The following is a 111026-nucleotide window of genomic DNA, read 5'->3' as shown; positions in this document are numbered from 1 at the left end:
TCATCAAGCGGAAGGCGAGTGAAGATGAGCCCGCCTATCTCATCGAGCAGGAAGACGGCGGCAAGGTTTTGAAGAGCCATTCCGAACTGCAGAAGGCGGATTAAAACCTATTAGAACGTGCTTCTTTGCTTGCGCATGTTTTCAGCGCGAAAACGCTGGCACTTTTGCGAGACCTGCTTCAGGCGAAAGCAGCTCTACATTCGTTTGACCGGGGAGGGACAACAACATGAAACATGATGAGGGTCGGGCGTTCCGAAAACTGGCGAGGAATAGTCGACTGGCGAATTATCGCCTGCATGAGACCTGTATGCTTCTTTCTCCAGAGGAGTTTGTTGCACCGCGCACGAGCTTCTTCCCCACCATTCGAGAGACATTGAATCACATTTATCTGGTCGATGTGTTTTACTTCGATGCACTCAAAGGCGGATCGCTCGGTCCCATCGTTTTTCAGGAAAGCGAGCCGTATGGCAAGATGAGGGATCTTCGAAATGCTCAGGCGCGGCTGGACGATGAATTGATCTCATTCGTGGATCGCCTCGACGCGGCCGACTTAGAGGCGACCGTCCATGTGTATAGGGGAGCGCGAGTGCAACAGGATCGTTGCGACGATATTCTGTCGCATCTGTTCCAGCATCAGACGCATCATCGCGGGCAGGTGCATGCCATGCTGTCCGGCACATCGCTCAAGCCGCCGCAACTGGACGAATTTATTGTGGGTGACGATGCCGATGTTCGCAAAACTGAAATAGAGGCGTTAGGGTGGTCGGAAACCGATTTGATGTTTCCGGGCCGTTTCTGAATGACTGAAGACCTTCGCATCCGCATGAAATTCAAGCCGAAGCGCATCTTCCAGATGCGTGTGGCGGGCATGGCGTTCCGCAATGGCCATGTGCTGGTACATCGTGCGACGCATGAAAAATTCTGGACCTTTCCCGGTGGCCGCGCGGAAATGGGTGAGCAGTCGCAGGAGACGCTTGCACGGGAAATGGTCGAGGAGCTGGGTGCCGAGGTGACTGTCGGGCGCCTGTTGTGGGTGGTCGAAAACTTTTTCCACTACGAAGGCAAGGATTGGCACGAACTCGGCTTCTATTATGTGATGGAGCTGCCGGAGAGTTTTCCCTTCCACGAAGACGAGATCGTCCACCGCGTGCAGGATGGAAAGAACGCGCTTGAGTTTCAATGGGTGAAAGCCACAACCGAAGCATTGACTGCACTGGACATCCCGCCCTATTTCATCGCGAGTGAAATCGAGAACATTCCCGCGTCGACCAGGCACATTGTTTGGAACGATGGCAATCTGGACGACAAATGACCAACCCTGTTCCACGCCGTATGATCCGGCTTGACCACAAGCCGCAGCTTTTCAGCGTTCGCGTTGCTGGGCTTATTTTTTGTCAGGAGCACCTTTTGGTGAGCCGCAGCCTTGCTGACCGATACTGGGCGCTGCCGGGCGGCCGTGCCGAGATCGGTGAAAGCTCTGAGCAAACCATACTGCGAGAGATAGAAGAAGAGCTGCATGTGACTGCCCGGATCGAGCGTCTTTTATGGTCAGCGGAAAGCTTCTTCGCCTATGGGGAATACCAGGCCCACGAACTGGCGTTCTATTATCTGCTGAATCTCGAGCAGCCATTTCCCTTTCACGAAACCGACATTGTCCATCGCATCGTGGATGGTGTCGATGTCGAATTTCGCTGGCTGCCCGCAACGACTGCTGCTTTGAAAAACAATGATTTGCGACCTGTGTTCATCGCCGAGGGTATTGAGACACTGCCGGATCGTCATCAGCACATGATCGTGCGCGAAGGGCAGCCTCAACATCTTCAGGACAAACGATGACCGATATTTCCCTGTCGCTTTCCGGCGAACTCATTGAGCGCGGGCATAGGCTCGTACAGCGCGTTTATTACGAAGACACTGACTTCTCCGGCCTCGTCTACCATGCACGCTATCTGCATTTCCTTGAACGCGGACGCACGGATTACCTGCGTTGCCTCGGCTGCGAACAGAGTGCATTACAGGTCGCCGACGAAGAGGGGCTGGTTTTTGTTGTGCACCGCATGGAAATCGACTTCAAAAGTCCGGCGAAGATGGACGATATTCTGACCATCACAACGCTTACAGAAAAGGCGGGCGGCGCGAAAATGTCTCTTAGTCAGGAAATCAGGCGTGGGGAAAGCGTTTTGATTGCCGCAAAAGTGATAATCGCCGTGATCAACACAAAAGGTAGACCCAGACGCCTTCCTGAAACGATCGCGGAGAAGTTTTTAAAGTAAGAGATCGCACAAAGACAGAAATGCCATTTTTGTTTGGCAGTTTCGTAACACTCTCTTAACCATAATGTAGTCTTACTTAACTACCCGGTATTTGTGCGCCGCACGCCTTCCTTTTACCAAATTTACGGGCAAGTAAGGCGTATTGGCATTATCGGGGCAAAGGCTAAGGGTCGGCGGGTAGCACCGCAACGCTCAAAGCATTGATGCGCGTTTGAATCGCCCGGTCATGCGCCGGGCGTTTGGATTCGGGGATTGGATATTTATGGAACAGGCAGGTTTGGCAGCGGCGCATGATGTAAGTCTTTGGGGACTGTTCATGCAGGCAGGGCTTATCGTCAAGCTCGTTATGATCGGTCTTCTTGCCGCATCGGTTTGGACGTGGGCCATCGTCATCGACAAATATACGAGCTTCGCGAAGGCAAAGCGCCAGTTCGACCAGTTCGAACAGGTGTTCTGGTCAGGCCAGTCGCTTGAAGAGCTTTACCGCACCTTGGCCGAGCGGCAGAATGGCGGTCTCTCCGCGATCTTCGTCGCTGCGATGCGCGAATGGAAGAAGTCGTTCGAGCGCGGCGCCCGTTCCCCCATCGGTCTGCAGATGCGCATCGACCGTGCGATGGATGTGACCATGGCGCGTGAGAGCGAACAGTTCGAAGCGCGTCTCGGTTCGCTGGCGACCATCGGCTCGGCCGGTCCGTTCATCGGCCTGTTCGGAACGGTTATCGGTATCATGACCTCGTTCCAGGCGATTGCCGGTTCGCAGTCCACGAACCTTGCGGTCGTTGCTCCGGGTATCGCGGAAGCGCTTCTGGCGACGGCTATCGGCCTTGTCGCCGCTATTCCAGCGGTTATGGCCTACAACAAGTTCATGGGTGACGCACACAAGCTGTCTTCCCGCATGGAAGGTTTCGCCGACGAATTTTCTGCAATCCTTTCTCGCCAGATCGACGAGAAGCTGCAGACGCGCCAGGCCGCGCAGTAAAGCTTAAACCGCGCAGTTGGAGTAAAGCATCATGGGAATGTCAGCAGGCGGTGGCGGTGGTGGTTCGGGCGGTCGTCGTGGCCGTGGACGCGGTCGTCGCAGCGGTGGAGCCATCAGCGAAATCAACGTGACGCCGCTGGTCGACGTCATGCTCGTACTTCTTATCATCTTCATGGTGGCGGCACCGATGATGACGGTTGGCGTGCCGGTGGATCTTCCGAAGACGTCTGCATCCGCGCTGAATTCGGACACGCAGCCGATTACGATTTCGGTTAATTCCAGTGGGCAGATACATCTTCAGGAGACGCCGATCGAAGCTGCCGAGGTTGCGGAAAAATTGCAGGCCATTTCGACGACCGGTTACAACGAGCGCATCTTCGTTCGCGCCGACTCGGTCGCCGCATATGGCATCGTGGCGGATGTGATGGCGCGTATTCAGGCCGCAGGCTTCAAGAATATCGGCCTCGTGACACAGATGAAACAGGACAATTGACGTAAGCGATGAAGGGTAGCCTTACCACATCTGCGATTGTACACGCTTCGGTTCTGGCGGTTGCCCTGGTGTCTCTGGGCTCGCCAGCGCCCCTTGACGTGTCTCAAGCCGAGGCGTTGCCCGTCGAGCTGGTGCCCGTCGAAGAAATGTCGCAAATCCAGCAGGGCGACAAGAATGCGCCTAAGGCTGAGAAGTCCGCACCCGTTCCAACGACGCGGCCCGATGTGGTACCCGATGCGCAGAATGTCGGCAACAACACAGCCGATCTCGACGCGCCGCCCACGCCGACGACCAAGCCGAACAACAATGTTAGCGCGGCTGCTCCACCCAAGCAGGAAACGCCTGCGCCCGTGGTCGATACCAAGCCGAACGACGTCAAGGATATCGTGAAGGAAGAGACCGCGCCGCCTCCGCAGGAGATGGCGTCTCTTCCAACGCCGAAGCCTGAAATCACGACGCCGCCTAAGCCTGCCGAACCACCGGCGGAGCAGCAGGCGCAGGAGCCGCCTCCGCAAAATCAGGAGCCGGCTGAAATTCCCGTGCCTCCTAATGTGCCGCGTCCGAATGCTAGACCGCAGCCGCCAGAGCCGAAGCCGGAACCGCCTAAGCCCGAGCCGCCCAAGCAGGCCGAGCAGAAACCGGCGGAAAAGCCCGCCGAGAAAAAGCCGGATCAGAACAAGGCAACCGAGAAGCCTTCCGACAAGAAGCCAGGCGAGCGCAAGCAGGAAACGGCGAAGGCTGCCGCGTCACACTCCAGCGAATTCAACGCCGATGAGATTTCGGCTCTGTTGAACAAGCAGGCCCCGTCCGGCGGCGGCGCGAAGCGCTCGACACAGACGGCGGCGCTGGGCGGCAAGAAGACGGTTGGTACCGGTCTCAGCGCCAGCGAAATGGACGCTCTCAGAGGGCAGATTTCGAAGAACTTTTCGGTCGTTGCAGGTCTGACAGATGTGGCACAGGTGGTCGTCGAAGTTCGTGTGTCGCTCGACCAGTCAGGTGGAGTGGTGGGCAGACCTGAAGTTTCGTCGAAAGGCGGACCGGATGGTACCCGCCGTGCGCTGGAAGGCAGTGCGGTACGCGCGGTCATGAGGTCCGCACCATTCACCGCTCTCCCACCGGATAAATACGATGGTGAAAAAGGATGGAATACTTTGGTGCTCACATTCACGGCTGAAGACTTCGGTGTCTGACCAGCCGCCTTGGAAGCATCACCTTCCGATTTCAATTGATGTGCAATTTAGAAAAAAGCTGAAAGGCTTGTCTCGATGATCAAGTTTTCTTTCCTTCGCGCGATGATGGTGGCCTCTGGCCTCATCCTGTCGTTCGTTGCGATCACTCCGGCCAACGCGGAAGTTCGGCTCAACATCAACAAGGGTAACGTCCAGCCACTGCCGATCGCCGTCACGGACTTTATGTCGGGTGATGGTATTGGCGCGCAAATCTCGCAGGTCGTTGCCGCAGATTTACAGCGCTCCGGCCTGTTCGCGCCGATCAACAAGGGCGCTTTCATCGAAAAGATCAGCAACCCGGATCAGCAGCCGCGTTTCGAAGACTGGAAGGTCATCAATGCGCAGGCGCTGGTAACCGGCCGTGTGACCAAGGAAGCCGATGGCCGCCTGCGCGCGGAGTTCCGTCTGTGGGATACGTTTGCCAATGAGCAGATGATGGGCCAGCAGTTCTTCACCCAGCCGGAAAACTGGCGTCGCGTGGCCCATATCATTGCCGACGCGATCTATGAGCGCGTGACGGGCGAAAAGGGTTACTTCGATACCCGCGTCGTATTCGTGTCCGAAAGCGGTCCGAAGACGGCCCGCAAGCGTCAGCTGTCGATCATGGATCAGGACGGTTTCAACATCCGCAACCTGACCAATGCCAACGATCTGGTTCTGACGCCGCGCTTCTCGCCGAACCGCCAGGAAGTGACCTACATGTCCTTCGAAGGCCAGCAGCCGCGCGTTTACCTGCTGCAGCTTGAAACCGGACAGCGTGAAGTCGTTGGCAACTTCCCCGGCATGACCTTCTCGCCGCGCTTCTCGCCGGATGGTCAGAAGGTGATCATGAGCCTTCAGCAGGAAGGCAATGCCAATATCTATACGATGGACCTGCGTTCGCGCACGACGACCCGCCTGACGAATACGGGCGCCATCGACACCGCGCCGTCCTATGCGCCGGATGGCCAGCGCATCGCCTTTGAAAGCGACCGTGGCGGACGCCAGCAGATCTACGTCATGAATGCCGACGGCTCCGGCCAGACGCGTATTTCCTTCGGTGATGGTTCCTATTCCACGCCGGTCTGGTCTCCGCGCGGCGATCTGATTGCCTTCACCAAGCAGTCCGGCGGCAAGTTCTCCATCGGCGTGATGAAACCGGATGGTTCGGGTGAGCGCATTTTGACATCGGGCTTCCACAATGAAGGCCCGACATGGGCGCCGAATGGCCGCGTGCTGATGTTCTTCCGTCAGGCCGCAGGCGCAGGTGGTCCGCAGCTCTATTCCATCGACCTGACCGGTTACAATGAGCAGCTGGTGAAGACACCAACCTTTGCATCCGACCCGGCATGGTCGCCGCTTCTCGACTAAAACCGACTGCCTGTGGCGGCGTCTGGTAACAGACGCCGCCACAGTTTTATGAAATATGACCGGGGACTGCCTCTTTCTTGCCGCAAACTACTGTGAGGGAGCAAAAAAAGTGGGACATTTCCTTTCTGTTAACCATAAGTGTTTGGGGGCAGTTAACCTAGATCGGTTAGTGTCTGGCAACGTTACTGAAATTCTAAGGAGAGATCGGCGATGAGCCGCACACACACCTCGGCGCTCAGCCCAATGCAGAAAATCGCCCGTAACCCGGCTGTTATCGCCCTTACGCTTGCTCTTGCTCTGGCCGGTTGCGCCAACAAGAAGAACATGCCGAACAGCGCAGGCGAGCTCGGTCTCGGCGGCGGTGCCGGTTCCGCGACGCCTGGCTCGACCCAGGACTTCACCGTCAATGTCGGCGATCGCATCTTCTTCGATACCGATTCGACCTCCATCCGCGCAGACGCGCAGCAGACCCTGCAGCGTCAGGCTCAGTGGCTGGCTCGTTACCCGAACTACGCCATCACCGTCGAAGGCCATGCCGACGAACGCGGCACGCGTGAATACAACCTTGCGCTGGGTGCACGCCGTGCAGCCGCCACCAAGGAATTCCTCGCTTCGCAGGGTGTTCCTGCCAACCGCATGAAGACGATTTCCTACGGTAAGGAACGTCCGGTCGCGGTTTGCGACGACATTTCCTGCTGGTCGCAGAACCGTCGCGCCGTTACCGTTCTTGGTGGCGCCGGCATGTAATTGCGCTCTCGCGCAAACGTGATGAGATTTACAAAGGCGGTCTTCGGGCCGCCTTTCGTTTTTTTCATAGTTTGGCCGAAGTTAAGTTGCTTTTTCGACGGAGATGGAAAAAATCCGGTTTTGCGCCGCTGGGGCGCAAATCAACGAGACAGGACGCAACATGAAGAAACTTGTCGTGGCGGGAATGCTGGGGCTTGCAGCCTGCACCGGCTTGAGCGGCACAGCCGTCTCCGGGCCGTTGTTCGGTTCAGGTGGGGCCTTCGGCACGGTGAATTCGAACGCACCGGTTATCAATGTGCAGGCAAACGAAACCTACAAGGTTCAACAGCTGGAAGAAACGATCCGGCAGCTGAATGGTCGCATCGAGGAAATGAGTTTCCAGTTGCTGCAAATGCAGGAAACCATTCGCAAGGCGCAGGAAGACAATGAATTCCGCTTCCAGGAACTGGAAAGCGGCAAGGCTGCCGCACCTGCTGCTCCAAAGAAGAAGGCCGAAGCAGACGTTCCTGCTGCTGGCGGCAGCGACGATATAGCAACGATCATTGAAACGCCGTCCCAGGACGGCGCTTCAATGCCCGACCAGCAGACGGCGACCGCGCCTCGTTCCAATGCCGCACCCGGCGAGACGACGCTCGGCTCCATCGAAATGGATTCGCGCGGTATGCCGATTGGCGGCACGCTGAACCAAAATGCCAATAATTCCGCAGGCGCGCTTCCGGGCGTGGAGCAGGGTGGGCGTTCTTCCAGCACCGATCCGGTGAATACCGCAGCGCTGACCAGCGAGAACGATATCTATCAGGCCGCCTACAGCCATGTCCTTTCCGGCGATTACAGACAAGCAGAGCAAGGATTTGAAAAGTACATTCAGGGTTACCCCAAGGGCTCCAAGGCTGCCGATGCAAATTTCTGGCTTGGTGAAGCGCAATATAGCCAAGGTAAATTTACCGATTCTGCCAAAACCTTTCTGAATGCGCATCAGGCCTATGGCAAGTCTCCGAAAGCGCCTGAAATGCTGTTGAAGCTCGGCATGTCGCTTGCAGCCCTCGATAACAAGGAAACAGCCTGCGCGACCCTTCGCGAAGTGCCGAAGCGTTATCCCAGCGCGTCGAAGACTGTTTTGGGCAAGGTGACAAGCGAACAGAAGCGTCTGAGCTGCTAAAGGCGCTCGCAGCCGATGCGGGCAGCCCCAAACCGAGAGATGTCGCTTGCGCCCCTTGGGGCAGCGCGACAATTCATCGAAAAAATTCAAGACCCATCATGCATTCTCGTTGCGATTTCAGGCGGCAGTGACTCCACTGGCCTGTTACTGGCGCTGCACATGGCCCTGAAGCACTCCGGACGCTGCGACATCCGTCTTGAGGCTGTAACGATCGATCACGCGCTTCGCATCGAATCCGCCGAAGAAGCGCGCGGGGTCGCCGCACTTTGCGAGACACTCGGTATCGCTCATCATATCCGACGCTGGGACGATGAAAAGCCGAAGTCGGGCATATCCGCCGCTGCCAGACTGGCGCGTTATCAACTGATTGGTGCCGTCGCTGCGGAGATCGGCGCGGATATGGTTGTCGTTGGCCATACGCTTGGCGATCAGCTTGAAACCGTTTCCATGCGCAAAAGCCGCAGTACGCGGCAGGATAATCTTGGGCTCGCCGGAATGGCAGATGCCACGCTTTACGATGCCAGGCTTTGGGTTTTCAGGCCATTTCTCACTGTAACACGGCAGGATATTCGCGATCTTCTTCAGGGATGTGGTTACAGTTGGTTCGATGATCCCAGCAATGAGGATGTGAAATATGAGCGGGTGCGGGTGCGCCAGACAGCAGATGCGCCCAAGGTCGTCGCAGCGCCTGATCGCGCTCTATTATCGTTTCGTGCGGCTCAACTGGTTGAGGAGCATGCGAAATCCTTTGTAGGTCTGGTCTTTTTGCTCGGTTCAGATGCTCTCGCCGCTGACGCATCGGTTCTGCGCCATGCGCTCTCGGCTCTCGCTGCCGTCATCGGCGGGCGGCAATTCGGACTGGCTGCGGAGACGATGGACAGGCTCGTGGCGCTTGTCGCATCGGGTGAGGCAGCACGATTGACCGCCGGACGTGTCGTGTTCGACCTGCGAAAGAGCGGTGTTTATTTGATGCGGGAGAACCGCAATATCGAAAGCGTCAGCGTCAAAGCGGGTGAAACTGCGACATGGGACGGCCGCTTCGAAGTCACCAATCATTCTGAGGAGAGCCTGGATGTGGTTTCAGGTGCGTCATATGCGGTAGGCACGTCCCGCATTCCAACAACGCTTCCCGCAGGTGTCATCAAGCGGGCGCGCGAAGCGCAGCCTCTTGTTCGACGCGGTGAAAAGTTGGTGGATGCGTTCTCAGCAGAGGGTGTTTCGATCCGTCCGGTCCTCGCTCCTTATGACCTGTTTCTTACCCGGTTCGATCTCGACCTGGCGAATGCTCTGGCGAATTTGCTGGAGCGCAAGCCCTATCCACAGCCTCCGGTTTAAACGCGTCGTTAGGTTTAGGCCGCTTTTTCTGAGAGTTTTTACCTCAAATCGCATCTCGTGCAGCCGCCCGCCTTGGCAAGGCCATCTGTCCTCCTTATGTTAGGGCCAACATTATGGCGGGCGCGCATTTGCCCGTTGGAGTTCGGGGAGTTCGATGAACCCAAATTTTAGAAATTTCGCTCTGTGGGCAGTCATTGCCCTGCTGCTGATCGCATTGTTCAGCATGTTCCAGACGTCGCCTTCGCAATCGAGTTCGCGCGAGATTCCGTACTCGCAGTTCCTCCGCGATGTGGACGCAGGGCGAGTTCGCGATGTGACCGTAACCGGCAACCGGGTTCTTGGAACCTACACCGAGAACGGCACGGCCTTCCAAACCTATTCGCCCGTCATCGATGACAGCCTGATGGAACGTCTTCAGACGAAGAACGTGACCATCGTTGCGCGTCCTGAAAGCGACGGCTCTTCCGGCTTCCTCAGCTATCTCGGTACGCTGCTGCCGATGTTCCTCATCCTCGGCGTCTGGCTGTTCTTCATGCGGCAGATGCAGGGCGGGTCTCGTGGCGCGATGGGCTTTGGCAAATCCAAGGCGAAGCTTCTGACCGAAGCACATGGCCGCGTCACCTTTGATGACGTAGCCGGTGTGGACGAAGCCAAGCAGGATCTGGAAGAAATCGTTGAATTCCTGCGCGATCCGCAGAAGTTCCAGCGCCTCGGCGGTAAAATTCCGCGCGGCGTGCTGTTGGTCGGCCCTCCCGGCACGGGTAAGACGCTGCTGGCGCGCTCGGTTGCCGGTGAAGCCAACGTGCCGTTCTTCACCATTTCCGGTTCGGACTTCGTGGAAATGTTCGTCGGCGTGGGTGCCAGCCGTGTGCGCGACATGTTCGAGCAGGCCAAGAAAAACGCACCTTGCATCATCTTCATCGACGAAATCGATGCCGTCGGTCGCCATCGTGGTGCCGGTCTTGGCGGCGGTAACGACGAGCGCGAACAGACGCTGAACCAGCTTCTGGTGGAAATGGACGGCTTCGAAGCGAATGAGGGCATCATCCTCATCGCCGCCACCAATCGCCCGGACGTTCTCGACCCAGCACTGCTGCGTCCAGGCCGTTTCGACCGTCAGGTCGTGGTGCCGAACCCGGATATCGTTGGCCGTGAGCGTATTTTGAAAGTTCATGCGCGCAACGTGCCGCTGGCACCGAATGTCGATCTCAAGACGCTCGCACGCGGCACGCCCGGCTTCTCGGGTGCGGATCTGATGAACCTCGTCAACGAAGCTGCGCTGATGGCGGCACGACGCAACAAGCGCGTCGTTACCATGCAGGAATTCGAAGACGCTAAGGACAAGATCATGATGGGTGCGGAGCGACGCTCCTCTGCCATGACCGAGGCCGAAAAGAAGCTGACGGCCTATCATGAGGCAGGCCACGCGATTACCGCGCTGCATGTACCGGTAGCCGATCCACTGCACAAGGCGACCATTATTCCGCGCGGTCGTGCGCTTGGCATGGTCATGCAGTTGCCGGAAGGCGACCGCTATTCCATGAGCTACAAGTGGATGGTATCCCGCCTCGTCATCATGATGGGTGGCCGCGTTGCGGAAGAACTGACCTTCGGCAAGGAAAACATCACCTCCGGCGCGTCCTCGGATATCGAGCAGGCCACCAAGCTTGCCCGCGCCATGGTCACGCAGTGGGGCTTTTCCGACGCACTCGGTCAGGTCGCTTACGGTGAAAACCAGCAGGAGGTTTTCCTCGGTCACTCCGTCTCGCAATCGAAAAACGTTTCCGAAGCAACCGCACAGACCATCGACACAGAAGTCCGCCGTCTGATCGATGAAGCCTATACAGAAGCAAAACGCATTCTGACCGATCATCACGATGGTTTCGTGGCGATTGCGGAAGGTCTTCTCGAGTATGAAACGCTGACTGGCGATGAAATCAAGGCGCTGATCCGCGGCGACAAACCAGCCCGCGATCTCGGCGACGATTCGCCGACCAGCCGTGGTTCCGCCGTTCCCAAGACCGGCACCAAGAAAGACGGCCCGAACGAAGCTAAGGGCGACGGCGAGGCCGAAGGCGGAATGGAACCGCAGCCCCACTAAAGGACCATGGTCGTAACAAATATTCAGGCCGTCCGCATCGCGGGCGGCCTTTTACTATCGTGATCATCGCATTCACTCCCTCATTCGTATGCTTGTCACAGGATTCAGCCAGCCCAAGTTCTTGGGTTGAAAAGAGTCTCAGCCACGAGGGCGCGCGATACCGGATTCCTGTGACAAGCACGGGAATGGGGAAGATATAGGTGCGGCTGAAGTAAACTACTGTGTAACTTGAAACACGCTAAAGCCGCACCATGCCCGTCGATAGGCCAAATTGGTAACAACATATATTTCGCTTTTGTGGTAATTTACGTGCTGTTTCCCGGCTTTTATGGCATCTAGCGAAAAATACACGAATGCACTGCCGTATTCACCAGGCCGCGCACGGGACAAATCTGGAGTTCACATGACACGTCGCTATTTCGGAACCGATGGTATTCGCGGGCAATCCAACGTCTTCCCAATGACGCCGGATCTCGCCATGCGTGTTGGTATCGCTGTAGGGACGATTTTCCGTCGCGGTCATCATCGCCATCGTGTGGTGATCGGCAAGGATACGCGCCTTTCCGGCTACATGCTGGAAAATGCGCTGGTTGCCGGTTTTACGGCTGCCGGTCTCGATGTGTTTCTGCTCGGCCCGATCCCGACGCCGGCCGTGGCGATGCTGACGCGTTCGCTGCGTGCCGATATCGGCGTGATGATTTCGGCGTCCCATAACCCGTTCCAGGATAACGGCATCAAGCTTTTCGGACCCGATGGATACAAGCTTTCCGACGAGTTGGAGCTTGAGATCGAGGATTTGCTGGACAAGGATATCTACGCGCAGCTGGCTAAGCCGCATGAAATCGGTCGCGCCAAGCGCGTCGATGGCGATATCTATCGCTACATCGAGTTCGTAAAACGCACCCTGCCGCGCGATGTGACGCTGAGTGGTTTGCGGATCGCCATCGATTGCGCAAACGGCGCGGCCTACAAAGTGGCACCCGCAGCATTGTGGGAGCTTGGCGCGGAAGTGGTTACCATTGGCAACGAGCCGAACGGCACCAACATCAATTTCGAATGCGGCTCAACGCACCCCGATGCGCTGCAGAAAAAGGTGCATGAAGTGCGGGCCGATATCGGCATTGCGCTGGACGGCGATGCGGATCGCGTCATCATCGTGGACGAGCGTGGCCAGATCGTCGATGGCGATCAGCTGATGGCAACGATTGCTCACAGCTGGGCAGATGACAAGATCCTGCGCGGCGGTGGCATCGTTGCAACCGTCATGTCCAACCTCGGGCTGGAGCGTTTCCTCGGTGACAATGGCATGACGCTGGCCCGAACAAAGGTCGGCGACCGCTATGTTGTAGAGCATATGCGCAACCATGATTTCAATGTAGGTGGCGAGCAGTCCGGCCATATCGTGCTGTCCGATTACGGTACCACCGGCGATGGTCTGGTCGCAGCACTTCAGGTTCTGGCGCGGGTGAAGCGTTCTGGTCGCACGGTCAGCGAGGTCTGCCGCAAGTTCGAACCGGTTCCACAGCTTTTGAAGAATGTGCGCATTTCGGGCGGTAAGCCATTGGAAAATCCGGTGGTCCAGCAGGCGATTGCCGACGCGGAAGCGGCGCTGGAGAAAAAGGGTCGGCTGGTCATTCGCCCGTCCGGCACCGAACCGCTGATCCGCGTCATGGCGGAAGGCGATGACAGCGCGCAGGTGGAGCGCATCGTCAACGATCTGGTCGGCGTAATTTCAAACGCCCGGACCGCTGCGTGATTTTCGGAGCGCCTTGCTGACTATCCAGACACAAGGCGTTGCAGCCCCTTTGGCCAGCAATCGCGCTCTCCGGCACTGATGCGCCGTGTACTGCGTTTCGGGTGCTTAGCATTCTTGATTATGCGATCTGATCCAGGATGTTGAAGCCGCCGTTTTTTGATGCCAGAAAACCTGCGATGGCGGCTTGCTCCATTGGGCGGGAGCAGATGTAGCCCTGAATGAGAACAGCACCCAGGGTCTGGAGGGTGGCGATCTCCTCTTGAGTTTCCACGCCTTCTACAATCGCATCCAGTCCCATTTCCCTGCTGAGGGTCAGCACCGAACGGACGATCTTGCAGCTGATCGGGTCATCGTGGATCTGACTTACGAAGCTCCGGTCGATCTTGATCTTTGTCAGCGGCAGTGAGTGCAGGGACGTCAGGCTGGAATATCCCGTGCCGAAATCATCGAGAGAAATGCCGCAGCCGACGCTTCTCAGTATCTCGGCAGAGCGACGGGCTTGACGGATATCGTGAATGAAGGCTGTCTCGGTAATCTCCAGGTCAAGGCGCGATGTATCGAAGCGACTGTTTTCGATGATGGCGATAAGGGCGATTGTTGCTTCCGGGCTGTTCAGATCCTGTGCCGAAAGATTGAATGACAATCGAATATCGTCCGGCCAGTGACGAGCGGCCTCCAGCGCTTTTTTCAGGAGTGGTCTCGTCAGGCTGCTGATGATCCCGGCGCGCTCCGCAATGGGAATGAACTGGCCGGGGGAAAGTGGCCCGAGCATTCGGCTGTGCCAACGCGCCAGGGCTTCGAACCCGATGATCCTGTCCTGGCTGATATCCAGCACCGGCTGGAAGACGACGGATAGTTCTTCTGTCAGGTCGGCCTGCTTCAGGGCCTGCTCGATGCGGGCATCACGATGAATTTCGGCCACATGGCGGGCGGTGAAGAAGGTGGCGTTGCCGCGCTTTTCCCGCTTGCCCTGGTAAAGCGCGTAATCCGCGTGATCGAACAGTTCTTCCGGTGTCGATGCCATCTGCGGATAAACCGCAATGCCGACGGAGCCGGAAATAATGATGGTTGCATCCGGCAAGACGAATGGCGCTTGCAACTGGGCGCACATGCGGTCCACATCCGCCGCCACATGCGTTTCATCCTCGACATCGGATATGATGAATGCGAATTCGTCGCCCCCCAGACGCGCCAGAAAGATTTCGTTGGCAGAAGACAATGTCTTCAGTCTTTCGCCGACCTGCACCAGAAGACGGTCTCCCGTCGAATGGCCATGCAGATCGTTGACAGGCTTGAAGCCGTCAAGGTCGATCACGCCGATAGCCAATCCCGTGGCGTTACCAACAGCCAGATTGAAGCTTTCGTTCAGATGACGAAAGAACGCACGCCGGTTTGGCAGGCCGGTAAGACTGTCGATATTCGCCAGGCGCAGATTTTCTGCTCCCAATGCTTCCGCTTCCTTTTGGGCCTGAACCATCCGCTGAAAGTTGTCGTAATTGACCATCAAGACGGCAAGCATGCCGAAGCAGACCAGCATGATATTGATGGCGATAGCGATAAAGGTGGGTTCTCCGGTCGTCGCGAAGAAGAATATGAATGCGCCGTTGACGATGGCCGTCACGGTGAAGGCGGCAGAGCGCAGATGCATCAGACAGAAGATACACGAGATGACGGTTATCGCCATATAGAAGGCGATATGGCTCTTCTCATACGGATCGCCGTAGGGAAACAGCAAGAACGACCATATTGTGAAGGCGATGGCTATAAAGGCTGCCAGCCGGTTTGTTCTCGTCAGCGTTGCGTAGGCCGATTCTCCGGAAGGACAGATATGACGCGAACGCCACCAGAAAGCGATGCGACCGGCGCACACCACGGTCAGCAAGGTCGGTATGACAATCGTCAGCCAGCCAGGGGCGACGTTCATATGGGTGGCGGCCAATGCCCATGTGCTGGACATGAGAATGAAGTACATCATCGGCATTTGCCGACTGAATGAACGGTATTGGGCTCGTAGAAGCTCGGGATTGTCGCGGGGTACCCGCATGAATTCAATAATCAATCTTACAGTATTGTGCACGAACAAGTATCCCAAACAGGTCTCATTACCCATTGGCCGCCGCCGACCGCTTCTTCGAAAAATGCTTTCGTCAAAGGACCATCTGCAAGCAGCCGTCACTCACATCCTGCAAAATCAGGCCGATATACCTGACATTCACAGTCCGTTTGGTCCTTCAAACTTATGATGCATTACTATTATTGCGATATCGAAAATGAGATTGGCTAATAATCTGTTATCCTAAGCTGCCACAATACTGCGTCGATCTCCGCAATTGTCATCGCGCCGTTGCCAAGATTTGCATCGTCTGGATGGGTGGCCGTTGCCCGATGCGGTAGTAGTGGCAAATAATTCCTAATTATAACCAACCGGTATTCTCCATTTTAATGCTCGTTTAACCATTTTCCTTCAGATTTCATAAGTGAAGAATCTCACTTGGATGCGCTTGAGAACGGCGCGTTCCGCTTATGGAGCCACCATCATGAAGAAGAGCCTGATCGGCGCAGTTGCCGCTTTGATGGCATGCCAAACCGCGTTTGCAGCCGACCTCTATCAGGCAGAGCCTGCGCCTGCATTTGTGGACACTGCACCGGAAATTCAGGTTCAGGAAGCCAGCGGCTGGTATCTGCGTGGTGACGTGGGCTATTCGTTCAACAAGGCGAAGAGCTTCGAGTTTGATCGTGCTGGCACCGTGATCCGCTCTTCCAGTTCCTCCATGAAGGACAGCTTCCTCGTAGGTGCTGGCGTCGGCTACCAGATCAACAACTATCTTCGCACGGACTTGACGTTCGACTACATGGCGAAGTCAGATTTCCGCGGTTCCGCGGTAAACGCGGGCGGAACAGGTAATGATGATTTCCGCTCGTCGCTGCGCGCTTATACTTTGATGGCAAACGCTTATGTCGATCTTGGAACATACGGTCGCATCACTCCTTATGTCGGCGCGGGTGTTGGTGGCGCTTACGTCAAGTGGGACAAGTTCACGATCGATACTGCCTGTGGTGGCACTCCGTGCTCATGGGAGGGAAAGGGTGACTGGCGCTTCGCTTACGCTTTGATGGCCGGTGCTTCTATCGACGTTACCTGCAACCTTAAGGCCGATGTCGGCTATCGTTTCCGCCAGATTGGCAAGGGTGAGATGTTTGGCATAGGATCGGGTGGCAACTCGGGTCCGGGCCGCTCCAAAGGCTTCACCTCGCATGAAGTACGCGTCGGTGGCCGTTATGTCTTCAACGGTTGCGACACCGCCCAGTACATGCCGCCTGCAGACATTCCTTTGCAGCCAGCCGTTTACAAGTAAGTTTACGGTTTGAAATCAGAAGCACCCGGTTCCTTCCTGGAACCGGGTGCTTTTTTTTGACCTTTTTACAGCTGCTTTTTCAGATGCCGGTCGATTGACCAGTAGCCACCCCCGAAAGCTGCGAACAGGGCCGCTCCACCGGTCCAGAACAGGGAGGCCAGTTCTGCCTTGGTCTGGACCTGTTCAAGGAAGACGGTGCCGCCATCGGCCAGCCGTCGTAAGCCTTGCGGTGTGAACAGTGTCTGATCTACGGCGTTTAGGGCTTGAATGCCCTGTTCCGTCAGAAGGGCGTTGCCATAGCGGTTGGCAAAGTGGAACCATAGGGTAATTGCCAGCATCACCGTATTTGCCAGCGCAAAGGGGCGCGTCAGAAGCCCGACGGCAATGAAGATGCCACCGAAGAATTGCAGTCCAGCCAGAAAAGGCGACCAGAGCCAGCCTGGGTAAAAGCCAAGATTCTCCACGAAGCCGATCTGCGCAAAAGGGGAAAGTATCTTTGGATAACCTTCAATGACCAGCATAGCGCCGATGGCGACGCGAAATGCCGTCCATGCAAGCGGCTGTGCGAATGTCTCGTAAAATCTACCCATTAAGGGCAGGACCAGATCGTTCCGATCCGTTGAAAATGGAGCCTTGGTGCTCATAGTCATATCTCTTCGTTATTGACGGAGAGACATTGCGCCTGTCAGGCGATCCGTCATTTGACACGGGTCAATTCGCGCGACTTATTTTCATGAAGCCGCGACATCCGTCCGTTACGCAAATGCGATAAAAATCTTCCAACCCGCGACATATTTCGCTTGACGAGGGCAGGGCACAGGAATAGCAACGATGGCAGGACACCTCTCCCTAACGAGAGGCGCCTATCTGAAAGGGTAGTCAAATGACAGATATAGTGAAGCCGGACGTCCGTCCGGGTAATACGCATTTTTCTTCTGGTCCCTGCTCGAAGCGCCCCGGCTGGTCGCTTGATGCTCTCGCCGATGCACCGCTTGGTCGCTCGCATCGCGCCAAGGTTGGCAAAGCCAAGCTGAAGCAGGCCATCGATCTCACCCGCGAAGTTCTGAATGTTCCTGCCGATTATCGTATCGGTATCGTTCCCGCATCCGACACCGGCGCCGTTGAAATGGCTCTGTGGTCGCTGCTCGGTGAGCGCGGCGTGGACATGGTTGCGTGGGAAAGCTTCGGCGCTGGCTGGGTGACGGATGTAGTCAAGCAGCTCAAGCTCAAGGATGTTCGCAAGTTCGAGGCTGATTACGGCCTGCTGCCGAACCTTTCAGAAGTCGATTTCGACCGTGACGTGGTTTTTACCTGGAACGGTACGACCTCCGGCGTTCGCGTTCCCAATGCCGATTTCATTCCTGCCGACCGCAAAGGTCTGACCATCTGCGACGCGACATCTGCCGCTTTCGCGCAGGACATGGATTTCTCCAAGCTCGATGTCGTTACCTTCTCCTGGCAGAAGGTTCTGGGCGGCGAGGGTGGTCACGGCGTCATCATTCTCTCGCCACGCGCTGTCGAGCGTCTGACGACCTACGCACCGGCATGGCCTCTGCCGAAGATTTTCCGCATGACCTCCGGTGGCAAGCTGATCGAAGGTATCTTTACCGGCGAAACGATCAATACGCCATCTATGCTGTGCGTCGAGGATTATATCGATGCGCTGCTCTGGGCAAAGAACCTCGGTGGTTTGCAGGCTCTGATCGCTCGCGCCGACGCCAACGCAAAGGCTATCTTCGATTTCGTCGCTGCCAACGACTGGATCGCCAATCTGGCCGTGGTCGATGAGACGCGCTCCAACACGTCCGTTTGCCTCAAGATCGTCGACAAGGACGTCGCTGCACTGGATGCTGCCGCGCAGGCCGATTTCGCCAAGGGTGTGGTTGCACTTCTCGAGAAGGAAAAGGTCGCGTTCGACATCGGTGCTTACCGCGATGCGCCTTCCGGTCTTCGCATTTGGGCCGGTGCGACCATCGAGACGGCCGACCTCGAAGCCCTGATGCCATGGCTTGGCTGGGCGTTCGAAACGCAGAAAGCAACGCTTTCCAAGGCTGCTGCCTGATTTATTCCGGCCCTGCAAAGGCAGGGCCGCTCATGCCTCATTCTCAAGATTGAACCCTTTTTCAAGGAGCCCACACCATGGCACCTCGCGTACTCGTATCTGACGAACTGTCGGAAACCGCCGTCCAGATTTTCCGCGATCGCGGCGTTGAAGTCGATTTCCAGCCGAAGCTGGGCAAAGACAGGGACAAGCTGGCCGAGATCATTGGCAACTATGATGGTCTCGCCATCCGCTCCGCCACCAAGGCGACGGAAAAGCTGATCCAGGCTGCGACGAACCTCAAGGTCATCGGCCGCGCCGGTATCGGTGTCGATAACGTCGATATTCCTGCTGCGTCGCGTCGCGGTATCATCGTCATGAACACGCCGTTCGGCAACTCGATCACGACTGCTGAACACGCCATTGCGTTGATGTTTGCCGTTGCCCGCCAGCTTCCTGCCGCTGATGCTTCCACTCAAGGCGGCAAGTGGGAAAAGTCGAAGTTCATGGGTGTCGAAATCACCGGCAAGACGCTGGGCGTCATCGGTGCGGGCAATATCGGCGGCATCGTCTGCGCCCGTGCGCTCGGCCTGAAGATGAACGTTCTGGCCTACGACCCCTTCCTGTCGCCAGAGCGCGCTCAGGAAATGGGTGTGACGAAGGTCGAGCTGGACGAACTTCTGGCTCAGGCAGACTTTATTACCCTGCACGTTCCGATGACCGACAAGACACGCGGAATTCTCGGCGCTGAAAACCTTGCCAAGACCAAGAAGGGCGTTCGGATCATCAACTGCGCCCGCGGCGGTCTCGTGGATGAGGCGGCTCTTGCCGAAGCCATCAAGTCTGGCCATGTCGCCGGAGCCGGTTTTGACGTGTTCGAAGTCGAGCCTGCCACGGAAAGCCCGCTCTTCGGCCTGCCGAACGTCGTTTGCACGCCGCACCTTGGCGCGTCTACCACAGAGGCACAGGAAAACGTGGCGCTCCAGGTTGCCGAGCAGATGTCGGATTACCTCGTGAAGGGTGCCGTGTCCAACGCCATCAACATGCCTTCGATCACCGCTGACGAAGCACCGCGCCTCAAGCCTTTCATCAAGCTGGCAGACGTTCTTGGTTCCTTCGTCGGTCAGGTGCAGGAAAGCGCCACCAAGGAAATCGAAATTCTTTATGATGGCTCGACTGCCAACATGAATACAAAGGCGCTGACATCGGCCCTGCTGGCCGGTCTCATCCGTCCACAGGTTGCAGACGTCAACATGGTTTCCGCACCCGTCATGATCAAGGAAAAGGGCATTATCCTTTCCGAAGTCAAGCGCGACAAGACTGGTGTTTACGATGGTTTCATCAAGCTGACGGTCAAGACGGAAAATCAGGTCCGCTCTGTTGCCGGTACGGTCTTCTCGGACGGCAAGCCGCGCTTCATTCAGATCAAGAACATCAACCTCGACGCCGATGTCGGCCAGCACATGATCTACATCACCAACACCGACGTTCCGGGCATGATCGGCTTCGTTGGCACGACGCTCGGTGATGCTGGCGTCAACATCGCCAACTTCCAGCTGGGCCGTGAAGCAAACGGCGGCGACGCCATCGCACTGCTCTATGTCGATGGTGTGGTTTCTGAAGAGGTTCTGGACAAGCTGCGTGCAAATCCGGCGATCCGTCAGGTAAAGCCGCTGACCTTTAACATCGACTGATCGACGTTTTCGCCATTATAAAAGACAGCCCGGCCAGAGCGATCTGCGCCGGGCTTTTTGTTGAAGAAAAACCAATATTTACCCATGGTTGCATATCACGAAATTTTTATGGGCGCTCACTAAAAATGATGATCCAGAGTTGCTATATCGTCTGCAGCTAGCTGCTCGATGGGAGGGTGGCTCAACAGGAGAAGACGATGTTTGCTGCCGTTCGGCGCTTTAAGGGTTTGTTTGCAGTTGCCGCCTTGGGGATGGCGGTCTCGTTCACGGCTGTGGATTATGCCGAGGCACGGCGTGCTGGCGGCGGTCTTGGAAGCCGCGGAACGAGAACCTTCTCTGCGCCTCCTGCTACCAATACGGCACCGGGTGCTGCTCCGATCAATCGCAGCATGACGCCGAACACCAACCCGTCTGCTCCGAATGCGGCTCAGCCAGCGCGCCCTAATGCCGCGCAAGCTCCGCAGCAGAACCGTGGCATGTTCGGCGGTATGATGGGCGGCCTCATGGGTGGTTTGCTGATGGGTGGCCTGTTCGGCATGCTCATGGGCGGCGGCTTCGGCGGTATGGCCGGTTTCTTCGGCATGTTGCTTCAGGGCCTGCTGATCGGTGGTCTGATCATGCTCGCCATGCGTTTCTTCCGATCGCGTCGTCAGGGGCAGCCTGCTTTTGGCGGTGCTGCCGGTTCGCACTCCGCGCGCAGCGATTATTCGGCACCGCAGGGCAATCAAGGCTCGATGGGCGGCTTCAAGATCCCGCAAATGGGTTCAAAGGCCGGTTCGTTCGGCGGCGCGGCGGCGTCCGCAGCGGCTGCAGCGGCTCCCGCAGTTGCCAAGCCGGTTCCGCATGAAAACGCCATGTCCGAGGGTGATGAGATCGGTGTGACGCAGGAAGATCTGGAGACCTTCCAGAAGGCGCTGGAAGGCGTTCAGGCTGCGTATGCCGCTGAAGATTATGGCACGCTTCGCAAGCTGACGACACCAGAGGCCATGTCCTATCTCGCCGAAGAACTGAGCGACAACGCGACCAGCGGCGTAAAGAACGACGTTCGAGACGTGACGCTTCTTCAGGGCGATCTCGCCGAAGCCTGGCACGAAGACGGTAGCGATTACGCAACCGTTGCCATGCGCTACTCCGCTATCGACGTCATGCGCGACCGCAGCACGGGCAAGGTCGTCGAAGGCAACGAGAATCAACCGGAAGAGACGACCGAACTGTGGACCTTCGTTCGTCGCGGTGACTCGCAGTGGCAGGTTTCAGCCATACAGGCCTCCGCCTGACCCTCGATTTTTCGATCTGAATATCCACGGGTAAAATCTGGCCGGTGCAGTTGTTTGCTGCACCGGCCTTTTTCATTGCACAGCGCCTGCAAGGCAGGGGATACAGTCTGTGGAACAGCTAACCGATTGATCTGGCTTGCCACACTCGTTTCACGCAATTGCCTTTATTCATTCATTTGACGTTCAGTTGGGCCACTTTAACCAGAAGCGGAACACATCAACGTGACACCGATGCGAGCGCCAAAACGCTCTTTCAGGCGGAACCGCAGCCTGAAAATCGCGTTCACGATCCAAGTTTGGATGGCCTGACTGCCAATCCTCGAATTCGGATCAGGCACCCCTTCCTCCCAAAGGGGCCTGTGAAAATGGAGAGCTATAAATGAAACGCTTTGACCTGATCGACGGAATGAGAGGTTATTTTCTTGTCTTCATGTTGATCAACCATCTCGTTTTCGCAGGTGGCTTTTGGCTTATGGAGGTGAACCACCGGCAGTTCGCCTTTGTCGAGGACGCACAGGGCTTCGTCTTCCTATCCGGTCTTTTGATCGGCATGGTCTACGCCCGCAAGATGGTGAAGTATGGCTACGAAAACGGGCGTGACATGATCTGGGCAAGAGCACTAGAGCTTTACAAATATGCGATGGGTCTCGTTATCGCTGTTTTGTTTGCGCGCATGGTCATCCCGCATGCTCCTTTCATTTGGTATAACTGGCTTGGCCTGACGTCTTTCGACGATCCTCTGCGGCTGGCAGCGATTGCGACGTTCCTGTTCCAGCCCACCTTCATGGACATCCTTCCCCAGTATATCGTCTACATGGTGTTTGCGCCCCTTCTGGTGAAGCTCTGCCTCGATGGCAAATGGGCCTATGTCATGGCCGGTTCGCTCCTGGTGTGGATGGCCGGTCAGTTGGGCTTGCAACAGCTCTTCACTGCGCCCGTCAACGAACTGGTCAAGGGTGTGGACGAGCAGGGTATCCGCGTCAGCTTCAACCTGTTCGGCTGGCAGCTGGTGTTCTATTCTGCGCTGGTGATGGGAGCGATGACGGCGCAGAACAAGATTGCCTGGACGAAAATATTTTCGCCGCAGCGTAGCTGGATCGCCAAAGCTGCGTTGATCATCTGCATCTTCTTCGTACCACTGCGTATTGCAACCGCATGGAACCTGATGCCAGAATTTATGCTAGGCAAGTTCTCAACGATGGAAATCCGCGCCGACTTCGGCCCTGTCTATCTCATCAACTTCCTCGCTGTCGGCGTCGGCCTGACATGGCTGATCATCGCCGGTCCAAAGCATCACAACCCGCTGGTGCAGAAGCTGGCAGCGGGCGTGATATGGGTGCTGTCGCTGAAATTCCTGCAATTGCTCGGCAGACATTCGCTGCAGGTTTATGTCTGGCACGTGGCGATCGTCTACGGCATCTATTATCTCGATGGCCGTACGGCAGAGCTGAACCAGCTTGAAAAGACGCTGATCGCAGTAACCGGTATCGCTCTTCTCGCTCTTCCTGCCCTGTGGCGCGAGCGTGAGAAGTGGATCGGCAGCGGACAGAAGACGGCTGGCGCATAACCTGCGCATTTACAAATGGTCTCAAGACGGGGTAGCATGGCTGCCCCGTACTTGCGTTCACACGGTATTTTTTCTATATGCAGGCCAGAAAATCCACATAGCTGACAGGCACGAGGCGTTAGGCCTCCTCCTATCCATGGGGATCACCGACAGGCGGCGGGGCCTTTACCCCCGGTATGACTGACGATTGGAAGCAACGTGAATACGCTCGACTTTGACAAGAAGCCGGAGGACACGCGCATTGTCGTGGCGATGTCCGGTGGTGTGGATTCCTCGGTTGTTGCGGGGATTCTGAAGCGTGAGGGCTATGACGTCCTCGGTATTACCCTTCAACTTTACGACCACGGTGCTGCCGTGCATCGGGCAGGCTCCTGCTGTGCCGGTCAGGATATCGATGATGCCCGCCGGGTGTGCGAGACATTGGGGATTCCGCATTACGTTCTGGATTACGAAGCACGCTTCCGAGAAACGGTGATCAACCCCTTCGCGGAAGCCTATGCAATGGGCGAAACGCCGGTGCCGTGTGTGGCCTGTAATCAGACCGTCAAGTTTGCCGATCTCTTGGCCACGGCTCAGGAACTGGGTGCAGACGCGCTGGCGACCGGGCACTACATCCGGTCCCGCATCAATCCTGTACCCGGTCACCCGAACCGCCGTGCGCTTTTCCGCCCTATCGACAGCGACCGGGATCAGAGCTGGTTCCTGTTCGCCACGACGCAGGAGCAGATCGATTATTTGCGCTTTCCGCTTGGCGAATTGTCCAAGGCGCAGACGCGTGAGCTGGCGGAAGACATGGGACTTGTCGTCGCCAAGAAGGCCGATAGTCAGGATATCTGTTTCGTGCCGCAGGGTAAGTACACGGATGTCATCAACAAGCTGAAGCCAAACGCGGCGCTCGTGGGTGACATCGTTCATCTGGACGGTCGTGTGCTTGGTCACCATGACGGGATCGTTCACTACACCATCGGTCAGCGTCGCGGCATAGGCGTTGCCACGGGCGAACCGCTTTATGTCGTACATCTCGATGCCCGTGGGCGGCGCGTCATTGTTGGGCCACGTGAAGCGCTCGAGACGCACCGCGTTTACTTGCGCGACATGAACTGGCTTGGTGATGGCGATTTGCTGGAAGATGCCCGCGAAGGATTTTCGTGCTTCGCAAAGGTGCGTTCCACGCGACCACCGGCGGAGGCGGTCCTGCACGCCGATCAAAACGGCGTCTATGTCGATCTGATGGTGGGCGAGGCGGGCGTAGCCCCCGGTCAGGCATGCGTTCTCTATTCCGCGCCGGGGCCGGATGCGCGTGTTTACGGCGGTGGTTTCATCGACCGTTCGCAGCGTTCGGCAGATGCCGAGGCCGCACTGAAAACGCTTCTTTCGAGCCCCGTTGCCGCTTGAGGAAAACGGACTTGAAGAACGGGGAATAAACAGAGATTTTTGCGCATGTTGCGCTTGACACTTTAGGGAGCGGCACCTTATAAGCCGCTCATCCTGATGAAACGGATCGCTGCAAGCGTTTCGATTTCCATGTGGCGGGGTAGCTCAGGTGGTTAGAGCAGCGGAATCATAATCCGCGTGTCGGGGGTTCAAGTCCCTCTCCCGCTACCATTTTTCTCCTAAATCAACCCGTTTTGACGAACTCGCGTGCATCAAATGGTGTATGTGTTGGAACAAATTCTTTCGTTCAGTCATTAGTCTACTTAACAAACAGATAGCCGGGGCATGAGGGTGACTCGAAATCGTGAAGTAACGGAGGGGGTTATGGACTGCCCGGATAATGGTCGATCGCTTCGGCAGGAGACAGGTTATTTTACTTGGGACATTCTCGACAATCTCGTGTGCATCGACGAAGTCTGCGCTGACATATTCGAGTTTTCTCCCGCAGCCGGTGCTTCCGGTTTACCCATCGAGGCATTTCTCAACAAAATTCATCCGCCAGAACGTGAACGAATAGCGAAGGCTATACACGATCATCTGGTCGATGGGGGCATGTACGACGAGGAGTATCCGTTGGCTCTATCGAGCGGAAACAGACGTTGGGTGCGTGTGGTGGGTAGAATGCTGCTCGACGATGATGGGCTACCTTTTCGCGGCATGGGAACGATGGTCGATGTCACCTTTGAAAGGTTGCTGGGCGTCGGTAATGCTGAAAAGGCCACCCGTCAGTAAGTACCGCAGCATACTGCCCGCAAACTTGCGGGCAGCGGTGCATCGTCTATCAGATTACCAGCCTTGGCGACCGTACCAGGTATCGACGTCGCGTTTCACATGGTCTTTCTCGATGCCGTAGCGTTCCTGGATTTTACCTTCCAACTGGTCACGTTTTCCATCAATCTGGTCAAGATCGTCGTCTGTGAGTTTACCCCACTGCTCCTTGATCTTTCCTTTGACCTGCTTCCAATTTCCTTCGACGCGGTTCCAGTCCATCTCTTATCTCCTTGTTTCCTCACGAAGGATAACGGTGGGATAGAGCTGTGGTTCCCACAATTTAGTCATTGATAAATCGTTAAAATCTGATTCGACTTATGATTCGTTCAGGTGTAAAAAGTAAATGTCCATAAAAATAGAGTATTGATACTTGGCATTGTCTCGGGAGGATAAGCCTTGTCGTATGCGGCTTTTCAACGTGTAGGCGCTCAATTGTCGCCTCAGCAGGTCACAGATCTTCAGACAATATTCGATGGCGTTTGTTTCGAATGCTTGGAAGACCGTAGCAGCGGTGTTGCGAATGAATGCGCGGCAGTTCTGATAAGAAGTGCGCAGCGCGGCATTCTAGACCACGATATGCTTCGCGATATCGGGCGTGCAGTTCTCAGGCGTCACTGATTGTCGAAGGCTATAAACGGTTCAGAGCGCCCGGCTTACCGGGCGCTTTTCGTTTGTCAGCTCTTTTCCTGAATATGGGCTTCCAGAAACCATAGGGACTTGTCGAGATCACGAGAGGCTGCGGTAAAGATGTCTGCCGTGGTCGGATCGCCCGCGTCGTCCGCCTCGTCTATGGATTTGCGCACGAGGTTTGCGACATCGCCATAGCGCTCGATCAGTTCGGCCAGATGATCCTGGATTTTAAAGATATCGGTTGGGTACGCCTTGAGTTTGGTCGTCGTAGAGACGCTCTGGAGGCTTCCGAGTGCGGTGCCGCCGAGTTGTACGGCGCGTTCTGCAATCGTGTCGCTGTGCTTGTCGAGCTGGCCACGGAATTTGTCCAATAGCTCGTGGACGGCGATGAACTGTGGGCCTTTCAGGTTCCAGTGAGCCTGCTTGGTGACGAGTGCAAGATCGACGGTAGAGGCCAATGCCTCATTCAAAAGACCGATGACCGTCGCTTTGGTATTGGAGGGTAAATCATTTAGGGTCTTATGCGTTTTCATTTTTCTCTCCTGAACTCGCGGAGGGTGCCGCTTTTTGATCGTTCCGGAGAGCAACGGGCTTCAAGCCCCAGTCGTTCCATGCGGTTGAAGACGCTGGATAAAAAACTTACCAGTTACGGTTCAGTTTTCCGGGAAGTCGCTGACAATCTCCCGATTGAGGAGTGTAAGCGAGCGATCCGGTTCTATGCGATAGGTCTCGAAGGCTAGGCGTCCGTCGGTCGTTCTGAAGTCATGGCTGAAGGTGCTGCCAACGGGTGATTTTGTGAGCTTCGTGCGCGGTTGCCCGCCATAGGTGATGCTGCCGGGAATGGGCTCTAACGACGCCGCGCCTGTGGCGCATGAGGCGAGAGCGGTAGCGACGAGGATGAGACTTAAGATACGCATCGTGTTTCTCTCTTGAATGTGTCGCCTGTTTTAAATCCAAACCCTACAGATTGAAAAGAGATGCATTCGATATGATTGAAATCTTCGTGTTTGCACATCCCACGCAGGATTTTTAGCGCATAAAAATGCCCCGCCTTCATTGAAAGCGGGGCATTCCAGCCTTGGGAGGCTTTGTTCCAGATTTAGTCTTCGTTTGCGGCCAGTTGCGTCAGCACCTGTCCACGTCCACGAATACGCATGATCAGCGGAACGATGAAGGCCGCAGCGGCAACGACGAAGAGGCCGACTGCAATAGGCGAGGTGAACAACACCGCAGGATCACCCTGACCGATGGAAAGGGCGCGGCGGAGCTGCTGCTCAGCAAGCGGTCCGAGGATGAGGCCGACGACCGCAGGCGCAATCGGGTAACCGAAGATGCGCATGATGTAGCCGAGGATACCGAACGCCAGCAGCATGCCGAGTTCGAAGGCGGATGGATTGGCGCCAATGGTGCCAAGCGTTGCGAACAGCAGAATGCCCGCATAAAGCCAAGGCTTCGGAATGGTCAGCAGCTTCACCCACAGGCCGATCAGCGGCAGGTTGAGAACCAGCAGCATCAGGTTGGCGATGAAGAGGCTGGCGATAAGACCCCAGACGAGCTGCGGATTGGTCGCAAACAGCAGCGGGCCGGGCTGGAGGCCGAACTGCTGGAAGCCAGCGAGCATGATGGCAGCCGTCGCGGTCGTCGGCAGGCCGAGCGTCAGCAGCGGCACGAGCGTTCCGGCAGCAGACGCGTTGTTGGCCGCTTCAGGACCGGCAACGCCTTCGATTGCGCCATGGCCGAATTCTTCAGGATGCTTGGACAGCTTCTTTTCCGTCGCATATGACAGGAAGGTGCCGATTTCCGCACCACCCGCAGGCATCGCGCCGATCGGGAAGCCGATGACGGTGCCGCGTAGCCATGCTTTCCACGAACGCGCCCAATCCTGCGCAGTCATCCAGACGGAGCCCTTGACGGCTTCGACCTTGTCAGGACCGCCCTGGCCCTGAGCGACGATGAACAGCGTTTCGCCGATGGCGAACATGGCAACCGCAAGCGTGGTGACTTCCACACCGTCGAGCAGATCGGGAATGCCGAAGCTCATGCGGGTCTGGCCCGTCAGCTGGTCGATGCCGACGATGGCAAGCGTGAAGCCGATGAACAGCGAGGTGAGGCCACGCAGCGCAGAATCGCCGAAAGCGGATGACACCGTAACGAAGGCCAGCACCATCAGCGCGAAATACTCACGCGGGCCGAAGACCAGCGCCAGCTTGACGATGTAGGGTGCAACGAAGGCGAGCGCGATGGTGGCAATAAGGCCAGCAACGAAGGAGCCGATGGCGGCTGTCGCAAGAGCAGGTCCACCGCGCCCGGCGCGGGCCATCTTGTTGCCCTCCAAAGCGGTCACAATGGATGCGCTCTCGCCCGGCGTGTTCAGGAGGATCGATGTGGTCGAGCCGCCATACATGCCGCCATAGTAAATACCGGCAAACATGATCAGCGAACCGGCAGGGTCCAGCCGGTAGGTCACGGGCAGCAGAAGTGCGACGGTCAATGCCGGGCCGATGCCGGGCAGCACGCCGACGGCGGTGCCGAGGGTTACGCCGATCAGGGCGTAGAGCAGGTTCATGGGTTGCGCTGCAACCTCAAGACCATGCAGGAGAAATTCAAAAGTGCTCATGGACAGATGTCCCCTGTCGGGCGAAGCTTGCGTCTGCAGGACAAGCAGTCATGCGCTTCGTGTCTTTGTTTGTTTATTTATTCATACGTCTAGGTGACGGTTCGTCAGATGAACAGTTGCTCGATAGGTCCGGCTGGCAGGGAGAGCTGCAACAGGCGGGCAAAGATGAACCACACGACGAAGCTGATCGCGATGCCGATCGGGATCGAATACCAGAGCTTCTTTTTGCCGAAAGCGCGTGCCGTGAAGGCAAACAGCAGACCGGTGGCGATGGAGAAGCCAGCGACCTTCAGAAGCAACAGCTGTGCAGCAAGACCGGCGACCACCCAGACGACGGGGCCGACTTCCTGTTTGTCACGCTCTGGAAAATCTCCGCGCCAGGCTTCGAACGCCGTCCAGATGGCCAGTCCGATAAGACAGAAGCCGATGGCGTATGGCACGGTTGCGGGGCCGACCGGCGAATAACCGGTGACGCTTGCGAGGCGGGCGGAATCCCAGAAGATGACCGCCGCAATGGCGACCAGCGCCACTGCGATCAGCATCGCCGCCCAATCAGGGCGGCGCTTTGGAGTTTGGGAGGGGTTGATACCCTGGCTCATTTTACAAGTCCGATGTCTTTAAGAATGGTCTCGGTGGAAGCCGTGTCCTTGGCAAGCTGCTCCTTGAAGGCATCGCCAGCAAGATAGGTGTCCATCCAGCCCTTGGTCTTCAGTGTTTCCTGCCACTTGGCGGACTTTACCAACTTTTCGACGTCGGCGCTTACGGCCTTGGTCTGCTCATCGGTCAGGCCGGGAGGAGCGGCGACCATGCGCCAGTTCTGAACGACCACGTCGAGGCCGCTTTCCTTCAGCGTTGGTGCATCGATGCCGTCCAGCTTCTGTTCGCTGGAGATGGCGAGAAGACGCAGCGTTCCAGCCTTGATCTGGCTTTCGAATTCGCCGTAGCTGGAAATGCCTGCCGTGACCTGTGCGCCGAGGATGGAAGCCAGAGCTTCGCCGCCGCCGGAATAGGCGATGTAGTTGATCTTGGTTGGATCGACGCCAGCAGCCTTGGCAATCAGGCCAGCCGTGATGTGGTCAGTGCCGCCAGCCGAACCGCCGCCCCAGGAAACGCTGCCCGGATCTTTCTTGAGCTGCGCAATGAGGTCGTTGATATTCTGGATTTCAGAGGAAGCCGGAACGACGATGACTTCGTATTCGCCGGTCAGACGTGCAATCGGAGTGACTTCCTTGAGGGTGACCGGTGCCTTGTTAGTGAGGATTGCGCCGACCATGACGTAGCCGCCGACGATCAGGGCGTTCGGGTTGCCCTTCTGCTGGCTTGCGAACTGTGCGAGGCCGATGGTGCCGCCAGCGCCCGGAACGTTCTGAACCTGAACGCTCTTGGAAATGCCTTCTTCTTGCAGCACCGTCTGCATGGAGCGCGCCGTCTGGTCCCAGCCGCCGCCCGGATTTGCCGGAGCGATGATGGTGTAGTCAGCTGCTGCTGCGGGAAGAGCGATGGCGCCTGCGAGAAGCGAAGCGAGGAAAAAATGCTTCAAAGTGAAACCCTCCTTGATTGCCGTTTTCGGCATCGTTGTGATTATGACCACGAGAGGGGTGCATCGACGAGCTAGGGCGCTTTACGCGCTGCCTGAAACGATCGGTCCGATGAGACTGTCCTCCCGCCTCTCCATCTTCCGCCTCCACGGGATGAAGAAGAATTGCAGAGCACCACAGAAAGCTGTCATCTAACTGACGTTAATCAGTTCTCCGCGTGTTTACTGTCCATTAATTTTTGGATTTCGTCTACTGTGAACGCAACGCTTCGTTCCAGCGCTCGATGATGCGGGCGCGCTTGACCTGATCGAGATAGACCATAAGACCCGGACTGACGGGGACGGGGCGTAATTGTGCTCCGTGGATCGCCTGCATTGTGTTGGCGGTATTCTCCCCCGCCACATCGGGGCTGACGGCAGGGATTTGCAGTTGCCGGGCCATGATCGTCTGGCCTTCCTTCGACATGAAGAATTCCAGATAGCGTCGTCCAAGGTCAGGATTTTCCGCCGCCTGCGGCACGAGCCCGATGCGTGACATGACGACCGTATAATCATTCGGTAGCATGATGCCGACATCGGGGTGGCGCGAAGCCCAATCGGCGGCATATGAGCCGAGGATGTTGTAACCCAGCACGAAGCGACCGTCCGAGATGCGTTCGAGAATGGCCGAGCTGGTGGAGTACACCTTCACACCTGCCGAACCCATCGCCTTGATAACGTTCCAGATATCGCCGAACTGTTCCTGATCCCGCGACATGAACAGGAAGCCGACACCGGAGCGCTCGATGTCGTAGGTGGCGATCCGTCCGTGAATATCCCTGGAATGGCGCTGGAGATAGTCGACCAGTTCTGCACGGCTGGCCGGTGGCTTTTCGTCTTTGAAGCTCGGTTTATGGTAGACAAAGACGGCGGGCTCGAACGTCAATGCGTAAGCCGTGTTGCGCCAGTTCGCCCAGGCTGGCCAGCGCGCGCTCATGGGTAAATCCGAACGTTGCGCATAGCCGTCATTGCTGAGCTTGACCTGAAGGTCCATGGCGGAAGAGAAGGCGAAATCGGCAGTTTTTTCGCCAGCATCCGTTTCGCGCACGATTCGGTCGTAGATTTCACCCGTCAGCATGTCCTCGTAGGACACGGCAACATCCGGGTTAGCTTTCTGGAAACCCTCGATCATCGGTGTCGCCAGCGGCTCATCCAGCGAAGAATAGACGATGAGGGTCTGCGCATCCTTCTTGCCGGATATGGCCGGGAAAAACATCTGCTGCGCCATCGGGTGAGACGGTGAAGCAGCAAGGATCAGACAGAGATAGACAAGAATACGCATGGAAAAGATCATGCCGCACCGGCTTGCCATTCACAAGCGGGGACGGCTTGGGTAAATTCCCTCGATAACGGGGATTTTATCTTTGCGAATTCTGCTGGTGGAAGACAATCAGGTTCTGTCGGAAGGACTGTCTGCGCTTCTGCGCGGTAGTGGCTATGCCGTGGATGTCGTCTCCGATGGCGCTTCCGCCGATGCCGCGATTGCGGCGGAGAATTTCGATCTGGTGATCCTCGATCTCAATCTTCCCGAAATGGATGGCATAGAGGTGCTTCGCTCCATGCGCTCGCGGCAGGACAAGGCGGCAGTGCTGATCCTGACTGCGCGGGGAACGCCGGAGGAACGGGTGAAAGGCCTCGATCTCGGTGCCGATGATTACATGATCAAGCCGTTCGATATCGCCGAGTTCGAGGCGCGTGTGCGTGTCCTGTTGCGACGCAATGCCGGTCTGCGCTCCTCTTCGCTGAGCTTTGGCAAGGTGACGTTGGACCTGACCTCGCGCACTTTCTCGGCAGAGGGCCATCCTCTGGATATACCGGCAAGGGAACTGGCGCTCTTGGAAGTGCTTTTCATGCGCGCGGGTAAGGTGGTTGCGAAAGAGGCCATCGTGCAGTCGCTGACCGGCTTTGACGATGAGCTTTCCGGAAATGCCATCGAGCAATATGTCAGCCGCCTGCGTAAGCGTCTCGGTCCGCACGGGCTGACGGTGAAGACGGCGCGGGGCATCGGCTATTATTTGGAAAAGATGACAGAGGCCGTGGAATGAAGCAGGCCGCCTATTCGCTTCGGCGTCGCCTGCTGGCATGGCTTCTGGTGTCCACCGTCCTCATCGGCGGGGTCGCGCTGATCGATACATATCGTGAGGCGGTGAATACCGCCAACATCGTTTCGGATCGCGTACTCTCCGGTTCCGCACTGGCCATTGCCGAGCGTGTGGTCGTCTCTGAAAACGATACGCTTGAGGTCGATATTCCCTATGTCGCGCTGGAAATGCTGACCTCTGCCGCGCAAGACCGGGTGTTTTATCGTGTCGACGGCCCAAACGGACAGTTCCTCACCGGCTATCAAAATCTCCCTTCCGTCAGCAGGTTGACGGGTGAGGGGCCGCGCTACGAAGATGCGGTGTTTCGCGGGGAGCCGATCCGTGTTGCGGCAATCCAGCGCTTTGCATCGACCGGCATCAATTCCGTTCCATTCACGGTAACCGTGGCGGAAACGACGATTGCGCGTAGCCAGCTTGCCCAGGCGATCATTCTTCGCTCTGCGCTCCGTCTCCTTCTCATGATCGCGGGTGCCGCGATCATCGTCTGGATCGCAGTGACGATCTCGCTGCGGCCGCTTTACAGGCTGAGTGAGGCAATAGGCGAGCGCAGCCCGAACGATCTGCATCCCATCGAGCAGACCGTCCCTGTGGAAGTGGAAAGCCTTGTCGAGACGGTCAATTCCTTCATGGTCCGGCTCCAGTCGGCTCTGGATGCGTTGCGGCACTTTACCGGCAATGCCAGCCATCAGTTGCGGACGCCGCTTGCGATTATTCGAACGCAACTGGCTCTCGCCGGTCGGGCGCGGACTCTGGAAGAGGCGCAGGCGGCGGCGCGGAAGGGGGATGCCTCGGTCGCTCACGCGGAGCATATTCTGGCGCAGCTCTTGCGCATGGCCAATATCGATGCGGCGGGGTCTGGCGAAAAGCAGAATCTCGTCGACGTCGATCTATCGTCGCTCGCCCAATCGGTGACCGCCGAATTTGTGCCGAGTGCTGCCGAGGCGGATATCGATCTAGGCTTTGAGGAAATCGACCCTGTGACGGTGGCTGCCGAGCCGCTGCTGCTGCGCGAGTTGCTGGGAAACCTCATCAGCAACGCTATTGCCTATGCCGGGCGGGGTTGCGAAATCACCGTGCGCGTTAGGAGCCTGAACGGCTCGCCCTGTCTGGAAGTCGAAGACAACGGTCCCGGCATTCCACCGGAAAATCGTTCGGTCGTTCGCCAGCGCTTTGCGCGGGGAGATGGAAATGTCTCACCCGGCGCGGGGCTTGGTCTCGCAATTGTCGAGGAAATCGCCGCCCTGTTTAAAGCACAATTGTTGATGGAGGACGGAGAAGGCGGACGCGGGCTAAAGGCGACGATCCGCTTTCCCTGAGCGGCGCAATAGCGCCGCTCCCGATACGCAAAAAACTATTCGTTCATCTTGTCGATCAACTGCATCATGATGTCCGCACAGGCCTTCATTGGCTCTTCGTCAGCGCATTTGATGTCGATCTTGGTTTCACCCTGTTCAAGGCGGAAGTGAGCGCCCTTTGACGGTGGAGGAGGTGGTGGTCTATGACCGCGCGGACCCCAATCCCGCATTCCTGCTTCCCTTGGTCCGCCAGGACCGGGCGGTGGCGGCGGAGGAGGAGCGTCCGGCATCGCTGCGCCATCAGCAGGAGCGGGCGGCGGCGGAGGGGGTGGTGGCTGTTGCGCGAACGCAGTTCCTGCCGCGATGAGTACCGCAGCACCTGTCATAATCAGCTTTTTCATGAGGGAAGCCTCTTGAGTTTGACGACGCAGTGCAAACGGCGCCGGAACCGGCAAGTTGCCACCTATCAAAAATAATCTTTGATTTGTCGGGCCAAGCGCTCTGGTGATCAGCCCATGCGCTCGGAGGCATAACTACCCGGGCTTGGGGGGAAGACGACGGTGCGGTTGCCGTTGATGAAGGTGCGGTGGTGGATGTGGGCGTGAATGGCGCGGGCCAGTACCTGGCTTTCCACATCGCGGCCCAGCGACACATAGTCCTCGGCGGACTGCGCGTGTGTGACGCGGACCGTGTCCTGTTCGATGATCGGGCCTTCGTCCAGATCGGCAGTGACGTAGTGGGCTGTTGCGCCGATGAGCTTTACGCCACGCTCATAGGCCTGCTTGTAGGGGTTCGCACCTTTGAAGCTCGGCAGGAAGGAGTGATGGATGTTGATGATACGACCAGACATCTTGCGGCACATATCGTCAGACAGAACCTGCATGTAACGTGCCAGTACGACAAGTTCGGTGCCAGTGCTATCGATCAGATCCAGCAACTGTGCTTCTGCCTTCTGCTTGTTTTCCTTCGTCACCTTGATGTGGTGGAAGGGAATGTCGTGGTTGACGACGACCTTCTGGTAATCGAAATGGTTGGACACGACGCCGACGATGTCGATGGGCAATGCGCCGATCTTCCAGCGGTAGAGCAGGTCGTTGAGGCAGTGGCCGAAACGGGAGACCATCAGCAGCGTCTTGGTGCGCTCGCCATCGTTGAAGATGTCGGCCTCCATCTTGAAGCATTCTGCGACGGGATTGAAGCCTTCCTTGATTTCTGCAAGCGATACGCCTTCTTCCGAGATGAAGGAGACACGCATGAAGAACTTGCCGGTTTCCAGATCGTCGAACTGAGACGAATCGACGATATTGCAACCCTTCTCGGCCAGATAGCCTGATATGGCGGCAACGATGCCGCGCGTCGATTTACAGGCTACGGTCAATACATAGGTCGTCATTGGTCTTCCTCGCGGTGCTTCTGGCTCACGGTGTTTCAAAAGGCCTATAGCGCAGGCGTTCACACACGCAAAGCCTCCTCAACAGGCAATATTTATGTTCCCGATCAATGTGTTGAATTCATAAAATATTGGGCCGTGCGCGTGACATGCCGGAAGCGACATTCGCTGTTCAAAGCGAGAGACATCAGCGCAGCGAAAAGCCGCTGCGGGCGAAAGGCGCGCAACGGCTTATACGGGCGACAGGCTTCAGGCGATGAAGCTGTCGCGCAGTGCTTCGAACTTCGCCAGCTGATCGGCCAGAAGTTCCTTGTTTTCGTCGCGGCGAACGAAGAGCTTGAACATGGCGTAACCAGCCGCATTCATGAACCAAACCGAAAGAGACCGGCGACCGTGAAAACCGCGATCGACGAACACGATAGAGGTGCAGTTGTCTTTCTTTATGTGACCGCCGATGGGGCTATCGCCATGGATGTTGAACCAGCCGTGACCTTCCGTTCCGTCCGGCAGGTGGCCGGGAACCTCGAAGACGATATCCGGCGTCTGGACGATCATAAGAACCTCGCCCCAGCCACGAAGCTCGTTCCAGATATCATTGAATTTCTCAGGCGGCGCAGAAACGGCTGCACCCTGCGGCAGCAGCGCCAGAATTTCCGCAGATGTCACCTCGGCCTTGGCGGCGATGGCTTCAACGACGCCATCCGGCTTTTCCGCCAACGCGGCTTCTGCGCGGGCGCGGCGGTCGTCTGTCTTTTCAGCTAGCTGTGTCATCGTGGTTCTTTACGCGGCAACCGGACGGTCTTCACCGTTCTGGTCTTCATGGATGATGACGTCGAAACCTTCGAAATGCGGGCCAGAGAGGTATTCGACCTTGCCGCGGTTGTTGCCGGCATTGGCATGGGCGGCGCGGAACTGCTCGGACCTGGTCCAGGCGGTGAAGTCTTCCTTGGTGGCCCAGACGGTGTGGGAAGCATAAAGCGTGTGGTCTTCCGCCTTCGCGCCCTTCAGCATGTGAAATTCCAGGTAGCCGGGCATTTCGCTCAGGTGGCGCTTACGCTCGCGCCAGATGGTTTCAAAGGCTTCCTCAAACCCCGGAACAACGCGAAAACGGTTCATTGCGATAAACATTACTCATCTCCTTTAACTTGTATGTTGCAGTCAGGATATTGAGCGCACGCTAAATTGAAAAGAGGGAAAAGCGAAAGATAACAATTATACTCCACTTATCGATTGTGCGGCCTATAAAGATGTGCAAATAACTCAAGTTATATGCACGCGTCGAAGCCCGGCGCGGCTTTAATTTCTAAGGTTGCACTCCATGTCGATGTCATTCCGCTCTTTTGCTTTCGGCGCTCTCCTTCCGGTCGCGCTGGCGCTGTCTCCAGTCTCGGTCCTCGCGTCCGACAAGGGCAACCCGCAAGCAAAACGGATCGTTGCGCTGGGCGGAACGGTGACGGAAATTCTCTATGCGCTTGGCGCAGGCGACCGCATCGTTGCGCGTGACTCGACCAGCAGCTTTCCCGCTGAAGCACTGTCCAAGCCGGATGTCGGCTATATGCGCGCGCTGTCTTCCGAAGGCATCCTGTCGCAGAAGCCCGACCTCATTCTTTCCGAAGACGGCGCGGGCCCTGCGGATGTGATCGGAATACTCAAGGCAAGCGAAGTGCCGATGGTAACGGTGGATACGCCCCCGCAAGGTAGCGCCATTGCCAAGAAAATCACCGATGTCGGTGCTGCCGTCGGGCTTGAAGACAACGCGCAGGCGCTTGCAGTGCAGGTCGATGCCGATCTCGAAAAGCTCGCGCAGGACGTTGCCGCCGTCGGTGAGAAGAAGAAGCGCGTGCTGTTCGTGCTCTCCATGGCCGGGGGCCGCATCATGGCGGCTGGCAAGGATACGGAAGCAGCAGCGATCATCGAGATGGCAGGTGGAATCAACGCTGCCGCTGAAATTACCGGCTATAAGCCTTTGACCGATGAGGCTGTCATTGCAGCGGCGCCGGACGTCATTCTCACCATGGAGAGGGGCGGTCACGCGACCGGCTCGGCTGAGGTCTTTGCGTTTCCTGCGTTTCAGTCGACGCCGGCTGCGGCGTCGAAGTCGCTGATCAGCATGGACGGCCTGTATCTGATCGGCTTCGGCCCGCGCACGCCCGCTGCCGGACGTGAACTTGCCGCAAGGCTCTACCCGGAGACCATCAAGCCGTGAAAGCCATGTCGATGAGCGCCGTGACAATCCACGTGCCGGGAGACCGCTCGCGCAAGGGCGTCATAACGCTCATCGCGCTCTGCTTCATTCTCCTTCTCGCCTGTCTGGTGTCGCTGGGAAGCGGGCCGACAGGCGTGGGTCTGTCGGAACTCTGGCTCTACTTCACCGGCCATTCGGACGTCATGGAAACACGTGACCGCGTGATTCTGGAAGCCGTTCGCTTGCCGCGTACCGGGCTTGGGCTGATGATCGGGGCAGGGCTTGCCGTTGCAGGTGCGATGATGCAGGGGCTTTTCCGCAACCCGCTGGCCGATCCCGGCATTGTCGGCGTAACGTCCGGCGCGGCACTTTTTGCCGTGGCGGCACTTGCCTTGGGCAACGGCATCCTCGCGCCGCTATCCCTGTTTTTCGGAGTTCAATTCCTGCCGCTGATGGCTTTTGCGGGCGGGCTCATCAATACGTTTCTTCTCTATCTGATCGCGACCAGAAACGGCGCCACCTCCACGACTGTCCTTATCCTTGCGGGCATCGCCGTTGGGGCGCTGAGTGCCGCTCTTATGGGCCTGATGATTTTCATGGCGGATGACCGGGCCTTGCGCGACATCACCTTCTGGAGCCTTGGCTCGCTGGGCGGCGCAACGCCCACGAAGATGCTTAGCACGCTGCCTTTCATCCTTGCCATTCTCGTCAGCATTCCTTTCGTATCGAAGGGACTGGATGCGTTGATCCTCGGCGATGCGGCGGCGTTTCACATGGGCATTCCTGTGCAACGCCTGAAGCGCATCATCATTCTGGTGGTTGCTGCCGCATGTGGTGCGAGCGTCGCTGCTGCGGGTTCGATAGGTTTCATCGGCATCGTCGTGCCGCATCTGTTGCGTTTGGTGATCGGCTCGTCCCACCGCTTCCTTCTTCCTGCTTCTGCCATCGGTGGAGCGGCACTTCTGCTGCTTGCGGACAGTTTCGCCCGCACCGTCGCCGCACCTGCGGAACTGCCGATCGGTGTCGTGACCGCTCTCATCGGCGCTCCGGTGTTCCTGTGTCTGTTGCTTGGCAAGGGGAACGGTCTGGGCTTGAGGAATGCCGCATGATTTGCGCCAGCAATATTGCGGTGGTTCGCTCAGGTCGTCATCTGCTGGACGATGTTTCGATCACGCTCCAGCCTGGAACCTTCAGTGTCATCATCGGCCCAAACGGTGCCGGTAAGTCGACACTGATGAAGGTACTGTCCGGTGAGATGAAAGCCGATACGGGTTCGGTTTCCTATGGCAACGTCGAACTTTCCCTGTTCAAACCTCTCCAACTGGCGCGGGTTCGCGCGGTCCTGCCGCAAAGCACAGTGCTGGCTTTCCCGTTCACGGCGCTTGAAATCGTGCGGATGGGAGCGGTGGCGCAGGGTTCCCGCGTACCGGAGGAGCAGGCAAGGCGCGCTCTGGCAAAAGTGGGCTTGGGTGGCTTCGAGGCGCGCGCATACAACATGCTTTCGGGAGGAGAGCAGCAGCGTGTGCAATTTGCGCGCACTTTGGCGCAGGTTCCGTATCCCGTCGAGAATGGCGAAAGCCGGGCTCTGCTGCTGGACGAACCGACGTCGAGCCTCGATCTCGGACACCAGATTTCCGTTCTGGAGACGGCACGGGATTTCGCTGCGGCTGGCGGCACGGTGCTTGCCATCCTGCACGATCTCAATCTGGCGGCGGAATTTGCCGATCAACTTATTGTCATGCATCGCGGCCAGATCACAGCCTGCGGGCCTGCGCTTGAAACCATCAACGATGAGACGATTGCGAGAGTCTACGGTATTGGTGGCACTGTGGGGCGTTTGCCGGCCAACCATATCGCTTACGTGCTGCCGCAATCCCGGCATCGGTAGGCAGGTTCTGGATCAGGCTTTCGGTTCTGGACGCGTTGAAACGAAGAGGGCGGCGCCCAGCATGACGGCTGCGACGATTGTCGCGCTTGTTGTCGATGGTTCGGTGCCAAACCAGAAAATCGCGTAACTTATTGTCATCAAAGACACCGCAGCGATTTTGGCGCGTCGAGGGATCGCGCCGTGGTCGCGCCAGTTTCGCAATGAAGGTCCGAATTTCGGGTGCGAGAGAAGCCATGCTTCAAGCTTCGGTGAGGACTTCGAAAAGCACCAGAGCGCAATCAGCAGAAAAGGCGTTGTCGGCAAGACAGGCAGAAAAGCCCCGACGATGCCGGTGGCGACCATGAGCCAGCCAATGCAGAGATAGAAGACGCGCATGTCTTGCCGGTATCATGAGTTTGCTGCTCAGGATAGGGGCAAGCGTGAAGCGTTGACCCTGTGAACCGAATGGAGAGTATGACGCGAAAATCGCCAAGGGGTTGAAACCCGAACGTTCTACCTTTATCTGCCTGCCCCGAAGCCCGGCAGAACCGCGCTGCGACAGGAATAAAGGGAAATCACCATGGCCAAATTGATTCACTCGATGGTCCGGGTGCTGGACGAGAAGCGTTCGGTGGAATTCTACAGACAGGCTTTCGGACTTGAGATCGCGGAGCGCGCCGAGTTCGAAAACTTCACGCTGATTTACATGAGCAACGCCGAAGGCGATTTCGAGCTTGAATTGACCGTCAACAAGGGTCGCGAAGTTCCTTACGCGCTTGGAGATGGCTACGGCCATCTCGCCGTCAGCGTCGAGAATGTCGATGCCGAGCATGAGCGTCTGTCGGGGCTTGGCCTTTCGGTTGGCAAGATCATCGAGGCGGACTACAAGGGTGCTCCGTTCGCGAAATATTTCTTCATCTGCGATCCGGATGGCTACAAGATCGAAGTGCTTCAGCGCGGCAATCGTTTCAGTTAAGCGGGCCGCCCAACCTGGAAGGCTCCCATGACAGAGGCAGGCGTCAAACTCGAAGACAGCTGGAAACACGCTTTATCCGCCGAGTTCGACAGCCCCTACATGAAGAAGCTGAAAGATTTTCTGCTTGCCGAGAAAACTGCGGGCAAGCAGATTTTCCCAAAGGGCAGCGAATATTTTCGCGCTCTCGATCTGACCCCGCTCGATGAAGTCAAGGTCGTCATTCTGGGGCAAGACCCCTATCACGGCCTTGGGCAAGCGCACGGCCTCTGCTTTTCTGTAAGACCCGGCATCCGCATCCCGCCGTCGCTCGTCAATATCTACAAGGAATTGCAGAGCGATCTCGGCGTCCATCCTGTCAAACACGGTTTTCTTGAAAGCTGGGCGAAACAGGGCGTTTTGTTGCTCAACAGCGTCCTGACCGTGGAGGAATCCCGGGCCGCCTCGCATCAGGGGCAGGGTTGGGAAAAATTCACCGACTCGGTCATCCGCGCTGTGAACGAGGAATGCGAGCATGTCGTCTTTTTGCTTTGGGGTTCATACGCGCAAAAGAAGGCTGCTTTCGTCGATCAGAACAAGCATCTCGTGCTGAAATCGGTGCACCCTTCCCCGCTTTCCGCCCATAACGGCTTTTTCGGTAATCATCATTTTTCGAAAGCGAATGCATTCCTCGTTTCGCATGGCAGAGAGCCGATAGACTGGCAATTGCCAGACGAAGTTTAAGCGTTGCAGGCCATAAATCGGCTTTGCGTTTTCGCAAATGCTGATCTAAAAGATAACCGGACTAAAATACGAAGGATTTATGCCGGTGTCTCTTCTGTCTGCCCAGACCTCTGTCGCTTTGCCCGATCCGCACGCCATTCTCGATGCTTTTCACGAGCATTTTGCCGAGCATATGGACATGACCCGCAGCGGCTCCTCCGTTCATTTTCAGGCTGATTATGGTAACGGCACGCTCAGCGCCGACGAAGGCCGGTTCGCTGCCAGCATCAACTGCATTTCTGAAAACATTCTGATGTCCGTCAAGGCGATGGTGGCAGAACATATCATCGAGTTTTCAGGCGAAACAAAGCTCGATTTCCTTTGGGAAGGCCACGGTGCCGATATGCGCGAGCTGCCCAACCTGTTCACAGGTCGGGTCGTCCGCGCCTTCAATCTGACGCCGCGTATGCGCCGCGTGGTGATCTCCATAGAAAAGGGCATCGAGCGCCTGATGACGGGTGGCCTGCATGTGCGCATTCTCATCGTACCCGATCAGGCGCGCGCGCCGGTGTGGCCACATCTTTCAAAGAATGGCGCGATCATCTGGCCCGAAGGCAAGGATGCCCTGACACGGCGGGTCTACACGATCCGCTCCGGCAACATCCCCCGCGGTGAAATCGAGATCGATTTCGTCATGCATGAGGGTGACAATATGCCCGGAGCCCATTTCGGCGCGACCGCGAAAGCAGGTGATATCGTCGGCATCGTCGGGCCGGGTGGCGTGCTGGCGGACGCGGAAAGCTATGTTTTCGCAGGCGATGAAACAGCGCTTCCCGTGATGCTACGCATGACCAAGGAGCTTCCAGCAGGCAAGATGCTGACGGTTTATGCGGAAATCGACAATGATGCAGAACGGCAGGAGATCGAATCCAGAGCCGACGTACAGTGGCACTGGCTATACCGCCAAGGCGCACATGCGGGGGCCGCTGGATTGATCGAGAACGCGTTGCGCCAGCACATCTGGCCGTCGCATGAAGGTCTGCATGTTTTCGTCGGCTGCGAAAAGACCGAGGCGCGCGCGGTGAAGAAGATGCTGGCCGATGATGTAAAGCTGCCCAAGACCTGCGTTCATTCCGCTGGCTACTGGGTTAAAGGTGCAAACGACGATCACTGATCACCGTTTCAAAATTCAGAACGATCCGTTCTGATCGTTCAGTCTATGCCTATCGGCTGATCTACCCCATGTTGAGCCCACGAAACACGGAGCGCATTCCTTCGAATGCCTCGTGAGCAAATGGGGTTTATCATGTTGAACCAGATCAAGGGTTTGCACCACGTCACGTCCATGGCAGCGAGCGCCAGCGGTAACAATCATTTCTTCACGGATACGCTCGGCCTGCGCCGGGTGAAAAAGACCGTCAACTTCGACGCGCCGGATGTCTACCATCTTTATTACGGCGATGAGGTCGGCACGCCCGGCTCAGTCATGACCTACTTCCCGTTTCCGCATATTGCACGCGGTCGTCCCGGTACGGGCGAGGTCGGAACGACACTGTTTTCCGTTCCTGAAGGCTCGCTTGGTTACTGGCAGGAACGGCTTGCCAAAGCGAATGTCGAAGGTTTGAAAACCGATGATGCTTTCGGCAACAAGCGACTGCACTTTGCAGGACCGGATGGCGATGGTTTTGCGCTTGTCGAAGTCAAAGACGACGGACGCCCTCAATGGGTCGGCAACGGCGTCGGGCAGGATCAGGCCATTCACGGCTTTCAGGGTGCCTCGTTAAGATTGCGCGATGAGGGTGCAACGGCAGAGCTTTTGAAGTTCATGGGTTATCAGGAGATCGACCGACAGGACGGTGTCGTGAGGCTGGGTATTCCCGGCGGCAATGGCGCGGATGTCATCGATATCGAAACCATGCCGAATATCTCCGGTGCGCGCCTCGGCGCTGGTTCCGTGCATCACATCGCCTTTGCTGTCGACAACCGTGAAAAGCAGTTGGAAGTGCGTAAAGCGCTGATGGACACTGGATATCAGGTTACGCCTGTCATCGACCGCGATTACTTCTGGGCGATATATTTCCGCACTCCGGGCGGTGTCCTGTTCGAAGTCGCCACCAACGAACCTGGCTTCGACCGGGACGAGGATACGGCGCATCTCGGCGAGGCCTTGAAGCTGCCGGAACAGCACGCGCATCTGCGTCCGTTCCTCGAACAGCATCTTGAGCCGCTGGACGGCGCAGCGAAGTCTTAAAGCATATTACGGAGGCGTCTGGCGATGCGTATCGCCAGCGTCTTCCAGGGAGATTTTTTATGAGCAAGGATAATTACGTACACAAGGTACGCGAGGGTGCGCCCGGTCAGCCGATCTTTTTCGTTTTCCACGGGACGGGCGGCGATGAGAACCAGTTCTTCGATTTCGGCTCTCGCCTTTTACCAAATGCGACGGTGATTTCACCGCGCGGCGATGTGTCCGAATTCGGCGCGGCACGGTTTTTCCGCCGCAAGGCCGAGGGCGTTTATGATCTCGATGATCTGGGACGCGCCACGAAGCATATGGCGGACTTCGTAGCGGCCAATCGCGATTATTACGAGGCTGGGCTCGTGGTCGGTCTCGGCTTCTCGAACGGCGCAAACATTCTCGCCAACGTCATGATCGAGTTCCCCGATCTCTTCGATGCGGCGGTTGTCATGCATCCGCTTATTCCCTTCGAGCCGAAGGCGGCACCTGCGCCAGCCTCGCGCCGGATATTGATGACCGCGGGCGAGCGTGATCCGATTTCACCGGTGCCGTTGACCAATGCTCTTGCGGAATACTTCAAGGCGCAAGGTGGGGAAGTACAGCTAGAGTGGCATCCCGGTGGCCATGAGATAAGGTCGAATGAGATCGAGGCCGCAAGGGCGTTTTTGACGCCGTATATGTGAGTGAGGTCGAACCCCTCACCAAGAAAATCTAGGACTTAGCTATCGCTAAGATCGAGATTTTCTATCCTCTCCCATAGGGGGGAGAGGACAGGCGCGGCACCCTCATCCCCTTAAAATCAACGCTGGAAAATATGCTGAGGCGGTGCGGCTGGTTTTACCTCTACCCTTGTGGGAGAGGAAGAAAAATCATGATCTTAGCTTTGGCTAAGTCATAGATTTTTCAGGTGAGGGGTCGTTCTTCAGCGCTCGATCAATACCCACAATCCCGCAGCTGTGCCTCATAACGAATAGCCATATTGGCAGAGCGTCGTGCCGCTCTCTGGATAGCCGTATTGGTTTTCCAGTCGCCTCTCGCATAGCCGCCGTGGCCAGAATAGTAGGCCAGGTAGAGATTGTACGGGTCGTTCAGTGCGATGCCGTTCTGTTTGTTGCTGGTGGAGTGGTACCATCCCACGAAGTGGATGGCGTCGGTGAAGTCGGTACGGCTGGCGCTCCAGCGCCCGGTTTCACGCTGATAGCGCTCCCATGTGCCGTCGAGAGCCTGCGCGTAACCGTAAGCCGTGGATCTGCGTTTCCAGGGAATGAAGCCGAGGAGCTTTGTGCGGGGCGGGCGGGCGTAGGGCTGGAAGCTCGATTCAGTGTAGATGGTCGCCATCATCACTGGAACCGGGACGCCGAATTCCCTCTGGGCTGCCTGAGCATCCTTGCGCCAGTTGTTGAACAGGCCGTCGCGTTGCTCGAAAATCGCGCAGGCATTGGTGATCTGCGAGGGGGCAGTCGCACATCCGGCCAGAACGAATAAAAGAAAAACAGCGACAAAAACGCTACGCATCGCAGAAACCTTTCGTTCCGCGAATTAGTAAATCGTAAATCTTAATGTCGGGTTTTGAGACAAGGTTAATTCAAAAGCGAGCTATTAACCCGATGTTAAAGGCGGCCCATTGCGGCGGCCATTTGATAGAGCGCAAGGCCGGAGGCGGTGCCGGCATTGAGGCTATCAAGCTGGGGAGACTGCGCGATGCGGGCTGCATGAAAACGGGAAAGTACGTCGGGCGGTAGACCATCGCCCTCCGTGCCGATGACCAGCGCCATGCGCGGCGAGGGCGGTATCTGGCGGATTTCTGTTTTTCCAGCAGGGGAAAGGCTCCAGATATCGAAGCCTTCCGAAGCCAGCGTTTCGAGCATCTCCAGCGCGCTGCCAGCGCGATGGTACGGGACGGACAGTACCGAGCCCACCGAAACACGCAGTGCTTTTCGATACAGAGGATCGCAGCAGGTCGCGTCGAGGAATATTGCATCTGCAAGAAAGGCGGCGGCGTTACGGAACATCGCGCCCATATTATCGTGGTTGGAAAGGCCGCATCCGGCGACAACCAGCGAGCTCGAGGGCAGGCGTCTTATCGTCTCGCGCATGTCGTTCGAGCCGACGCGCGCGCCAAGCGCCAGAATGCCGCGATGCAGATGGAAGCCGACGATGGTGTCCAGCACATTGGCTTCCGCCACATAGACTGGAACGTCTGGCGGAAACTCAGCGAGAATATCCGCGACACCGGCGAGACGGTTTTTGAGGATCAGGATGCATTCAGCCTTAAAGTCCTGGCCCCTCTGGTGAGCTGCAGCCAGCATACGCAGAACGACGGTGCCTTCGACGATGAATTTGCCATGCCTGCCGGTGAGATCTCGCTCGCGTATATCTCGAAACGGAGCAATCCGAGGATCGTCCGCGTCCGTTATCGCGATAGGTGTCAGACCACCGGGCAGCAATGGCAGATCATTTTGCATCGATAGTGACATCGGCGACGAAGCGGCCTGCCTGCACGTTGAAGACCAGCGCCTTGCGCGTGCCATTGGCGAGGCGACCGTAGAACAGCATGTCGCCGTTTGCGAAGGAAACATTATCGATGGTGAAGCCTTGCGGCAGGCTGGCCGTTGCCGCGACCGGTCCATCCGACGGCACTTGGCTCGTGCTGGTGGCGCTGGAGGTTGCGGTTCTGGACGGACCCATCGCCTTGTAGACAACGGCGCCGAAGACAGCCATAAGGCTGATAAACATCACGGAGCCAGACACGATCTGCAAACGGATCATCTTGCGGCGAACTTTTTCCATGGCCGGGTCTAACGGCTTGTCTTCCTGTTCGTCTTGCTCGATCTGCGTCATCGGGTTCCTTGGCATTGCTGATTGATCGGAAAAATAAGAATGAACGACCCCTTTAAACAAGGCGGAGACGCAAGGAAAGTCCTGATTGCTGGCGAGGATGCCGAAGGGCGTCTGGACGCATGGCTGGCTGCCGAAGTGGGCAGCGATCTTTCCCGCAGCCGCATCAAGGCGCTGATCGAGCAGGGTGCTGTTTTCGTCAATGGTCAGGCAGTGATCGAGCCGAAGAAAAAGGTGCGCGTCGGCGACAAAATCGAAATCACAATGCCGGAGCCGGAAGACCCAGAGCCCAAGGGTGAGGATATTCCGCTGGATGTAGAATACGAAGACGACGACCTGATCGTGCTCATCAAGCCAGCCGGTCTCGTCGTTCATCCGGGTGCCGGTAACTGGACGGGGACGCTGGTCAATGCGCTGATCCATCACTGCGGCGACAGTCTCTCAGGTATTGGCGGCGTGAAGCGCCCCGGCATCGTTCACCGTCTGGACAAGGAAACCAGCGGCGTGATGGTGGTGGCCAAGAACGATAACGCGCACCGGCATCTTGCCGCGCAGTTCGCAGATCATGGCCGTACGGGGCCTCTGGAGCGGGCCTATAAGGCGATCGTCTGGGGCCGCCCGAAGACGTTGCGGGGTACGATCGATGCGCCTTTGGGACGCGGAGCGGATCGCACAAAACGGGCAGTGAGGCATGAAGATGCCAGTGATTCACGCGAGGCCATTACCCATTACGATGTGGTCGAGCGCTATCATGAAAAGCCGGATGCGACCTGCCTTGCCTCCATGGTGGAGTGCCAGCTGGAAACCGGACGCACGCATCAAATCCGCGTTCACATGGCCCATATCGGCCATCCACTGATCGGTGATCCTGAATACGGTGCCGCTTTCCGCACGAAAGCGAACCTTCTTCCTGAGCCTGCAAAGACGGTCGTAAACCGTTTTCCGCGCCAGGCGCTGCACGCCTATCTTCTGGTATTCGAGCATCCGCGCACGGGCGAGGTGATGGAATTCGAGACGGATATGCCGGAAGATATGGATGCGCTTGCTGCTGCGCTGCGCGCCTGATCTGCCCAAATCACGCCATAACTGGAGAGCGCGAGGCCAATTCGCCTTGCGCTGCCTCGACACTTAGAGACTTTTTAAGTAACAGAATGTAGAAGAAAATTAGTTGATGCGGTTATTCTAAATAACTTGGTATTTTTGCTTGTCTCAATTTCGCTCCATTTAGACATACTTTTTGCATTGCAATAAAAACGTAAATCAACACTTCGAATATGGCTGCGTCAGGCCGTTATTCTTATGCTGCCATTAAAGAATGAAATAGCCGGGACGTCGCAATGAATGTGAGTGACCGTAAGTTCATCTTCCACGATCTGCAGAAAATCGATGGATATATCGATCCACCGGACGCGCTCGTCTTTGCTTCACTGCTTCAAGCGCAGCAGAAGCGAAGCCTGAAGGGTGGCGTTGCCGAGATAGGCGTGTTTTATGGCCGTTCGTACTTTCTGCTGCGCAAGGTCGTCGGCGAAGATGGTGCCGTGCTGGCCGTGGATCTCTTCGATCTGAACGACGATGATACCGTCACCCAGTACGAGCGTTTTCTGGAAAATGGTAAGCGTCTCAATTTGCGGGTGGATGAAGACCTTGTCATCAGAGGCGACAGTACGCGCCTCACCGCAGATGAGGTTCTGGAGAAAGTCGGCAAGGTGCGCTTCTTCAGCATCGATGGCGGGCACATGCTGCACCATGTTCTTGCGGATAGTGCGCTTGCCAAGGAGGTTCTCGCGGACCACGGCATTATCGTGTTCGACGACACGTTCAATCCGCAATGGCCGGAGGTAACGGTCGGTGTGGCAGATTTTCTGCGGGCGCAGGGCGATAGTTTCGCTGCCTTCTGCATGACGAAGTACAAGACCTATGTCTGCCGCCGGGACTATCACAGCTTCTACGAAAAGGTTGTGGCGCAGGCACCGGAACTGGTTCCGTTCGACCATCTCGATACCGAGTTTCTCGGCGCCAAGGTCACGCGGCTGCACAACCCGATGGGCAGGCGAATGATTCACGAGCTGATGATCCGCTCGGGCCTGACGAATTTTTCGGAACGAATTTACCGTTAATTGGTTTCTGGGATAACTCGACAGAGCGTAATTTTATAACAGATGTGTGAACACTGTGTTCGCTTGAAACACCGTGGATCAATACATATTTGTTAAATGGGAAAATGCGGGGTCGGTAATGACCCGCACCGACCGGCCTGCCTGAATGAAGGGGGCCGGAGTTACGCTAAAGATATAAGGGGGTGCTCAATGGCCCGCAACAGTTTGCCTAGTATTACCGCCGGTGAAGGCGGTCTAAATCGATATCTTGACGAAATCCGTAAGTTTCCAATGCTGGAGCCGCAACAGGAATATATGTTGGGCAAGCGCTATGCTGAGCACGGCGACCGTGATGCAGCGCACCAGCTTGTCACCAGCCACCTGCGCCTCGTTGCAAAGATCGCCATGGGCTACCGCGGCTACGGCCTGCCGATTGGCGAAGTCGTGTCCGAAGGCAATGTCGGACTGATGCAGGCGGTGAAGAAATTCGACCCGGATCGCGGTTTCCGTCTGGCGACTTACGCCATGTGGTGGATCAAGGCGTCCATTCAGGAATATATCCTGCGTTCATGGTCTCTGGTGAAGATGGGCACGACCGCAAACCAGAAGCGCCTGTTCTTCAACCTGCGCCGTCTAAAGGGACGCCTTCAGGCCATCGATGACGGTGATCTGAAGCAGGAACACGTCAAGGAAATCGCCACCAAGCTTCAGGTGTCTGAGGAAGAAGTGATTTCGATGAACCGCCGCCTTTCCGGCGACGCTTCGCTGAATGCGCCGATCAAGGCGTCTGAAGGGGAGTCCGGTCAGTGGCAGGACTGGCTGGTCGATGACCATGAAAGTCAGGAGACTGTGCTGATCGAGCAGGACGAACTCGACACGCGCCGCCGTATGCTGGCGAAGGCCCTTGGCGTTCTGAACGACCGCGAGCGCCGTATCTTCGAAGCTCGTCGTCTGGCCGAAGATCCGGTCACGCTGGAAGAACTGTCGACTGAGTTCGACATCAGCCGTGAGCGTGTACGTCAGATCGAAGTTCGTGCTTTCGAGAAAGTACAGGACGCCGTGCAGAAGGAAGCAGAGGAAGCCGCCAAGGCTCTTCGTGTCGTGGACGCGTAACCGCGCCGCTGCACCGCCAAGTCAAAACTTCCCAAGAAAAAGCCCCGGTGGAAATTTCCGCCGGGGCTTTTTGCTGTGTTTTAGGGCTATTTCACTGACCGTCTGCTGGAGAGGCCGCTGCCCATTCTGCGAGAGCCTTTTCAAACGCTGCCTTGCCATCTGTACCCTTTTGCAGGGTCAGCAGGGCGCGCCGACCGTTGCGGTAGGAAACCGGAATGTCGATCCAGTCGCGGGTGCGCATCAGTTCAAGATTGGTCTTGCGGGCATCTGGGAAGTCGTTGAGTGCGATCATATGGAAATCGTCGGTGATCTTGGCCGGTACGGCGATCAGGGCGTTGCCGCGATCCTGCTCGGTCGACTTCATCGCAATACGCTGGACGCTATCGATAGCGCCTCCCTCAAAGCCAGCAGACACCGAGAAGACGATTTCGACCAGGTGGCTCGCGGGAAGAGAGGGATCAGTGTTGCGCTTGAAGGTCAAAAGCGCGCTCAGGCCACGTCCCGGTATGGTGATCTGACCCTGTACCGTTGACGAAGGTCGACCCTGATCGTCCTGTTCGCTTTGAAGCGACCAGGAAACCGTGCCTTCGATAGCTGTTGGAACCGTCTGACCGAGAACTTCCTCATAGAGGAACATGCGGTCGCCACTGGCGGCTACCGCTGGCTGTTGCGCTGGCGTCTGACCGGCAGGCGTCGCCGGTGCAGAAGCGTTGTTCGGCGCGGCCGGAGCTTCGTTCTGCTGGTAGACCGACTGGCCTTCTGCCGTTACGGGCTGACCGTTTGCACCTGCTGCGGGACCTTCGTCACGTTCTGTCCCGTCAGCCATCAGCCGCTGGGTAAACTTGGTTCCGGTAACGGAGCCGTCGCTGTTTGGGGTCGGCGTTACGGGTGGGGTCGTTGAAGCTTGACCCTGCTGGCTGTTTGCGGGGGGCTGGGATGGCGCAGGCGTCGTGGTTTCGCCACTGGCAGGCGCAGAGGCGGTATACTGCTCACCGGACGTTCCGGTCTGCGCGGAGTTGACGAGACCGCCAACCATGTCGTTCAGCGCATCGCGGTTCGCCCAAAGTGCGTAACCGCCACCAGCGAGTACGATAAGGACACCAAGACCGAGAACGACGCCGGCGTAGTTGCGGCGAGGCTTCTTTTTCTTGGCATAAACGGCGGCAGGGATGCCTTCGCTGGTGAAACCGGATTCGAAATTGCTGTTGGCGCTTTTCTCGCCACGCTCGCTGGAACCACCGTCGTAGCCGATCAGGTCTTCCAGATCGTCCCAAGGCGTGCGCTCTTTGTCATCCTTTTTCGCAGCATCGACTGCGAAAGGATCGTTATCCGCACGCGGCAGACCGGGTGATGTTTTCGGTGGCAGATCGAGGGCCGCGTCGTCGAAGTAGGACGAAAAGTCTTCAACGACAGCCTGTTTGGGCTTGTCCTGCGTCGGGTTCTGATCGTGCTGTTCCGGTTCGAATACGGCTGGCTCGACGGCGAAGCCCTGATTGGAGGGCTGTTCTTTATGTTCTCGCTCTACATGGACTTCGCCATAGTAGTTGGCCTGACCATCATACCCGGCGGCGTAGGGCAGGGGCGTGTTGTCGTGGAGAACCTCGTCGGTATGCTCCTGTGCGACCGGCGTATGCTCGACCTTGTCCTGATCCTGCAGTTCCTCGTCTGCGTGGCGCGCGTCGTCGTCCTGTCTGGTCCACTGTTCTTCCGCTGGGGTGTCCTGACCAACCCAGTTGTGATGGGCATGGTCTTCTTCCGCTACGGTTTCCTGCTGCTCAGCAACGTATTGCTGGTTTTCGGTTGCCGTGGTGAAGTAGCTTGGTGCCTCGTCCTGGTAAGGTTCAGGCGCGTGATATGCCTCCTGCTCCGGGTGGGCTTCCTGTTCGACTTCCGCTGCGTGGTAGGATGCTGGTTCGTCGGCAGGCTGAGGCTCGACATAGCGCTCTTCGGCGCGAAGTTCTTCCTCTTCGTAAGCAGGAGCGACCGGCTGTTCTTCCACCGGCTCATAATGCTCAGGCTCCGCAACGTGGCGGTCTTCGGCACGCTGGTCTTCCGCAACGCTTTCCTCGTAATAGGGAGAGGATACATCTGCTGCGACGGGTGCTGGAACGTCCTGCTCTTCTTCAAGAGCTGGAAGCGCTTCGGCATATTCGCCCTCGACTTCGGCAATGGCGGTATCGAGCTTGAGGATTTGCCGCTGAAGCAATTCTTCCGGCGGGCGAGGCTTCATATTCTCAAGCTGGCGCACGACGGCGCTACGCGCCTTGTCGTATACCTTCGCCCGGTTTTCGGGAGTATTGTTCGCCAAGCCATCCACGGCCTTGCGAATGACTGCTACAAAATCCGCCATAAGCACTTTCTCGTCGAGGCCAGCGATATGCTGGCCCGATATGGTTTATGAATCCTGATTGCTGAGGACATTAATCCTCAAACGGATCAGTCACAAGTATGGTGTCGTCACGCTCGGGGCTTGTCGACAGGAGTGCAACCGGCGCGCCGATCAATTCTTCGACCTGACGCACATATTTGATTGCCTGAGCAGGCAAATCCGCCCATTTGCGGGCGCCGACGGTCGATTCCTTCCAGCCTTCCAGCGTGATGTAGATCGGCTCGACGCGTGCCTGCGCGCCCTGGCTTGCCGGAAGATGCTCGATCTGCTGACCGTCCAGATTGTAGCCGACGCAGATCTTCAGCTCGTCGAGACCATCCAGAACATCGAGCTTCGTCAGCGCGATGCCGGTGATGCCATTGGTCGCAACCGACTGGCGTACCAGAGCGGCATCGAACCAGCCGCAGCGGCGCTTGCGGCCCGTCACGGTGCCGAATTCATGGCCTTTTTCGCCAAGGAACTGACCGATCTCGTCGTTCAGTTCGGTCGGGAATGGGCCTTCGCCGACGCGGGTCGTGTAAGCCTTGGTGATACCGAGGATATAACCGAGCGCACCCGGACCCATGCCGGAGCCTGCTGCCGCCTGACCCGCGACCGTGTTGGACGAGGTCACATAGGGATATGTTCCGTGATCGATGTCGAGCAGCGACCCTTGAGCGCCCTCGAACAGGATGCGCTCGCCAGCGCGGCGCTTCTTGTCGAGCAGCAGCCAGACGGTTTCGCTGAACGGAAGAATGCGGTCTGCAACCGAGGTCAACTCTTCCATGATCGTTTCATGGCTGACTTCGGCAGCGCCGAAACCGCGACGAAGCGCATTGTGATGGGTCAGGATGCGGTCGACCTTGGCGGACAGCGCTTCGCGGTCTGCCAGATCCATGACGCGGATGGCGCGGCGGCCGACCTTGTCTTCGTAGGCCGGGCCAATGCCGCGACGGGTGGTGCCGATCTTCGTGCCGCTGTTGGAGGCGGCGTCTTCGCGCATGCCGTCCAGTTCGCGGTGCAGAGAAAGAATGAGGGTGGCGTTATCGGCAATGCGAAGGTTCTCAGCCGTAACCTTGACGCCCTGTGCTTCGAGGCGACCGATTTCTGCGATCAGCGCATGCGGGTCGACGACCACACCGTTGCCGATAACGGCGAGCTTGCCGGGGCGCACGACGCCAGAGGGTAGCAGCGACAGCTTGTAGCTGACGCCATCAATGACAAGCGTATGACCTGCATTATGTCCGCCCTGATAGCGCACGACGACATCGGCGCGCTCGGACAGCCAGTCAACAATCTTACCCTTGCCTTCGTCGCCCCACTGCGAGCCGACCACGACTACATTCGTCATCTCTTGCTTTCCTGCTCATGGCGCTAGAGGCGCCCTTAACTCAAACCCGCGAATGTATACTGTGTTGTTTTGCGGAAAGCGACCCTGTTTATGCGGCGGAATTTTGCTTTTGTTTAATAATTTTGCGCTCGGTGCGATCAGAAACCATGCAAACCGGCTTGCGAACGACAGGTGACAGGTGCAGAACTTCGGTCGACCCATCAGTGAAAGCTTACCCTCCGTGCCGTCAAAAGCCTATCTCGTCCTTATCGTCGCAGCCCTGTGTTGGGGTGGAAATGCCGTGGCGGGCAAGCTGGCAGTGGGGCATGTCAGCCCCATGGTGCTGACGTTTTTGCGCTGGGTGCTGGCGGTCGCCATGATCGTTGCGATTTCGCTGCCGCAACTGAAGCGCGACTGGCCGGTGGTGAAAAAGCGGCTGCCATATTTCTTCGTGCTCGGCGCTGTGGGCTACACCTGCTTCAACGCAGCACTTTACACGGCGCTGAACTACACATCCGCCATCAATGCCGCCGTTATTCAGGCCGTCATTCCGATGGTCATCTTCATCTTCAACTTCGCTCTGTTTCGCACGAAAGTGTTTGCTGCGCAGGTCATCGGCTTCGTGTTGACGATTTTCGGCGTTGCATTGCTCGCATCTCGCGGAGATTTGATGTCGCTGATCCGGCTGCAATTCAATCCGGGCGATGCGATCATGCTGCTCGCGGTGCTGGCCTACGCCATCTACACCGTCATCCTGCGCTGGAAGCCTGCCGTCGACTGGCGCACCCTGATGGCCATTCCGGCCACTGCGGCGCTTGTCACTTCCGTTCCGCTGATGCTTTGGGAAGTGTCGAAAGAGACAGCGATCTGGCCGGACGCCGAGGGCTGGGTGATAACGGTCTATACGGCCTTGTTTCCATCGCTGGTGGCGCAGATATTCTTTATCAAGGGCGTTGAAACCATTGGTCCCAATCGTGCCGGGCTGTTCATAAACCTGATCCCTGTTTTCGGGACATTCCTTTCGGTGCTGATCATCGGTGAGACGCTTCACTCCTATCAGATCGTGGCGCTTCTGCTGGCGCTGGGCGGTATCGCTGTCGCTGAACGAAAAAAGCCGCCGGTTTCATAAGAAACAGGCGGCAGTCAGTCATGAACTTTCGATGGGTGGACCGATCAATCCTGCGCGGACTGATCGAAGCCTGAGAAATAGTGATCGAGCGCGGACAGAGTGTTCTTGCGCTCCAGATCGACCGTATCTGCTTGCGTGGGGGAGGTGAGCGATGCAATGGCATCGCGCTCCAGTGCTGCAAAACCGCGCGCGAGGCTACCGGGTCCAGCCGCATCCGCATGGCTGGCGATGGATGCGATGACGATGCCGCAGAGAGCGGCCGCAAAAAGCTTCTTGAACATGTCTTACCCCGTTTCGTTTGGCCAGCTTGCCCGCTGGGCTCGTTACGTTTCGTATTTGGCGCGGGGTTGGTTTTCGTTGCGGCCCGTCGCCTGTAGTGACGACATTACGCGTGAGGTTTTGCGGGGAATTTAAGCCGATAGCTACAATTTTATCGGTCTTTATTTTTAATGCGATCTATCGCGTTTTTGCTGCCTGCGGTGAACGGATCAACTTTTCTGCTTTGCGATCAGATCCGTGGCGAGTGTCGCAAGGTTCTGTCTTCCGCTTTCGGCGTTGCGGATAAGCGCCGGGATGGGCGAGCTTTCGCCTTCCTGTGCGGCCGTCAGCGCGATCATGCGTGCGCCGATCTGGGCGATTTCCTTGCGGATGGCGACATCGTTGCCGGTGCCCTTCACGTTCAGCAGGCGCTCGGTCAGCGCCGTTCCCTGATTTCGAATATCTTCGATTTCGCGGGCGATACGATCCGGCGTCTCGGCAGCCGACCCTAACTGAATGATTGGCGATGCTGCGGCTGTCGGCTCGACGCTGTCGGTGGAGAGGCGGGCTTTCAAGCGTGCGATTTCCTGCGCGCGACGCTCCAGCAGCATTTCGTTATCGGCATTGCGGGCAGCTTCCGTGGTAAGCTGTTCCTCCAGCCGCGCAATCCTGCGGCTTTCGCGGGTCATGTGCGTTGCCGCCTCGCGGTTTTTCGACGCGGCCTCCTCGAGTTCCTTGTTAATGGTCTCGCGTTCCTTGCGCCATGATGCCGTATTGTGCTTGGCCTGCTCCACCTCGATATCGCGTGCAGACAGTGCAATCTTGAGATCGTCCAGTTCCCGGGAAATCGCGCCGATGCGCTTGGTAAGGTTCGAAATTTCCTGCGTGCGGGCGATGGCCGTTTCTTCCGCGTCTTTCAGCTTTGTCGATAACCTTGCTGCCGCATCTTCGTGACGGCGAGCCTTGGCCCGAAGCTCGCCCGCTTCAAGCGTCATATTTTCGACCTGCGTCTTCAACTCACGTGTCTCGGAAAGGAGGCGACTGGCATCGCCTACCGCAGTGTCGTTCCTGAATTTGAGCGATAGCGCCTTTTCCCGCTCTGTGTCCAGCTCCTGGCGCGTGCGGGCGTTTTCGGCAGCGTAGAGCGCGCGGGCCATGTCCTTCTGCGCACGCACTTCCTGCGGACTGATAGGCATCGTCGCGCGCAGCTTCTTCTCGGTATATATGACGATCCGGCGGTGAATTGCGGGCGCGATCAACGAAACCAGCAGAATGGCGCAGAGAAAACCCAGTCCGAAAATAAGGGCGTATTCGATCACGAAGGTCATCTCCACAGGCAAACGCGGCTCAATCAAAAATCGACGCGGGTTATCTTACACCAATCTTGCCTGAAGCCATCATGGCCTTATCGGTAAATCGGCAGCCGTCACGAATCAGAAGGGGTTCCAGGTCGGCTGTGGCGTCAGCTTCAGATAGCCGACATTGATACCGAGGCGCGCTCCGATGCCGGTTCTGATCGGTGCAATGGCCACATCGCTGTTTTTCAGGAAGGTCATGCCGACGCCCGCCACGATGAAGGCCGAGCCACTGACGCCGCCATAACGGCGGTAGAGAGAATTGACGGCTGGGAGGTTATAAACCAGCATCATCGCCCGCGTGCCCTGACCGCCGTAGTCGAGGCCGAGAGATGGGCCTTGCCAGAAAACGGGGTGCTGACCAGCATTCTTGGTGTACAACGTGCCTTCGCCATATGTCAGGCCCGCCACGAACGCGCCCGAACCTTCCTGTCCGAGAATATAGCCGTTCGGCAAACCGTATTGCTGGAACGCGCGCTCCACGACTTTGGCGAGACCGCCCGTTGTTTCGCCAAAAAAGCCGTGACCGGCATCGACGATTTCCTGCATGGAATATTGGTCGCTGCTCTGGGCCGATGCCTGCGTGTGAGACAAAGAAAGGCTCGCGAGGACCACGAAAATCTTTACCAGTCCGAGGCGTGCGATGGTGCGGAGTTCGTTAAGTCGCATCGTCAATTCCGTCCGTCTGTTGGTTACTCTTGTTCTGTTAAGACATTTGGCATTTTGAGACCATGATATTAACAATCGGTTTACCAAATATGGTGTCATTATGGCCTAACAACTTTGATGTAGTCCGCGCAGCACTTGCGCAGGAGAAAAATTTATGACGAGCAAACTGAATCTCACTCTGTCCGGCCCCGATCTGGCGGCGCTTCTGTGCAGCCGCGTGTGCCACGATGTGATTTCGCCCGTTGGCGCCATCAACAACGGCCTGGAGCTTCTGGATGAGGGCGGAGCCGATGCGGATGCACTCGATCTTATCCGCACCTCTGCACTCAACGCTTCGGTTCGTCTGAAGTTTGCGCGACTGGCCTTCGGCGCTTCCGGCTCTGCCGGTGCCTCCATCGACACCGGCGAGGCGGAGAAAGCCGCCAAGGATTTCGCCGCTGCCGAGAAAAAGGTCGAGGTCACGTGGAACGGTCCGCGCGCTATCGTGCCGAAGAACCGTGTCAAGCTTCTGCTCAACCTGTTCCTCGTTGCCTATAGCGCCATTCCACGCGGTGGAAACGCCGATGTGGTCATCGAGAACCCCGAAGGCGATGCGAAGTTCGAGATCACCGTCAAGGGCCGGATGATGCGTATGCCCGCCAAGTTTGCGGCACTCGCGGAAGGAACGGAAGAGGAGGCTGTCGATGCTCATTCCGTTCAGCCTTACTATACGCTGCTGCTGGCCGAAGAGGCAGGCATGAGAATCGAATACAAGGTGCATGAAGACCGGGTCGTGTTTACGGCGACGACGGTTGCGGCGGCTGAGTGAGGCTTGAGGGGGCTGCTTCGGGGCGGTCCGCGACTGCTGCACTGTTCTCTCGTCATTCGGGCTTGAGCTACTGCTGTCCGGCATATAATCTCCGTCTTTCGCCTTGCCGAAAAAACTGAGACCGAAAAGCCAGCCATCTCCGTCATCCTAGGGCTTGTCCCTAGGATCTGCCACGTTGCATCCGCAGAAGCGTGATTAGATCCTAGGGACAAGCCCTAGGATGACGAGGTGGGGTTTGCGCTATCGTTACTTTATGACAAACGATAGCAGTTCGGATCACGTTTCAATCTGAACTGAATGCCGAAAGAAGATGAGGTTGGGTGTGTGCGGACCTCAAAGCACCTTCGCCAAAACTTCGTTCGGATAAGCCTGCTCGTCTATGCGAAACACCGTCTGCCCCACATGGACAAAGCCCTGCCCATTGTAAAAGCTGATCGCAGACGGGTTGTTGCTGTTTACCGTCAACCAGATTGACGAACATGCTCTTGCCCTGCAAACGCCATAAGCCTCCTCAAGCAACCCTTTTCCAAGCCCTTTGCCTTGATGGCGCGGCTGAACATAGAGTTTGGCGATTTCGACCGTTGAGCAACCCTGAACAGGCGCTGGGCTATCGAATGCGATGTGAATGAAGCCATCGATACCGTCTTCGTTCTGCGAAACGATAATGTGATCCGTTTCGCTTCCGACAAGCGCTTCGAACCGGCTTGCGGTGAAATGGGTGAGGGCATAAGTCGCGAAGAAGTCGTTGATGCCTTTGCGGATGTAAGTGCCGAGCCAGACTTCGATGGAGATCGCTGCAAGGCTGGTGGCATCCGATCGTGTTGCAGTTCTGAATCTCATGCGTTTCGATCCTGTAGAAACCATCTGACCAAAAACAAAACCCGCCGATTGCGCGGCGGGTTTGTCATGCGAGTATGCTTCGGGAGGATAGATCAGGCGGTTTCGAGGAACTCGGTCGCTCCATCCGGCTCGCGCAGCACGTAACCGCGGCCCCAGACGGTTTCGATGTAGTTCGCGCCACCGGCAGCATTTGCGAGCTTCTTGCGCAGCTTGCAGATGAAAACGTCGATGATCTTCAGTTCAGGCTCATCCATGCCGCCGTACAGGTGGTTGAGGAACATTTCCTTGGTGAGCGTGGTGCCCTTGCGGAGCGAAAGCAGCTCCAGCATCTGGTATTCCTTGCCGGTCAGGTGAACGCGCTGGCCACCGACTTCGACAGTCTTGGCATCCAGGTTCACGATCAGCTCGCCGGTCGCGATGACCGATTGTGCATGACCCTTGGAGCGGCGGACGATTGCGTGGATACGGGCGACAAGCTCATCCTTGTGGAACGGCTTGGTCATGTAATCGTCTGCGCCGAAGCCCAGACCGCGCACCTTGTCTTCAATTCCCGCCATGCCGGAGAGAATAAGGATCGGTGTCTTGACCTTTGACAGGCGAAGCGTTCTCAGCACCTCATAACCGGACATGTCCGGCAGGTTCAGATCGAGCAGAATGATGTCGTAATCGTACAGCTTTCCAAGGTCTACACCTTCCTCGCCGAGGTCGGTCGTGTAGACGTTGAAACTTTCCGACTTCAACATCAGCTCAATGCTCTGAGCCGTTGCGCTGTCGTCTTCAATGAGTAGAACCCGCATAATTATCCCCTTTGCCGCACGCGATCAGTAAATCAATGCCGAAGCGCGATGCGGATCCAGACGTTGCCTGATTTGCAGGCTGCCACGAAATGGTTAACAAATTCTAATTGCCTTTGGCAAGGTGTGCAGAATTTATTAAATAGTTTAGGCAGTCTACTGTTTTTGCACGTGAATCCACCATCGCCAAACATGAATCAAAACGTGAACAAATCCCGCTAAGTGATTCAATCGACTCTTACATCGTCGCGTCCGCATTTCTTTGGACTTGGCATTTACCGACCCTTAATTGATCTGCCTTATCATTAACGATGCCCGTAAACGAAAGGTTAACGACGTCGATTTTTTATTAACGTCGGGTAACTTTTCAGAATCATTCCGGCACAAACCGGGGTGAAGGGTTTTGTCCTGTTTGACCGGGGTCTCGCTATCCACGGAGTATTGCGTATGAAGTCGCGTGACAGCCTAGTTCGCCTGAAGGAATTTCAGGTCAACGAAAAACGTCGTCAGCTGCAGCAGTTGCAGTCGATGATGTCCGAATTCGAGCGTATGGCCAAGGAATTGGTGCATCAGATCTCTTTGGAGGAAAGTAAGTCTGGGATCACAGATCCCACGCATTTTGCCTATCCTACCTTTGCCAAGGCCGCCCGCCAGCGTGCGGACAATCTTCAGGTTTCCATTCGGGAACTGAAGACACAGCAGGAAGCCGCCGAAGCAGCCCTGGAGGAAGTTCAGGCCGAATTCGACAAAGCCGCAGCCCTTGAAAACCGCGATGTGGCCATCCGCGCCCGCGCTTAAAAAGGCTGCATTGAACGTTAACGTCCTCATTGACGGCCGCCAGTAGATCAGGAGGCTGCCTTCAATGACGCGATGTCCTGTAGTTTTTTAAAACCGTCCGGATTCCGGGCGGTTTTTATGCTTTTGCGTGCTTATTGCGCCCTCCCTGCACTGATTTATAGTGGAGGCAAAGTTGGAGTGAGAAGACGATGGATGACGACGGTCACTCCTTCACCGCACCGAAAATCACGCGGGGATCATGCCTTTGCGGTGCCGTGCACTGGGAGTTCAGGGGTGAGATACCCGATGCGACGATCTGCAACTGTACGGCCTGTCGCCGGTACGGTGTGCTTTGGGCCTATGATCATGACGGTTACGGAATTTCCGTAGAAGACCCCAGCGGCAATCTCGTGCCTTACCTACGTGGAGCGAAAGTGCTGTCCTTTAACTTCTGCAAGGTTTGCGGAAATGTGGTTTCTTGGCGGGCTACAACGACAGGCAAGGACGGCAGGGTTCGGATTGCCGTCAATCTTCGTCTTGCAGAGCCGGAGGACGTGGCGAACATACCCGTCCTCCGGTTCGAGGGGCTCCACAGCTTTGAGGACCTGCCCATGGATGGCAGGACTGTCGGCGATATCTGGTTCTGATCAGCCGGAGATCACATCCGACCACTCGGGATGCCTCAATGTCTGCGCCTTGAAAAATGGGCAGAGCGGCATGATCTTCCAATCGCCTTTTCGGGCTTCTTCGACAGCGTGGGCGGCAAGCGCCTGACCGACGCCCTTGCCGCGAAGCTCATCCGGCACGCCGGTATGGTCGAGGATGATCAGTTTCGGGGAGGCGCGGGAAAAGGTCATCTCGCCGGAGTGGCCTTCGAGCTTCGCCGTATAGAGACCCTTCGATCCCGTCTCGCTGCTGGTAATTTCCATAGCCATTCATCCTGATGTTGCTGTTGGCTGAAGTCTAACGGCTATATCAGGAAATGAAACACCATCGATTGTGAACGGTGCATACGCAGTATGAAGACATGAAAAGATTGACCGGAAACAAATCGGCGTCACTCTATCCCGAGAAATATAGGGAAGGGTGACGCTCGATTGATGCAGCCAAAGCCTTGAAAACAAAGGGCATAAGGCAAATTTAGTGGCGGTACTGCTGAATACGCGTGGTGCGCAGGCCAGCAAGGCCGTGGTCACTGATGGAAGACTGCCAGGACAGAAATTCCTCTACCGTCAGTGTGTAACGTTCACAGGCTTCCTCGAGGCTCAATAGTCCTCCCCGAACTGCGGCGACAACCTCTGCCTTTCGGCGAATGACCCACCGGCGCGTGTCCGCAGGCGGTAAATCAGCGATCGTCAGAGGGCTGCCATCGGGGCCGATGACATATTTAACTCGTGGGCGTATCATTTCGGTCATTGGACACTCTATACAAAACTCAAGACCATATGCTGGGCTACTCTAGGGCCGTACCTTTAAAAATTAGCTAAGCCCTCAGAGAGAATTTATTAATAATTTGAATGATTTCGCCGCTTATCTTCGTGTTTTTGTGGATTCTGGCCGCAAGCTTGAAAAAATTTGTGCTGTTTTCGGGCGAATTTTTTTCGAGTCTAGGGATGCGCCTCTACTGCGTTTTTCTTGCGGAAATAGAGTAGAGGCGACGCTCTTCGGATCAAAGCATCATCAGTGACAGCTCGGTTTTGCCTGCGCCGAACGCCAGTTGGCACGTGCCGGTATGGCTGAGTGTCAGGCGGTCGTTCTCCTGAAGCGCCATGATGAAACTCGCCGTTTGCAGCGTATTTGCCGAGGAGGCCGTACCGTTCAGCGTAAAAGTGCTTGTCGTTCCATTGATGCGGATCGCGACGCCATGGCCGGAGGAGGAAACGACCGAAAGCGACAATAAAAGCATATAGAGGCCCGTCGCCGGCACCCGAAGCTCCTGCATGTTGCCGGAAACGATGTCGCCCAAAGCAAAGCCGCCCTGCTGAGCAGCCAGATAGGTGAAGCCAGAGACGGCGCCGTTTGCGGGCGAGACATTTGCGGATGTTCGACCAGCGCGGACGATCGGACGGGCAGGGGTGGTGACGACACCCTTCCCTGAAATCGCCAGCGCCACCTGCCAGTCCGTGCCATCTGCGCTGGTCTTGATCGAGAAGGCATCATTGCCCGCCAAGCCCATTTCCGCGCGACCGCTCCAGCCGGACTGAAACAGCACGGATGCGGTATCGCTGGCGGCGGCCTTGTTGAGCTTCACCTGATGACTGCCGGATGCGTCATGGGTAAAAAGACTGGCGGGAGCGGCAATCGCGAGCTTGTTGTAGGCATCCGCAGTCGTCCCGACGCCGAGTTGCTGAAATCCTGCATTTTCCGGCAGGGGCGGTATCTGCCACGCGCCGAGATGGAAAACTTTCAGCCTGTTGTCTGCCGCAAACCATGCCCGCCAGCCATGACGCGGTGCGATGTAAAGCCAGGCATCATCCTGCTGAAAAGCGAGCAATCCTGCTTTTCCTGCCCATTCGCCAGAAGCCGCGGCGGCGATCAGGTGGCAGTCACCTTCCTGCGCATCTTCTGGCGGCGTTGCCGTTTCACTTTGCACCACCATCTGCACGGTCGCATCGAGGCGTTGAAGAGCTTCGTTATGCGTCACGTGTTTCTGCGCCTGCGAGGGCATAATATAGGGCAGGGCCAAATGCGTCGTCTGTTCCGTCATAGTTTCAATCTCCGTTGCGCGGGAGATTGTGTGGCCAATGATGCAGACAGGGAAAAATTTCCGAAATTTATTGTGAGCGGATCGCCGATAGGTTCGGCGGGGCACCCCAGGCGATGAAATCGGGATTTGCGAGCATGTCTTCCCGCACCCGGTCGATTTCGTAGCGTAGCGGAAGGCCCGCCATATCCAGAGTGATCCCGCCCGCGGCACGCAGAACGGCATCTCCCGCTGCCGTATCCCACATCATCGTGCGGCTGAAACGGGGATAAACGTCGGCGGCGCCTTCGGCCAACATGCAAAACTTCAGCGATGAGCCAATCGATATGCTGTCGATCAACCCGTTCTCGGCGACGAAGGCTTCTGTCTTCGGAGTGCAGTGGGAGCGGCTGATGACAGCGACCGGCAATGGCGGCTTCGCGCGGCAGCGGATGTGATGCGTGCTGGTCGTCTCATATTCTTTGGAGACGCGAATTTTGCGGGCATTCTTCCCATGTCCTGTCCAGGCAACACCCAATGCCGGGGCGTAGACGACGCCCATCACAGGTGCGCCGCCTTCGATCAATGCGATATTGACGGTGAAATCCTGTTTGCCGGAAATGAATTCCTTCGTGCCATCCAGCGGGTCGACCAGAAAGAAGGCATTGGTCGCATCGGGGACAGAACCTTGGGAAGCGGATTCCTCCGCTATCACGGGTATCGAGGAGAAATTTTTGGCAAGCACCGATAATATGACGTCTTCAGCCCGCTGATCCGCCTCGGTGACCGGCGAACAGTCGTTTTTGTATGTCACATGCGGTCCCGCCGCATGGACCGTCATGATTTCTTTGCCAGCTTCAAGGGCAGCGGCCATCAATATATCGAGCATCTCAAATCCCTGGCCGATGACGTTCAATAGTTCCGGCGCGATCTTCTATATAGGTATGAAGTTGAAAAAAAGCATTGAGACGCTGGTTAAATCTCGAAGGGCCGAACGTCAAATTCAGGGGTTGCCGGACTGTGGATATTGCTTTTTTAGTGGATTTTCTCGGCATATGCTGCCGCTTTTGTGGCCGTCATGACTGTTGAGAGAGCATTGCATGGGGAAATTTCAAATTAAAAGCTGTTTTACAGCTTTTTGACTTCACATTTCCCCTGAACGCGATATGGATTTTGCTTAAGGGGGACGACACGTAATGCAGCCCCCAGAATCAACATAAACGAGGCATGCTCCGGTTGAGATCGTGCCCGGGGGAAAGATATGGAGTATTTTATCCAGCAGCTCATAAACGGGCTGACTCTTGGATCGATCTATGGCCTTATCGCAATTGGCTATACGATGGTTTACGGCATTATCGGCATGATCAACTTCGCCCACGGCGATATTTTCATGCTCGGCGGTTTTGCTGCGCTGATCGTTTTTCTCATCCTGACAACCTTTTTTGCCGGTATTCCAGTTGTGATCCTGCTTCTGGTGATGATGGTCGTTGCCATGCTGATGACCGGCCTGTGGAACTGGGCCATCGAGCGCGTGGCATATCGTCCGCTGCGTGGTTCGTTTCGTCTTGCGCCGCTGATCACGGCAATCGGCATGTCGATTGCGCTTTCGAACTTCATTCAGGTCACACAGGGTCCGCGTAACAAGCCGATCCCCTCGCTGGTAACGGATTCCTACCACTTCGGCGCGATCACTGTTTCGTTGAAGCAGTTGATCATCATGGTCGTGACCTCGGTTCTGCTGTTTGCCTTCTGGTATATCGTCAACAAGACGCCGCTCGGTCGTGCGCAGCGCGCAACTGAACAGGACCGCAAGATGGCGGCTCTACTGGGTGTGGACGTAGACCGCACGATTTCGATCACCTTCATCATGGGCGCGGCGCTGGCCGCTGTCGCAGGTACGCTCTACCTGATGTATTATGGTGTGGCGTCGTTCCATGACGGCTTTGTGCCGGGGGTGAAGGCATTCACCGCTGCGGTTCTTGGCGGTATCGGCTCGCTTCCTGGCGCTGTTCTTGGCGGTCTGCTGATCGGCCTTATCGAGAGCCTTTGGTCCGCATATTTCTCCATCGCCTACAAGGACGTTGCCGCCTTCGGCATCCTCGCCTTCGTGCTGATTTTCAAGCCAGCTGGTATTCTGGGTCGCCCGGAAGTCGAGAAGGTGTAAAAACATGGCAAATATCGCTTCCGAACACGACACTTCCGGCCCTAGCCTGATGGCGACGGCTGTGAAGGAAGGTATCTTTGCGGGCCTCGTCTCGCTTGGCATGTTCATTCTTTACGTTGGCGTCGTCACCTATCAGGACATCAACAACCAGTTGATCTGGGGTACGCGCTGGGGCTATCTGGCCATCTTTGTTGGCATCGCAGCCATTGGCCGTTTCCTGATGGTCGGCTTCGTGCGTCCGCATCTGGACCGCCGCAAGCTCGCCAAAGCCAAAAGCGGTGTGCTGGAAATTTCTGAAAAGAAGGGTTTTTTCCACAAGCATTTTCTCAAGATCGCTCTGGTTTTCCTGCTGGTTTATCCGGCAATCGCAGTGGGTCTCTTCGGTTTTCAGGGCTCACTGAAGCTGGTGGACAACTTCGGCATCCAGATCCTCATCTATGTGATGCTTGCGTGGGGCCTGAACATCGTGGTCGGTCTTGCTGGTCTGCTCGACCTCGGCTACGTCGCCTTCTACGCGGTGGGCGCTTATTCCTACGCGCTGCTTTCCAGCTACTACGGCCTGTCCTTCTGGGTTCTGCTGCCGCTGGCCGGCATCCTTGCCGCCTTCTGGGGCATCATCCTCGGCTTCCCGGTGCTTCGTCTGCGCGGTGACTATCTTGCCATCGTCACACTCGCCTTCGGTGAAATCATCCGACTTGTGCTGTTGAACTGGACGGAAGTCACCAAGGGAACATTCGGTATCTCAGGCATCGCCAAGGCATCCGTGTTCGGCATCTGGTCTTTCGATGTGGGTGCGCCGAACAACTTCGCCAAGGCCTTCGGTCTGTCGATGTCGTCCTCCTATTACAAGATCTTTCTGTTCTACGTGATCCTGCTGCTTTGTATGCTGACTGCCTATGTCACCGTCAAGCTGCGCCGTATGCCGATCGGTCGCGCGTGGGAAGCTCTTCGTGAAGATGAGATCGCCTGCCGTTCGCTCGGCATCGATACCGTCAAGACCAAGCTGACGGCCTTTGCAACCGGCGCGATGTTCGGTGGCTTCGCAGGCTCCTTCTTTGCGGCTCGTCAGGGCTTCGTGTCTCCGGAAAGCTTCGTGTTCTTGGAATCCGCCGTCATTCTCGCCATCGTCGTTCTCGGCGGCATGGGCTCGCTCACAGGCATTGCCGTTGCCGCCGTGGTGATGGTTGGTGGCACCGAACTGCTGCGCGAAATGGAATTCCTCAAGCGTGTCTTCGGACCGGACTTTACGCCGGAGCTCTACCGCATGCTGCTGTTCGGTCTTGCGATGGTCATCGTCATGCTGTTCAAGCCGCGCGGCTTTGTCGGCTCACGTGAACCCACCGCTTTCCTTAAAGAACGCAAGGCCGTTTCTGGCAGCTTCACCAAGGAAGGTCACGGCTGATGGCTTCCGGAAATAATGCAATGGCAAATGATACGATCCTGAGAGTCGAGCATCTTTCCATGAGGTTCGGTGGCTTGATGGCCATCAACGACTTCTCCTTCGAAGCCAGACGCGGGGAAATCACCGCGCTGATCGGCCCGAATGGCGCTGGAAAGACGACTGTATTCAACTGCATCACCGGTTTCTACAAGCCGACGATGGGCATGATCACGATGCGCCGGAAGAATGGCGACGAGCACCTGCTCGAGCGCCTGCCGGACTTCGAAATCACCAAGAAAGCCAAGGTCGCACGTACCTTCCAGAACATTCGCCTGTTTTCGGGTCTTACCGTTCTGGAAAACCTTCTGGTCGCCCAGCACAATACGCTGATGAAGGCGTCCGGCTATACGATCCTCGGTCTGCTGGGCCTACCCGCTTACAAGAACGCGGCGGGTGCTGCCATCGAGAAGGCGAGATACTGGCTCGAAAAGGCCGATCTCATCGACCGAGCCGACGATCCTGCCGGAGATCTGCCCTACGGTGCGCAGCGCCGTCTGGAAATCGCTCGCGCCATGTGCACTGGACCGGAGCTTCTGTGCCTCGACGAACCGGCGGCTGGCCTCAACCCGAAGGAATCGCTTGCGCTGAACGCGCTGCTTCGCGGTATTCGCGATGAAGGCACGTCGCTGCTCCTCATCGAGCATGACATGTCTGTGGTTATGGAAATTTCCGACCACGTCGTGGTGCTGGAATACGGCCAGAAGATTTCCGACGGCACGCCGGAGCATGTGAAGAACGATCCAAAGGTCATCGCCGCCTATCTGGGTGTCGAGGATGATGAAGTGGAAGAAGTGATTGCGGAAGAACTCGATGGGGGAGCGGTCTGATGTCTGAACCCCTTCTCAAAGTGCAGGGTGTCGAAACCTATTACGGCAACATTCGCGCTCTCGCAGGCGTCGATGTCGAGGTGAACAAGGGCGAAATCGTCAGCCTCATCGGTGCTAACGGCGCTGGCAAATCGACGCTGATGATGACGATCTGCGGCAGCCCGCAAGCGCGGGCTGGTCAGGTGATCTTCGATGGTGAAGATATTACCCGCATTCCAACTCACCTCATCGCACGCAAACGCATTGCGCAGTCACCGGAAGGCCGACGGATTTTCCCGCGCATGACGGTTCTGGAAAATCTCCAGATGGGCGCTAATCTCGACAACCTGAAATACTTCAAGGAAGACGTCGAGAAGATCTTCGTGATGTTCCCACGGTTGAAGGAACGCCAGAGCCAGCGCGGCGGTACGCTTTCGGGCGGCGAGCAGCAGATGCTGTCCATTGGCCGCGCGCTGATGGCGCGACCCAAGCTGCTGCTTCTGGATGAGCCTTCGCTCGGTCTTGCGCCCTTGATCGTCAAAGGCATCTTCGAGGCCATCAAGAAGCTCAATCAGGAGGAGGGGCTGACTGTCTTCCTCGTGGAGCAGAACGCTTTTGCTGCATTGAAACTTTCCGACCGCGCCTATGTCATGGTCAACGGCAAGGTGACGATGAGCGGGTCCGGCAAAGAGCTTCTTGCCAACCCGGAAGTGCGCGCTGCTTATCTCGAAGGTGGCCGCCACTGATGCTGCAAAACGGCGCGCCGGCTCATCTTCGTCGGCGTTCTTAACCGTGCTTATGGTTTTTCGAATTTTTGCGCGGGGTTTTTAAGAAAGTGCTTGCGTTCGCTCTCGGTGGGCGCAAATCTTGAGCCAAGTTCTGCCAGACGGGTTTCCGGGCATGGTGGGGCACAAAATCAACAATAAAGCCTGCCGGAAAACGGCGGGCGCGAGAATTGAAAACGTTGCCGAAGCAGATCGCTGCGAGGGCATCGATGGGGAAAAAGATGCAGGGCCTTTTTTTCGAGACTGACAGTGGCGTCCGTTACGTGCTGCGTGCTTTGGTTGTCATTCTTGGCTTCTGGACAGCGTGGCGCGCAGGCAAATCGGTGGCGGACGGATGGGGTGAATACCCGCGCGTCGTCATCTATGCGTTGCTTCTGGGCTTTGTGATGCGCTTCATGCATTACGCATTGTTCGCTGGTCCGTTTCTCAACGGTTTTTACTATGTGGTTGATGTTGTTCTGCTGCTTGCTTTCGCAACGGCCGGTTTCCGCATCCGCCGCACCAGCCAGATGGTGGAGAACTACTACTGGCTGTACGATAAGACGTCATCATTTTCCTTCAAGAAGAAAGATTGACGAAGGTGTTTTTCTGACTTCAGAATACGCACCAGAGTGGAACAGCCTGATCAGTTAAGGTGGGTGCTGAGCAGGCAGGGATAATTAGCCCAACCAAGGAACTGGGAGTAATATAATGAAGAAGTCGCTTCTTTCCGCAGTCGCGCTGACCGCGATGGTCGCGTTCAGCGGTTCGGCCTATGCCGACATCCTGATCGGTGTTGGCGGTCCACTGACCGGCCCGAACGCCGCTTTCGGTGCGCAGCTCCAGAAGGGTGCTGAACAGGCTGCTGCGGACATCAATGCCGCAGGTGGCATCAATGGCGAGCAGATCAAGATCGTGCTCGGCGATGACGTGTCCGATCCCAAGCAGGGCATTTCCGTTGCCAACAAGTTCGTTGCCGATGGCGTGAAGTTCGTTGTCGGGCACTTCAACTCGGGCGTCTCCATCCCCGCGTCTGAAGTGTATGCGGAAAACGGCATTCTCGAAATTACGCCTGCTGCAACCAACCCGGTCTTCACCGAACGCGGTCTGTGGAATACGTTCCGCACCTGCGGTCGCGACGACCAGCAGGGCGGCATCGCTGGCAAATATCTTGCAGACAATTTCAAGGATGCCAAGATTGCCATCATTCACGACAAGACACCTTACGGTCAGGGTCTTGCCGATGAAACCAAGAAGGCTGCCAACGCTGCTGGCGTAAAGGAAGCCATCTATGAAGGCGTGAACGTTGGCGACAAGGACTTCTCTGCGCTGATCGCCAAGATGAAGGAAGCTGGCGTTTCCGTTATCTACTGGGGCGGCCTCCACACCGAAGCCGGTCTGATCATCCGTCAGGCGAAGGATCAGGGTCTTCAGGCAAAACTTGTTTCGGGTGACGGTATCGTCTCCAACGAACTTGCTTCCATTGCTGGTGACGCCGTTGAAGGCACACTGAACACATTCGGTCCTGATCCAACCCTGCGTCCTGAGAACAAGGAACTGGTCGAGAAGTTCAAGGCTGCTGGCTTCAACCCTGAAGCTTACACGCTTTACTCCTATGCTGCCGTTCAGACCATTGCTGAAGGCGCAAAGGCTGCGGGCTCGATCGAGGCTGAAAAGGTCGCGGAAGCTCTCAAGAAGGGCACTTACAAGACCGTTCTTGGCGACATTTCCTTCGATGAGAAGGGCGACCCGAAGCTTCCAGGCTACGTCATGTATGAGTGGAAGAAGGGCCCGGACGGCAAGTACAGCTACTTCCAGCAGGGCATGTAAACCTCGCAGGATTTATTTAGGAAGCCCGGCAGCGATGCCGGGCTTTTTCTTATGATATTTCAGCAAAGCTCCAGTTCACGCAGAATAAGCTGGACGCGTTCCTCGACACTGATTTTGGGAAGCAGGACGATGGCGTATCCGAGTTCGTCGTAGTCCCGAACGAGGCGCTCGTACTCTTCGGTAGCGTCGTCAAGGCCGTGCCGTCGTTCGGCGTCGGTAATGTAAATCTCGGGCCATGGGGGTGTGAGGAAAACCCTTTTCTGATAACGAAAGCTCTTCCGCATCATTTCGTAGTAGCTGTCCTCGCCAAGCTGACGCAGCGCCGAAGCCGCATCGATCAGCCCACGATCGAAGAAGATTGTGCCGGAACGCGAACCGGCCGCCTCATAATCGCTTTTGGCAAGAGCAAAAGCCTCGAGTAGAAACGTCCGTAAATCGATCCAGGGAAGTGCATGGCCGTTCGCTGCCATTTGCTGTTGGACGACGCGTCTTCCCGGTTCCTCAACGGCGCTAAATCCGCGTGCCGACAGTTCGGCAAGAAGGGTCGATTTTCCGCCGCCGGAGCAGCCGGAAATAATGACGAAATTGTCCATTGTTCTGTTCTTTCAGGTGGTTAAACTTTATTTTCTGGAAAGTGGCAGCCGGGAGAAGATGCGGGAAGATTAAATTTACGAAAGGTGGGATTGCGCAAGGAACCGCAAAGGTTGAGCGACGTTTTCTGCGGCCCCCTCAAGGAGTTCATCATGAAAAACCTCGTTCTTTCTTCCATTCTTGCTGTTTCGTCTTTCTTCGTGGTTGCCGCTCCGTCCTACGCGGATACGGTTACCGTCACGACGACACAGCGTACCGTGGACCGTCCAATGCGTGGCGAATACCGGCCACGTCACCATCATCGCGTTGCACGTGACTGTTTCGTTAAGAAGGTTCGCACGCATCACCACGGTCGTGTTGTCGTCAAGGAAACACGCGTCTGCCGCTAAGCCTTGCCGAATTTTTCCTCTATCCCGACGCCTTGTCGGGATGGAGGAAGAGCAGCCGAACCCATTACTGTTCATGCAGGACATGAGCGGCTTTGACTGCCGCAGAGGCGCGATTTTCAACGCCGAGCTTCACGTAAATCTGCTCAAGGTGCTTGTTCACCGTGCGGGCTGAAAGCCCCAGGATTTCTCCGATATCGCGGTTGGATTTGCCCTTGGCGATCCAAATCAGGACTTCCGATTCTCGCGTCGTCAACGCAAACCGCTCCCGCAGCAACGCTTCCCCGGATTTCTCATTCACGGTCGTCAGGCGAAACAGATATTCGTCGCCGCCGACGGCACCTAGAAACATGAACTGCAAGGAAGGCCGTTCTGCTTGAGTGACGATGAGGGGCGTTTCGCGGGACTGTTCCGTCTCCATCCACGAACCAATCGTGCGCGAAACAATTTCCAGACCATCATTGCTTCCGGTTGCAGCGTTTATGAGGCGAGTCGCCTGCGGTGTCGACCACTGGATCGAACCATCCTTACGCACGGCCAGAAGGTGTCGACCTGCCGCGTCGAGCGCGACGCGCGCACTTTGGGCCGAGCGGGCATTCGACAGATGCACGCGAAGCCTCGCGCGCAATTCGTCTATATTGATGGGCTTGCTGAGATAATCGACACCGCCGCATTCCAGCGCGCGTACCACATGTTCGGTTTCGGTCAGGCCCGTCATGAAAATGACCGGCACCTGCGCAACAGCGGCATTTGCCTTCAGGCGGGTACAGGTCTCAAAGCCGTCCAGCCCCGGCATGACGGCATCCAGAAGAACGAGATCCGGTGTCACGCGCTCGATGATGTTGAGCGCCGCTTGCCCCGACGTCGCGATCAGCACGGAAAATCCGGATTGCTCCAGCGCTTCGGTGAGAAAGCCGAGGGCTTCGGGACTGTCGTCCACGAGCAGGATCATATCTCTGGGCTGTCCCGGGCTAGTCATCCGTTCCGGTCCTTGTTTCTTCGAAACTCTGCAAATAATTGGCGTAGCCGGTGAGATCGAAGGCACGCACGTAGCGGCGGGCCTCTTCGGTAAATGCAAGATGCTTCGGCTCTTGCGCCAACGCATCGAGCTTTGCCTCGATACCCCTGACGTAACCTATTTCTCCCAGCGCCTTCAAATCCTGTATGTGCGCAGGCGCAGGGGGTGCAACCGTCGCTTTCGCTGATGGCTGCGGGAGTATATCGATATGTAGCAGGTCCGATTCATAAATCCATTGCAGCCCCAGGTGAACGGCAAGCCGGTCGCAAAGCTTGCGGATGTCCACGGGTTTGGCGAGCGCATCGTTATGGCCATCTGTGCCTGAGCCGATAATGGCCGTATCGCCGATATTGGCAGAGAGCATGATGATCGGCGCGGTCTGGCCCGCATCCCGCAGCTTGTCGACCAGCTGCCAGCCGCTCATTCCCGGCATGGAAATGTCGATCAGAAACGCGTCCGGCTTCATCGCTTCGATCAATGCCAGACAGTCCGGCCCGCTCTGGGCGGTCAGCACCACGAAATCAAGCGGGGACAGCAAGTCCAGCATCAGGTCGCGGTGATCTTCATTGTCATCCACCACAACGATGGTGCGGCGTGGTCCGGAATAGGAAGCGATCTTCCTTTCCGGAGCTGGTGCGGTGTTTGGCCGGTCGACGGCAGACAGCATCAGGCGCACGCGGAAGGTGGAGCCCTTATCCTTTTCGCTGGAGACGGAAATCTCGCCGCCCAGCGTGTTGGTGAGCAATTGGGTAATGGTGAGCCCAAGGCCCAGCCCCGGCATGGGGTTGATCGTTTCTGCCTCACCCCGTTGGAATGGCTCGTAGATGCGTCCCAGGTCTTTTTCGGCAATGCCGCGTCCGGTATCGCTAACAGTAAAGGTGGCGACCTGGCTGCGGTAAGTCACGTTCAGGGTAACGCTGCCTTTATCTGTAAACTTTATCGCGTTGGATAGCAGGTTGACGAGAATCTGGCGCAGCCGCTTTTCATCGCTGCGTACGTATTGCGGCAGGGATTTTGTTCGTTCATGATTGAAGGCCAGGCCCTTCGCCTGCGCCTGCGGGCGGAAGAGGTCGATGATCTGGTCGAGAAAATCCTGGATGTTGATTTCGTTCGAATAGACCTGAAGACGACCTGCCTCGATCTTGGAGATATCCAGCAGTCCATCGATCAAGCCGGAGAGATGATCTGCCGAGCGCCGGATGACCTTGATTGCCGACTGGCGTGGCGCCGGGATCGTCTCATCCCGTTCCAGAATTTGCGCGTAGCCCAGAACGGCGTTCAGCGGTGTTCGCAATTCGTGGCTGAGGCCCACGACATATCGGCTTTTAGCACGGTTGGCGGCCTCTGCCGTTTCCTTTGCGTCTTGCAGTGCCGCGTCGGTTTTCTTGTGGGCAGCGATTTCCTTCAGCAGCAATGCATTCTGGCGAAAGGATTCCTCCTCCGCCACCACGCGACTGTCATGGGCAAGAACCAGAAACCAGCAGACGATGCCAGCGATGACGGCAAAGACGAAGAAGACGGCCAGAATGGTGCGTTCCACCACATCCGCGGTTTCGGGGGAGGCGGTGCCGACCTGATAGGCAATCAGCGTCAGCGTTCCACCCAGAGCAGCAACTGCAACCGTCGTTGACATGGCGTATCGGCCAAGCCGTGTCGCCAGCCTCGCAACCAGCCGGGAGGGAAGAATGGTTCCCGCAACGCTGGAGACCTGATAGTTCAGCTTCGCCTTCGGCTTGCACATGTCATGGCAGCGACTGTCCAGAGAACAGCAAAGCGAGCAAATTGGTCCTGCATAGGCGGGGCACCACGCCATGTCTTCCGGCTCGAACGGGTGTTCGCAGATCGAGCAGGTGATGCTGGAAAGTTCTTTCCATTTCTGGCGCGGTTTGCGTGCCAGATAGAATTTTCCCTTCGTCGTCCATGCGATCGCCGGTGAGGAGATGAAGGCGACGATGAGGGTAATGTAGGGGGCAAGCGATGCGGCCAGCGTTCCGAACAGGCCGAAATGGGCGCTGAGCGCAATCGTGGCGGAAAGCGTCATCGCGCCGACACCGACCGGGTTGATATCGTAAAGGTGTGCCCGCTTGAACTCGATGCCGGGTGGCGCGAGACCGAGCGGCTTGTTGATGAAGAGATCGGCTGAGATGGTGCAGAGCCATGCCATGGCGATGATGGAAAAAATACCGAGTGTTTCTTCCAGCAGCCGGTAGATGCCGAGTTCCATCAACAGCAAGGCGATCGCCACGTTGAAAACCAGCCATACGACGCGGCCAGGATGGCTATGGGTCAGGCGGGAGAAGAAGTTGGACCATGCCAACGATCCGGCATAGGCGTTCATCACGTTGATTTTCAACTGAGATACCACCACGAAGGCCACCATGAGGAGCAAGGCGGCATTCTCGTTCGGGATCATGTAGCCAAAAGCGGTGAGGTACATCTGAGACGGGTCTGCTGCGCGATCCACCGGTACGCCGGAGGAAAGGGTCAGTACTACGAGGAACGATCCGGCCAGCAGTTTCGGCACACCGACGACGACCCAGCCCGCGCCGGCCAGAAATATCGCGACCTTATGGCGAAACTTGCTTTGACCTTCGGCAGGCAGGAACCGCAGGAAGTCGACCTGCTCACCGATCTGCGACATTAGCGCCAGGATGACGGCGGATGCCGCGCCGAATTTGATCAGATCGAAAGGCGCGTTTTCTCCGGCCGGAGCGGAAGCGTGATGCACGCCTGAGAAGGCAAGCCAGAGATCGAATTTCTGCCAGTCGAGCAGGGCGATGAAGGCGAAGGGCAGTATGTTGAGCACGATCCAGAACGGTTGAGTCAGTATCTGGAACTTGCTGATGAGCCGCACGCCGTGGGTGACGAGCGGAATTACCATAACGGAAGAAATAATGTAGCCGACCCACAAGGGAATGCCGAGCGCCAGTTCAAGCGCACCGGACATGATCGAGGCCTCGATGGCGAACAGCATGAAGGTGAAGGCGGCATAGATCAGCGAGGTGATGGTGGAGCCGATATAGCCGAAGCTTGCGCCGCGCGTCAGAAGATCGATATCGACGCCGTGGCGGATGGCGTAGCGGCTGATGGGCAGGCCGACGAGCAGCATGGCAACTGCGGCGGCGATGATGGCGAAGAAGGCATTGGTCGTGCCATAGGACAACGTAATCGCGCCGCCGATGGCCTCAAGTGCGAGAAAGGAAATGGCGCCGATGGCGGTATGAGAAATGCGGTTGGATGAGAACTGGCGCGCGCTTTTGGCGGTGAAACGCAGCGCGTAATCTTCCAGCGTCTGGTTCGCGACCCAGCGGTTATATTCGCGTCTGACGGGGATGATGCGTTGCCGTGCGGCCATGCCGGGTTTCCCTCGTCGCAAACAGAAAAATGGCGTCGCCCGGATCGAGCGACGCCATCTTCAACTTAATCAGGCAGCAGCCGACTGTGCCGTCGGGACTTCCGAGATCGTCTTCAGAACGACGGAAGCGATCTGGTATGGGCAGCCCTGGGAGTTCGGACGACGGTCTTCGAGGTAACCACGATAACCGTTGTTGACGAAGGAATGCGGAACGCGGATCGAAGCGCCACGGTCAGCGATGCCGTAGGAGAACTTGTTCCAAGGCGCGGTTTCGTGCTTGCCGGTCAGACGCTTGTCGTTGTCTGGGCCGTAAACTGCGATGTGCGCGTCGAGGTTCTTTTCGAACTGCGCCATGAGGGCTTCGAAATATTCCTTGCCGCCAACTTCGCGCATGTACTTGGTCGAGAAGTTGCAATGCATGCCGGAGCCGTTCCAGTCGGTATCGCCGAGCGGCTTGCAGTGGAATTCGATGTCGATGCCGTACTGCTCCGTCAGGCGCTGCAGCAGGTAGCGAGCGATCCAGATCTGGTCGGCGGCGCGCTTGGAGCCCTTGCCGAAAATCTGGAATTCCCACTGGCCCTTGGCCACTTCGGCATTGATGCCTTCGTGGTTGATGCCGGCTGCAAGGCACTGGTCCAGATGCTCTTCGACGATTTCGCGGGCGACCGGGCCGACATTGCTGGCGCCAACGCCGCAATAGTAAGGGCCCTGTGGAGCCGGGTAGCCCTGCTCAGGGAAGCCGAGCGGACGGCCGTTCTCGTAGAAGAAATATTCCTGCTCGAAGCCGAACCATGCGTCTTCGTCGTCGAGGATCGTTGCGCGGCTGTTGGACGCGTGTGGCGTAACGCCATCCGGCATCATGACTTCGCACATGACCAGCGCGCCGTTGGTCCGGGCAGGGTCTGGATAAAGTGCGACAGGCTTCAGCACGCAATCCGAGCTGTGGCCTTCAGCCTGCATGGTGGAGGAGCCGTCAAAGCCCCAAAGCGGAAGCTGCTCGAGTGTCGGGAATTCATCGAATTCCTTGACCTGCGTCTTGCCACGCAGGTTTGCTACTGGCTTGTAACCGTCGAGCCAGATGTACTCGAGTTTGAACTTAGTCATTACGAACCTCTCATAGGTTAAGATGCGAAGCCTTGATTGTTAACCACCGAGACCGGCGAAAACATTCTCGCTTTCAAGGGCTGCCTGAAGAGATGCATAAGCCGTGCCAGTTCGGAGATGCTTTGATGGTCCGACTGATTTTTTAATTTAGAAGCGATTGAGATGCGCGATTGAAATGCGAATCGCCCAGTTTCAGAAAAATGGCGAAAATCCCAAAATTTAAGATTTATGAAGGCCTTATAGCGCCGGAGCCGCTCGTTTTCTCAGAAAAGATGGTGCTGGACGACGATTTTGAGTGTTTTTTGGCCTGAAAGCGCGAAAAATGGGTCATTAGCTGCATAAAGACTATTCGTTTATCTATGCGTCAACTTAATTGCCTAAATTTTGATCTTTATGATATTTTTTTAAGCGTATGGGATGAATTTCCGCTCCTGATCCGTTATAGTAGTAATCAAGCGTGGTGCTGAGGTGTTTTGACTGGAAGAGAAGAGGCCGTCATGAGAACCGAACCGCATATGGAAAGTGCCAAGATTTATCAATTCCCAGTCGGCGGACGGGCGGGAGCAAGCAGCTTTCGCAAGGACGGAAATGTCCAGTCCATCAAACCTGCCGCCCAAAGGGTAGATTTCGAAAGCTGGTATCACCAGGAAGCGATTGAGGACGACAAGCCCCATAACTGAGGCGTCCACTATATGTTTTAAAGGCTGGGTGTCAGACGTTTTCTGATGTTCTGATTTCGCCACCCCACCTACGTCAAACGACGTATACGGTTTCGCGTCCGCGAGTCCGATAGTCCCCTCCAGCAGCGGTTTCAAAATGCCGCTGATGCCCGTTCGAGGCTTAAACAAGGAGAGGGGTTCTTCCGATGACATTCAGAAAGACGCTCACTGGCGCACTGCTCGGCGCTATTTTGTCCACCACCGCATTCCACGGTGCTTTTGCTGCCGAGGACACGATCAAGGTCGGCGTGCTGCATTCGCTTTCCGGCACCATGGCGATTTCCGAAACGACGCTGAAAGACGCCATGTTGATGCTCATCGAAGAGCAGAACAAGAAGGGCGGCGTGCTGGGCAAGAAGCTTGAGCCTGTGGTGGTGGACCCTGCTTCCGACTGGCCGCTCTTTGCCGAAAAGGCCCGTCAGCTGATCTCTCAGGATAAAGTCGCTGCCGTGTTCGGCTGCTGGACCTCTTCTTCGCGCAAATCGGTTCTGCCGGTCTTCGAAGAGCTGAACTCCATCCTCTTCTACCCCGTCCAGTATGAGGGCGAAGAATCCTCCCGCAACATCTTCTACACCGGTGCCGCACCGAACCAGCAGGCCATTCCCGCTGTTGATTACCTTGCCAACACCGAAGGCGTCGAGCGCTGGGTTCTGGCTGGCACGGACTATGTCTATCCGCAGACCACCAACAAGATCCTGAAGGCCTACCTGATGTCCAAGGGCGTCAAGGAAGAGGACATCATGATCAACTACACGCCATTCGGTCATTCCGACTGGCAGACGATCGTGTCCGATATCAAGAAGTTCGGTTCGGCTGGCAAGAAGACAGCTGTCGTTTCCACCATCAATGGCGATGCCAACGTTCCCTTCTACAAGGAACTGGCAAACCAGGGTGTGAAGGCTGAGGATATTCCGGTCGTTGCCTTCTCCGTCGGCGAAGAAGAACTGGCTGGTCTCGACACGGCACCGCTGGTCGGTCACCTTGCCGCCTGGAACTACTTCCAGTCCGTCGATAGCCCGGCCAATGCCGAATTCATCAAGGAATGGCACGCCTTCACCAAGAACGACAAGCGCGTGACCAACGACCCGATGGAAGCCGCCTATATCGGCTTCAACGCATGGGTCAAGGCCGTTGAAGCCGCTGGCACGACGGACACGGATGCGGTGCTCGATAGCATCATTGGTGTCTCCGTTCCGAACCTCACCGGCGGTTATTCCACCGTCATGCCGAACCACCACATCACCAAGCCGGTGCTGATCGGTGAAATTCAGGCTGACGGTCAGTTCGAAGTCGTACAGGAAACCCCTCAGGTCGTTGGCGATGAGTGGTCCGATTACCTTCCCGACTCCAAGGATTTGATCTCAGATTGGCGCAAGCCGATGTCTTGCGGCAACTTCAACGTCGCCACCGGCAAGTGCGGCGGCAAGGGTAGCTGATAGGCGCGAGGAGCGAGGGACCGCAGAGCCGTATTGGTTTTGCGGTCCCGCCCTCTCCGCCGTCATCCTCGGGCTTGACCCGAGGATCCAAAGCCTCCCCTCCGTTCTCTTCGCCAGTTAGAGTTTTTGGCTGGCGTCGTGGATCCTCGGGTCAAGCCCGAGGATGACGGCGGAGAGGGCGGGGGGCTTCGGCGGCAAAAACGCCGTCACTATCGAATTCCGCCTGCTGGCACTGATCGAGCGGGCTTCCAAGGGGGACTTGGGATTATGTTTTTTCGTATGTTGGCCGTCATCGGCTTGCTGTTCAGTCTCACGGCCTCGGCCTTCGCTCAACAGAGTGATCCGAAACCGTTGATCGACGCACTGGGCAAAGCCGATTTCAAGGAGGCTGAAACGCTGGTCGGGCAGATCGCCGCGACCGGCGATGCGCGCGTTGTACCTGCGCTGGAAGCCTTTGCCGATGGCGATCTTTACGTGCGCAAATCCGACAGCGTCGTTTTTCTGACGAAGCCCGCAGGGTCCAATTTCACTCTCGTCGACCCACTGACGGGTGAGAGTGCAGGTGAAGCGCCGAAGGCTGCCGTCACGAAAATTCGCGTCAATAATAATCTTCGCCGCGTCATCCGCGCCGCGCTTGGCGGACTGACGTTGCTGAGCCCACAGCGCGGTGTGCGCCTGTCCGCTGCAGATGCAGTGCTGAAAGCGCCAAGTGCCGAAAACCTCGAACTGCTGGATGCGGCACTCGCAAAAGAAACGGATTCCGAAGTCAAGGCGAGAATGGAGGAGGCAAGGGCGGTTTCTCTTCTGGCATCTGATCGTTCTGTCAACGAGAAGCGAGCCGCCATCGAGACCATTACGAATATTGGCGGTCGCGATGCTATTGGCATTCTCATGAGCGCATCGTCTTCTGTCGATGCCAGCCTGAAACCCGATCTCGATGCGGCGATTGCGAGCATCGAGGGATCGCTTGCGTTGTGGGATACTGCACAAAATATCTGGTACGGCCTGTCGCTTGGTTCCGTGCTGCTGCTGGCGGCCATTGGCCTTGCCATCACCTTCGGCGTCATGGGCATCATCAATATGGCGCATGGCGAGATGGTGATGATCGGCGCTTACTCCACCTTCATCGTGCAGGACGTCATTCGCAGCCATGCCCCCGGCCTGTTCGACTGGTCGCTTGCTATCGCGCTGCCTGTCGCGTTTCTCGTCACCGGCGTGATCGGCCTTATCATGGAGCGCGGGGTCATCCGCTTTCTCTATGGCCGCCCGCTGGAAACGCTGCTGGCGACATGGGGTATTTCGCTGATGTTGCAGCAGGGCGTGCGCTCCATCTTCGGGCCGACGAACCGTGAGGTTGGCAGCCCCAGCTGGATGTCTGGTTCCTTCAGCGTCGGCTATCTAAACTTCACCTGGAACCGCGTCTGGATCGTCTGCTTCTCGCTCTCCGTCTTCTTCGCCCTGCTGCTCCTCCTCAAGCGTTCCGCATTCGGCTTGCAGATGCGCGCCGTCACGCAGAACCGGCGCATGGCATCCTCCATGGGCATCAGAACGCCGTGGGTAGACGCCTTCACCTTCGCGCTTGGCTCCGGTGTTGCCGGATTGGCTGGCGTGGCGCTCAGCCAGATCGACAATGTGTCCCCCAATCTCGGGCAGAGCTACATCATCGATAGCTTCATGGTCGTGGTTTTCGGCGGTGTCGGAAATCTCTGGGGAACACTGGTCGGTGCGCTGTCGCTTGGCGTGCTCAACAAATTCCTAGAGCCGACCGTCGGCGCGGTGCTGGGTAAAATCCTCGTCCTCGTTCTCATCATCCTGTTCATTCAGAAGCGGCCGCGCGGTCTCTTCGCACTCAAGGGAAGGGCGATCGAGGCATGATCACCGGTTTTCTCCTCCGCGCGCTCGACCGCCGCATCTCGATTGCCGTCGGCATTATCCTCGCCGTCGCGCTCATCATTCCCGCACTGAACCTGCTGCTGCCACCCACGAACCCGCTTCATGTGCCGACCTATATGATGTCGATGCTTGGCAAGTATCTGGCCTATGCGCTGCTGGCGCTTGCGCTCGATCTGGTCTGGGGTTACTGCGGCATTCTTTCGCTCGGCCACGGCGCGTTCTTTGCGCTCGGCGGCTATGCCATGGGCATGTATCTGATGCGCCAGATCGGCTCACGCGGCACCTATGGCGATCCTGTGCTGCCGGATTTCATGGTGTTCCTCAACTGGAAGGAACTGCCTTGGTTCTGGCATGGCTTCGATATGTTCTGGTTTGCGATGCTGATGGTGCTGGTCGTGCCGGGCCTGCTTGCCTTCGTCTTCGGCTGGTTCGCCTTCCGCTCCCGCGTTAATGGCGTCTACCTGTCGATCATTACGCAGGCCATGACCTATGCGCTGCTGCTCGCCTTCTTCCGCAACGACATGGGTTTCGGCGGCAATAATGGCCTGACGGATTTCAAGGATATTCTTGGCTTCTCCGTTCAGGCTCCCGGCACGCGCGCAGTTCTCTTTGCCATGACGGCGCTGATGCTCGCGCTTTCGCTGCTGATTGCATCCGGCATCGTCAACTCCAAGTTCGGCAAGGTGCTGGTAGGTGTTAGAGATGCGGAAAGCCGAGTGCGCTTCCTTGGTTTCCGGGTGGAAAACATCAAACTCTTCACCTTCGTCGTTTCGGCTATGATGGCAGGTATTGCCGGTGCCTTGTTCGTGCCGCAGGTCGGCATCATCAACCCCGGCGAATTTGCGCCTGCCAACTCCATTGAAGTCGTCGTCTGGACGGCGGTGGGTGGTCGTGGAACGCTGATCGGCCCGATCATCGGCGCGGTTTTGGTCAATGGCGGCAAAAGTTACTTTACTGGCGCATTTCCGGAATTCTGGCTGTTTGCACTGGGTGGCCTCTTCATTGCCGTTACCCTGTTTTTCCCTAAGGGGATCGTCGGCACCGTCCAGCATTTCATCGTGAACCGTCGCGGCAAGGTATCGAAGCCCAAGGAGACGACAGCGAAACCCGGCAATGACGATGCAGTCGCAAGCCAGGCAGCGGAGTGAGGCAGATGAATACGATTTCCGAAAACAGGACGAAAAGCCTGCTCTATCTCGATGGCGTCTCCGTTTCCTTCGATGGTTTCAAGGCACTGAATTCGCTGTCATTCGTGGTCGAGCCCGGCGAACTGCGCGCCATCATCGGACCCAATGGTGCGGGCAAAACGACGATGATGGACATCATCACCGGCAAGACGCGGCCTGATAGCGGCACGGTGCTGTTCGAAGACCACATCGACCTTACCAAGAAGGACGAGGCGGATATCGCCCAGCTGGGTATCGGCCGTAAATTCCAGAAGCCAACCGTTTTTGAAAGCCATACCGTCTGGGACAATCTGGAGCTGGCGCTGAACCGCAAGCGCGGTGTTTTCGCCACCCTGTTCTATCGCCTGACGGCAGAGGATAAGGCGCGCATCGAAGAAATCCTCTCCATCGTCCGCCTCGGCCATCGCCGCGACGACCTCGCCGCCAACCTTTCCCACGGGCAGAAACAATGGCTGGAAATCGGCATGCTCTTGGCACAGGAGCCGAAGCTTCTGCTTGTGGACGAACCGGTGGCGGGGATGACCGATGCCGAAACGGCAGAAACCGCCGTGCTGCTGAAGGAAATCGCCAAGACCCGCTCCGTGGTGGTGGTGGAACACGACATGGGCTTCATCCGCGAGCTTGGCGTCAAAGTGACGTGCCTTGCGGAAGGTTCCGTGCTGGCGGAAGGGTCGATCGATTTCGTGTCGAGCGATCCAAAGGTCATTGAGAATTATCTGGGGCGGTGATGGGGCTAGGGTTCACTAGAAGCGTTAGGCGATTGCCGCTGTGGATCCTCGGGTCAAGCCCGAGGATGACGTCTGAGATTGGAAAGACCCATTTGGCAACCCCTCTATCGTCATCTTCGGTTTTCGATTCTAACCTCGATATGACGCTAACGAATGTGGCAGACCATCAGACACACACACTGCCGTCATCCTCGGGCTTGACCCGAGGATCCACGCCGCAAGCCAATCTCTCAACCGAATTCCTCATAAAGATCACGCCATTCCGGATTAAAATCCTCAATCAGCTTGATCTTCCAATCGCGGTACCACCGCTTCAACGATTTCTCTCGCTGGATAGCCGTGCCGATACTCATATGCTCTTCATACCAGACCAGACGCGTGCAGCCATATCGGCTCGTAAATCCTTCGGTCAGACCTTCGCGATGCTCGTAAATGCGTTGCTCAAGGTTGGACGTCACGCCGATGTAAAGCGTTCCGCGTTTCTGGCTGGCTACGATGTAGACGTATCCGCTCATAAAAATTGGTCCCGCATATGGATCCTCGGGTCAAGCCCGAGGATGACGGCAGAGAGTGGGATGACTGCCTTGCCTTTTTCTCCAACGTCATCCTCGGGCTTGACCCGAGGATCCACGCCACAACCTCGTACCACACGTCTTGCCACAAGGTAACACCATGCTAAGCGTCGAAAACATCAATCTCCATTACGGCGCGGCTCAGGCACTGCGTGGCGTCTCGCTCAATGCCGAAAGGGGTAAGATCACGTGTGTTCTGGGGCGAAACGGGGTGGGCAAAAGCTCTCTTCTGCGCGCTGTTACCGGCCAGCATCCCATCAGTGGCGGGGCGATCAGCTTCGGAGGCGAAAGCCTGAGCGGGTTGGCGCCTTACCAGCGGGCGAAACGTGGGGTGGGTTATGTGCCGCAGGGGCGGGAAATCTTTCCGCTGCTGACGGTGCAGGAAAATCTTGAGAGTGGCTATGCGCCGCTGCCGCGCAAGGAGCGCTTCATTCCGGAAGATATTTTCAGTCTGTTTCCGGTGTTGCAAACCATGCTGACAAGGCGCGGCGGGGATCTTTCCGGCGGACAACAGCAGCAGCTCGCTATTGGTCGGGCACTGGTGACACGACCGAAAATCCTCGTGCTGGATGAGCCAACCGAAGGCATTCAGCCGTCGATCATCAAGGATATCGGGCGCGCGATCAAATATCTGCGCGATTCCACTGGCATGGCGATCCTGCTTGTCGAGCAATATCTGGATTTCTGCCGCGAGCTTGCCGATTATGTCTACATCATGGACCGTGGTGAAGTTGTGCATGAGGGTGCGGCAGAGACGCTCGACACGCCGGATGCGCGGCGTCATTTGACAGTATAAACGACGTCTTTTCGTTCACGTCCTGATAAAATTGAGATAATAAAGTGAATAGTCATGCGCCCTAGCATGGCTTTCATGCGTAATTTTAGCATTTCATTGAGCATGAGGACGTGTTATTGGCAGCGAAAATGCTGCTTGCGAGACACACCCACGAGGTCATCTGCACGCCGCATCCGTCGATCCCTTACATTCCACGTATTTTCCGGCATTATTGTCGGAGAACTGTGCCAATAAAGGCGTGCCGATGAATCTGACTGTTGCTGGCCGGACGTTCCGGTTCCTTCGCTCCGCAAAGACTGTGTTTGCGAGCTTTGCCATTCTCACGAGCATGAGCGCCGCTGCATCGGCATCGATGTGCGGTCAGACAATGCAATCAGGCCGGCATGAGTTTTCGCTCATGTCCCAAGGCTCTGAACGCGAAGGTATCTATTTCGTTCCATCTTCCTATGATGGAAAAAAGCCGCTTCCGGTGGTTTTTGATTTTCATGGCAGCAACAGCAACCCCAACGGTCAACTGGATCGCAGTGGCTGGGACAAGGTCGCGGAGCGCGCAGGTGTGATCGTCGTCGCCCTTCAGGGCAGCCTTGATGGTGAGCTTCCCGGCACTCATGCCTGGAACGTGCCGGGCGTTACCACTCGCCCAGGCGGTCTCGATGAACTCGGCTTCATTCGCGATGCCCTCAGCATGGTAAAGTCGAAGTTTTGCGTGAATGAAGAGCAATTCTATGGCTCCGGTTATTCCGGTGGCGGGCGTATGCTGTCGCAATTTCTGTGCAGTGGCAGCAACGACTTTACGGCTGCCGGTTTTGTTGCATCCCTTCGCGCGGGATATCCGGTTGAGGCAGGGGGCAAGTGGGGACCGGACGCCAAGACCTGCACTCCGGCAAAGCCCTTGTCGATCATCGCTTTTGCCGGTTTGAAAGACCCTGCCAACCCCTATCAGGGTGGCGGCAAGCCCTATTGGCAGTATAGCGGTGAAACGGCGTTGAAACGCTGGGCCGAAATCGATGGCTGCAAGGGTGCGGCGAAGAGCAAGTCCGTTGGCGATTTTACCTTCAACAGCTACGATGTCTGCAAGAGTGGTTCGCGCATCCATTCCTACGTCATCGATGCCTGGGACCATGCATGGCCACGCGCATCGATGAAGGGTGAGGTCATTGCCGCTTCCAATTCGGTTCCGCGCAAGCCGGGCAGCGATGCGACAATCGCAGCCCAGCCAGCGTTGGAGCGTAAAATCTCCTCGACCGATACCCGTCAACAGGTTGATGCGGCTGAAAGAATGTGGGACTTCTTCCAGAATACGGAAGGGCAGTTGGTTGTCGATGCGACGGCAAAGACCGATTGCTCCGTGAAAGCGGTTTCCGCTTCCGCAAATGCTTCGGAGACGATGTGCAGCAAGAGTATCAAACTGTCCAACACCCCCGCCCGCAGCGCGCCCGTGGCCGAGGGCGCATTGTAACGAAAGCGCTGAATGGGCGCAGCCGTCTGGATGAGCTGTTTCAGGAAGGTTGCGCCAAGATCAGGCTTCCCGAAACATTTTCCAATGAAATGGAAGCCATTCTCATCAACTCTTCAGGCGGTTTGACCGGGGGAGACGAGGTGGAATGGCAGGCTGTTGCCGCCGCAGGCACCAGCCTCGTCGTGACCACGCAGGCCTGCGAAAAGGTCTATAAGGCCGCCGCAGGCACGGCAGCCGTCACAGTCAAAATCTCCGCTGCCGAAAATTCGAAACTGCATTGGCTGCCGCAGGAAACCATTCTGTTCGACCGCGCCTCTCTGACGCGCAGGCTGGAAGCAGATCTCCACGCCTCATCCGAATTTCTCGCCGTCGAGGCCGTTTTGCTTGGCCGTCAGGCGATGGGTGAAGCTATGGAGGAGGGGCTTTTTCGAGATCGCTGGCGTATTCGCCATGGCGGAAAACTGGTTCATGCCGAAGACCTTTTGCTGGATGGCCGTATTTCCGATCTCACGCAAAAAGCAGCGGTTCTCTCCGGTCGTGTTGCTTTCGCGACCCTCCTTTATATAGGCCCGCTGGCGGAGGCTTTGCTGCCTAAAATTCGGGCTATTGCCGGAGAAAACGGCGGGGCCAGTGAGTGGCAGGGAAAGCTTGTCATCCGGCTCTCCGCAGAGGACGGATTCTCCCTTAGAAAAATGCTTTTTCCCATCATTTCGCTCTTGCGCAATGGCGCGCCAGTGCCGAAAGTCTGGAACCTGTGATGCTGAAAGTAGGACGAACATGAACCTCACACCCCGGGAAAAAGACAAGCTGCTGATCTCCATGGCTGCTATGGTGGCGCGCCGCCGCCTGGAGCGTGGCGTGAAGCTCAACTATCCCGAAGCCATTGCACTGGTTACGGATTTCGTCGTGGAGGGTGCACGTGACGGCCGAGCGGTGGCTGAGCTCATGGAAGCGGGCGCGCATGTCATTTCTCGCGATCAGGTGATGGAAGGCGTGGCCGAAATGATCCATGATATTCAGGTTGAGGCAACCTTTCCGGACGGCACGAAGCTCGTGACCGTTCACGAACCCATCCGCTGAAGGAGGAGGCTGACATGGCGCTGGAACTTCGTCCCAATTGCGAATGCTGCAACCGCAATCTGCCACCGGAAAGCCTTGATGCGATGGTGTGTTCTTTCGAATGCACATTCTGCGCTGAGTGCGCTGCTGGTACTCTTGGCGGTGCCTGCCCGAACTGCATGGGCGAACTGGTGCGGCGGCCCGGTCGCCCGGCTGCGGCGTTGATCAATAACCCTGCCTCCACGAGACGCGTGTTGAAGGCGGAAGGATGCGCGCCGGTAAAAGCGGCCTGAGACGATAAAAAGGGGAATGCCATGATACCAGGCGAGATCATTGCCGCAGAGGGCACGATAGAGCTTAACGCCGGTCAGCCGACGGTAACGATCGAGGTTGCCAATTCCGGTGACCGGCCGGTGCAGGTTGGCAGCCATTATCATTTCTTTGAAACCAATGCCGGACTGCTGTTCGAGCGGGAAAAGGCGCGCGGCATGCGGCTGGATATTCCCGCAGGCACGGCGGTTCGCTTTGAGCCGGGGCAGAAGCGCGAGGTGACGCTCATGCCACTTTCCGGCAAGCGCGAGGTTTATGGTTTTCGTCAACAGATCATGGGGAGGCTATGAGATGACTGCTGAACATTATCATGGAAGCTGCCAGTGCGGTGCCGTCAGCTTCGAGGTCGACGCCGATCTCGACAAGACGGTGACGTGCAATTGTTCTCGCTGCAAAAGGCTCGGATCCGTGTTGGCATTTGCGCCGAAGGAACAGTTCAGGTTGCTTTCGGGTGAGGATCACCTGAAAGAATATCTCTTCAATCAGAAGAAAATCCATCATCTCTTTTGTAGCGATTGCGGCATCGAAAGCTTTGCCTATGCAGATGGGCCGGGTGGCACGCCAATGGTTGCCGTCAATGCCAATTGTCTGGATGGCGTCGATCCGCGTGCATTGAAGTCTCATGTGCATGATGGTGCTGCGGCGTGATGAAATTCATGCCCCGTCTTTCTGTCGGCGGGTCGCTACTGGCGTTGCTCCTCATTGGGGTGGCGTCTGGAGCGAGTGCTGAGGAGCAGCCGAATTGCGCCGAGCCGACAACACAGATGGACATGAATCAGTGCGCCGGGCTGGATTACGAAAAGGCCGACAAGGCACTGAACGCGCAGTATCAAGCGCTTCGCAAGGTGTTGGGCGAGCGTGACAAGGATGCTGACGAAGGCGCGAAAGGCTACAACGACGCTCTCGTTGCCGCCCAGCGCGCCTGGGTCGCTTTTCGTGACGCAAATTGCGATCTAGCCGGTTTTCAGGCACGCGGCGGCAGCATGGAGCCCATGCTCGTTTCATCCTGTCTTGCGGATATGAGCCGCAAGCGTACGGAAGAATTAAAGACGCTGGCGGAAGGTTTCTGAGAGCAGGGGCTTGTCCTTGAGGCTTTCGAGTACGTACCGCATGTTGCGACATTGACAAAAGCCGAGGCGACCAGTCGCCTCGCTGAAATGAATAATTCTGCTTTTCTCCGCCTCCCAGGGAGCCTGATAGCCCATGCCTTACAAGATTTCCCGCGCAGCCTATGCCAGCATGTTTGGCCCAACCGTTGGCGACAAGGTGCGCCTTGCCGATACGGAACTGTTCATCGAAATCGAGAAGGATTTCACCACTTACGGCGAAGAGGTGAAATTCGGCGGTGGCAAGGTTATTCGCGATGGGATGGGTCAGAGCCAGGCGACACGCGCCGAGGGCGCTGTCGATACCGTCATCACCAACGTGGTGATCGTGGATCATTCCGGTGTCTACAAGGCCGATGTGGGTCTGAAGGATGGTCGCATCCACGGCATCGGCAAGGCCGGCAACCCGGATACGCAACCGGGCGTCACCATCATCGTCGGCCCTTCGACGGAAGCGATTGCCGGTGAGGGCAAGATTCTGACCGCAGGCGGCATGGATGCGCATATCCATTACATCTGCCCCCAGCAGATCGAAGAAGCCCTGATGAGCGGCGTGACTTGCATGTTGGGCGGCGGCTCAGGTCCAGCCCACGGAACATTGGCCACCACCTGTACCGGCGCTTGGCATATCGAACGGATGATCGAGAGCTTCGATGGCTTTCCGATGAACCTCGCGCTGGCGGGCAAGGGCAATGCCTCTCTACCCAAGCCGCTGGAAGAGATGATCCTTGCCGGTGCTTCGTCGCTGAAGCTGCATGAAGACTGGGGCACGACGCCTGCCGCTATCGACAACTGCCTGACGGTTGCCGATCAGTTCGACGTGCAGGTGATGATCCACACAGATACGTTGAACGAAAGCGGCTTCGTGGAAGATACGGTTGCGGCCATCAATGGCCGTACGATCCATGCCTTCCACACGGAAGGGGCCGGCGGTGGCCACGCACCGGATATCATCAAGATTTGCGGCAATCCAAACGTTATCCCATCCTCCACCAATCCGACGCGGCCTTACACGGTCAACACACTGGCGGAGCATCTGGACATGTTGATGGTGTGCCACCACCTGTCGCCTTCCATTCCAGAAGACATTGCTTTCGCTGAAAGTCGCATCCGCAAGGAAACCATCGCGGCGGAAGATATACTTCACGACATCGGCGCTTTCTCGATCATCTCTTCCGACAGCCAGGCTATGGGCCGCGTCGGAGAGGTTGCTATCCGCACATGGCAGACGGCGGACAAGATGAAGCGTCAGCGCGGTCGGTTGAAGGAAGAGAAGGGCGAGAACGACAATTTCCGCGTTCGCCGCTACATTGCCAAATATACCATCAACCCGGCCATCGCTCACGGTGTGAGCCATGAGATCGGCTCCGTAGAAGTCGGCAAGCGTGCCGATCTTGTGCTCTGGAACCCGGCCTTTTTTGGGGTGAAGCCGGAAATGGTCCTGCTCGGTGGCTCGATTGCGGCGGCGCCAATGGGTGATCCGAATGCGTCGATCCCCACGCCGCAGCCGATGCATTACCGCCCAATGTTTGCCGCTTACGGAAAGCTGCGCACCAATTCTTCCGTTACCTTCGTTTCGCAGGCATCGCTGGATGGTGGGCTGGCACAGCGCCTTGGCGTTGCGAAGAAGCTGGTCGCGGTCAAGAACGTGCGCGGCGGCATTTCCAAGGCGTCGATGATCCACAACACGCTGACGCCGCATATCGAGGTGGACCCGGAAACCTATGAGGTCCGCGCCGATGGCGAGCTATTGACCTGCGAACCGGCGACGGTGCTGCCCATGGCGCAGCGCTATTTCCTGTTCTGACTTTTGTGCATGACTGATTCGCAGGTGCAGGTTTTTGCTGCGCCGCAAACGGTTTTGGTTTATCTCCCCCGCATGAAATTGAAAGCGTGATTGTTCCCAAGCTGTCACGCATTTACTTGCACAGGAGAAAATCATGCTCGGCAAAAGAGTCCCCGCCGTTACCTTCCGCACACGCGTCCGCGATGAGGCCGTTGGCGGTCCTAATCCCTATCGTTGGGAAGATGTGACCTCGCAGGATTATTTCGGTGGGAAGAAGGTCGTTCTGTTCTCGCTGCCTGGCGCTTTCACGCCGACATGCTCGACCTACCAGCTTCCCGATTTCGAAAAGCTGACGCCGGAATTCCGTGCTCTCGGTATCGATGAAATATACTGCCTCTCCGTCAATGACGCCTTTGTCATGAACGCCTGGGCAAAAAGCCAGAATCTCGAAAACGTCAAGGTCATTCCAGACGGCTCTGGCGAGTTTACGCGCAAGATGGGTATGCTGGTTGCCAAGGATAATCTCGGTTTCGGCATGCGCTCCTGGCGCTATGCCGCCATCATCAACGATGGCGTTGTGGAACAATGGTTCGAAGAAGAGGGCTATTCGGACAATTGCGATTCCGATCCCTACGGCGCGTCTTCTCCACAGAACATTCTGGAAAGCCTGAAGGCCCTCAAGGCTGCCTGACCATCACGCCGATGTGAATTTTTCTGAAGCCGGGCAAACTTGTCCGGCTTCTTCCGTTCTGGAAACTCGTTCGATCGAGTTCTTCGCACTGTGTGCATGTTCGGTTAACACTTGCAGCTTCGCTTGGCACGTAAATCGCGCCGAAAAAGCGAGCGCTGCCAGCCATATAAACGAGCGCATGATTTGTTCCAAAAGAAAATGAAGTATTATCAGGCGCTAAATGACGGCCTTCGCAATGTAATTTCCCCAAGGGGAGGTTGAGATTGGCAGAAAGCACGTGTGAATTTTATAAAAATAATTTCAGCTTAAATACATAAATTTTTACTGGTTCGGTTTACTCCTATCCAACCTCTGATGCTTATCGATTTGGGTGTGAGGACAAGATTCGATGGCTGACTGGTTCAAGAAATTCATCTCCCTTGAAATGAGCTTGAGTGATCCCGAAAGCGGGCAGACGCTAGGCGCTTTCGCAGCGAAGATGATCTTCATCTCCATCATGCTTGCCATGCTGGTAAGCGTGATTGTGATTGCGTTCGGAAATTCCTTTCACCTGCTGCCGCTTCCGCTGTGGGAGGCTCTCGCCTGGAGCGTGATCATGGCATGGGTCGTCGGCGGCATTGTCGCGGCACTTCTCTGTTCCATCCTGGGAATCGCAATCAGGGGGCTTCATGCATCCCATGCGGAATTCGAGCGCTTGAGCCGGACGGATGCGCTTTCGGGCCTTCTCAACCGACGCGCGTTCAACCAGTCTTTCGAGGAAGTGGCAGACAATGCGTCTCTGGCGATTTTCGATCTGGATCGCTTCAAGGCCATCAACGACGGATATGGTCACGCGGTCGGCGACCTGGCCATCAAGAGAGCGGCAGCGGCCATCGCAGATGTTTTCGGGGAATTCCACTGTGTAGCGCGTTTGGGCGGGGAAGAGTTTGCCGTCATCGTTCGCGGTGGTGTTCGCAAGGACCGCGTAACGCTGATAGAACTGGCCCGCATCCGCGTGTCTTGTCTGAGCATTCCATTCGAAGGCCAGCAGGTACAGATGACCGTCTCTGTCGGCGTATCGGATATCGATCCCTCCCGTTCCAAGTACGACACGTTCGCAGCAGCAGACAAGGCGCTCTATCTTGCAAAAGCGAGTGGTCGTAACCGTGTCTGCCACGAGATTGATCTGCCCGCGGCTCAGGCCGTCGAAAACCTCAAAAGCAGCCTGATGGTGGCTTCTTGATATCGTGAATGCCGTCAGCCGCCAATTCGTGGCTTGCATTCGCGGTTGCGATCCGGCACTCCTCATGAAAGACATTCATCAGTTTGGATAGATCATGCTGCGCGTTCAGTCTTACCTTCCCGCCGGTACTCCTGGCGACGAACCCAACGGATATGTGACGCTTGCACATGACCAGCGCCATCTGCGCCGCAAGCTGCTGCATCTCCAGAACGACGAGATGGTGATGCTCGACCTTAAGGAGCCGGTGTTGTTTTCGCATGGCGATTTGCTGGTCGTCGAGAACGGCGATCTCGTGGAGGTTCGTGCGGCGAGCGAGAAACTTTTCGAAGTAACCGCCAAGAACGGCCTCCATCTCATCGAGCTTGCTTGGCATCTCGGCAACCGGCATTTGTCGGCGCAGATCGAGGAAGGCCGCATTCTCATCCTTCGGGATCACGTCATTCGCGCCATGCTGGAAGGTCTAGGCGCAAACGTGCGGGACGTGGAAGAGCCGTTCCAGCCCGCCCGCGGTGCCTATCATTCTCACGGCAGTCACGATCATGGGCATCATGGTCACGATCATCATAATCACCACGGCTGATCATGACGGCCACACCTAATGTCGATGCGCTGCTCCGGCTCATGGCGTGGATGTCTCCGGCATTTCCCGTTGGTGCCTTTTCCTATTCCGGTGGCCTGGAAACGGCCGTCAGCGACCGTCGTGTGACGGATACGTCGCAGTTGCAGGAGTGGATTGCCCTTTCGCTGACGCGAGGAGCGATGTGGAACGATGCCGTGGTGCTGACACAGGCATGGCAAGCAAGTGACGACGCCCACGCTTTGGCGGGGCTCTCCGAATTGGGACTTGCGCTTGCCGGTTCGGCAGAGCGCCATCGGGAAACATTGCTTTTGGGTCATGCTTTCGTAGACGCTGCCAGTGCTTGGCCCGGAGACGTTTTTGGTATTCTGCCGAAAGCCGTTCCCTATCCCGTAGCAGTGGGTGCGATCGCTGCTTGTCATGCTGTTCCCCTGGAAGAGACGCTTGCGGCTTATCTGCATTCTGGCGTGTCGCAGTTGACGTCTGCCGCAATACGCCTCGGCGTGGCGGGACAGAAGCAGGGAACGTCTCTGCTGGCGGGACTGGAAGAGGAGGTCGTTTCCGTCTCCGGCCTCGCCGCATCGTCAAGCCTCGATGATCTCGGATCCGCAACGATCATTGCCGATACGTCTCCCATGCGCCACGAAGTTCAGCCCACCCGATTGTTCCGTTCTTGATCGAATGGTTTGCAGTTGAAGCAGCCGGTGAAACATCGTTAAAGTCGCTGAAAATACATTCGAAAGGGAAACAGATGAAATCGGCAAATGGACCGCTCAGGGTCGGCATCGGCGGGCCGGTGGGCTCTGGCAAGACTGCTTTGACGGCGAAGCTGTGCAAGGCGATGAGCGGCGAGTTTTCCGTCGCCGTGGTTACCAATGACATCTATACCAAGGAAGATGCCGAAGCTCTGGTTCGCATGCAGGCCTTGCCATCGGAGCGGATCGTCGGCGTGGAGACGGGTGGCTGCCCGCACACGGCCATTCGTGAGGACGCGACCATCAACCTTCAGGCCATTGCCGGTTTGAACGAACGCTTTCCCGATCTGGATGTGGTCTTTATCGAATCCGGTGGAGATAACCTTGCCGCAACCTTCTCGCCGGATCTTGCGGATATAACGCTCTACGTCATCTCGGTCTGTCAGGGTGAGGAAATTCCGCGTAAGGGCGGACCAGGTATCACCCGCTCGGATATGTTGGTCATCAACAAAAAAGACCTTGCACCTTATGTCGGGGCCGATCTGGAGTTGATGGACAGCGACGCGACACGCATGCGCAAGGACATGCCCTTCGTCTTTACCGACATGAAACGTGGCGAAGGGGTGGACCGGATCGTCGGGTTCCTGAAGCAGCACGGCGGACTGTGATTGTAACCCGCGCTCTGTTTCGGTACCTCGATCTACCGTTCTAAATCTGTTTGAGAGCTACTGGATCGTTAACGTGGATCACTCTTCCGCGCACGATCACCCCACACTCCCGCAGGCTTGAAAAGGCGCGGGAGAGGGCTTCGGGCGCCAGGCCGAGTTTTCCTGCCAGCACGCTTTTCTGAAACGGCAGACGCAGGGAATAGGATGCCTTGTCGTGTGGGGCCTGGGTCATCAGGTAGTGGGCGACACGCTGCGGCGCGGTTTGGAGCCGATCGTTGACCAATCCCTCCATCGTCGCCGTCAGGCTGTCGGCGAGGCATTGGATGATTCCGCGGGCAATATTCGGATCTGTTTCGATCATTGATCTGACCTTGGCGATATCAAGCCGGGCCAATGTGCAACTCTCGGCGATCTGTGCGTTGTAGCGATTGCGGTCTGCGCCGAAGATAAGGTTGGCGTTGAATGTTTCGCCAGGCCCGCATATGCGGACATCCGCCTCGCGACCGTCCTTGCTGACCCGGAAGAGCCGAACATAGCCCGTGAGCACGCAAAAGAGATGTTCGGCGGGGTCGCCTTCCCGGAAAAGCATCTGACGCGGTGCCAGCGTCAAAAGCGTCGATGCCTCCATCAGCGCCGCGGTTGACGCTTCATCGGTCGCCGCGATCAACGGCATGCGAAGGAGAATGCTTTTTTCCTTGGTGCTCAATTTCACGCTGCTGGTCACGTCGCTCTCCCTTGGTCACTATGGAAGTCGGACCTGGCTGGCCTCGCTGGACAGACACTCTTTCGTGTCGCAAAACAGGTGCCTGCGCCGGTATCGGTAAATCCCCTATGCCGGGCAGGATATCAATCGGTGCATAGATGGAATTGATTTCGATCAATCCCGCAGAAATTCCGGGAACAAAGGTTAGAGATTTTCCCGTTTCTTGGAAGCGCAAAAATCTCTAACCTATTAGTTTCCAATACATTGTCCGGGTGAAAGCCGCGCCGCGCTTTTACTCGAAATACTCATTCCGCAGCCAGCGGCGGCAGCCTCAGGACGTTGTTGGAATTGCTCGTGCGAGTGTCCTTTTGCGATGCTCTTTCCACAGCAGAAAGGCGCTCTTCCATAGCCGAAAGTGCGTCCTTGTTTTCCCGCGCGATGGTCGAAAGTTCCTCGGAAGACAGTATGGGATGCTCCTCTTCCTTCTTGCCGACAAAGCGACCGAAAAGATGCGCGAGCAGCCGCGACAGGTCATCCATGATCAGGAAGAAGGCTGGCACGACGATGAGCGATAGCACGGTGGACACGATGATGCCGCCGATCACCGCAATCGCCATAGGCGAGCGGAAAGAGCCGCCTTCGCCGACGCCGAGCGCAGACGGCAACATGCCCGCCGACATGGCAATCGAGGTCATGATGATCGGGCGGGCACGCTTGCGGCCCGCTTCCACCATGGCATGAACGCGTTCCATACCGTGACGGCGCATTTCAATGGCGAAATCCACCAGCAAAATGGCATTCTTCGTCACGATGCCCATCAGCATCAGAATGCCGATCAGCACCGGCATGGAGAGTGCGTTCTGCGTGAGAATGAGCGCTACGGCCACGCCGCCGATAGCGAGCGGCAGTGAGAACAGGATCGTGAAGGGCTGAATCACATCCTTGAAGAGAAGGATGAGAACGACCAGCACCAGCAACAGCCCGAGCAACATGGCGTTGACGAAGCCCTGCTGCATTTCACCCTGTACCTTTGCGTCACCGCTTTCAGCCAGACGAACAGTGGGCGGAAGCTGTGTTTCTTCAACGATCCGCTTGAATTCGGCCGTCGAGGTGTCGAGAGCCGTGCCGAAGGGAACATCGGAACCGATGGCGACGACCCGGTTACGATCGTTTCGCTTGATGGAGCTTGGCCCCTCCGAATAGTCGATATCGGCAACGCTGTAGAGCGGCACTGTCGCACCGGACGCCGTCTTGATCTTGAGCGCACGGATGGCCGCCAGATCGCGCCGAACATCGAGCGAAGCCTGAACGCGGATCGGGATTTGCCGGTCATCCAGCGAAATCTTCGTCAGCTGCGCATCGATATCGCCGATGGTCGCAACGCGCAAGGTTTGGGAGATCTGCTGTGGTGTGATGCCGAGGCGGGCGATCTCATCCTTGCGCGGACGAATTTGCAATTCAGGACGCGGCAGCGCGCCTTCCGAGCTGACATTGGCCAGAATAGGCGAAGCGCGCAGACGCGATTCCAGCAGGCCGACGGCGTTGTTCAAGTCCTCTTCGTTGGAGGACAGAAAGTTGAAGGTGAGTTCGCGTTCCGCGCGGTCGTTGAGCTTGATGATGCGAACATCCGGAATGCCGCGAACTGCTGCAAAGATATCGCGCTCCACATCCCATTGCGGGCGCGTTCTTCCATTGTCTTCCACCTTCGGCAGATATTGGCCGATGAGCGGAATTGAGCCGAAGCCCTTGTTGACCACCATTTTTACCAGAGAATGGTCGATGTGCTGGAGAATGACGCGCACGGTCGCACGGCGTAGCTCGAGATCGCCCTTCGGCGAAGCGCCGCCAAGGATGAAGACGCTTTCGACGCCATTGATATCGCGCACGGCCTGATAAATCTTCGAGGTCGTGGCATCGGTTTCATCCAGCGTCGCGTTTGGCGGAAGCTCTATGGACAGGACGACGCGAGAGGAGTCGTCCGGTGGCAGGAAGCTGCCGGGAACCCCGCTCAGCAGCACCATTGAACCGATGAGGAAACCGATTGCGCCAACCAGCGTCAGGTAACGCGCCCACCATTTGCTGGTGGTGGCCGTTACCATGCGCGTATAGGCCTTCATCAGCCTGCCGTCATTGTCGTGATGGTCATCGACCGCATCGTCGGCGCGCATGAGGTAGGCGGCCATCAGCGGCGTTATCAGGCGTGCCACCATCAGAGAGAAGAACACCGAGAAGGCGACGGTAAGGCCGAACTGGATGAAGTATTGTCCCGGAATACCCGGCATGAAGGAGACGGGCACGAAGACGGCGATGATGGTGAAGCTGGTGGCGATGACGGCAAGGCCGATTTCATCCGCGGCTTCCAGCGAGGCGCGATAGGGGGATTTGCCCATCTTGATGTGGCGGGAGATATTCTCCACCTCAACGATCGCGTCGTCTACCAGAATGCCGGTCGCGAGCGTCAGTGCCAGGAAGCTGACGAGGTTGAGCGAGAAGCCCAGCACATCCATGATCCAGAATGTGGGGATGGCCGATAGCGGCAGGGCGACGGCGGCAATCACCGTCGCGCGCCAGTTTCGCAAGAACAGCAATACGACGATGACCGCAAGGATCGAGCCCTCGATCAACGTATCGAGCGCAGCCTTGTAGTTGCCATAGGTGAAATAAACCGCATCATCGACCATGGCGATGGAAACGTTCGGGTAGTCTTTCCGGACCTGATCGAGATTCTGCGCCACTGTTTCGGCAACCGACACCTCGCTCGCACCCTTGGCGCGGAAAACGGCAAAGGTCACGCCGGGATTACCGTTGAAGCGAGAAAATGACCTCTGCTCCTGATAGGTGTCCTTGATAGTGCCGAGTTCGGAAAGCTTGACGAAATTGCCATTGGCCAGCGCAATCGTGGTGTTGGAAAGTTGCGCCACGTCACGCGCATCGCCAAGCGTGCGGATCGTTTGCTCGTTGCCGCCTACCTGTCCACGGCCGGAGCCGAGGTCGATATTGGTGCCGCGCAGCTGGTTGTTCACGTCAACGGCGGTAATGCCGTATGCGTCCAGCTTCGCGGGGTTCAGGGAGATACGGACTTCGCGATCTGCCCCGCCATAGCGATCTATCTTGCCGATGCCCGCCTGACCCTGGAGCGCGCGCTTGATGGTGTCATCCACGAACCAGGAAAGCTCCTCCAGCGTCATATTCGGCGAAGACACCGCAAAAGTCTGGATTGCCTGACCCTCCACGTCGATCTTGCTGACGACGGGCTCTTCGATGTCGGATGGAAGCTCGCTGCGGATCTTGTCGATAGCGTCCTTGGTATCCTGAACCGCTTCTTCCGTGGGCTTTTCGATACGGAAGATGAGGGTGGTCAACGACTGGCCATCGGTGACGGTCGACTGGATTTCATCGATACCGCTGATGGAGGCGACAGCATCCTCGACCTCTTTCGTGACCTGCGCCTCGAGCTCCGAGGGCGAGGCACCGCTCTGTGTTACGGTGATTGCCACCACGGGTACGTCGATATTCGGAAAGCGGGTGATCGGCAGATCGTAGAACGCCTTGATGCCGAGGAACAGCAGCAGGGCGAAAGCCAAGAGCGGTGCAATAGGGTTGCGAATGGACCATGCAGAGAAATTCATGACTTTCCCTCAGTCAGTTCGACGCTGCGGCTTCAGCCGGAACCGGATTGATTTTATCACCATCGCGCACGAATGCGCCTGCTTTTTCAACAACCACGTCTCCAGCAGAAAGCCCGCTCCTGATTTCCACGAAGCCGGCGTCCTGAATACCGGTTTCGATTTTCACCTGCTTGATCACGCCATCTTCAACCCGGCGCGTCGTGGAGCCGTCCCGGCCCGATGTGACGGCGGATAGCGGTAGCGCCAGAGCGTTTGCAGTTGAAACGACGACTTCCGCATTGGCGTACATGCCAGCTCTCGCCGCACTTTCGGCTGGTAGAACAATATGCACGGAGCCAAGTCGTGTGGTGGCATCGACTGTTGGCGAGACGATGCGGACCGTGCCTTCGATCTTGTCCCGCCCACCGGCGACAGTGACGTGCGCCTTCTGCCCGGTCTTCACCTTTTGAATGTCGGTCTCGGACAAGTCGGCCACCAGTTCGATGGCTCCATCCTTGATGACGGTGAACAAGGGGTTTCCTGCACCGCTGGCAATGGCACCGACGCGGGCGTTCTTGGCGGAAATGATACCGGCGACCGGTGTCTTTACGCCAGTGCGGGCGAGTTTCAGGTCAATGTCCTCGATCTGGGCGTCGACGACTTTGGTATCCGCTTCGCCGACCGTCACGGCCTGTTTCGCTGCCTGCAAACGAGCCTGTGCGACGGCTGCTGCCGCTGCCGTCTGCTCGACTTGCGAAACTGAGCCCGAGCCTGATTGTCCTAGCTTCGCTGCGCGGTCCTTCTGACGGTTGGCGTCATCGAGGTTGGCTTGCGCTTCGATCACCTGCGCCTTGCTTTGTGCAACTGCAGCTTCAGCTTTTGCCCTGTTGGCCTCCAGCTGGCTTTTTTGCAGTAGCAGACTGTCCTGGGACAGTTCTGCGAGTACGGCGCCAGCCTCGACCTTGTCGCCAATATCGACATTGAGCTTGTCGACCGCCAGCCCATCCACCTGCGGCTGGACGTAAATTTCATCGACAGGACGGATCGTGCCGGTCGCAACGACCTTATCGACGAGATCGCGCGTAGCCGCTTCGGTCACGACGATGGACGGCAGGTTCTGGCGGTTGGCCTGAGCGGGCTCACCCTCTGCTGAAGCGGTCATCGGTAGCACGGACGCGCCAAGGAGAATGGCTGCCAAACATGCTATAGGTGTCGTGCGCTGCATATGCTTATCCGTTCAGGTCCAATCGCGGGATCAGCATGCGCCTCGGCACAGGCATGGTTCGTGCGATAATGAATACGATACTCGGTTCGACAGTAATTTCGCGCCGCGTAGTCAGACGCGACATTGCGCAAAACGTCGCAAGGAGCCATCTGGATTACTTTCCACCCGCACTCAATTCCTTAAAAGTTTTGCCGCCGGAATGTAAATCTGACTGGCAATCATTTCAATCGGTGTAACGAGCGCATTGAAGATACATTTTTCTATGTACTGAGGTGGATAACATGTGCCCGATTCTAGCTGAAATGATGGCTGATGACCGATACGTGTTGTCGTTCCTGCTACAACGGTACCGAAACACAGGATCGAGAGCTTGAGAAGGTTGGGTTGCGTCTATTAAAGCGGGCGGTATTGTCATAATTCTATAATCATTGATCACGTGTTCAAATACGTCGATGGTTTCAACGAACACAACAAGAGACCATTGCGATGGCGATACCCAGAGCGGCAAAGACCCAGAAGCGCACACGCATTCAGGAGAAGAAGGAAGAGGCGATCCTGGAGGCCGCGCTCGATGTTTTTTCCATGAACGGGTTTCGTGGCACCACCATCGACCAAATCGCAGATGTTGCAGGCATGTCCAAGCCCAATGTGCTGTATTACTTCCGTACCAAGGAGGCTATGCACCGGGCTCTTATCGAGCGGGTTCTGGACACCTGGCTCGATCCTCTCCGCGCTTTCAATGACCTCGGGAACCCGGAGGCGGAAATCCGCTCATACATTCGCCGAAAGCTGGAAATGGCGCGGGATTATCCCCGCGAAAGCCGACTGTTTGCCAACGAGATTCTACAGGGCGCGCCGCACGTCGAAGACGAGTTGAAAGGTCCGCTGAAGCAACTCGTCGACGAAAAGGCGGAAGTCATCCGTGCCTGGGCAAAGGCAGGCCTGATCGCCAAGTGCGATCCCTACCACCTTATCTTTTCGATATGGGCCACAACCCAGCATTACGCCGACTTCGATGTTCAGGTAAAGGCCGTGTTGGGACACGGCAACGCGGGTGAGGGTCGCTTCGAAGACGCCGCGCGTTTTCTGGAGCAGCTTTTCATGGGTGGTTTGAGGATTTCACCCTCCCCATAAAAACATGATGATTATCATCAACTTTATACTTTACTCTGAAACTCATCTTTAATAATGTGCCGCCAAGCCGGGTGATCGGGCAGGTGTGCAACGTTAAGGTGAGTTATGGCGCGGAAAGAGAAAAAGAAGGCGGATCGAAACGGCAAGCGCGACGAGCGTCCGCAGCAGGCAGGGCAGTCCCTCCAGCAACAGGCGCCTGTGGGGCCGAAAAGCTTTCTTTATGTCGGCGGTCGTGACTGTCAGGTTGCGCATCTTCGCCAGATCGCCAGCAATTTCGATGCCGAACTGATCCATCATGATGGTGGCCTGCGCGAGGCTGTGTCGCGTATCGATACGCTGCTTCCTTCGGTAGACTGCGTATTCTGCCCTATCGACTGTATCAGCCATGATGCGTGTCTGCGCGTCAAATCCGGCTGCAAGAAGTTCGGCAAGACTTTCATTCCGCTCCGTAACGGTAGCAAATCCAGCCTTGAGCGGGCGCTTCAAACCATGAACGACCGCGCCGCAAACTGAGATCGACTTGCTTAGTCCCGAGCCGTTTTGAAGAAGGCGGCGGCGGCAAGCGCCAGCCAGCCCAAAATCATGCCGAGCCCGCCCGCGGGCGCGGCCATGGGGAACAGGCCGCTTTCGGTAAATTGACGGGATACGAGATCGCCGGCGAACAGAACCGTGCCGAGGCCAAGAAGAACAGATGCCGGCAATGCCGTTCTGATACGGTCCCACCCTATAAATAATCCCAGCAGGATCGGTGCATGGGCAAGGCACATGGCAGAGGCGTTGCCGAGCATATGGGCCGCGCCAGTGTGCGTTGCCGCGGCGGCAAGCGCAACGCCTGCCGCGCCGAGGATGCCGCTGAGGAAGAGGGTGCCAGCGCGAAAAACGATGTTTGTCATGACGGTTTCTCTTCCTGATTCTGCATATGAAATGCCAGCCGCTCCACAGGTGCCCAGATGATTTCGCGCAGCTTGGGGTTCTCTATCGTCTCATCCATGGCGCGGCGGAAGCAGAGCAGCCATTCGTCTCGCTCTGCCGGTCCGATAGCGGCTACGAAATGGCGTCGGCGCAGCATGGGGTGGCCGTGTTTTTCGACATAAACCGGAGGTCCGCCGAGATAGCCGGTGAGATAATCGTAAAACTTGCTTTCACTGCCCGTAATGTCTGGCGGATGGATGGCGCGGCAGTTTGCGGCCTCCGGCAGCGTGTCCATGAGTTCGTAGAAGCGCTTTGTCAGCGCGCGCACCGTGTCATCACCGCCGATGGCCTGATAAAGCGTGATGGTCTCTTCTGCCAAGGTTTACGGTCTCCGTTCGCTGACGTTTTGCCGCTTCGACTGCCAAAGCGCAACAACAAACGAAGAGTGCGGCAATTCGCAGCGCCGCACCTTGCTGGATATCGAAAACTGGACATCAACCGAAGTTGCGAATGAGGTTAAGGCCCTTATCGAGCAGGTCATTTGCCTCGTCTTCATTAGCCGCCTCGACATAGCAGCGCATTTCAGGCGCATTGCCCGAAGGACGGAAATGGATCGTGTTGCCGTCGGTGAGTGTTACGCGCAACCCGTCGATATCGCTGGTCTCTTTCACAGCTCCAACGGGTGCCAGAAACTGCTCGAGATTGGTTCGCGACGAACGCAAGTGAGCCATCAATGCGCTGCTCTTTTCCTGCGCGAAGTTCTGGAGCCGGTCGGCAGCGGCGACCGGCAGCTTATAGCCAGCGGCGATTTGCGACAGCGGTATCTTCTGTTCCGCGACAAGGTTTAATACCGCCAGAATTGGCAGGAAGCAGTCGCGGGTCGGTAAGGGAGATATCGTCTTGCCATTCAGTGTGAAGGGTGAGGCAGTGAGAAAGCCACCATTGGCTTCGAAACCGATTACGCCGCTCTTGCCGTTGGAAATCGCTTCCTGCATTCCGGCAATGACGAATGGCGATCCCACCTTCGTTCGCACAACCTCGAAATCACCGCTGGCCTCGATACCGGAATTGGAGGTAACGGGCGTAACGACCACTCCCGCTTTCAGGAAGTTTGCCGTGATCAGCCCAAGCAGATCGCCGCGTAACGGCGTTCCATTCTCATCTGCCAGAAGTGGCCTGTCACCGTCGCCATCGGCTGATACGATTGCGTCAAGACCATGTTCGGGTGCCCACGCCTTGAGCATCTCCTGAGTTTCGGGAGAGACGGCTTCGGTATCGACGGGAATGAAGGTCTCCGAGCGGCCAAGGGCGACAACGTTCGCACCATAATGAGCCAGAACATCCACGAACATGTCCCGCGCCACTGTGCTGTGCTGGTAAACGCCGATTTTCAGCCCTGCGAGCGCAGCGTTGGGCAGAAGAGAAATATTACGCTCACGGAAGAGTTCCGCCGCCTCGGCGGCACGGCTTTCGGCTTTCTCCTGCGTCGTAGAAATGCTTTCGTTTTTGATCTGGAGAGCCAGATCGGCAATCGCATTTTCGTCCTGCTTGTCAATTTCTTCGTCTGGACGATAGAACTTGATGCCGTTGCGATCTGCTGGGATGTGAGAGCCGGTCACCATCAGGGCTGCCGCCTTCAGCGAGAGGCCATATTGGGCAAGGGCCGGTGTTGGAATCGCGCCGCAATCCATCGGCTTCAGGCCCGCTGCATTCATTGCGGCAATACAACTTGCTGCGATAGCCGGACTGGAATCACGGAAGTCCTGGCCGATAAGAATAGGGTCGCCATTTTTGGCAAGACCAGAGTTTAGAAGGTGGCGGGCGAAAGCTGTTGCGTAGATTGCTGACGCCTCACCCTTCAAATCTTCGGAAAGTCCGCGAAGACCGCTTGTTCCAAACTTCAGGCTCATATCGATAGCTTCCTTATGCTTTGATCAGAATCTGTATGGCCGGAGCCATGGTTTCTCTAACGGGTGGGGAGCCGCATTGATCCCTAAAATGGCAATAGTATCAATTGGTATCGGAAACTGCCTGAGCCCTCAAGTTTTGACAGGAGGTTGTCGATAACCCTATATCGTTTCATTGAGGCACAGGGAAAACGGAACATGGAAACAGTATCGATCGACAATCGCGGCGATTTCGGCCTTTGGGCCATCGAACGCGCAAAAGCGATCATCGCGGTGGAAGGTTCTGCGCTCGCCATCGCTTCGCGCGAGGGTAACGAAGATGAAATCCGTGAAGCGGCAAACAGCCTAGGTGGGGCCATTTCCGCCGCACTGCTGGAAGTCTATGACGGTCTTCTGTCCGAGGAATAATCGTTGCGGTCGAGGCCTGCATAACGCAGGGCGATGAATGCCGTAAGGCAGGCGACCGCGAAGGCGTTAAGAGACAGAAGCTTTGCGAGATCGGCGTCGTTCCAGACGTGCAGGGCATCGCCGACCATGTAACGCGTCGCCAGAAAACCAGCGAATACAAGGCAGGTCATGCCCATTTGCCAGAGTTTTTCACCGGCTCTGAATGAGGTGGCAACCAGCATGATGCAGGCGGCGAAGAAAAGTTCTGTGCCCGACGCTGTTCCGAAGAGCTTGGTTTCAAACACCGTGTCCACAGTGCCGATGAAGGGCAGGACAATGCGCGCCGCCAGCGGTGATCTTTTAGCGATGAAAGGGATGGTCAGAAAGAAGGGCGCGGAAAGCGCGCTCAACCAAGACGCCTCCACGCCGTTGCCGACGATCCACCAGATCGTCAGCGGGTAAAATGGCTTGTTGAGAACGATGATCCAGGCAATGGTCACCGTCGCTGCCGTCAAGGCGTCGAGCCCGTCGCCTTTTCGGGAAGCTTTCATTCCTGCACCGGCTTCAGCAGATAGTGGCCCACGCCCCATACCCCGCCCTTATCGTGTCCGAACAGGCCTGCGGTCGCGAGGAAGAAAAGCCGCCAGCGCCGGTGCCAGAGGGTGGCATCCTTGCCATAAACGCGCTGAAGAATAGGCGTGATGCGTTCCGATTCACGGTCGAAATTCGCAAGCCAGTCCATGGCTGTCCGTTGATAATGACTGCCGGACCAACGCCACTCCGCCTCAACCTCGTAGAGATCGGCAAAACGGTGCGGCAGATCGTGGGCAGGCATGATGCCGCCTGTGAAGAAGTGATGCGCGATCCAGTCCGCAGGATTGTTCTGATCGAAGCGGTAGGAGCGGTTCTTATGGGTGAAAACATGAATGAACAGACGGCCATCCGGCTTCAGCCAGTTCTTCGTACGCTCGAAAAGGGCGCGCCAGTTGGACATATGCTCGAACATTTCGACCGAAACGATGCGGTCGAAACGACTTGTCGGCGTAAAATCATTCATATCCGCCGTAATGACATTCAGGTTCGTAACACCCTGCCGTTCTGCTTCGCTTAAAATATAAGCACGCTGTGAGGAGGAGTTGGAAACGGATGTGATACTGGAATCAGGGAATTGCCGCGCCAAATAGAGCGAGAGGGAGCCCCATCCACATCCCAATTCGAGGATGTCCATGCCATTATAGATATCGGCGTGCTTTACTGTTTCAGCCAACGCGGCAGTCTCGGCATCTGCAAGCGTCGTGGTGGCGCTGGGGTAATAGCAGCAGGAGTATTTGCGCTGCGGTCCAAGTACCAGCGAGAAGAACTCCGCAGGTACTTCATAATGCTGGCGGTTAGCTTCATCCGTGTGCGTTGCCACGGGATACGTCGCCATATCTCTTGCGAAAGCCAGTTCCTCTTCCTGCGGTACTTTTTCCAGCCGCCGTTTGGTACGGTTGCAGAGGAAGTCTATGCCCGTGAGCGTCAGGCCATCTGAAAGCGACGCCTTTTCGGCGGTATTGATGGCGAATGCCAGCATATTCATGTCATGCCTCCTCTTTTCTTGGACCGGGGAAAAACGCGTTGACGCGACGTTGCAACGAGCGGAATTTTTCGCCGCGAGAACGCAGCATGTGTTGCTCCAGCGGTGGAATGCCGGAGGCGTGCACCAGCAGCCAATACATCAGGGCGGGAGCGAGGAGGGCTGCCCAACTCCAAGGTGAGGGGCCGGTCAGTGCGAGAAGCGGCCACGCGCACCAATAGAGCCACTCGAAGAAATAATTTGGGTGGCGGGAATAGCGCCAGAAGCCTTCTTCGCACACGCCGGTCTTGGCCTCAGGCGTCTTGCGGAATTTTGACAGTTGCCGGTCTGAGAGGGCTTCTCCGGCTAGTGCCGACAGGGCCAAAATTATTGCGACCATGTCTAGCACCGAAGGAAACGCGGTCGTGCTGGCGGCAGCGAGATAGATCGCCAGAACGAGAATGAAGCCGGCCAACGCCTGGATTTGCAAGAACACGAAAAGCCGCAGTGACGCTTGTTCACCCCATTCTTCGACCAGTTTCGCATATCGCGGATCTTCGCCTGCGCCTTTCGTGCGGGTAACGATATGGCTCCCGAGCCGGATGGACCACACGGCGATCAACAGAAATGCCGCCAGGCGTCTTTCAGGCGTTCCATCTGCGGCGATTATGGCCGCTATACCACCGATGCCGACTGCGAATGACCATATCGTATCGATCCAGCCGCTGGCGCCGGTTTTGCGTTGCACCGCCCATGCCGCTGCCATGGCGACTAGGAGACCGATGGCAATAAGAAGCAAATACAGCAAATCCATAGATTATCACTTTCCATGATCCACGTAGTCTCATGGCAAGTTACGGAACTTTCTGCGCGCCGGTTTAATCTGGGAGGAAAAAAACTTCACGCAGGGTTTCTTGGTGATCCGAAGATGCGGTGTGTGCGTTGTTCGTCAGCAGAAGCGGAGGACGCTTTTTCTTGGAGGAAGAACAATGAAATCCGTTTTGAGGCTTTCCACAGTTGTTTTAATGCTCGGCGGCACGGCGGCCGCTGCCGCAGATATAAATGGTCAATGGGCGCGAGGCGACGGTAACGCCAAGGTGGAGATTGCGCCATGTGGCTCTGATATTTGCGCCATCAACACCTGGATCAAGCCTGGCACACCGAAGGAAAAGTCCGGCGACAAGCTTGTGATGAGCATCAAGCCCAGCTCCGACGGCGAATATTCCGGTACGGCCTTCGATCCTCAACGCGACTTGACCTACAAGATCACCGTTTCCGTGAAAGGTGACAGCATGACGACGAAGGGCTGCGTGCTGGCGGGCATCCTTTGCAAGGGTGTCAGCTGGACCCGCATCAACTGAAAGGCAACGCATCGATGAAGACATATTCCATCGCTTATGCCGCAACGCTCGTGGTTTTTCTGGCGATAGACGCCGTTTGGCTAAGCACGATGGCTGATCTTCTCTACAGGCCGCTACTGGGGGATCTGCTTGCTCCGCAGTTTCGAGTCGTTCCTGCCGTGCTCTTCTACCTGATCTACTGTGCGGCCCTTGTTTTCTTTGCCGTTGTGCCAGGATTGCAGGCCAGGCGCTCAGGGATTGCGCTTCGTAACGGCGGGTTTTTCGGCTTTGCCGCCTATGCCACCTATGATCTTACCAACCAGGCTACGTTGGTGAACTGGCCAACAACGCTGACCGTTGCGGATCTTTTATGGGGCTCCGTTCTCTCAGCATCGACGGCGTTTCTCGCTTGCGTGATTACTCAAAAAATCGGCGGGCGAATTGCCCGCTGACGGACCCGGCCATCCGCGTCTTGCGTCTCCAGGTGGCCGGGTCCAATGATCTGCGGAGAAAATTGAAATATTCAGGGCCCATCATGTCTTCCAATCTTTTCCCCGTCCTTGGAACAGTGCTTGCAATGAGCATCGTCTCGGCAACACTCGCCGCCGAAACAGGTCTCTCGATAGGGGAAGCGAAAGTCGATGTCGGCGGTTTCAAGCTAAACAGTGTCCTCGTTCCCGCCGGTAAAAATGCCGACCTGCCGCCCATCGTTTTCATCCATGGCGCAAGCACCAGCCTTTATGACCCCATGTACGCTTTCCGCGAGCCGCTGGAAGGCCGGGCAAAGCTCCTTTTCGTAGACAGGCCCGGACACGGGCTCTCGGACATTGGCCCAAAGGAAAATATACTGCCCGACGCGCAGGCCGATGCCATTGCGAGCGTCATGCAGCGAAGAGGTATTCCCAAAGCGATAATCGTCGGCCACTCGTTCGGCGGAGCAATTACCGCTGCCTTCGCCCTGCGCCACAAGGATATGGTGGAGGGGCTCGTATTCCTTTCACCTGCGCTCTACCCATGGCCGGGTGGAATTTCCTGGTACTATGATGCTGCCCGCGCGCCCGTTGCGGGACTATTCTTCAGCACGCTTATCGCACCGCCGGCTGGCCTCCTCGCTTTGAATGCGGCCGTGAAGGGGGTGTTTTCACCAAACCCGGTACCATCGGATTACGTTGCCAAGACCAAATCATACCGCGCCCTCCGTCCCGTTGCCTTTCGGCACAACGCCCAGGAAGTCGGTGCTTTGAACGGTTGGGCGAAAACGGCTTCCGCTCACTACCGGGAAATCAGCGCACCAACCGTCATCATTGCAGGCGATACCGACGATGTCGTCTCAACGGAAATCCACTCAAAACATCTGGCGCGAGATATAAACGGTGCCGAACTGATCATCGTCCGCAACCTCGGCCATAAGTCAGATTACGTCGCGCGCGACCTCGCCGTCGCCGCCATCGAAAAAATCGGCGGCAAGAAACGCAATCTGAAAGCCATCGCAAAATCTCTCGAGGAAAAAATCGCCGCTGACGGGAAGTGACGAGCCAGAGAGATCTCTGTGCTGGTTCGCCTCTAATCACGGAAGCTACTGTGTTTCAGACCGAAGCGTTCAGAGCCGTGTAGCGGTCAGCGCGATTTGAAAATCATAAAAGTGGCGCGCCGCGCCGGGTGATGATGAGAACTATGTCTACGCTGTAGCTCTCTAATTCCACCTTTTGATCGCGGCTAGAAACTGAGCGCGCATTTTTGAGGGTCGCCGAGGTTGATCCCGCCGCCCCGGTCTATGGCGCACGCTGGCGACAGCTTGGGTCATGGGCCAATGTCATAGTAGTTCTTTTCCGCTCGCGGGCAGTTCTCCCGCAAAAGATAGGCACATCTTTTTAAGGATGGCTCGTCGGTTCCGAAACTCTCCTCAGAGTGCCCACGTCTCTCGCATGTCACCTCGACTCCATCCACAGAACCGTAGTCGCCGTCCAGGTCAACATAAGAAGTAGTCGTCGAGACCTTCGTCATTCTAATCCTCCACGTATGAATCGACTTCTAAATTACTTTCTCTTCAATCTGGCTAGTCGTTCCGTCTCAAACTGTCATCAAATCCCGGGGCATCCAGCGGACGCTCGCAAAGGCGCGTCTACTTTTCCAGATATAGCGCAACGAGCCGCGACAAGAATGCATCAAAATCCTATAAGAATGCAACAAAATCCTTTGACATGCATCTTATGCCGGGGTACACGCATCATAAGGCATTATTTATGCATAAGATCGTGAGCGGGACGCATGGAGCACTTTTCAATTATTCAGGCCCTATGTCGGGCGGCGATGAGCGAGCCAACGCCCGCCCTGCGCAAGCAGGTCGAGCGCCTAAAGGATGCGCTCGCCAAGGATGGCGAGGAAAAGCAGGCGTCGTCGCTTGCGGGAATACTTGCCACAGCTGAGCGTCTAAAGGAGATAGCCCCGAGCCGTATCGAACGCTCCAGAGCGAACCTGTCGGGCGAGACGCTGGGTCGCAATACGCCCGTTCCCGTCGATCGTGAGACGGCCGCCGCCTTGGCGGAGATCATCTTTCCTTCTGAAGTCGAGGGAGCGGCACCGCTATTTAATTCGACTGTCACGCAGGCGGTTGGGACGATTGTCGAGGAATGGACCGACTTCGAGGCGCTCGCGGCCGTCGATATCATGCCTTCCAAGACTTGTTTGATCTACGGTGCGCCCGGCACAGGGAAAACACGTCTAGCTCTCTGGATTGCTCGCAGATTGGATCTTCCTGTCGTTCTTGTGAAACTAGATGGCCTCGTTTCCTCTTTTCTTGGAACGACGGCACGCAATATTGGTAATCTCTTCGCATTTGCCAATCGCTATCGTTGTGTCCTCCTACTTGATGAATTCGACGCAATCGCAAAAGTCCGCGACGATCCCCAAGAGGTCGGCGAGATCAAGAGGGTTGTGAACGCCCTTCTCCAAAATCTCGATGTGAGGCAAAACATAGGATTGACGATTGGCATCACCAATCACCCCAAGCTGCTTGATCCGGCAGTTTGGCGCCGTTTCGAGGTCCAGCTTGAGATCCCCAGGCCGGATTTTGACGTGCGAAAGGCGATTGCCGCCATGTTCATGCCGCCCGTAACGGCCCCCGACAGCCATCTACGTCTCATTGCCTGGTTCACCGAAGGTTCGACAGGAGCGGAGATCGAGGCGCTAGTGCGAACATACAAGAAAGCCACCACGGTCCGCGAGGATGATCGACGGGGATTGCTGGACACGCTTCGCCAATTTGCGACGCTTAATGCGGCCCGCATCCAGAGCGAGCGCCGGACGCTACTGTTCGACGATCCTGCGACCCTGTTCCGAGCTATGCGCGACGACCCCATTCTTGCGTTTTCAATGGCCGACATCGGCGAAATTGCAGGGCGGGATAAATCGACCGTAAGTCGTCAGCTTGGCCGACAGGCCAGTAAAGTCGACGGGGGTGTAGATAATGGCTAGTCCGATCCAGATCGTCCTCAATCCAGCCAATTATGAGGAAGCCCGAGAGGCGGGCGGCGGTGGGGGCCGCAAGGACTTTTTCGCACATCGCGATCAGGAATTCGCGGCTCACAAGGCAGCACTGATCGATCAGATCGACACCATTTCCGGGGTCCTTTCCGCGCAAGCACAAGGACCGATCGGCTACGTGAAGGTCATTCTCAAACGCGATGCCTGGGCGAAGAGCCATCGACCTGTGGGAGCGCTGTTTCGCAGTGATCGGATGCCCGTGGTCGGGGGTGGAGATCTTGGCGTGATGATTGTGGAAGGCCGCCCGTCGGCTTTGGCTATGGTGAAAGCGGAAATTGCCAAAGCCGAAACCCAAACCAGAATGCGTTACGACGAGAAAAAGAGGAAAGAAGTGCCAAACCCCTCGGCACAAAAGAGCGAGACGGGTGCAATCGACCGAATCGAACTCTATGGCGCTTCCGACAAGCGCAATTTTTCGGTCGAAGAAGCTGTTGCATGGCTCGCCAATCCAATGACGGGAAGCGCGTATCAAGTCGAGTTGTTCGACGTTCTGCCGCCGCGCGCCGAATGGGATCGCCTCGACCCCGCGCATAGAAGTCTGGTCGAGTCCTTCGTTGCCGGCTTCAACGCACTTGAGCAAAGTATGTCAGTGGAGCGTCTGCCGAATTGGAGACGGCGTCTTCCGATGCTTTCCGTTCGCCTGGACCGAGCCGGAGACGGTGCCGTCCTGCGGCTGACGAGCGTGTCATCGAAGGAACGCCGTGAGCTTGCGCCATTCGACCCGAATGTTCAGCACCACAGCCGCTTGCTCGCGTTCCTCGACAAGCATCCCTTAGTCCGACGAATCGAGTTGCCCGGCATCGTGGTCCGTTCTGCTCGCCCGGTAACGCCGGCCCGCATTCGCCCAGCTCAAGCGGTAATGCCCGTTCGCGATAGTCGCAGAACTCATCCAAGAATGGGCATCATCGATGGCGGCATAAGCCCGGCGTTGGCTGACTGGGTTATCGATCGATGGGACGTACTAGCTGACGAAGACATGGATTTATCCCATGGCACGTTCATTGGCGGGCTTGCAGTCGCTGGAGCCGGTATCAATGGTTGCGGAGACTTGCCCCGAGCCCGACGGAACAGAACTGGTGGACGTGGCCGTCTTCCCAAATGAGCAGAAGGCTGGGGCCTTCGCATCATACTATTCGGGTGGCCTCCCGCAATTCTTTGATGAGATGGACGCGGCAGTCGCGGATGCGCGGGCACGGCATGGCGTGCGTGTCTTCAATATGAGTCTGAACATCCTTCAACCCGCTGCACCCGATCGCTACAGCCCACATGCGGTTCGACTCGACCAGATTGCAGAAGAGAACAATGCGGTTGTTTTCATATCTGCCGGTAACATCCAGCCGCAAGACCTTCGCCCGGAGTGGCCAGCCGACTCGGCAACAGCCCTTTCCAATCTCGCCCGTGCGCGAAACGACGGGCTTTTAACGCCAGCGGAGAGCGCAAGAAATGTTGCCGTTGCCGCGCTGAATCCACCAGGGCACAGTGGTTGCTTGCCGTTCGCCCCAGCCCGTTTTCGCCGCCGGGGACCTGGACTTCGATCCGGGGGAAAACCCGACCTTGCCCATATCGGCGGAGCGGGTACGCAGCACGCGACACTGGGCCATGGTCTTTTTTCCATACTTCCAGATGGAACAGTGATTGACGGTTGCGGCACGAGCTACGCCTCGCCTTTAGTCGCCAAGACAGCAGCAGTCCTCGACCATGCCATCGAGGGCGAGATCTCTCGTGAAACCCTCATTGGTTTGCTCGTCCACCACGCAGAAATTCCAGAACCCTTGCATCCGAAAATGCTGGCGCCGGTGGCACGGCATCTTGTCGGCTTCGGAATGCCGCCGTCTGCCGAACGTATTCTAGAGACGGGCGATCTTCGATTGCCCTGGTCTTCGCCTCACGTATCCAGCATGGCCAGCAGATCAATTTCCGCTTTCCATGGCCGGCGTCCCTGGTCGGACCCGGCGGCAAATGCCGAGGGCGGGCAAAGCTCACTCTCGTTTCCACGCCTCCGTTGGATGCCCGGTTCGGTTCCGAGTTCGTCCGGGTCAACGTGAATGCCGTCCTGCAGCAGGAGCAGGACGAGGGCAAATGGAAGGGCCGACTTGACCCGCTTTACCTCCCGTCTTCGCGTGAATCCCCAAG

The 111026-nt window shown here is 56.9% G+C and carries 115 protein-coding genes, 1 tRNA gene and 1 pseudogene (1 of these 117 only partly in view); 75 read left to right on the top strand and 42 right to left on the bottom strand.

What is annotated here, in order from left to right; all coding sequences use genetic code 11:
• From G6L28_RS11310 to glmM, 14 genes are all read left to right on the top strand, one after another.
• Positions 1–104: the final stretch of a DUF2945 domain-containing protein gene (locus tag G6L28_RS11310; protein ID WP_174063874.1), read on the top strand. Its footprint begins 115 nt before the window's first position; only the last 104 of its 219 coding nucleotides appear in the window; its start codon lies off the left edge, out of view; the stop codon is at positions 102–104.
• Positions 105–226: 122 nt separating this feature from the next.
• Positions 227–799 carry a DinB family protein gene (locus G6L28_RS11305; protein ID WP_174063873.1) on the top strand — a complete coding sequence of 191 codons (573 nt, stop codon included), beginning with the start codon at positions 227–229 and terminating at the stop codon, positions 797–799.
• Entirely contained in the window at positions 800–1312 is a 513-nt protein-coding gene (locus G6L28_RS11300) for an NUDIX hydrolase (protein ID WP_174063872.1), read from the top strand.
• Positions 1309–1836: an NUDIX hydrolase gene (locus tag G6L28_RS11295; protein WP_174063871.1), complete on the top strand. Its 528-nt coding sequence runs from the start codon at positions 1309–1311 to the stop codon at positions 1834–1836. Before G6L28_RS11300 ends, G6L28_RS11295 begins: the two co-directional genes overlap by 4 nt.
• On the top strand, positions 1833–2273 hold the full coding sequence (ybgC, locus tag G6L28_RS11290) for a tol-pal system-associated acyl-CoA thioesterase (RefSeq protein ID WP_174063870.1): 441 nt from the start codon (positions 1833–1835) through the stop codon (positions 2271–2273). Before G6L28_RS11295 ends, ybgC begins: the two co-directional genes overlap by 4 nt.
• Before the next feature lie 262 nt (positions 2274–2535).
• Complete coding sequence (gene tolQ / locus G6L28_RS11285) at positions 2536–3252, top strand: protein TolQ (RefSeq protein WP_174063869.1); 717 nt, start codon at positions 2536–2538, stop codon at positions 3250–3252.
• A gap of 31 nt (positions 3253–3283) precedes the next feature.
• Positions 3284–3745: a protein TolR gene (tolR, locus tag G6L28_RS11280; protein ID WP_174063868.1), complete on the top strand. Its 462-nt coding sequence runs from the start codon at positions 3284–3286 to the stop codon at positions 3743–3745.
• Between the two features lie 8 nt (positions 3746–3753).
• Positions 3754–4935, top strand: a complete 1182-nt coding sequence (locus G6L28_RS11275) for a hypothetical protein (protein ID WP_174063867.1) — start codon at positions 3754–3756, stop codon at positions 4933–4935.
• 75 nt (positions 4936–5010) lie between these two features.
• The gene (tolB, locus tag G6L28_RS11270) at positions 5011–6324 is read left to right on the top strand and encodes a Tol-Pal system beta propeller repeat protein TolB (protein WP_174063866.1); all 1314 of its coding nucleotides are present in this window, start codon (positions 5011–5013) and stop codon (positions 6322–6324) included.
• 210 nt (positions 6325–6534) lie between these two features.
• Positions 6535–7071 (top strand): peptidoglycan-associated lipoprotein Pal, encoded by a 537-nt coding sequence (gene pal / locus G6L28_RS11265; RefSeq protein WP_174063865.1) that lies wholly within the window; start codon positions 6535–6537, stop codon positions 7069–7071.
• Between the two features lie 160 nt (positions 7072–7231).
• Positions 7232–8230: a tol-pal system protein YbgF gene (ybgF, locus tag G6L28_RS11260; RefSeq protein ID WP_174063864.1), complete on the top strand. Its 999-nt coding sequence runs from the start codon at positions 7232–7234 to the stop codon at positions 8228–8230.
• 15 nt (positions 8231–8245) lie between these two features.
• The gene (tilS, locus tag G6L28_RS11255) at positions 8246–9565 is read left to right on the top strand and encodes a tRNA lysidine(34) synthetase TilS (RefSeq protein ID WP_174063863.1); all 1320 of its coding nucleotides are present in this window, start codon (positions 8246–8248) and stop codon (positions 9563–9565) included.
• A 154-nt stretch (positions 9566–9719) separates the two neighbouring features.
• Positions 9720–11666, top strand: a complete 1947-nt coding sequence (ftsH, locus tag G6L28_RS11250; RefSeq protein WP_174063862.1) for an ATP-dependent zinc metalloprotease FtsH — start codon at positions 9720–9722, stop codon at positions 11664–11666.
• Between the two features lie 403 nt (positions 11667–12069).
• Positions 12070–13422: a phosphoglucosamine mutase gene (gene glmM, locus G6L28_RS11245; protein ID WP_174063861.1), complete on the top strand. Its 1353-nt coding sequence runs from the start codon at positions 12070–12072 to the stop codon at positions 13420–13422.
• Between the two features lie 118 nt (positions 13423–13540).
• On the opposite strand, the gene G6L28_RS11240 is transcribed toward glmM, so the two are convergent.
• A complete protein-coding gene (locus G6L28_RS11240) occupies positions 13541–15466 on the bottom strand; it encodes a putative bifunctional diguanylate cyclase/phosphodiesterase (RefSeq protein WP_174063860.1) in 1926 nt (641 codons plus the stop codon).
• A gap of 493 nt (positions 15467–15959) precedes the next feature.
• Here G6L28_RS11240 and G6L28_RS11235 point away from each other — a divergent pair, with 493 nt between their 5' ends.
• Positions 15960–16778, top strand: a complete 819-nt coding sequence (locus G6L28_RS11235; RefSeq protein WP_174063859.1) for an outer membrane protein — start codon at positions 15960–15962, stop codon at positions 16776–16778.
• Positions 16779–16843: 65 nt separating this feature from the next.
• Here the strand turns inward: G6L28_RS11235 and G6L28_RS11230 are convergent, their stop codons facing one another.
• Positions 16844–17422 carry a DoxX family protein gene (locus tag G6L28_RS11230; RefSeq protein WP_174063858.1) on the bottom strand — a complete coding sequence of 193 codons (579 nt, stop codon included), beginning with the start codon at positions 17420–17422 and terminating at the stop codon, positions 16844–16846.
• A 239-nt stretch (positions 17423–17661) separates the two neighbouring features.
• Between G6L28_RS11230 and G6L28_RS11225 the strand changes: the two genes are divergently transcribed.
• The 7 genes from G6L28_RS11225 (at position 17662) to G6L28_RS11195 (ending at position 25523) form a co-directional block, all read left to right on the top strand.
• Positions 17662–18840, top strand: coding sequence for a phosphoserine transaminase (locus G6L28_RS11225; RefSeq protein WP_174063857.1), 1179 nt, complete (start codon positions 17662–17664; stop codon positions 18838–18840).
• A 77-nt stretch (positions 18841–18917) separates the two neighbouring features.
• A complete protein-coding gene (serA, locus tag G6L28_RS11220; RefSeq protein ID WP_174063856.1) occupies positions 18918–20513 on the top strand; it encodes a phosphoglycerate dehydrogenase in 1596 nt (531 codons plus the stop codon).
• A 197-nt stretch (positions 20514–20710) separates the two neighbouring features.
• Positions 20711–21790: a Tim44 domain-containing protein gene (locus tag G6L28_RS11215; RefSeq protein ID WP_174063855.1), complete on the top strand. Its 1080-nt coding sequence runs from the start codon at positions 20711–20713 to the stop codon at positions 21788–21790.
• A gap of 379 nt (positions 21791–22169) precedes the next feature.
• Positions 22170–23357, top strand: coding sequence for an OpgC family protein (locus tag G6L28_RS11210; RefSeq protein WP_174063854.1), 1188 nt, complete (start codon positions 22170–22172; stop codon positions 23355–23357).
• A gap of 198 nt (positions 23358–23555) precedes the next feature.
• Entirely contained in the window at positions 23556–24752 is a 1197-nt protein-coding gene (gene mnmA, locus G6L28_RS11205) for a tRNA 2-thiouridine(34) synthase MnmA (protein WP_174063853.1), read from the top strand.
• A 133-nt stretch (positions 24753–24885) separates the two neighbouring features.
• Positions 24886–24962, top strand: a tRNA-Met gene (locus G6L28_RS11200).
• Between the two features lie 153 nt (positions 24963–25115).
• Positions 25116–25523, top strand: a complete 408-nt coding sequence (locus tag G6L28_RS11195; RefSeq protein WP_174063852.1) for a PAS domain-containing protein — start codon at positions 25116–25118, stop codon at positions 25521–25523.
• A 54-nt stretch (positions 25524–25577) separates the two neighbouring features.
• On the opposite strand, the gene G6L28_RS11190 is transcribed toward G6L28_RS11195, so the two are convergent.
• The 7 genes from G6L28_RS11190 to G6L28_RS11160 all read right to left on the bottom strand — a co-directional run bounded on the left by G6L28_RS11190 (position 25578) and on the right by G6L28_RS11160 (position 31667).
• Positions 25578–25781: a CsbD family protein gene (locus G6L28_RS11190; protein WP_174063851.1), complete on the bottom strand. Its 204-nt coding sequence runs from the start codon at positions 25779–25781 to the stop codon at positions 25578–25580.
• 455 nt (positions 25782–26236) lie between these two features.
• Positions 26237–26764 carry a DNA starvation/stationary phase protection protein Dps gene (gene dps, locus G6L28_RS11185; protein ID WP_337795760.1) on the bottom strand — a complete coding sequence of 176 codons (528 nt, stop codon included), beginning with the start codon at positions 26762–26764 and terminating at the stop codon, positions 26237–26239.
• 81 nt (positions 26765–26845) lie between these two features.
• Complete coding sequence (locus G6L28_RS11180) at positions 26846–27109, bottom strand: hypothetical protein (RefSeq protein WP_174063849.1); 264 nt, start codon at positions 27107–27109, stop codon at positions 26846–26848.
• Positions 27110–27291: 182 nt separating this feature from the next.
• Positions 27292–28809: a tripartite tricarboxylate transporter permease gene (locus G6L28_RS11175; RefSeq protein ID WP_174063848.1), complete on the bottom strand. Its 1518-nt coding sequence runs from the start codon at positions 28807–28809 to the stop codon at positions 27292–27294.
• A gap of 104 nt (positions 28810–28913) precedes the next feature.
• A complete protein-coding gene (locus G6L28_RS11170) occupies positions 28914–29408 on the bottom strand; it encodes a tripartite tricarboxylate transporter TctB family protein (RefSeq protein ID WP_174063847.1) in 495 nt (164 codons plus the stop codon).
• Positions 29405–30349, bottom strand: coding sequence for a Bug family tripartite tricarboxylate transporter substrate binding protein (locus tag G6L28_RS11165; protein WP_174063846.1), 945 nt, complete (start codon positions 30347–30349; stop codon positions 29405–29407). Before G6L28_RS11165 ends, G6L28_RS11170 begins: the two co-directional genes overlap by 4 nt.
• Positions 30350–30596: 247 nt before the next feature.
• The gene (locus G6L28_RS11160) at positions 30597–31667 is read right to left on the bottom strand and encodes an ABC transporter substrate-binding protein (RefSeq protein WP_234902535.1); all 1071 of its coding nucleotides are present in this window, start codon (positions 31665–31667) and stop codon (positions 30597–30599) included.
• 82 nt (positions 31668–31749) lie between these two features.
• Here G6L28_RS11160 and G6L28_RS11155 point away from each other — a divergent pair, with 82 nt between their 5' ends.
• Positions 31750–32430 (top strand): response regulator, encoded by a 681-nt coding sequence (locus G6L28_RS11155; RefSeq protein WP_174063844.1) that lies wholly within the window; start codon positions 31750–31752, stop codon positions 32428–32430.
• On the top strand, positions 32427–33803 hold the full coding sequence (locus G6L28_RS11150) for a sensor histidine kinase (RefSeq protein WP_174063843.1): 1377 nt from the start codon (positions 32427–32429) through the stop codon (positions 33801–33803). The genes G6L28_RS11155 and G6L28_RS11150 overlap by 4 nt, the downstream gene beginning before the upstream one ends.
• Before the next feature lie 35 nt (positions 33804–33838).
• Here the strand turns inward: G6L28_RS11150 and G6L28_RS11145 are convergent, their stop codons facing one another.
• From G6L28_RS11145 to G6L28_RS11130, 4 genes are all read right to left on the bottom strand, one after another.
• Complete coding sequence (locus G6L28_RS11145) at positions 33839–34183, bottom strand: hypothetical protein (protein ID WP_174063842.1); 345 nt, start codon at positions 34181–34183, stop codon at positions 33839–33841.
• 107 nt (positions 34184–34290) lie between these two features.
• Entirely contained in the window at positions 34291–35175 is an 885-nt protein-coding gene (gene purU / locus G6L28_RS11140) for a formyltetrahydrofolate deformylase (RefSeq protein ID WP_174063841.1), read from the bottom strand.
• A gap of 246 nt (positions 35176–35421) precedes the next feature.
• A complete protein-coding gene (gene hutX / locus G6L28_RS11135; protein WP_174063840.1) occupies positions 35422–35943 on the bottom strand; it encodes a heme utilization cystosolic carrier protein HutX in 522 nt (173 codons plus the stop codon).
• A 9-nt stretch (positions 35944–35952) separates the two neighbouring features.
• Positions 35953–36300: an antibiotic biosynthesis monooxygenase family protein gene (locus G6L28_RS11130; protein ID WP_174063839.1), complete on the bottom strand. Its 348-nt coding sequence runs from the start codon at positions 36298–36300 to the stop codon at positions 35953–35955.
• A gap of 190 nt (positions 36301–36490) precedes the next feature.
• Between G6L28_RS11130 and G6L28_RS11125 the strand changes: the two genes are divergently transcribed.
• Genes G6L28_RS11125 through G6L28_RS11115 form a run of 3 tightly spaced genes read left to right on the top strand, consistent with a single transcriptional unit; the run spans position 36491 to position 39245 of the window.
• Complete coding sequence (locus tag G6L28_RS11125) at positions 36491–37378, top strand: heme/hemin ABC transporter substrate-binding protein (protein ID WP_202033585.1); 888 nt, start codon at positions 36491–36493, stop codon at positions 37376–37378.
• A 5-nt stretch (positions 37379–37383) separates the two neighbouring features.
• Positions 37384–38466, top strand: coding sequence for a FecCD family ABC transporter permease (locus G6L28_RS11120; RefSeq protein ID WP_174063895.1), 1083 nt, complete (start codon positions 37384–37386; stop codon positions 38464–38466).
• Positions 38463–39245: a heme ABC transporter ATP-binding protein gene (locus G6L28_RS11115; protein ID WP_174063838.1), complete on the top strand. Its 783-nt coding sequence runs from the start codon at positions 38463–38465 to the stop codon at positions 39243–39245. Before G6L28_RS11120 ends, G6L28_RS11115 begins: the two co-directional genes overlap by 4 nt.
• Before the next feature lie 12 nt (positions 39246–39257).
• Here G6L28_RS11115 and G6L28_RS11110 read toward each other — a convergent pair whose 3' ends face one another.
• On the bottom strand, positions 39258–39620 hold the full coding sequence (locus tag G6L28_RS11110; RefSeq protein ID WP_174063837.1) for a YbaN family protein: 363 nt from the start codon (positions 39618–39620) through the stop codon (positions 39258–39260).
• Positions 39621–39804: 184 nt separating this feature from the next.
• Between G6L28_RS11110 and G6L28_RS11105 the strand changes: the two genes are divergently transcribed.
• The 5 genes from G6L28_RS11105 to G6L28_RS11085 all read left to right on the top strand — a co-directional run bounded on the left by G6L28_RS11105 (position 39805) and on the right by G6L28_RS11085 (position 43821).
• Entirely contained in the window at positions 39805–40200 is a 396-nt protein-coding gene (locus G6L28_RS11105; protein WP_174063836.1) for a VOC family protein, read from the top strand.
• 27 nt (positions 40201–40227) lie between these two features.
• A complete protein-coding gene (gene ung / locus G6L28_RS11100) occupies positions 40228–40920 on the top strand; it encodes a uracil-DNA glycosylase (protein WP_174063835.1) in 693 nt (230 codons plus the stop codon).
• A gap of 79 nt (positions 40921–40999) precedes the next feature.
• A complete protein-coding gene (locus G6L28_RS11095) occupies positions 41000–42073 on the top strand; it encodes a DUF2218 domain-containing protein (protein ID WP_174063834.1) in 1074 nt (357 codons plus the stop codon).
• 132 nt (positions 42074–42205) lie between these two features.
• Entirely contained in the window at positions 42206–43150 is a 945-nt protein-coding gene (locus tag G6L28_RS11090) for a VOC family protein (protein ID WP_174063833.1), read from the top strand.
• A gap of 59 nt (positions 43151–43209) precedes the next feature.
• On the top strand, positions 43210–43821 hold the full coding sequence (locus G6L28_RS11085) for an alpha/beta hydrolase (protein WP_174063832.1): 612 nt from the start codon (positions 43210–43212) through the stop codon (positions 43819–43821).
• 250 nt (positions 43822–44071) lie between these two features.
• Here the strand turns inward: G6L28_RS11085 and G6L28_RS11080 are convergent, their stop codons facing one another.
• The 3 genes from G6L28_RS11080 to G6L28_RS11070 all read right to left on the bottom strand — a co-directional run bounded on the left by G6L28_RS11080 (position 44072) and on the right by G6L28_RS11070 (position 45979).
• Positions 44072–44653 carry a transglycosylase SLT domain-containing protein gene (locus G6L28_RS11080; protein ID WP_174063831.1) on the bottom strand — a complete coding sequence of 194 codons (582 nt, stop codon included), beginning with the start codon at positions 44651–44653 and terminating at the stop codon, positions 44072–44074.
• A gap of 95 nt (positions 44654–44748) precedes the next feature.
• Positions 44749–45603: a TrmH family RNA methyltransferase gene (locus G6L28_RS11075; protein ID WP_174063830.1), complete on the bottom strand. Its 855-nt coding sequence runs from the start codon at positions 45601–45603 to the stop codon at positions 44749–44751.
• The gene (locus G6L28_RS11070) at positions 45593–45979 is read right to left on the bottom strand and encodes a hypothetical protein (RefSeq protein ID WP_174063829.1); all 387 of its coding nucleotides are present in this window, start codon (positions 45977–45979) and stop codon (positions 45593–45595) included. Before G6L28_RS11070 ends, G6L28_RS11075 begins: the two co-directional genes overlap by 11 nt.
• 39 nt (positions 45980–46018) lie before the next feature.
• Between G6L28_RS11070 and G6L28_RS11065 the strand changes: the two genes are divergently transcribed.
• From G6L28_RS11065 to rpoH, 3 genes are all read left to right on the top strand, one after another.
• Positions 46019–47041, top strand: coding sequence for an RluA family pseudouridine synthase (locus G6L28_RS11065; protein WP_174063828.1), 1023 nt, complete (start codon positions 46019–46021; stop codon positions 47039–47041).
• A 272-nt stretch (positions 47042–47313) separates the two neighbouring features.
• The gene (locus G6L28_RS11060; RefSeq protein ID WP_174063827.1) at positions 47314–48093 is read left to right on the top strand and encodes a class I SAM-dependent methyltransferase; all 780 of its coding nucleotides are present in this window, start codon (positions 47314–47316) and stop codon (positions 48091–48093) included.
• Between the two features lie 189 nt (positions 48094–48282).
• Entirely contained in the window at positions 48283–49185 is a 903-nt protein-coding gene (gene rpoH / locus G6L28_RS11055; protein WP_174063826.1) for an RNA polymerase sigma factor RpoH, read from the top strand.
• 91 nt (positions 49186–49276) lie between these two features.
• Here the strand turns inward: rpoH and G6L28_RS11050 are convergent, their stop codons facing one another.
• Together G6L28_RS11050 and G6L28_RS11045 are read right to left on the bottom strand one after the other, a co-directional pair.
• The gene (locus G6L28_RS11050; protein WP_174063825.1) at positions 49277–51535 is read right to left on the bottom strand and encodes a hypothetical protein; all 2259 of its coding nucleotides are present in this window, start codon (positions 51533–51535) and stop codon (positions 49277–49279) included.
• A 70-nt stretch (positions 51536–51605) separates the two neighbouring features.
• A complete protein-coding gene (locus G6L28_RS11045) occupies positions 51606–52904 on the bottom strand; it encodes an adenylosuccinate synthase (protein WP_174063824.1) in 1299 nt (432 codons plus the stop codon).
• A gap of 220 nt (positions 52905–53124) precedes the next feature.
• Between G6L28_RS11045 and G6L28_RS11040 the strand changes: the two genes are divergently transcribed.
• The gene (locus G6L28_RS11040; RefSeq protein ID WP_174063894.1) at positions 53125–54012 is read left to right on the top strand and encodes an EamA family transporter; all 888 of its coding nucleotides are present in this window, start codon (positions 53125–53127) and stop codon (positions 54010–54012) included.
• A 44-nt stretch (positions 54013–54056) separates the two neighbouring features.
• Here the strand turns inward: G6L28_RS11040 and G6L28_RS11035 are convergent, their stop codons facing one another.
• From G6L28_RS11035 to G6L28_RS11025, 3 genes are all read right to left on the bottom strand, one after another.
• The gene (locus G6L28_RS11035) at positions 54057–54293 is read right to left on the bottom strand and encodes a hypothetical protein (protein WP_174063823.1); all 237 of its coding nucleotides are present in this window, start codon (positions 54291–54293) and stop codon (positions 54057–54059) included.
• Between the two features lie 207 nt (positions 54294–54500).
• A complete protein-coding gene (locus G6L28_RS11030; RefSeq protein WP_202033588.1) occupies positions 54501–55598 on the bottom strand; it encodes a hypothetical protein in 1098 nt (365 codons plus the stop codon).
• 105 nt (positions 55599–55703) lie between these two features.
• A complete protein-coding gene (locus tag G6L28_RS11025; RefSeq protein ID WP_234902534.1) occupies positions 55704–56300 on the bottom strand; it encodes a DUF1134 domain-containing protein in 597 nt (198 codons plus the stop codon).
• 148 nt (positions 56301–56448) lie between these two features.
• On the opposite strand from G6L28_RS11025, the gene chpT reads away from it, so the two are divergent.
• A complete protein-coding gene (gene chpT, locus G6L28_RS11020) occupies positions 56449–57102 on the top strand; it encodes a histidine phosphotransferase ChpT (protein ID WP_174063820.1) in 654 nt (217 codons plus the stop codon).
• A 333-nt stretch (positions 57103–57435) separates the two neighbouring features.
• Here the strand turns inward: chpT and G6L28_RS11015 are convergent, their stop codons facing one another.
• Positions 57436–57942 carry a GNAT family N-acetyltransferase gene (locus G6L28_RS11015; RefSeq protein ID WP_174063819.1) on the bottom strand — a complete coding sequence of 169 codons (507 nt, stop codon included), beginning with the start codon at positions 57940–57942 and terminating at the stop codon, positions 57436–57438.
• Between the two features lie 92 nt (positions 57943–58034).
• On the bottom strand, positions 58035–58739 hold the full coding sequence (ctrA, locus tag G6L28_RS11010; RefSeq protein WP_003522926.1) for a response regulator transcription factor CtrA: 705 nt from the start codon (positions 58737–58739) through the stop codon (positions 58035–58037).
• Positions 58740–59183: 444 nt separating this feature from the next.
• Between ctrA and G6L28_RS11005 the strand changes: the two genes are divergently transcribed.
• Both G6L28_RS11005 and G6L28_RS11000 read left to right on the top strand, forming a co-directional pair.
• Positions 59184–59534: a flagellar export protein FliJ gene (locus G6L28_RS11005; protein ID WP_174063818.1), complete on the top strand. Its 351-nt coding sequence runs from the start codon at positions 59184–59186 to the stop codon at positions 59532–59534.
• 188 nt (positions 59535–59722) lie between these two features.
• Entirely contained in the window at positions 59723–60160 is a 438-nt protein-coding gene (locus G6L28_RS11000; RefSeq protein ID WP_174063817.1) for a GFA family protein, read from the top strand.
• On the opposite strand, the gene G6L28_RS10995 is transcribed toward G6L28_RS11000, so the two are convergent.
• From G6L28_RS10995 to cysQ, 4 genes are all read right to left on the bottom strand, one after another.
• On the bottom strand, positions 60161–60442 hold the full coding sequence (locus G6L28_RS10995; RefSeq protein ID WP_174063816.1) for a GNAT family N-acetyltransferase: 282 nt from the start codon (positions 60440–60442) through the stop codon (positions 60161–60163).
• Between the two features lie 211 nt (positions 60443–60653).
• Positions 60654–60929, bottom strand: a complete 276-nt coding sequence (locus tag G6L28_RS10990; RefSeq protein ID WP_027675777.1) for a DUF1153 domain-containing protein — start codon at positions 60927–60929, stop codon at positions 60654–60656.
• A gap of 253 nt (positions 60930–61182) precedes the next feature.
• Positions 61183–62220, bottom strand: a complete 1038-nt coding sequence (locus G6L28_RS10985) for a DUF2793 domain-containing protein (RefSeq protein ID WP_174063815.1) — start codon at positions 62218–62220, stop codon at positions 61183–61185.
• 67 nt (positions 62221–62287) lie between these two features.
• On the bottom strand, positions 62288–63085 hold the full coding sequence (gene cysQ / locus G6L28_RS10980; protein ID WP_174063814.1) for a 3'(2'),5'-bisphosphate nucleotidase CysQ: 798 nt from the start codon (positions 63083–63085) through the stop codon (positions 62288–62290).
• 372 nt (positions 63086–63457) lie between these two features.
• On the opposite strand from cysQ, the gene G6L28_RS10975 reads away from it, so the two are divergent.
• The 7 genes from G6L28_RS10975 to G6L28_RS10945 all read left to right on the top strand — a co-directional run bounded on the left by G6L28_RS10975 (position 63458) and on the right by G6L28_RS10945 (position 69201).
• Positions 63458–64360, top strand: coding sequence for a branched-chain amino acid ABC transporter permease (locus G6L28_RS10975; protein WP_174063813.1), 903 nt, complete (start codon positions 63458–63460; stop codon positions 64358–64360).
• A 49-nt stretch (positions 64361–64409) separates the two neighbouring features.
• The gene (gene livM / locus G6L28_RS10970; protein ID WP_425292670.1) at positions 64410–65762 is read left to right on the top strand and encodes a high-affinity branched-chain amino acid ABC transporter permease LivM; all 1353 of its coding nucleotides are present in this window, start codon (positions 64410–64412) and stop codon (positions 65760–65762) included.
• A complete protein-coding gene (locus G6L28_RS10965; RefSeq protein ID WP_174063811.1) occupies positions 65762–66628 on the top strand; it encodes an ABC transporter ATP-binding protein in 867 nt (288 codons plus the stop codon). The genes livM and G6L28_RS10965 overlap by 1 nt, the downstream gene beginning before the upstream one ends.
• On the top strand, positions 66628–67353 hold the full coding sequence (locus G6L28_RS10960; RefSeq protein WP_425292669.1) for an ABC transporter ATP-binding protein: 726 nt from the start codon (positions 66628–66630) through the stop codon (positions 67351–67353). Before G6L28_RS10965 ends, G6L28_RS10960 begins: the two co-directional genes overlap by 1 nt.
• A gap of 121 nt (positions 67354–67474) precedes the next feature.
• Positions 67475–67639 carry a hypothetical protein gene (locus G6L28_RS10955; RefSeq protein ID WP_174063810.1) on the top strand — a complete coding sequence of 55 codons (165 nt, stop codon included), beginning with the start codon at positions 67475–67477 and terminating at the stop codon, positions 67637–67639.
• Positions 67614–67967, top strand: a complete 354-nt coding sequence (locus G6L28_RS10950; protein WP_174063809.1) for a DUF6867 family protein — start codon at positions 67614–67616, stop codon at positions 67965–67967. Before G6L28_RS10955 ends, G6L28_RS10950 begins: the two co-directional genes overlap by 26 nt.
• A gap of 115 nt (positions 67968–68082) precedes the next feature.
• The gene (locus tag G6L28_RS10945) at positions 68083–69201 is read left to right on the top strand and encodes a branched-chain amino acid ABC transporter substrate-binding protein (protein ID WP_174063808.1); all 1119 of its coding nucleotides are present in this window, start codon (positions 68083–68085) and stop codon (positions 69199–69201) included.
• Between the two features lie 59 nt (positions 69202–69260).
• On the opposite strand, the gene G6L28_RS10940 is transcribed toward G6L28_RS10945, so the two are convergent.
• Positions 69261–69794 (bottom strand): AAA family ATPase, encoded by a 534-nt coding sequence (locus tag G6L28_RS10940; RefSeq protein WP_174063807.1) that lies wholly within the window; start codon positions 69792–69794, stop codon positions 69261–69263.
• Between the two features lie 150 nt (positions 69795–69944).
• Between G6L28_RS10940 and G6L28_RS10935 the strand changes: the two genes are divergently transcribed.
• Positions 69945–70181, top strand: a complete 237-nt coding sequence (locus tag G6L28_RS10935; RefSeq protein ID WP_174063806.1) for a hypothetical protein — start codon at positions 69945–69947, stop codon at positions 70179–70181.
• A 64-nt stretch (positions 70182–70245) separates the two neighbouring features.
• Here G6L28_RS10935 and G6L28_RS10930 read toward each other — a convergent pair whose 3' ends face one another.
• The 3 genes from G6L28_RS10930 to G6L28_RS10920 form a co-directional block, all read right to left on the bottom strand.
• A complete protein-coding gene (locus G6L28_RS10930; protein ID WP_174063805.1) occupies positions 70246–71157 on the bottom strand; it encodes a response regulator transcription factor in 912 nt (303 codons plus the stop codon).
• Positions 71150–74551, bottom strand: coding sequence for a hybrid sensor histidine kinase/response regulator (locus G6L28_RS10925; RefSeq protein WP_174063804.1), 3402 nt, complete (start codon positions 74549–74551; stop codon positions 71150–71152). The genes G6L28_RS10930 and G6L28_RS10925 overlap by 8 nt, the downstream gene beginning before the upstream one ends.
• A gap of 69 nt (positions 74552–74620) precedes the next feature.
• Positions 74621–75655, bottom strand: coding sequence for a glutamine synthetase beta-grasp domain-containing protein (locus G6L28_RS10920; protein ID WP_174063803.1), 1035 nt, complete (start codon positions 75653–75655; stop codon positions 74621–74623).
• Between the two features lie 497 nt (positions 75656–76152).
• Here G6L28_RS10920 and G6L28_RS10915 point away from each other — a divergent pair, with 497 nt between their 5' ends.
• From G6L28_RS10915 to urtD, 5 genes are all read left to right on the top strand, one after another.
• Positions 76153–76335, top strand: coding sequence for a DUF2735 domain-containing protein (locus G6L28_RS10915; RefSeq protein WP_174063802.1), 183 nt, complete (start codon positions 76153–76155; stop codon positions 76333–76335).
• Between the two features lie 185 nt (positions 76336–76520).
• Positions 76521–77810: an urea ABC transporter substrate-binding protein gene (gene urtA, locus G6L28_RS10910; protein ID WP_174063801.1), complete on the top strand. Its 1290-nt coding sequence runs from the start codon at positions 76521–76523 to the stop codon at positions 77808–77810.
• Between the two features lie 279 nt (positions 77811–78089).
• Positions 78090–79685 carry an urea ABC transporter permease subunit UrtB gene (gene urtB / locus G6L28_RS10905; RefSeq protein ID WP_234902540.1) on the top strand — a complete coding sequence of 532 codons (1596 nt, stop codon included), beginning with the start codon at positions 78090–78092 and terminating at the stop codon, positions 79683–79685.
• Positions 79682–80851 (top strand): urea ABC transporter permease subunit UrtC, encoded by a 1170-nt coding sequence (gene urtC, locus G6L28_RS10900; RefSeq protein ID WP_174063799.1) that lies wholly within the window; start codon positions 79682–79684, stop codon positions 80849–80851. Before urtB ends, urtC begins: the two co-directional genes overlap by 4 nt.
• Before the next feature lie 5 nt (positions 80852–80856).
• Entirely contained in the window at positions 80857–81618 is a 762-nt protein-coding gene (gene urtD / locus G6L28_RS10895) for an urea ABC transporter ATP-binding protein UrtD (RefSeq protein ID WP_174063798.1), read from the top strand.
• Between the two features lie 230 nt (positions 81619–81848).
• Here urtD and G6L28_RS10890 read toward each other — a convergent pair whose 3' ends face one another.
• Positions 81849–82133, bottom strand: a complete 285-nt coding sequence (locus tag G6L28_RS10890; RefSeq protein WP_174063797.1) for a GIY-YIG nuclease family protein — start codon at positions 82131–82133, stop codon at positions 81849–81851.
• A 157-nt stretch (positions 82134–82290) separates the two neighbouring features.
• Here G6L28_RS10890 and urtE point away from each other — a divergent pair, with 157 nt between their 5' ends.
• The 14 genes from urtE to ureG all read left to right on the top strand — a co-directional run bounded on the left by urtE (position 82291) and on the right by ureG (position 92579).
• Entirely contained in the window at positions 82291–82986 is a 696-nt protein-coding gene (gene urtE / locus G6L28_RS10885; protein WP_174063796.1) for an urea ABC transporter ATP-binding subunit UrtE, read from the top strand.
• A 244-nt stretch (positions 82987–83230) separates the two neighbouring features.
• Complete coding sequence (locus G6L28_RS10880) at positions 83231–84445, top strand: alpha/beta hydrolase family esterase (protein ID WP_174063795.1); 1215 nt, start codon at positions 83231–83233, stop codon at positions 84443–84445.
• A 35-nt stretch (positions 84446–84480) separates the two neighbouring features.
• Complete coding sequence (locus tag G6L28_RS10875) at positions 84481–85203, top strand: urease accessory protein UreD (protein ID WP_234902539.1); 723 nt, start codon at positions 84481–84483, stop codon at positions 85201–85203.
• Positions 85204–85222: 19 nt separating this feature from the next.
• Positions 85223–85525: an urease subunit gamma gene (locus tag G6L28_RS10870; RefSeq protein ID WP_174063793.1), complete on the top strand. Its 303-nt coding sequence runs from the start codon at positions 85223–85225 to the stop codon at positions 85523–85525.
• A gap of 14 nt (positions 85526–85539) precedes the next feature.
• Positions 85540–85797, top strand: coding sequence for a DUF1272 domain-containing protein (locus G6L28_RS10865; protein WP_174063792.1), 258 nt, complete (start codon positions 85540–85542; stop codon positions 85795–85797).
• 21 nt (positions 85798–85818) lie between these two features.
• A complete protein-coding gene (locus tag G6L28_RS10860; RefSeq protein ID WP_174063791.1) occupies positions 85819–86124 on the top strand; it encodes an urease subunit beta in 306 nt (101 codons plus the stop codon).
• A 1-nt stretch (position 86125) separates the two neighbouring features.
• Positions 86126–86482, top strand: coding sequence for a GFA family protein (locus tag G6L28_RS10855; protein ID WP_174063790.1), 357 nt, complete (start codon positions 86126–86128; stop codon positions 86480–86482).
• An 8-nt stretch (positions 86483–86490) separates the two neighbouring features.
• The gene (locus tag G6L28_RS10850) at positions 86491–86904 is read left to right on the top strand and encodes a lysozyme inhibitor LprI family protein (protein ID WP_174063789.1); all 414 of its coding nucleotides are present in this window, start codon (positions 86491–86493) and stop codon (positions 86902–86904) included.
• Positions 86905–87037: 133 nt separating this feature from the next.
• Complete coding sequence (gene ureC / locus G6L28_RS10845) at positions 87038–88747, top strand: urease subunit alpha (protein WP_174063788.1); 1710 nt, start codon at positions 87038–87040, stop codon at positions 88745–88747.
• A 133-nt stretch (positions 88748–88880) separates the two neighbouring features.
• Positions 88881–89417 (top strand): peroxiredoxin, encoded by a 537-nt coding sequence (locus G6L28_RS10840; protein ID WP_174063787.1) that lies wholly within the window; start codon positions 88881–88883, stop codon positions 89415–89417.
• A gap of 388 nt (positions 89418–89805) precedes the next feature.
• Positions 89806–90639: a GGDEF domain-containing protein gene (locus G6L28_RS10835; protein WP_174063786.1), complete on the top strand. Its 834-nt coding sequence runs from the start codon at positions 89806–89808 to the stop codon at positions 90637–90639.
• A 94-nt stretch (positions 90640–90733) separates the two neighbouring features.
• Entirely contained in the window at positions 90734–91219 is a 486-nt protein-coding gene (gene ureE, locus G6L28_RS10830) for an urease accessory protein UreE (protein ID WP_174063785.1), read from the top strand.
• Between the two features lie 2 nt (positions 91220–91221).
• On the top strand, positions 91222–91893 hold the full coding sequence (locus tag G6L28_RS10825) for an urease accessory protein UreF (RefSeq protein ID WP_174063784.1): 672 nt from the start codon (positions 91222–91224) through the stop codon (positions 91891–91893).
• Positions 91894–91967: 74 nt separating this feature from the next.
• Positions 91968–92579 (top strand): urease accessory protein UreG, encoded by a 612-nt coding sequence (gene ureG / locus G6L28_RS10820; protein WP_174063783.1) that lies wholly within the window; start codon positions 91968–91970, stop codon positions 92577–92579.
• Between the two features lie 40 nt (positions 92580–92619).
• Here the strand turns inward: ureG and G6L28_RS10815 are convergent, their stop codons facing one another.
• The 3 genes from G6L28_RS10815 to G6L28_RS10805 all read right to left on the bottom strand — a co-directional run bounded on the left by G6L28_RS10815 (position 92620) and on the right by G6L28_RS10805 (position 98115).
• The gene (locus tag G6L28_RS10815) at positions 92620–93303 is read right to left on the bottom strand and encodes a Crp/Fnr family transcriptional regulator (protein WP_337795759.1); all 684 of its coding nucleotides are present in this window, start codon (positions 93301–93303) and stop codon (positions 92620–92622) included.
• 284 nt (positions 93304–93587) lie between these two features.
• The gene (locus tag G6L28_RS10810; protein ID WP_174063782.1) at positions 93588–96911 is read right to left on the bottom strand and encodes an efflux RND transporter permease subunit; all 3324 of its coding nucleotides are present in this window, start codon (positions 96909–96911) and stop codon (positions 93588–93590) included.
• 13 nt (positions 96912–96924) lie between these two features.
• Complete coding sequence (locus tag G6L28_RS10805; protein WP_174063781.1) at positions 96925–98115, bottom strand: efflux RND transporter periplasmic adaptor subunit; 1191 nt, start codon at positions 98113–98115, stop codon at positions 96925–96927.
• A 486-nt stretch (positions 98116–98601) separates the two neighbouring features.
• On the opposite strand from G6L28_RS10805, the gene G6L28_RS10800 reads away from it, so the two are divergent.
• Both G6L28_RS10800 and G6L28_RS10795 read left to right on the top strand, forming a co-directional pair.
• Positions 98602–99249, top strand: coding sequence for a TetR family transcriptional regulator C-terminal domain-containing protein (locus tag G6L28_RS10800; RefSeq protein WP_174063780.1), 648 nt, complete (start codon positions 98602–98604; stop codon positions 99247–99249).
• Between the two features lie 207 nt (positions 99250–99456).
• Positions 99457–99762: pseudogene (locus G6L28_RS10795) on the top strand (DUF2325 domain-containing protein); the annotation flags it as partial.
• An 11-nt stretch (positions 99763–99773) separates the two neighbouring features.
• Here the strand turns inward: G6L28_RS10795 and G6L28_RS10790 are convergent.
• From G6L28_RS10790 to G6L28_RS10780, 3 genes are all read right to left on the bottom strand, one after another.
• Positions 99774–100142: a DUF423 domain-containing protein gene (locus tag G6L28_RS10790; protein ID WP_174063778.1), complete on the bottom strand. Its 369-nt coding sequence runs from the start codon at positions 100140–100142 to the stop codon at positions 99774–99776.
• Complete coding sequence (locus tag G6L28_RS10785; protein WP_174063777.1) at positions 100139–100540, bottom strand: group II truncated hemoglobin; 402 nt, start codon at positions 100538–100540, stop codon at positions 100139–100141. Before G6L28_RS10785 ends, G6L28_RS10790 begins: the two co-directional genes overlap by 4 nt.
• A 115-nt stretch (positions 100541–100655) precedes the next feature.
• A complete protein-coding gene (locus G6L28_RS10780; RefSeq protein WP_174063776.1) occupies positions 100656–102071 on the bottom strand; it encodes a phosphomannomutase in 1416 nt (471 codons plus the stop codon).
• Positions 102072–102266: 195 nt separating this feature from the next.
• On the opposite strand from G6L28_RS10780, the gene G6L28_RS10775 reads away from it, so the two are divergent.
• Positions 102267–102476: a hypothetical protein gene (locus G6L28_RS10775; protein WP_174063775.1), complete on the top strand. Its 210-nt coding sequence runs from the start codon at positions 102267–102269 to the stop codon at positions 102474–102476.
• Here the strand turns inward: G6L28_RS10775 and G6L28_RS10770 are convergent.
• The 3 genes from G6L28_RS10770 to G6L28_RS10760 are packed head-to-tail and all read right to left on the bottom strand — an operon-like array spanning position 102449 to position 104824.
• Complete coding sequence (locus tag G6L28_RS10770) at positions 102449–103006, bottom strand: hypothetical protein (protein WP_174063774.1); 558 nt, start codon at positions 103004–103006, stop codon at positions 102449–102451. The genes G6L28_RS10775 and G6L28_RS10770 overlap by 28 nt on opposite strands.
• Positions 103003–104034 carry an SAM-dependent methyltransferase gene (locus G6L28_RS10765; protein ID WP_174063773.1) on the bottom strand — a complete coding sequence of 344 codons (1032 nt, stop codon included), beginning with the start codon at positions 104032–104034 and terminating at the stop codon, positions 103003–103005. Before G6L28_RS10765 ends, G6L28_RS10770 begins: the two co-directional genes overlap by 4 nt.
• Position 104035: 1 nt before the next feature.
• Positions 104036–104824: a DUF1295 domain-containing protein gene (locus tag G6L28_RS10760; RefSeq protein WP_174063772.1), complete on the bottom strand. Its 789-nt coding sequence runs from the start codon at positions 104822–104824 to the stop codon at positions 104036–104038.
• Positions 104825–104999: 175 nt separating this feature from the next.
• Between G6L28_RS10760 and G6L28_RS10755 the strand changes: the two genes are divergently transcribed.
• From G6L28_RS10755 to G6L28_RS22865, 6 genes are all read left to right on the top strand, one after another.
• Positions 105000–105371: a DUF2147 domain-containing protein gene (locus G6L28_RS10755; protein ID WP_174063771.1), complete on the top strand. Its 372-nt coding sequence runs from the start codon at positions 105000–105002 to the stop codon at positions 105369–105371.
• Between the two features lie 14 nt (positions 105372–105385).
• Entirely contained in the window at positions 105386–105802 is a 417-nt protein-coding gene (locus tag G6L28_RS10750) for a DUF2177 family protein (RefSeq protein ID WP_174063770.1), read from the top strand.
• 125 nt (positions 105803–105927) lie between these two features.
• On the top strand, positions 105928–106881 hold the full coding sequence (locus G6L28_RS10745; protein ID WP_234902538.1) for an alpha/beta fold hydrolase: 954 nt from the start codon (positions 105928–105930) through the stop codon (positions 106879–106881).
• 737 nt (positions 106882–107618) lie between these two features.
• Positions 107619–108824: an AAA family ATPase gene (locus G6L28_RS10740; RefSeq protein WP_174063768.1), complete on the top strand. Its 1206-nt coding sequence runs from the start codon at positions 107619–107621 to the stop codon at positions 108822–108824.
• Entirely contained in the window at positions 108817–109995 is a 1179-nt protein-coding gene (locus tag G6L28_RS22870; RefSeq protein WP_234902532.1) for a hypothetical protein, read from the top strand. The genes G6L28_RS10740 and G6L28_RS22870 overlap by 8 nt, the downstream gene beginning before the upstream one ends.
• Complete coding sequence (locus G6L28_RS22865; protein ID WP_234902531.1) at positions 109928–110938, top strand: S8 family serine peptidase; 1011 nt, start codon at positions 109928–109930, stop codon at positions 110936–110938. The genes G6L28_RS22870 and G6L28_RS22865 overlap by 68 nt, the downstream gene beginning before the upstream one ends.
• The last annotated feature ends 88 nt before the right edge of the window (positions 110939–111026 follow it).

Source organism: Agrobacterium larrymoorei, from assembly GCF_013322225.1.
GTDB classification, from domain to species: Bacteria; Pseudomonadota; Alphaproteobacteria; order Rhizobiales; family Rhizobiaceae; genus Agrobacterium; species Agrobacterium larrymoorei_A.
The sequence above is the reverse complement of the archived record's forward strand: the minus strand, read 5'-3'. Positions and strand labels throughout refer to the sequence as shown.

Excerpts from the sequence above, each read along its gene's own strand:
- G6L28_RS11305 (WP_174063873.1), top strand. The coding sequence starts at position 227 with ATGAAACATGATGAGGGTCGGGCGTTCCGAAAACTGGCGAGGAATAGT.
- G6L28_RS11300 (WP_174063872.1), top strand. The coding sequence starts at position 800 with ATGACTGAAGACCTTCGCATCCGCATGAAATTCAAGCCGAAGCGCATC.
- G6L28_RS11295 (WP_174063871.1), top strand. The coding sequence starts at position 1,309 with ATGACCAACCCTGTTCCACGCCGTATGATCCGGCTTGACCACAAGCCG.
- ybgC (WP_174063870.1), top strand. The coding sequence starts at position 1,833 with ATGACCGATATTTCCCTGTCGCTTTCCGGCGAACTCATTGAGCGCGGG.
- tolQ (WP_174063869.1), top strand. The coding sequence starts at position 2,536 with ATGGAACAGGCAGGTTTGGCAGCGGCGCATGATGTAAGTCTTTGGGGA.
- tolR (WP_174063868.1), top strand. The coding sequence starts at position 3,284 with ATGGGAATGTCAGCAGGCGGTGGCGGTGGTGGTTCGGGCGGTCGTCGT.
- G6L28_RS11275 (WP_174063867.1), top strand. The coding sequence starts at position 3,754 with ATGAAGGGTAGCCTTACCACATCTGCGATTGTACACGCTTCGGTTCTG.
- tolB (WP_174063866.1), top strand. The coding sequence starts at position 5,011 with ATGATCAAGTTTTCTTTCCTTCGCGCGATGATGGTGGCCTCTGGCCTC.
- pal (WP_174063865.1), top strand. The coding sequence starts at position 6,535 with ATGAGCCGCACACACACCTCGGCGCTCAGCCCAATGCAGAAAATCGCC.
- ybgF (WP_174063864.1), top strand. The coding sequence starts at position 7,232 with ATGAAGAAACTTGTCGTGGCGGGAATGCTGGGGCTTGCAGCCTGCACC.
- tilS (WP_174063863.1), top strand. The coding sequence starts at position 8,246 with ATGCGGGCAGCCCCAAACCGAGAGATGTCGCTTGCGCCCCTTGGGGCA.
- ftsH (WP_174063862.1), top strand. The coding sequence starts at position 9,720 with ATGAACCCAAATTTTAGAAATTTCGCTCTGTGGGCAGTCATTGCCCTG.
- glmM (WP_174063861.1), top strand. The coding sequence starts at position 12,070 with ATGACACGTCGCTATTTCGGAACCGATGGTATTCGCGGGCAATCCAAC.
- G6L28_RS11240 (WP_174063860.1), bottom strand. The coding sequence starts at position 15,466 with ATGCGGGTACCCCGCGACAATCCCGAGCTTCTACGAGCCCAATACCGT.
- G6L28_RS11235 (WP_174063859.1), top strand. The coding sequence starts at position 15,960 with ATGAAGAAGAGCCTGATCGGCGCAGTTGCCGCTTTGATGGCATGCCAA.
- G6L28_RS11230 (WP_174063858.1), bottom strand. The coding sequence starts at position 17,422 with ATGAGCACCAAGGCTCCATTTTCAACGGATCGGAACGATCTGGTCCTG.
- G6L28_RS11225 (WP_174063857.1), top strand. The coding sequence starts at position 17,662 with ATGACAGATATAGTGAAGCCGGACGTCCGTCCGGGTAATACGCATTTT.
- serA (WP_174063856.1), top strand. The coding sequence starts at position 18,918 with ATGGCACCTCGCGTACTCGTATCTGACGAACTGTCGGAAACCGCCGTC.
- G6L28_RS11215 (WP_174063855.1), top strand. The coding sequence starts at position 20,711 with ATGTTTGCTGCCGTTCGGCGCTTTAAGGGTTTGTTTGCAGTTGCCGCC.
- G6L28_RS11210 (WP_174063854.1), top strand. The coding sequence starts at position 22,170 with ATGAAACGCTTTGACCTGATCGACGGAATGAGAGGTTATTTTCTTGTC.
- G6L28_RS11195 (WP_174063852.1), top strand. The coding sequence starts at position 25,116 with ATGGACTGCCCGGATAATGGTCGATCGCTTCGGCAGGAGACAGGTTAT.
- G6L28_RS11190 (WP_174063851.1), bottom strand. The coding sequence starts at position 25,781 with ATGGACTGGAACCGCGTCGAAGGAAATTGGAAGCAGGTCAAAGGAAAG.
- G6L28_RS11180 (WP_174063849.1), bottom strand. The coding sequence starts at position 27,109 with ATGCGTATCTTAAGTCTCATCCTCGTCGCTACCGCTCTCGCCTCATGC.
- G6L28_RS11175 (WP_174063848.1), bottom strand. The coding sequence starts at position 28,809 with ATGAGCACTTTTGAATTTCTCCTGCATGGTCTTGAGGTTGCAGCGCAA.
- G6L28_RS11170 (WP_174063847.1), bottom strand. The coding sequence starts at position 29,408 with ATGAGCCAGGGTATCAACCCCTCCCAAACTCCAAAGCGCCGCCCTGAT.
- G6L28_RS11160 (WP_234902535.1), bottom strand. The coding sequence starts at position 31,667 with ATGCGTATTCTTGTCTATCTCTGTCTGATCCTTGCTGCTTCACCGTCT.
- G6L28_RS11150 (WP_174063843.1), top strand. The coding sequence starts at position 32,427 with ATGAAGCAGGCCGCCTATTCGCTTCGGCGTCGCCTGCTGGCATGGCTT.
- G6L28_RS11145 (WP_174063842.1), bottom strand. The coding sequence starts at position 34,183 with ATGAAAAAGCTGATTATGACAGGTGCTGCGGTACTCATCGCGGCAGGA.
- purU (WP_174063841.1), bottom strand. The coding sequence starts at position 35,175 with ATGACGACCTATGTATTGACCGTAGCCTGTAAATCGACGCGCGGCATC.
- hutX (WP_174063840.1), bottom strand. The coding sequence starts at position 35,943 with ATGACACAGCTAGCTGAAAAGACAGACGACCGCCGCGCCCGCGCAGAA.
- G6L28_RS11130 (WP_174063839.1), bottom strand. The coding sequence starts at position 36,300 with ATGTTTATCGCAATGAACCGTTTTCGCGTTGTTCCGGGGTTTGAGGAA.
- G6L28_RS11125 (WP_202033585.1), top strand. The coding sequence starts at position 36,491 with ATGTCGATGTCATTCCGCTCTTTTGCTTTCGGCGCTCTCCTTCCGGTC.
- G6L28_RS11120 (WP_174063895.1), top strand. The coding sequence starts at position 37,384 with ATGTCGATGAGCGCCGTGACAATCCACGTGCCGGGAGACCGCTCGCGC.
- G6L28_RS11115 (WP_174063838.1), top strand. The coding sequence starts at position 38,463 with ATGATTTGCGCCAGCAATATTGCGGTGGTTCGCTCAGGTCGTCATCTG.
- G6L28_RS11110 (WP_174063837.1), bottom strand. The coding sequence starts at position 39,620 with ATGCGCGTCTTCTATCTCTGCATTGGCTGGCTCATGGTCGCCACCGGC.
- G6L28_RS11105 (WP_174063836.1), top strand. The coding sequence starts at position 39,805 with ATGGCCAAATTGATTCACTCGATGGTCCGGGTGCTGGACGAGAAGCGT.
- ung (WP_174063835.1), top strand. The coding sequence starts at position 40,228 with ATGACAGAGGCAGGCGTCAAACTCGAAGACAGCTGGAAACACGCTTTA.
- G6L28_RS11095 (WP_174063834.1), top strand. The coding sequence starts at position 41,000 with ATGCCGGTGTCTCTTCTGTCTGCCCAGACCTCTGTCGCTTTGCCCGAT.
- G6L28_RS11090 (WP_174063833.1), top strand. The coding sequence starts at position 42,206 with ATGTTGAACCAGATCAAGGGTTTGCACCACGTCACGTCCATGGCAGCG.
- G6L28_RS11085 (WP_174063832.1), top strand. The coding sequence starts at position 43,210 with ATGAGCAAGGATAATTACGTACACAAGGTACGCGAGGGTGCGCCCGGT.
- G6L28_RS11080 (WP_174063831.1), bottom strand. The coding sequence starts at position 44,653 with ATGCGTAGCGTTTTTGTCGCTGTTTTTCTTTTATTCGTTCTGGCCGGA.
- G6L28_RS11075 (WP_174063830.1), bottom strand. The coding sequence starts at position 45,603 with ATGCAAAATGATCTGCCATTGCTGCCCGGTGGTCTGACACCTATCGCG.
- G6L28_RS11070 (WP_174063829.1), bottom strand. The coding sequence starts at position 45,979 with ATGACGCAGATCGAGCAAGACGAACAGGAAGACAAGCCGTTAGACCCG.
- G6L28_RS11065 (WP_174063828.1), top strand. The coding sequence starts at position 46,019 with ATGAACGACCCCTTTAAACAAGGCGGAGACGCAAGGAAAGTCCTGATT.
- G6L28_RS11060 (WP_174063827.1), top strand. The coding sequence starts at position 47,314 with ATGAATGTGAGTGACCGTAAGTTCATCTTCCACGATCTGCAGAAAATC.
- rpoH (WP_174063826.1), top strand. The coding sequence starts at position 48,283 with ATGGCCCGCAACAGTTTGCCTAGTATTACCGCCGGTGAAGGCGGTCTA.
- G6L28_RS11050 (WP_174063825.1), bottom strand. The coding sequence starts at position 51,535 with ATGGCGGATTTTGTAGCAGTCATTCGCAAGGCCGTGGATGGCTTGGCG.
- G6L28_RS11045 (WP_174063824.1), bottom strand. The coding sequence starts at position 52,904 with ATGACGAATGTAGTCGTGGTCGGCTCGCAGTGGGGCGACGAAGGCAAG.
- G6L28_RS11035 (WP_174063823.1), bottom strand. The coding sequence starts at position 54,293 with ATGTTCAAGAAGCTTTTTGCGGCCGCTCTCTGCGGCATCGTCATCGCA.
- G6L28_RS11030 (WP_202033588.1), bottom strand. The coding sequence starts at position 55,598 with ATGACCTTCGTGATCGAATACGCCCTTATTTTCGGACTGGGTTTTCTC.
- chpT (WP_174063820.1), top strand. The coding sequence starts at position 56,449 with ATGACGAGCAAACTGAATCTCACTCTGTCCGGCCCCGATCTGGCGGCG.
- G6L28_RS11015 (WP_174063819.1), bottom strand. The coding sequence starts at position 57,942 with ATGAGATTCAGAACTGCAACACGATCGGATGCCACCAGCCTTGCAGCG.
- ctrA (WP_003522926.1), bottom strand. The coding sequence starts at position 58,739 with ATGCGGGTTCTACTCATTGAAGACGACAGCGCAACGGCTCAGAGCATT.
- G6L28_RS11005 (WP_174063818.1), top strand. The coding sequence starts at position 59,184 with ATGAAGTCGCGTGACAGCCTAGTTCGCCTGAAGGAATTTCAGGTCAAC.
- G6L28_RS11000 (WP_174063817.1), top strand. The coding sequence starts at position 59,723 with ATGGATGACGACGGTCACTCCTTCACCGCACCGAAAATCACGCGGGGA.
- G6L28_RS10995 (WP_174063816.1), bottom strand. The coding sequence starts at position 60,442 with ATGGAAATTACCAGCAGCGAGACGGGATCGAAGGGTCTCTATACGGCG.
- G6L28_RS10990 (WP_027675777.1), bottom strand. The coding sequence starts at position 60,929 with ATGACCGAAATGATACGCCCACGAGTTAAATATGTCATCGGCCCCGAT.
- G6L28_RS10985 (WP_174063815.1), bottom strand. The coding sequence starts at position 62,220 with ATGACGGAACAGACGACGCATTTGGCCCTGCCCTATATTATGCCCTCG.
- cysQ (WP_174063814.1), bottom strand. The coding sequence starts at position 63,085 with ATGCTCGATATATTGATGGCCGCTGCCCTTGAAGCTGGCAAAGAAATC.
- G6L28_RS10975 (WP_174063813.1), top strand. The coding sequence starts at position 63,458 with ATGGAGTATTTTATCCAGCAGCTCATAAACGGGCTGACTCTTGGATCG.
- livM (WP_425292670.1), top strand. The coding sequence starts at position 64,410 with ATGGCGACGGCTGTGAAGGAAGGTATCTTTGCGGGCCTCGTCTCGCTT.
- G6L28_RS10965 (WP_174063811.1), top strand. The coding sequence starts at position 65,762 with ATGGCTTCCGGAAATAATGCAATGGCAAATGATACGATCCTGAGAGTC.
- G6L28_RS10960 (WP_425292669.1), top strand. The coding sequence starts at position 66,628 with ATGTCTGAACCCCTTCTCAAAGTGCAGGGTGTCGAAACCTATTACGGC.
- G6L28_RS10950 (WP_174063809.1), top strand. The coding sequence starts at position 67,614 with ATGCAGGGCCTTTTTTTCGAGACTGACAGTGGCGTCCGTTACGTGCTG.
- G6L28_RS10945 (WP_174063808.1), top strand. The coding sequence starts at position 68,083 with ATGAAGAAGTCGCTTCTTTCCGCAGTCGCGCTGACCGCGATGGTCGCG.
- G6L28_RS10940 (WP_174063807.1), bottom strand. The coding sequence starts at position 69,794 with ATGGACAATTTCGTCATTATTTCCGGCTGCTCCGGCGGCGGAAAATCG.
- G6L28_RS10935 (WP_174063806.1), top strand. The coding sequence starts at position 69,945 with ATGAAAAACCTCGTTCTTTCTTCCATTCTTGCTGTTTCGTCTTTCTTC.
- G6L28_RS10930 (WP_174063805.1), bottom strand. The coding sequence starts at position 71,157 with ATGACTAGCCCGGGACAGCCCAGAGATATGATCCTGCTCGTGGACGAC.
- G6L28_RS10925 (WP_174063804.1), bottom strand. The coding sequence starts at position 74,551 with ATGGCCGCACGGCAACGCATCATCCCCGTCAGACGCGAATATAACCGC.
- G6L28_RS10920 (WP_174063803.1), bottom strand. The coding sequence starts at position 75,655 with ATGACTAAGTTCAAACTCGAGTACATCTGGCTCGACGGTTACAAGCCA.
- G6L28_RS10915 (WP_174063802.1), top strand. The coding sequence starts at position 76,153 with ATGAGAACCGAACCGCATATGGAAAGTGCCAAGATTTATCAATTCCCA.
- urtA (WP_174063801.1), top strand. The coding sequence starts at position 76,521 with ATGACATTCAGAAAGACGCTCACTGGCGCACTGCTCGGCGCTATTTTG.
- urtB (WP_234902540.1), top strand. The coding sequence starts at position 78,090 with ATGTTGGCCGTCATCGGCTTGCTGTTCAGTCTCACGGCCTCGGCCTTC.
- urtC (WP_174063799.1), top strand. The coding sequence starts at position 79,682 with ATGATCACCGGTTTTCTCCTCCGCGCGCTCGACCGCCGCATCTCGATT.
- urtD (WP_174063798.1), top strand. The coding sequence starts at position 80,857 with ATGAATACGATTTCCGAAAACAGGACGAAAAGCCTGCTCTATCTCGAT.
- G6L28_RS10890 (WP_174063797.1), bottom strand. The coding sequence starts at position 82,133 with ATGAGCGGATACGTCTACATCGTAGCCAGCCAGAAACGCGGAACGCTT.
- urtE (WP_174063796.1), top strand. The coding sequence starts at position 82,291 with ATGCTAAGCGTCGAAAACATCAATCTCCATTACGGCGCGGCTCAGGCA.
- G6L28_RS10880 (WP_174063795.1), top strand. The coding sequence starts at position 83,231 with ATGAATCTGACTGTTGCTGGCCGGACGTTCCGGTTCCTTCGCTCCGCA.
- G6L28_RS10870 (WP_174063793.1), top strand. The coding sequence starts at position 85,223 with ATGAACCTCACACCCCGGGAAAAAGACAAGCTGCTGATCTCCATGGCT.
- G6L28_RS10865 (WP_174063792.1), top strand. The coding sequence starts at position 85,540 with ATGGCGCTGGAACTTCGTCCCAATTGCGAATGCTGCAACCGCAATCTG.
- G6L28_RS10860 (WP_174063791.1), top strand. The coding sequence starts at position 85,819 with ATGATACCAGGCGAGATCATTGCCGCAGAGGGCACGATAGAGCTTAAC.
- G6L28_RS10855 (WP_174063790.1), top strand. The coding sequence starts at position 86,126 with ATGACTGCTGAACATTATCATGGAAGCTGCCAGTGCGGTGCCGTCAGC.
- G6L28_RS10850 (WP_174063789.1), top strand. The coding sequence starts at position 86,491 with ATGCCCCGTCTTTCTGTCGGCGGGTCGCTACTGGCGTTGCTCCTCATT.
- ureC (WP_174063788.1), top strand. The coding sequence starts at position 87,038 with ATGCCTTACAAGATTTCCCGCGCAGCCTATGCCAGCATGTTTGGCCCA.
- G6L28_RS10840 (WP_174063787.1), top strand. The coding sequence starts at position 88,881 with ATGCTCGGCAAAAGAGTCCCCGCCGTTACCTTCCGCACACGCGTCCGC.
- G6L28_RS10835 (WP_174063786.1), top strand. The coding sequence starts at position 89,806 with ATGGCTGACTGGTTCAAGAAATTCATCTCCCTTGAAATGAGCTTGAGT.
- ureE (WP_174063785.1), top strand. The coding sequence starts at position 90,734 with ATGCTGCGCGTTCAGTCTTACCTTCCCGCCGGTACTCCTGGCGACGAA.
- G6L28_RS10825 (WP_174063784.1), top strand. The coding sequence starts at position 91,222 with ATGACGGCCACACCTAATGTCGATGCGCTGCTCCGGCTCATGGCGTGG.
- ureG (WP_174063783.1), top strand. The coding sequence starts at position 91,968 with ATGAAATCGGCAAATGGACCGCTCAGGGTCGGCATCGGCGGGCCGGTG.
- G6L28_RS10810 (WP_174063782.1), bottom strand. The coding sequence starts at position 96,911 with ATGAATTTCTCTGCATGGTCCATTCGCAACCCTATTGCACCGCTCTTG.
- G6L28_RS10805 (WP_174063781.1), bottom strand. The coding sequence starts at position 98,115 with ATGCAGCGCACGACACCTATAGCATGTTTGGCAGCCATTCTCCTTGGC.
- G6L28_RS10800 (WP_174063780.1), top strand. The coding sequence starts at position 98,602 with ATGGCGATACCCAGAGCGGCAAAGACCCAGAAGCGCACACGCATTCAG.
- G6L28_RS10790 (WP_174063778.1), bottom strand. The coding sequence starts at position 100,142 with ATGACAAACATCGTTTTTCGCGCTGGCACCCTCTTCCTCAGCGGCATC.
- G6L28_RS10780 (WP_174063776.1), bottom strand. The coding sequence starts at position 102,071 with ATGAGCCTGAAGTTTGGAACAAGCGGTCTTCGCGGACTTTCCGAAGAT.
- G6L28_RS10775 (WP_174063775.1), top strand. The coding sequence starts at position 102,267 with ATGGAAACAGTATCGATCGACAATCGCGGCGATTTCGGCCTTTGGGCC.
- G6L28_RS10770 (WP_174063774.1), bottom strand. The coding sequence starts at position 103,006 with ATGAAAGCTTCCCGAAAAGGCGACGGGCTCGACGCCTTGACGGCAGCG.
- G6L28_RS10765 (WP_174063773.1), bottom strand. The coding sequence starts at position 104,034 with ATGAATATGCTGGCATTCGCCATCAATACCGCCGAAAAGGCGTCGCTT.
- G6L28_RS10760 (WP_174063772.1), bottom strand. The coding sequence starts at position 104,824 with ATGGATTTGCTGTATTTGCTTCTTATTGCCATCGGTCTCCTAGTCGCC.
- G6L28_RS10755 (WP_174063771.1), top strand. The coding sequence starts at position 105,000 with ATGAAATCCGTTTTGAGGCTTTCCACAGTTGTTTTAATGCTCGGCGGC.
- G6L28_RS10750 (WP_174063770.1), top strand. The coding sequence starts at position 105,386 with ATGAAGACATATTCCATCGCTTATGCCGCAACGCTCGTGGTTTTTCTG.
- G6L28_RS10745 (WP_234902538.1), top strand. The coding sequence starts at position 105,928 with ATGAGCATCGTCTCGGCAACACTCGCCGCCGAAACAGGTCTCTCGATA.
- G6L28_RS10740 (WP_174063768.1), top strand. The coding sequence starts at position 107,619 with ATGGAGCACTTTTCAATTATTCAGGCCCTATGTCGGGCGGCGATGAGC.
- G6L28_RS22870 (WP_234902532.1), top strand. The coding sequence starts at position 108,817 with ATGGCTAGTCCGATCCAGATCGTCCTCAATCCAGCCAATTATGAGGAA.
- G6L28_RS22865 (WP_234902531.1), top strand. The coding sequence starts at position 109,928 with ATGGTTGCGGAGACTTGCCCCGAGCCCGACGGAACAGAACTGGTGGAC.